Consider the following 112176-nt stretch of genomic DNA (forward strand, 5'->3'; position numbering starts at 1 on the left):
GCATTGCCCTGAGGGTCGAGGTCGACCACGAGAACGCGGCCGCCGTGCAGAGCCAGGGACGCGGCAAGGTTGACGGTCGTCGTCGTCTTGCCCACGCCGCCCTTCTGGTTGGCGACCACGATGATCCGGGTCTGCTCGGGCCGCGGCAGACCCTCGCCGGCGCGCCCCAGAGCCTCCACTGCCAGTTGGGCAGCTCGACCGATGGGAGTGTCGTCCATCGGAGGCGGTGTTTCACGTGAAACATCCGCCCCCATCGACTCGGTACGGGGACCGGGGACCGGATCGGTCATCGGTCCCGCGATGTTGGCGTCGGACCGCAAGGATTCACTCTCCTCGACTTCAGGCTCGCAATGAACAGAGCCTCCCATGTCTTCGGGGTCATGAACCAGTGAGGCCTGGCGTTCTGTGGAGAAATCCACCTCTGTGGACATCTCAGGTCCCTCATCGAGTGAACCGAGAGGCTTGCGGTCGCGAGGTTCGGCCGCAGCGCGGCCACGACTGATGATGCCGTGCAGCAGTGAGCGACGTTTCACGTGAAACACGATGCACAGCAGCCGAGGCCGTTCTGTCGCGACACTCCGGCATGCGTAGGTTTGGCAGCTTGTGTGGAGTACGTCTCGCTCGCAAAAGTCCCCCACCCTTGCCGGTGACCGACATCACCACGGTCGCTCACCGGAGCGAGCACTCGATGCCGGCTCAGCGCCTGCGACGCGTCCGTCCTGTGCGAGCCGCCTTGGCCCTCTTGGCGGCGAACCGGACACCGCCGGGGCTCTCCCCGACCTCGACCCGCACGACCGTGGACAGGGGATCGACCACACCCTCACCCACGTGCAGGATGGACGTCCCCACCGCGCCCAGCTTGCTGAGAGCCGTCGACGCGCTCTTCAGCTCCCCCTCGGCCGTGTCGCCCTTCAGGGCCAGCATCTCCCCGTAGGGGCGCAGGAGCGGGATCCCCCACGTGGCGAGACGGTCGAGCGGAGCGACAGCGCGGGCCGTGACCACGTGGACGGGCTGGATCTTGCCCATGACCTCCTCGGCCCGCCCACGCATGACGGTCACGTGGTCGAGGCCGAGCAGCTCCACCACCTCGGTGAGGAAGTTGGTCCGCCGCAGCAGAGGCTCCAGCAGCGTGATCTTCAGGTCCTCCCTCACCAGGGCCAGCGGAATGCCCGGCAGGCCGGCACCCGAGCCCACGTCGCACACCGTCACGCCCTCCGGCACGACCTCCGAGAGCACCGCGCAGTTCAGCAGGTGCCGCTCCCACAAGCGAGGGACCTCGCGCGGGCCGATCAGGCCGCGCTGCACGCCCGCCTCGGCGAGCAGCTCGGCATAGCGCACCGCATCCGCGAAGCGATCGCCGAACACCTCACGCGCCTGCTCGGGCGCGGGGGGAAGCTCCGCTGCCTCCGTCACGGGGACCGTCCTTCCGTACCGCGTCAGCGCACCCGGCGCCGACACCGAAACCAACCAGAACTATCAGGCTGACAAAGTTCGGCCCCGTCTGCGCAACAGACGGGGCCGGTGACCAGGAGAGGCCGATCAGGCGGGCAGCACGACGACGAACCGCTGCGGCTCCTCGCCCTCGGACTCGCTGCGCAGCCCGGCGGCCTTGACCGCGTCGTGGACGACCTTGCGCTCGAACGGCGTCATCGGCTTGAGCTTCACGGCCTCACCGCTGCTCTTCGCCTCGGCAGCCGCCTTGGCACCGAGCTCGGACAGCTCGGAACGCTTCTGGGCCCGGTATCCCGCGATGTCGAGCATCAGCCGGCTGCGGTCACCGGTCTCCCGGTGCACGGCCAGACGGGTGAGCTCCTGGAGAGCCTCCAGCACCTCGCCGTCACGGCCGACCAGCTTCTGCAGGTCGCGGCTGCCCGTGTCGCTGATGATCGACACGGAGGCGCGGTCGGCCTCGACGTCCATGTCGATGTCGCCGTCGAGGTCGGCGATGTCGAGCAGACCCTCCAGGTAGTCCGCAGCGATGTCGCCCTCCTGCTCCAGGCGCGTCACGGTGTCTGCGCCCTCGGCAGCGGCGGAGGTGGTGCCTTCCGTCACGGGATGGACTCCTTCTTACTTCTTGGACGGGGACTTGGGCCGCTGCGGACCCTTGCGCTGACCGGACTGGGCCTTGCTCCGGGCACCGCCGGCCGGCTTGGCGCCGCCCTTCTTGGCAGCGCCGGCGGGCTTGGCGTCCTCCGGGTCCTCGGACTTGGTCAGCGATGTCTTCGGCTCCTGCTCACCGGCCGCCTTTGCACCGGTGACCGTGCCGGACTGGCGCTGGGCCTTGCTCTGGCGCTTGGGCTGCTGGCGCTTCGGCGTACCGGTGGCCATGGGCGTGCCGTCCTCGGCCACGGTGACGGCGGCGGTGTCGCCCTTGATCACGGTGCCGTCGGGCTGGGCGGCGAGTCCGGCCTTGCTCAGGCCGTTGATGAACTTGCGCTCGAACTCGTTGCGGTCCCGGCCCTTCGCGACGATCGCCTTCACGATGGCGCGGTCGCGGCGGCGGGTCACCTTGTCGCGCTGCGTGACGTGCTTGTGCAGGCGCTCCAGGTAGGCGGCCTGGGCCTTGGAACCCGGAGTCGGGTTGTTGTGGATCACGTACATCTGCTGGCCCATGGTCCACACGTTGGTGGTCAGCCAGTAGACGAGGACACCGACGGGGAAGTTGATGCCGAAGACGGCGAACATGATGGGGAAGACGTACATCAGCATCTTCTGCTGCTGCATGAACGGCGTCTTCACCGTGGTGTCGACGTTCTTCGTCATCAGCTGGCGCTGGGTGAAGAACTGCGAGGCCGACATCAGGACGATCATGATCGCGGTGACGACCCGGACGTCCGTGATGGTCGAGCCGAGGGCCTCGACCTTGGAGGAGCTGTCGGTGAACTTCGCCGCGAGCGGCGCACCGAAGATGTGGGCCTTCTGGGCGCTCTCCAGCAGGCGGTCGTTGATCACGCCGATGGTGTCGTTCGACGCGATGCTGTTGAGCACGTGGTAGAGGGCGAAGAAGAACGGGGACTGCGCCAGGATGGGAAGGCACGAGGAGAGCGGGTTGGTGCCCGTCTCCTTGTACAGCTTCATCATCTCTTCGGACTGACGCTGCTTGTCGTTCTTGTAGCGCTCCTGGATCTTCTTCATCTCGGGCTGGAGCGTCTGCATCGCCCGGGTCGCCTTGATCTGCTTCACGAAGAGCGGGATCAGGCAGATACGGATCAGGATCACCAGGGACACGATCGACAGGCCCCAGGCCCACCCGGTGTCGGGCCCGAAGAGGGCGCCGTACACCGAGTGGAACTGGACGATGACCCAGGAGACGGGTGTGGTGATGAAGCTAAAGAGGCTGGCAATCGTGTCCACTAATCATGCTCCTTGGGCATGGGACGGTGTCTCTGCGGCCGGGCTCGAGGGACTCGACGGACTTGTGGGTGACGTCTGTCCCTCGGTGGCCGGGTCGGCGGCGGAGGGCCCGCCCTTGCGTGCGCGCCACGCGTTACGCAGCATTTCGTGCCACCGCGGACGCTTGCGCGGGGGAACATGGTCCACACCGCCCAGCGACCACGGATTGCACCGCAGGATGCGCCAGGCCGTGAGCGCCGTGCCCTTGACGGCACCATGCCGGTCGATGGCCGTGTAGCCGTAGTGGGAGCACGACGGGTAGTACTTGCAGACCGGCCCCAGCAGCGGACTGATCGTCCACTGGTACAGCTTGATCAGAGCCAGCAGCGGGTACTTCATCGCGCGCCCCCTCCCAGCAGCCGTTGAAGAGCGGCGTCCAGGTCTCGGGCCAGCTGTGCATGGTCGGCGTCGCCCGATCCGGGCAGCGCTCGTACGACTACCAGGCTACCGGGGGGCAGCAGGGCGACTCGCTCGCGCATCAGGTGGCGAAGCCTGCGCTTCACTTTGTTGCGGACGACCGCGCCGCCCACTGCCTTGCTCACGACGAAACCCGCACGCGTCGGGGGAGCGCTCTCCCCAGGCGCATGCGGGTCCGTGGCACCGCTTCGTAGGTGGACGACGAGGTGCGGGCGTCCTGCCCGACGGCCTCGTCGTACCGCGGTCGCGAAGTCCTCGCGCCGCCTCAGCCGGTTCTCGGTGGGCAGCACGACGTCATGACCTGATCGGGATCAGGCGGACAGGCGGGCGCGACCCTTGCCACGGCGGGACGCGAGAATCGCGCGGCCGGCACGGGTGCGCATACGCAGCCGGAAGCCGTGGGTCTTCGCGCGACGACGGTTGTTCGGCTGGAAGGTGCGCTTACTCACTCGGGGGCTCCAGAAAGATTCGGTAGTTGCGGGGTGCCGTCCTGGCTGTCACCGTGCGCCCACGAGTAGCTCGCAGTTACGCCCGATTGCACCGCTGACCGATCACCCAAGTGACCTGTGCCCATCGGAGGCAGGCGGCAGCAGCCATCGACAACTCGACCTGGTTACGGTACGCGCGGCTACGCCATCCGGTCAAACCGGGAGCCGCCGGGAGACACTTGTCCACAGCCTGGGGACAACAACTTGAACCGTACCGGTCGCCCTGACTACCGTGGCGGACTCCGATTCGTTCCCTTGTCCCTGCCCCGGTGGGTTTGCCCCCGTGGCACCCACCCGGATGACAATCCCGACCCGTCCCAGAACCACACGTTCGTGGGACCTGCGAGAGAGCGTGCCCTGTGGCTGACGTACCTGCCGATCTTGCCGCAGTGTGGCCACGCGTATTGGAGCAGCTCCTCGGGGAGGGCCGGGGCCAGGGCGTCGAGACCAAGGACGAGCACTGGATCCGCCGTTGCCAGCCGCTCGCGCTGGTCGCGGACACGGCCCTGCTCGCCGTACCGAACGAGTTCGCGAAGGGCGTGCTGGAGGGCCGGCTGGCGCCCGTCGTCAGCGAGACGCTGAGCCGCGAGTGCGGCCGGCCGATCCGCATCGCGATCACCGTGGACGACTCCGCGGGCGAGCCCTCCGCCCCGGCGGCACCCCCGTCGCGCCCCCAGCCGCGCTACGAGGAGCCCGAGCTCCCGGCCGCGCGCCAGGACAGCGACCGCTACGACCGCCAGGACGCCGAGCGGTACGACCGCCAGGACCGGGACGGATACGACCGCCAGGATCGGGACCGGGACCGGGAGGGATACGACCCCCGGCCGGACGGCGACCGGTACGACCCCCGTCACGACCGCCAGGACCGGCAGGACCGGCAGGACCGGCAGGAGCGAGACGGTTACGAGGGTTACGGCCGCCACCGGGCCGAGCCGCTGCCCGGAACGGCCGCCGACCAGCTCCCGCCTACGCGCGGAGATCAGATCCCCAAGGCCCGCCCCGCGTACCCCTCCGAGTACCAGCGCCCGGAGCCGGGCGCCTGGCCGCGGCCGACGCAGGACGACTACGGCTGGCAGCAGCAGCGCCTCGGCTTCCCCGAGCGTGACCCGTACGCGTCACCGAGCCAGGACGGCTACGGCTCGCAGGACCCCTACGGTTCGGGGGCCGGCGCCCAGGACACCTACGGGACGCAGGACTCGTACGGCCCGAAGGGTTCCTACGGCTCCCCCTCGCAGGACTACCGGCCGCAGCCGGTGAACCGTCCGCCCTACGAGCCGCCGCGCTCCGACTACGACGAGCCGCACACCGCGCACGCCCCGCGCCCCGAGTACGACCAGCGCGACGCGGTCCGCCGGGAGCTGCCCGAGCCGCCGGCCGGCTCCGGGCACGTGCACCGGGGCGGCCCCGTCGGCCCGAACCTGCCCACGACCGGGGCGCCCGGCCCGCTGGCCGCGCAGCCCGCGCCGGCGACCGGTCCGGGCGAGCCCACCGCGCGCCTGAACCCGAAGTACCTCTTCGACACGTTCGTCATCGGCGCCTCCAACCGCTTCGCGCACGCGGCCGCGGTGGCCGTCGCCGAGGCGCCGGCGAAGGCGTACAACCCGCTGTTCATCTACGGCGAGTCCGGGCTCGGCAAGACCCACCTGCTGCACGCGATCGGGCACTACGCCCGCAGCCTCTACCCGGGCACGCGCGTGCGGTACGTGAGCTCCGAGGAGTTCACCAACGAGTTCATCAACTCCATCCGCGACGGCAAGGGCGACAGCTTCCGCAAGCGGTACCGGGAGATGGACATCCTGCTCGTCGACGACATTCAGTTCCTCGCGGACAAGGAGTCGACGCAGGAGGAGTTCTTCCACACCTTCAACACGCTGCACAACGCGAACAAGCAGATCGTGCTGTCCTCCGACCGGCCGCCGAAGCAGCTGGTCACGCTGGAGGACCGGCTGCGGAACCGCTTCGAGTGGGGACTGATCACCGACGTCCAGCCGCCCGAGCTGGAGACGCGGATCGCGATCCTGCGCAAGAAGGCGGTGCAGGAGCAGCTGAACGCGCCGCCCGAGGTGCTGGAGTTCATCGCGTCCCGGATCTCCCGGAACATCCGCGAGCTGGAGGGCGCGCTGATCCGCGTCACGGCGTTCGCCTCGCTGAACCGGCAGCCGGTGGACCTGGGGCTGACGGAGATCGTCCTCAAGGACCTGATCCCCGGCGGTGAGGACTCCGCCCCCGAGATCACCTCGACCGCCATCATGGGCGCGACCGCGGACTACTTCGGGCTGACCGTCGAGGATCTCTGCGGCACCTCCCGCGGGCGGGCGCTCGTCACGGCCCGGCAGATCGCCATGTACCTGTGCCGTGAGCTGACAGACCTGTCCCTGCCGAAGATCGGCGCGCTGTTCGGCGGCCGCGACCACACGACGGTCATGCACGCCGATCGCAAGATCCGCAATCTGATGGCCGAGCGCCGCTCCATCTACAACCAGGTCACCGAGCTGACCAACCGCATCAAGAACGGCTGAGGACGGCGGCAGGAGCCGCTGAGGGCGTCTTCGGGGCTTTCCCCGGGGACGCCCTTCTGCATGCGGCAGGGCGACAGGTGCTCTCTGTGGGGTGTGCGCGGCGGAGCGCCCCGGCACCGGCCCGACCACCGACCCGGCCCCTAGCAACCCGGCCCTCGGCGCCCCGCCCTCGGCGACCCGATCGCAACCCTCTGTTCGAATAGCTGCCGGGTTACGGCTTCCCTCCACAGATTCGGTGACTTTCTGCCGTCCACATCCTGGGGACCGGCAAGTTGTCCAGACCGTGTCCACAGCACGCCCTGCGGACGGACCATCAGACCAGCTCAGCGGGCTGTGGATTCGTGGACGAAGGATCTCCACAGACTGTGGACGAAGGATTGATCCACAGGCTGTGCATCGAGTTGTCCACCGCCCGCCCACAGGCTGGGGGCGGTTGTCCCCAGTGTGGGGCCGCTTCTCCACACGGCTGTCCACTGTTCGGCAACGCGGCGCGCCTCCTCACCGGGTCGAGTGAAAGGCGTCACACGAAGGTGCCGGGTTGGGCTGTGGGAAAGACGGGTAAACCTGGGGACGGCACTGGGGAGAACTCGCCCTTCCCTGTGCACGGGGTGTGCAGAACTTTCCGTTCTCCACAGAAACCCCGGGTTGTCCACCGCCGTCACCCACAGGCCCCGTGGACAAAATTCCGGCTCTGAGCAGGGCAAACGCGGTTATCCACGGTATCCACAGGCCCTACTACTACTCCCAACTAGAGAGAGCTGGGAATTCGTTTCGAAGCGGGTCCTGTGCACAACTCGCTCTCCGGTGCCCGGCTGCCCCTCGTCACGACTTGACCCCGAGAGGCACCTACTGTCAGTGGGGTGCGTCAGACTGGTCCCCGGTGTCCTCCCCCTCACCGGGACCGTCGACACCGAGACAGACGACGAGGGCCAGGCAGAGCGAGAAGCGCCGGCAACAGCAGGAGGCGGCAACAGTGAAGATCCGGGTGGAACGCGACGTACTCGCGGAGGCAGTTGCCTGGGCGGCGCGCAGCCTCCCGGCCCGTCCGCCGGCGCCTGTCCTCGCCGGCCTGCTGCTGAAGGCCGAGGAGGGCCAGCTGAGCCTGTCCGGCTTCGACTACGAGGTCTCCGCCCGGGTGGGCGTCGAGGCCGAGGTCGAGGAGGAGGGCACGGTCCTGGTCTCCGGCCGCCTGCTCGCGGACATCTGCCGTGCGCTGCCCAACCGTCCGGTGGAGATCTCCACAGACGGTGTACGGGCGACGGTGGTCTGCGGCTCCTCGCGGTTCACCCTCCACACCCTGCCTGTGGAGGAGTACCCGGCCCTGCCCCAGATGCCGAACGCCACGGGCACCGTCCCCGGCGAGGTCTTCGCCTCCGCGGCCGCCCAGGTCGCCATCGCGGCCGGCCGTGACGACACGCTGCCCGTCCTCACCGGCGTCCGCATCGAGATCGAGGGCGACACGGTCACGCTGGCGTCCACCGACCGCTACCGCTTCGCGGTCCGCGAGTTCCTGTGGAAGCCGGAGAACCCGGACGCCTCCGCGGTCGCCCTGGTGCCCGCCAAAACGCTCCTGGACACCGCCAAGGCCCTCACCAGCGGTGACCAGGTGACCCTGGCGCTGTCCGGCTCGGGCTCCGGCGAGGGCCTGATCGGCTTCGAGGGCGCCGGCCGCCGCACGACGACCCGCCTGCTGGAGGGCGACCTCCCGAAGTACCGCACGCTGTTCCCGACGGAGTTCAACAGCGTCGCCGTGATCGAGACCGCCCCCTTCGTGGAGGCCGTCAAGCGCGTCGCCCTGGTCGCCGAGCGGAACACCCCGGTGCGGCTGAGCTTCGAGCAGGGCGTGCTCATCCTGGAGGCCGGCTCCAGCGACGACGCACAGGCTGTGGAAAGGGTCGACGCCCAGCTGGAGGGCGACGACATCTCGATCGCCTTCAACCCGACGTTCCTGCTGGACGGCCTGAGCGCGATCGACTCCCCGGTGGCCCAGCTGTCGTTCACGACGTCCACCAAGCCCGCCCTGCTGAGCGGCCGGCCCGCGCTGGACGCCGAGGCGGACGAGGCCTACAAGTACCTGATCATGCCGGTGCGCCTCAGCGGCTGAGACGGCCGGATCCGGCGGTCACTGTCCACAGGCTGAGGACAAACCCGCAGGTGAGGACGTACGACTGAGCGCGTATGCCCACAGATGTGCATGAGCGTCCGGGTCTAGGCTCGGACGCGGGTACATACGTGCCGCAACGCCAGTCGGACACCTGCGAACCAAAGGAAAACAACTGATGGAGCTCGGTCTCGTCGGCCTCGGCAAGATGGGCGGCAACATGCGCGAGCGGATCCGCCGCGCCGGCCACACCGTCTACGGATACGACCGCAATGCGGACCTTGCCGATGTCCACAGCCTGCGTGAGCTTGTGGGCAAGCTCAGCGGCCCGCGCGTGGTCTGGGTGATGGTCCCGGCCGGCGAGGCCACGCAGTCGACCATTGACGAGCTCGGCGAGCTGCTGGAGCCCGGCGACATCGTCGTGGACGGCGGCAACTCCCGCTGGACGGACGACGAGAAGCACGCCGAGCAGCTGGCGGCCAAGGGCATAGGCTTCGTCGACTGCGGCGTCTCCGGCGGCGTCTGGGGCCTGGAGAACGGCTACGCGCTGATGTACGGCGGCGACGCCGAGCACGTCGCCAAGGTGCAGCCCGTCTTCGACGCCCTCAAGCCGGAGGGCGACTTCGGCTCCGTGCACGCCGGCAAGGTCGGCGCGGGCCACTTCGCGAAGATGGTCCACAACGGCATCGAGTACGCGATGATGCAGGCCTACGCCGAGGGCTGGGAGCTGCTGGAGAAGGTCGAGTCCGTCACCGACGTCCGGGAGGTGTTCCGCTCCTGGCAGGAGGGCACGGTCATCCGCTCCTGGCTGCTCGACCTCGCGGTGAACGCGCTCGACGAGGACGAGCACCTGGACGGGCTCCGGGGTTATGCACAGGACTCCGGAGAGGGACGCTGGACTGTGGAGGCCGCGATCGACAACGCGGTCCCGCTGCCGGCGATCACCGCGTCGCTGTTCGCCCGGTTCGCCTCGCGCCAGGAGGACTCGCCCCAGATGAAGATGATCGCGGCGCTGCGCAACCAGTTCGGCGGCCACGCGGTCGAGAAGAAGTAACCGAGCACCGAGGGAGGTCGGCGGTACGACCATGCACGTCACGCATCTGTCGCTGGCCGACTTCCGCTCCTATCCCCGGGTCGAGGTCCCGCTCGACCCGGGGGTGACGGCCTTCGTCGGGCCGAACGGGCAGGGCAAGACCAACCTCGTCGAGGCCGTCGGCTATCTCGCCACCCTCGGCAGCCACCGGGTCTCCTCCGACGCCCCCCTGGTCCGCATGGGCGCCGAGCGGGCGATCGTCCGGGCCCAGGTCCGGCAGGGCGAGCGGCAGCAGCTCGTCGAGCTCGAGCTCAACCCCGGGCGCGCCAACCGCGCCCGCATCAACAGGTCCTCGCAGGTCAGGCCGCGTGACGTGCTGGGGATCGTACGGACCGTGCTGTTCGCGCCCGAGGATCTAGCGCTGGTCAAGGGCGACCCGGGTGAGCGGCGGCGCTTCCTCGACGAGCTGATCACCGCGCGCTCCCCGCGCATGGCCGGGGTCCGCTCCGACTACGACCGGGTGCTGAAGCAGCGCAACACCCTGCTGAAGTCGGCCGCCCTGGCCCGCCGGCACGGTGGCCGCACCATGGACATGTCCACCCTGGACGTGTGGGACCAGCACCTCGCGCGGGCCGGCGCCGAGCTGCTCGCGCAGCGCCTGGACCTGATCGCCACGCTCCAGCCGCTGGCCGACAAGGCGTACGAGCAGCTAGCCCCCGGCGGCGGGCCGATCGCGCTGGAGTACAAGCCGTCGGCCCCAGGCGAGGCGCACACGCGGGAGGATCTGTTCGAGCAGCTGATCGCCGCGCTCGGGGAGGCCCGCAAGCAGGAGATCGAACGGGGCGTCACCCTGGTCGGCCCGCACCGCGACGACCTCCAGCTCAAGCTGGGCCAGCTGCCCGCCAAGGGCTACGCGTCCCACGGCGAGTCCTGGTCCTACGCGCTCGCACTGCGTCTGGCCTCCTACGACCTGCTGCGGGCCGAGGGCAACGAACCGGTGCTGGTGCTGGACGACGTCTTCGCCGAGCTCGACACCCGCCGGCGCGAGCGCCTCGCCGAACTGGTCGCGCCCGGTGAGCAGGTCCTGGTGACCGCCGCGGTCGACGACGACGTGCCCCACGTGCTGTCCGGGACCCGGTTCGCCGTGTCCGAGGGAACGGTGGAGCGCGTATGACGGAGAACACACCGCAGCCTCCGAAGCCGTCCGGGCAGCCCGAACCCTCCGGCGTCGACCTCGCGCGCGTGGCGCTGCGCGCGGCCAAGGACGCCGCCCGTGCGCGCGGGGACGCGGCGCAGCAGAAGAAGCAGGCGCGGCGGGGCGGCGGGCTGCGCTCCGGCGCGCACGCCGACGGCCGCGACCCCCTGGCGCTCGGCGCCGCGATCAACCGTCTGATCACCGAGCGGGGCTGGGAGGCCCCGGCCGCGGTGGGCGGCGTGATGGGCCGCTGGCCGCAGATCGTCGGCGAGGACGTCGCCAAGCACTGCGTGCCCGAGAGGTACGACGAGGACGAGCGCGTCCTGGTCGTGCGCTGCGATTCCACGGCCTGGGCGACGAACCTCAGGCTGCTCGCCCCGACCCTGGTCGCCCGTCTCAACGAGGACCTGGGCCACGGCCGGGTGCGGCACATCAAGGTGCTCGCGCCCAGCGCCCCCGCACGCCGTTACGGCCCTCTCCGCGCCCCCGGCAGCAGCGGTCCCGGCGATACCTACAGGTGACTTACGTCACGCCTCACCGGCCCGGAACGACGGGTCCGGTCCCCTCGGCATGGGGCCGCACAACGTGGCGAATCGGGAGCTGACTCCTAAGTAGCAACGGGTTGACGGCCGAAAGCGCTGAGTGCCGCTGTGAGCCTCTTGGAGCCCCCATCCGTATATCGGGAGTCGGACGAGACCCGTCGAGGGCGGCACATGCGGACTCAGGTACCCGCAAACCCCCATCAGTGTCAGTGCTACCGGTAGAATGGAGAGCAATCCCGCCCCCAGCGTGGGGACCGTCCGGGAAAAGCTGAGCAACGCTGATCTCAAGGCTTACCAACGCAACATGCCGCAGCCGCTCCGGCATCCCTCCCCGCGGAGGGGGCACCCCCAGGAGCCCGGCTCGTGCTGTGCCAGAAAGGGCGCTTCGTGGCCGATTCCGGCAACCCCAACGAGAACAACCCGTCCACCGACGCAGGCGTGACCGGCGAGGCGATCACCTCCAACGGCGAGGTCACCGCCTCGTACGACGCCAGCGCCATCACCGTCCTCGAGGGTCTGGACGCGGTCCGCAAGCGACCCGGCATGTACATCGGCTCGACCGGTGAGCGCGGCCTGCACCACCTGGTGCAGGAGGTCGTCGACAACTCCGTCGACGAGGCCCTGGCCGGCTACGCGGACACGATCGACGTGACGATCCTCGCCGACGGCGGCGTCCGGGTCGTCGACAACGGCCGAGGCATCCCGGTGGGCATCGTCCCGTCCGAGGGCAAGCCCGCCGTCGAGGTCGTGCTGACGGTGCTGCACGCGGGCGGCAAGTTCGGCGGCGGCGGTTACGCGGTCTCCGGTGGTCTGCACGGCGTGGGCGTCTCCGTCGTCAACGCCCTCTCCACGAAGGTCGCCGTCGAGGTCAAGACGGACGGTCACCGCTGGACGCAGGACTACAAGCTGGGTGTCCCGACGGCACCGCTCGCGCGGCACGAGGCCACCGAGGAGACCGGCACCTCGGTCACCTTCTGGGCCGACGGCGACATCTTCGAGACCACGGACTACTCGTTCGAGACGCTCTCCCGGCGCTTCCAGGAGATGGCCTTCCTCAACAAGGGCCTGCGGATCAACCTCACCGACGAGCGCGAGTCGGCGAAGGCCACCGCCGGCGCGGACGAGGCGGGCGAGGACGAGAAGCACGAGGTCAAGAGCGTCTCGTACCACTACGAGGGCGGCATCGTCGACTTCGTGACGTACCTGAACTCCCGCAAGGGAGACCTGGTGCACCCCACGGTGATCGACCTGGAGGCCGAGGACAAGGACAAGAACCTGTCCCTCGAGGTCGCGATGCAGTGGAACGGCGGCTACACCGAGGGCGTGTACTCGTTCGCCAACATCATCCACACGCACGAGGGCGGCACGCACGAGGAGGGCTTCCGCGCGGCGCTGACCTCGCTGATCAACAAGTACGCGCGTGACAAGCGGCTGCTGCGGGAGAAGGACGACAACCTCACGGGTGACGACATCCGCGAGGGCCTGACGGCGATCATCTCGGTCAAGCTGAGCGAGCCCCAGTTCGAGGGCCAGACGAAGACCAAGCTGGGCAACACCGAGGTCAAGACCTTCGTGCAGAAGGTCGTCTACGAGCACCTCACCGACTGGCTGGACCGGAACCCGAACGAGGCCGCGGACATCATCCGCAAGGGCATCCAGGCGGCCACCGCGCGCGTGGCGGCCCGCAAGGCCCGTGACCTCACCCGCCGCAAGGGCCTGCTGGAGACCGCGTCCCTGCCCGGCAAGCTCTCCGACTGCCAGTCGAACGATCCCACCAAGTGCGAGATCTTCATCGTCGAGGGCGACTCCGCCGGCGGCTCGGCCAAGTCCGGCCGCAACCCGGAGTACCAGGCGATCCTGCCGATCCGCGGCAAGATCCTGAACGTCGAGAAGGCGCGGATCGACAAGATCCTGCAGAACCAGGAGATCCAGGCGCTGATCTCCGCCTTCGGCACCGGAGTCCACGAGGACTTCGACATCGAGAAGCTCCGCTATCACAAGATCATCCTGATGGCGGACGCCGACGTCGACGGCCAGCACATCAACACCCTGCTGCTGACCTTCCTGTTCCGCTTCATGCGGCCCCTGGTCGAGGCCGGGCACGTGTACCTCTCCCGTCCCCCGCTCTACAAGATCAAGTGGGGCAAGGACGACTTCGAGTACGCGTACTCCGACCGCGAGCGCGACGCCCTCATCGAGATGGGCCGCAACGCGGGCAAGCGCATCAAGGACGACTCCGTCCAGCGCTTCAAGGGTCTCGGTGAGATGAACGCCGAGGAGCTGCGCATCACGACCATGGACCAGGAGCACCGCGTCCTCGGCCAGGTCACCCTCGACGACGCCGCCCAGGCCGACGACCTCTTCTCGGTCCTCATGGGCGAGGACGTCGAGGCCCGCCGCGCGTTCATCCAGCGCAACGCCAAGGACGTCCGCTTCCTCGACATCTGAGTCGGTCTCAGCTGACCGCACCAGGAAGGACCTTCACCAGCAATGACCGACGAGAACACTCCCGTGACGACGCCCGAGGGTGACGCCCTGGCCATGCGCGTCGAGCCCGTCGGGCTCGAGACGGAGATGCAGCGCTCGTACCTCGACTACGCGATGTCCGTCATCGTCTCGCGTGCGCTGCCCGACGTCCGCGACGGCCTCAAGCCCGTCCACCGCCGCGTCCTGTACGCCATGTACGACGGCGGCTACCGCCCCGAGCGCGGCTTCTACAAGTGCGCCCGCGTCGTCGGCGACGTCATGGGCAACTACCACCCGCACGGCGACTCCTCCATCTACGACGCGCTGGTGCGCCTGGCCCAGCCCTGGTCGATGCGCATGCCGCTCGTCGACTCCAACGGCAACTTCGGCTCCCCGGGCAACGACCCGGCCGCGGCCATGCGGTACACCGAGTGCAAGATGGCGCCGCTGTCGATGGAGATGGTCCGCGACATCGACGAGGAGACCGTCGACTTCACGGACAACTACGACGGCCGCTCCCAGGAGCCGACCGTCCTGCCGGCCCGCTTCCCGAACCTGCTGATCAACGGCTCGGCCGGTATCGCGGTCGGCATGGCGACCAACATCCCGCCGCACAACCTGCGCGAGGTCGCCGCCGGCGCCCAGTGGTACCTGGACAACCCCGAGGCCTCCCACGAGGAGCTGCTGGACGCGCTGATCGAGCGCATCAAGGGCCCGGACTTCCCGACCGGCGCGCTCGTCGTCGGCCGCCGGGGCATCGAGGAGGCGTACCGCACCGGCCGCGGCTCCATCACCATGCGCGCGGTCGTCGAGGTCGAGGAGATCCAGAACCGCCAGTGCCTGGTGGTCACCGAGCTGCCCTACCAGGTCAACCCGGACAACCTCGCGCAGAAGATCGCCGATCTGGTGAAGGACGGCAAGATCGGCGGCATCGCGGACGTCCGCGACGAGACCTCCTCGCGCACGGGCCAGCGCCTGGTCATCGTGCTGAAGCGGGACGCGGTCGCCAAGGTCGTGCTGAACAACCTGTACAAGCACACCGACCTGCAGACCAACTTCGGCGCCAACATGCTGGCGCTGGTCGACGGCGTGCCGCGCACGCTGTCCCTCGACGCGTTCATCCGCCACTGGGTGACGCACCAGATCGAGGTCATCGTCCGCCGTACGCGCTTCCGGCTGCGCAAGGCCGAGGAGCGGGCGCACATCCTGCGCGGCCTGCTGAAGGCCCTGGACGCCATCGACGAGGTCATCGCGCTGATCCGGCGCAGCGACACCGTCGAGATCGCCCGCGGCGGCCTGATGAGCCTGCTGGAGATCGACGAGATCCAGGCCAACGCCATCCTCGAGATGCAGCTGCGCCGGCTGGCCGCCCTGGAGCGCCAGAAGATCGTCCAGGAGCACGACGAGCTCCAGGCGAAGATCAACGAGTACAACGAGATCCTGGCCTCCCCGGTCCGCCAGCGCGGCATCGTCAGCGCCGAGCTGGCCGCGATCGTCGAGAAGTACGGCGACGACCGCAAGACGAAGCTGATCCCCTACGAGGGCGACATGTCCATCGAGGACCTGATCGCCGAGGAGGACATCGTCGTCACGGTCACCCGGGGCGGCTACATCAAGCGCACCAAGACCGACGACTACCGCGCCCAGAAGCGCGGCGGCAAGGGTGTGCGGGGCACGAAGCTCAAGGAAGACGACATCGTCGACCACTTCTTCGTGTCCACCACGCACCACTGGCTGCTGTTCTTCACGAACAAGGGCCGGGTCTACCGCGTCAAGGGCTACGAGCTGCCCGACGCGGGCCGGGACGCGCGCGGTCAGCACGTGGCGAACCTGCTCGCCTTCCAGCCGGACGAGGCGATCGCCGAGATCCTCGCGATCCGCGACTACGAGGCGGTCCCCTACCTCGTCCTCGCCACCAAGGCCGGCCTGGTGAAGAAGACGCCGCTGAAGGATTACGATTCGCCGCGTTCCGGCGGTGTCATCGCGATCAACCTCCGCTCGATGGCGGACGGTTCCGACGACGAACTGATCGGTGCCGAGCTGGTCTCGTCCGATGACGATCTGCTCCTGATCAGCAAGAAGGCGCAGTCGATCAGGTTCACCGCGTCGGACGAAACCCTGCGTCCGATGGGCCGTGCCACCTCGGGTGTCAAGGGCATGAGCTTCCGCGAAGGGGACGAGCTCCTCTCGATGAATGTTGTTCGACCCGGTACGTTCGTGTTCACTGCCACAGACGGCGGGTACGCGAAGCGGACCGCCGTCGACGAGTACCGCGTCCAGGGTCGCGGCGGCCTCGGCATCAAGGCTGCCAAGATCGTGGAGGACCGCGGCTCCCTCGTCGGCGCGCTGGTGGTCGAGGAGACCGACGAGATCCTCGCCATCACGCTGTCGGGCGGTGTGATTCGTACGCGAGTCAACGAGATCAGGGAAACCGGCCGTGACACCATGGGCGTCCAACTGATCAATCTGGGCAAGCGCGATGCCGTCGTGGGCATCGCTCGCAACGCCGAGGCGGGGCGCGAGGCGGAAGAGGTCGACGGCGACGTGGTCGTCGACGAAACCGCCGAGGGCGCCGCTGTCACCGGCACGGACGAGGGTGAGGCGCCCTCGGCCGAGTAGGCACGAGGAGTGAGTCAGCGTGAGCGGAGCCACGGGCGCCGGACCGAGCGGTACCTCGACGGGTACGGACACGGGCGACGGCGGCCGTGGCTCCGCCGCGCGTGCGGCGGACCCGCAGACGACCAATCTCAAGCCGGTCAAGTCCGCGGACGCGGAGACGCCCGCGCGCGGCGCGCGGGACGCCAAGGGGGCGGCGGGGACGGACGCCCGGGGCAAGCAGGCCCGGGGCAAGGGCGGCGCGGGCACGGCCGCCCCGGAGCAGGACACCGCCTCCCCGCTGCCGGGCGAACGCCAGCCGCAGCAGCAGGCCGGGCCGTACCACCCGCCGCAGGCCTACCCGGCGCAGCAGGGCGCCGCGGCCGGGGCGGCCGTACGGCGGCCCCGCACGGGGGCGCGGACCGTGCCGCGGGTGCGCAAGGCGCGGCTGCGGGTGGCGAAGGCCGACCCGTGGTCGGTGATGAAGGTGAGCTTCCTGCTCTCCATCGCCCTGGGCATCTGCACGATCGTCGCGGCCGCCGTGCTGTGGATGGTCATGGACGCGATGGGCGTCTTCTCGACGGTCGGCGGCACGATCTCCGAGGCCACCGGCTCGAACGAGTCCAACGGCTTCGACCTGCAGGCCTTCCTGTCGCTGCCCAACGTCCTGATGTTCACCTCGATCATCGCGGTCATCGACGTCGTCCTGGCGACGGCCCTCGCGACGCTCGGCGCGTTCATCTACAACCTCTCCGCCGGCTTCGTCGGTGGTGTGGAGCTGACCCTCGCCGAGGACGAGTGAGGGACGCTCCACAACCGATTTTGGGACTGCCCATGTCGTGCGCTAATCTTCAGGAGTCAGCGCGCGGGACACACACCGCAAAGCGCGGCGGGGCTATAGCTCAGTTGGTTAGAGCGCATCCCTGATAAGGATGAGGCCACAGGTTCAAATCCTGTTAGCCCCACCAGCACGAAGACCCCCAGTCGATACCGGCTGGGGGTTTTTGCCATCCATGGCTGACATCAGCCGATGAGGGAATCCGCCGGCACGTGTGGCGAGGCGGCCGAAGGTGCGCGAGGAGTGCCGCGTACCTGGTGGTCCTCGAGGTGGTGCGGGTGTCGGAGGCCTGTGAGGTTGCGTCGCCGGAGTGACGGGCGGCGCAGTGACCCCGACCGGTTGAGGTCGGGGGGCGTGGTGTCCGGTGCATGCCGTCCGCGCCCGGCCGGCGCGGGACATGCGTGAGCCCGGCGGCTCTGTCGAGCTGCCGGGCTCTGTACGCAGGATCGCCGGGGTGGAGTCAGGGAGTCAGCGCTGGAGCGGGGTGAGGTGCTCGCCCTCGGAGTCGCTGTCCTCGTCGGCGCAGTCGGTGGTGGGCGGGGCCGCCGTGTCCGCGACCGCGCGGTGGCGGCAGCGGGGCGACTTCCCGTGGGCCTCGGCGCGGATGCGCTGCTTCATCGTGGGGGGCAGGGCCCTGGCCTGGGTCCAGGGGGGCGGGACCGATGCCGTCCGCTGCTGCGGGATGCCGCCGCCGGTGCTCGTGCTGTTGCGCTCCTGCTCGGCCTGCGGTACCGCCGCGGCGGCGGTGGTGGTGACGAGTCCGAGCGCCGTGCACAGCGCGAGGAAGGCGGTGACGATGGTGGTCCACAGCTTCATGACCTTGTTCCGGGCCATGGCCCCTCACTTTCGGGTCGGGCGATTTGCGTACTTTCCTCATGATGTGTATGTGGGCCGGGAAGTGGTGGATCTCCGACCGTGGCGCCGCGATGTTCAGATGAACACCACCCGGATGGCCGCAGGAGGGGCGAAAAGGTGCGCAGAGCAGTGAAGAGGGGACAGAAGTAACCGTCCGTCGGGGTGTGATCACCCTCCGATCGGATCGGCCGCCGTCGCTCCTATCCCGCTGTGAGGGCGGCGAGTTGAGGGCCGACGCAGGTCACCGATCGGTATCGGTCGGTGTGTATAGTCGGGCGCCAGAGGTCCCCTACGTCAAGGAAAGACGAGGTCGCGCGGTGAAGAAGCTTCTCCTGGTCGCACTGGCCGCCATCGGCGGGCTCCTCGTGTACCGCCAGATCCAGGCGGATCGCGCCGAGCAGGATCTGTGGACGGAGGCGACCGACTCCGTGCCCACGGGTTCGTGAGCCACGAGCACCCCTAACGAGCACACCCCGGCCGCGTCGCGGTCGGGGTTTTGTGTGTCGAGGGCCCGCCGCGGAGCCCGGGGGCGGGGCAGGATGGGCCACGGTTTCACGGTTCGTGGTCCGGCGACGGTGAGGGGTGGCGCGTGAGGGGACGGTGTCGTACGGCCGGGGGACGGCGTACGAAGGCGTGGCGCGGCCGTCCCGCGCGGGCGGTGCGCCGGGGGGCCGCGACACTGGCGCTCGGCCTGTCGATCGCCGGCGTGCCCGGGCAGGCGATGGCCCTGCCGGCGCTGCCCGGAGCGGCCGCGGCGCCCGGCTCCTACGGTTTCGCCGAGGACGCGACCGGCATCGAGGGCGCCCGCAGCACCGCTGACGCGGAACCGCTGGCGCCCGGCCGGTCCTACCGGAGCTCGCTCCCGAGCAGCGCCCAGGTCAGCTACCGTCTCGACCTCGACGCCACCACCAACGCCTACGTCTCGGTCACCGCCGTCCCGCCCCCGGGCAGTTCCGTCTCCGTCGTCGACGGCCTCAAGGTGTCCGTGCAGGACGCCGAGGGCAACTCCTGCTCCGTCGACACCACGACATTCGGCGCCGCCCGCAGCCCGCACCCGCTCGCGGCCTGGGGCATGCGCGAGATCTCACCCGGCAAGTCCCTGTGCCGCGAGGCCGGCGCGTACTACCTGTCCGTCGAGCGGGCCGACCCAAAGGGCGAGGGCTCCTCGCCGGACACCTGGCAGCTGGAACTGCTGGCCGTGACGGAGCCGCGGACGGCGAAGGCCGGTGCCACCGGGGCTCCCCAGGCGTGGGACTCGGCCACGCCGGAGCCGCTGCGCGGGGACGCCGAGCAGCGCGACGGCGGTGCCGGGTTCGCCGGGGCGACTCCCCTGGACCAAGGGGTCTGGCGGGAGGAACTGCGTCCCGGGCAGACGGTCTTCTACGCGGTGCCGGTCGACTGGGGACAGCAGCTCTCCGTCACCGCCGACCTCGGCGGTTCGGGCTCCGGCGGCACGGGATACGCCTCGGACGCCCTGGAGGTGACCCTCTACAACCCCGCGCGCGGCCATGTCGCCCGCCTCGGCGTCGGTTACGACGGCGACCGGAAGTCCGGCAGCCTGCCGCCCCTGCCGCCCGTCGACCACGCCAACCGCAACTCCCCGCTGGCCCAGACCGGCGCGCTGCGCTTCGCGGGCTCCTACTACCTGGTCGCCCACCTGTCGGAGAGCGTCGCCGACAGCTTCGGGGACGGGCCCTTCCCGATGATCTTGCGGGTCAAGGTGAGCGGAACGGCACAGGCCGGACCCGACTACGCGGGGACATCCGATCCCGCAGGTCTCTTCGACGTCTCCGAGGAGGACCAGGAGGCGGCGGCGGACGGGGTCCCGGGGGGTGACGACACCGCCCTGCGCCTGCTCGCCGTGAGCGGCATCGGCACCGGGAGCGCGCTGCTGGTGGGGCTCGGGGTGTGGACCCTGCTGGCTCGCCGGCGGAGCGCCGCGCCCCGTTGACGCCTGGGAGGCCGGGCCGCGTCAGGCCTATCGCGTCAGATCTTGGCGAGGGCCCAGAAGCCCACGACGTAGCAGGCGAGTGCCAGGACCAGGAGCGGGACGACCGCCTTGGCCGGGGGACCGGGGCGGGCCGGGCGCCGGGCGCGATGCCGTGCGGGCTGCTGACCGGAGGGTGCGCTCTGCGGACTGTGGGCCGTGTACGAGGCCGTGACGGTGTCGACGCGGTAGTGCTGCGCGGGCGGCAACGGCTGGGCCGTGTACGTCGACGGGGCCGGCTGCGCGGGGGGCAGCGGATGCGTGGGGTCGTGGGGGGAGACGGGGTGCTGCGGGGGGAGTGCCTCGGCGGGTGGCAGGGGGGTGGGGGAGGAGGTGCCGGTGGCCTGCGGGGGCGGCAGGGGGAAGCTGCCGGTGTCCGACATGGACGGTGGCCGGGGAGGGAGGGCCGCCGCACCCCGGGGGCCCGCACCCCGGGGGCCCGCATCCCGGGGGTCGGAGGTCGAGGGCTCCTGCGCGGCGGCCGGTGCGGGCCAGGAGGTGCTTGAGGAGTTGGTCGGGGCGGCAGTGGGGCGGGCCGAGGGGTGCGCGGGCTCGTTCGCCCGGGGTGGTTCGTCGGTCGTAGCCGGGACGGGCGGCAGGTGGGAGGGGTGGCCGGTTGCGAGGTCGTCCTGTGACCGGGGATTCTCCTGTGCCGCCGACCAGTCGGTCGCCGGGCCCGCACGCTCACTGTCCGTCATGCCCGAGCCGGTCAGGGAACGCGGCGCCCCGCCGCCCGGCCCGGTCCCGCCGCCCGGCCCGGTCCCGCCGCCCGTACCGTTCCCGTCGCCCGGCCCGGTCCCGCCGCCCGTACCGTTCCCGTCGCCCGGCCCGGTCCCGCCGCCCGTACCGTTCCCGTCGCCCGTACCGGTGCCCGGGCCCTGTTCGGGGCCACGTTCCGGGCCGCGTCCCGGGCCGTCGCCGGTCTGCGGCCGTCCGGGCGGGTCCTGGGCGGGCCCCAGCCCCTTCGCCCGCCGCAGTGGGCCCTCGGGGGCGAACCCCCGGGGCAGTGGCCCGAGTTGGTCGAAGATCTCGATCAGTTCGTCGTCCGGGCCCGGCGCGGGGAGCAGCTCCGCCGCGGCCGCGAGGGCCTTGCGCGCACCCGTGGCCGTCCGGAACCGGGCCTCGGGGTCCGGCTGGAGCAGGGTGGCCACCACCTGCCAGAGCGGTTCGGGCATGCCCTTGGGCGCGCCGGGCGTCCCGTGCTCGGTGAAGTACTGGACGAGTGCCTTGCTGTCCGGCTTGGCGCCCTCCAGCAGGTACAGGGCGACCAGTCCCACGGCGAACAGGTCGGCCGGGAAGTCCGGCTCGGATCCCATCAACTGCTCCGGCGCCAGGTAACCCGGCGTGCCCACCACGAGGTTGGTCTCGGTCAGACGGGGCTCGCCCAGCCGCATCGCGATCCCGAAGTCGGACAGGCGCAGGCGCGGCCGGGCCGTTCCGGTGGCTTCCAGCAGTACGTTGGCGGGTTTGACGTCGCGGTGCACCACGCCCTCCGCGTGTACGGCGGCCAGTCCGGCCAGCAGCTGGTCGAGCAGGGTGCAGACGAACGCCGGCGGAAGCGGGCCGTAGTCGCCGACCAGGTGCACCAGCGAGCCGCCCGCCACCAGGTCCATGGTGAACAGGACCTTGTCGTCGTCGGCCGCCCAGCTGGTGGGGGCGAGTACATGGGGGTGGTCGATCCGCAGGGCCTGTTCGCGGACGAACCGGAGGAGCGAGTGCGCGTCGCTCTGCAGCAGGACCTTGGCGGCCACGTAGCGGCGACGGCGGTGGTCCCAGGCGCGCCAGACGGCGCCGACTCCTCCGCGTCCGATCGGGTCGACCAGTTCGTACCGGCCGGCGAAGACCTCACCCATGGATGTACGTCGCTCCTCCCCCAGTGGCTACCCCCGTTGCCTCCCCCGTGGCGGGCCGTGCGACTCCCCCCGGGCCCTCTCAAGCGATCCCGATGACGTGAGCATCCCCCGTGCTGTGGCGCATCCCCCGTACCGCGACCGTCCCCCGTACCGCGCCCATCCCCCGTCACTTCGCTCACTGCCTGCTGCCGAACCCCCTTCGGCAGCGGGGCGAGGTCAGTTCTGGTGGGACTGGTAGTGCGCGACGGCGTCCGAGGTGCGGCCGGCGCCGTAGACCCGGAGGAACTCTGCCAGCTCCGGATGGGTGGGGGCGAGAGTCTCGGCGGCGTCGATGATGTCGCCGGCGGCCGCGACGGAGCGGAGCAGGGACTGGATCTCACGGACGACGCGCTTGACCGTGGGCGCTCCCGAACTGCTCGTCGTCTGCGTGGTGTTGCTGAGCACCGAGCCTCCCTGCGACTTCTTGATCTCCTCCATGCGCTCGGTGGCCTCGGCGGCGCTGACGCTGCCGTCGGCGACCTGCCCCGCCAGGTCCTGCAACAGCTGCACCCGCTGCACCACGGCGGGATTGCCGATCTTCGCCCGCTGACCGCTCATCAGCTGGGACAGCATCGGCGCGGACAGTCCCAGCACCCCCGCGAGACGAGCCTGGTTGAGCCCAAGATCGTCGATGAGCCTGCGGAAGAGCGCCCCCAGTGGCTCCCCATACCAGTTCCGCTGCAGTTCCCGCGCTCTTGCGGTGGCTTCCTGCTGTGCGGCGTCCATTGCGTCTCCCCATCGCTTCCCCAAGTACGGCGGTTCGCGGTAGCGAACCACGCCGTGCATCTTACGGAGAGTGGTCGTCGACGGGGACCCCCCATCTTTTTGCGGAATCCCGGGGGTGACCCGGTACTCTGGTCTCCGACGCCCGCCGGGACGCGGTTCCCGGGTCGGACGTCTCCTTCCGGGGCCTTAGCTCAGTTGGTAGAGCGCTGTCTTTGCATGGCAGATGTCAGGGGTTCGACTCCCCTAGGCTCCACTACGGAAAGACCCTCCGAGCTGCGGAAACGCAGATGCGGAGGGTCTTTTTCGTGCGTGCTGCGGTCTTCCGCGGTCTTCCCCGCGTGGGTGTTTCACGTGAAACAGCTCGGCGGGGCAGGAGACTTCAAGTCTCCTGCCCCGCCGAGCTGTTGGAACCGGCCGTCAGGAACGGTCGTCGCGCTGAGCGGCCTCGTCCTCGGCCTGCTTGGCCTCGACCTCCGGGTCCAGAACCGACTCGCCCGTGCCGTCCACGGAGGACAGACGCCCCGACTCGGGGACCTCCGTCGCCGCGGGCGGCTCGACCAGCCAGTCCGGGTTGGCCTGCTTGTCCCACCACTTCCAGGCGGCGAAGGCACCGCCCGCGACGGCACTCAGGATCACCAGCGTCTTCAGGGCCTTGCCGGCCTTGGCCCGCCGCTGCTGCTTGCGGACGAGCTTCTGGATCTCCTTCGACGAGACCTGTCCACGCAGCGCGGCCATGACAGCCGCACTCCGTGCCGCGGCCTCGGTGGTGACGGGTCCGGCCGCCGCCACGGCCTGCTCGATCTTCGGGCGGGAGTACTCCGCCGCCTGACGGGCGGCCTTGCGGGTGCGGACGGCAGCCTCATGGGCGGCCTGGTCGACCTTCGGCGGTACGTGCGTCCGGGCCTGCTCCAGATACGGCTGTACGTGCGTGCCGTACTGAACGCGAGCCTGCCCGGCGGCCTGCGTCACCTTGGGCGCCAGCCGTACGCGTGCCTCGTGTGCGTAGTGCGCGGCCCTGTCCTTGGCCGTGTCGGCGTAGGGCGCCACCACTTCCGCGGCGTGCAGCACGCTCTCCTTCGCCGAACCGGTCGCGGCGCGCACGCTGTCGATGCGGGTCACGGGTTCCTCCTCCTCGGTGGCGTACGGTAATTCGACTTTCCACCCTTTTACGGATCATGCCTCTCGGTGCACGACCGGGCATGCGCGGACGGGCATCCGGGTCACGCGAACGGGCGCCCGAGCGCCGATCACGTGCGATAGCGGATGAATAAGGGGCAATAGGAGCTTGTCGTCGACAATGCCACGGATCGTCGCCGTCCGCCCCCGACCCGGAGCGACTCGGCCGGATTTCCGTGACCGCCCGCCGAGGGTTTCCCCCCGCTGCACCGAGGCCGGGCGACGCGGAGGCCCGTCCATGCGAGGATCAGGGAGTCACAGAAAGACAACGGAAGGCAGATCGTGGCTGAGCAGCTCTACGCCACCCTGAAGACCAACCACGGCGACATCGAGGTCCGGCTGCTGCCGAACCACGCCCCCAAGACGGTCAAGAACTTCGTCGAGCTCGCCCAGGGCGAGCGGGAGTGGACGAACCCGGAGACGGGGCAGAAGACCACGGACAAGCTCTACGACGGCACGGTCTTCCACCGGGTGATCAGCGGCTTCATGATCCAGGGCGGTGACCCGCTGGGCAACGGCACCGGCGGTCCCGGCTACCAGTTCGAGGACGAGTTCCACCCGGACCTGCGCTTCGACAAGCCCTACCTGCTGGCGATGGCCAACGCCGGCCCGGGCACCAACGGCTCGCAGTTCTTCATCACCGTCTCCCCGACGGCGTGGCTGAACCGCAAGCACACCATCTTCGGTGAGGTCACGGACGCGGCCAGCCAGAAGGTCGTGGACACCATCGCCACGACCCAGACGAACCCGCGCACCGACCGCCCGCTGAACGACGTGATCATCGAGTCGGTCGTCATCGAGACCCGCTGAGCCGGGTACCGAGGTCGCCCCGGGGAACCAATCGCCCTGCTCGTCCGTAAGGATGGGCAGGGCGGGCCTTTTCACCACGACCGAGGGGATCCCATGGACGACCAGGCTGCGGGCAGCCCGCAGGACGCCCACAGCGTCCCCCTGTGCTACCGCCACCCGGACCGCGAGACCGGCATCCGCTGCACTCGCTGCGAGCGTCCGATCTGCCCCGAGTGCATGGTCGACGCCTCGGTCGGTTTCCAGTGCCCCGAGTGCGTCCGGACGGGCTCCGGCACCGGACACCCGCCCTCGGCCGCCCGGCCCCGGACCATCGCCGGCGGTGCCGTCACGTCTGACCCCCGGCTGATCACCAAGATCCTCATCGGGATCAACCTGGCCGTCTTCATCGCCGTCTCGGTGCACGAGTCGCTGCTGAACGACCTCGTCCTGCTCGGCGCCTGGCCCCCGGCTCCCTTCACGCCCACGCAGGGCGTCGCGGGAGGCGAGTGGTACCGCATGGTGACCTCGATGTTCACCCACCAGGAGATCTGGCACATCGCGTTCAACATGCTCAGCCTGTGGTGGCTCGGCGGTCCGCTGGAAGCGGCCCTCGGGCGGGTGCGCTACCTCGCCCTGTACGTCGTCTCGGGACTCGCGGGTAGCGCCTTGGCCTACCTGCTGGCCTCGCCCAACACGGCGACGCTCGGCGCTTCCGGGGCGATCTTCGGGCTGTTCGGTGCCACGGCCGTGCTGATGCGCCGGCTGAACTACGACATGCGGCCCATCATCGCGCTGCTGGCGATCAACCTGATCTTCACCTTCAGCCCGGGCTTCAACATCTCCTGGCAGGCCCACATCGGAGGCCTCGTCGCCGGCGTGATCGTCGGCTACGGCATGGTCCACGCCCCGCGTGAGCACCGCGCCCTGGTGCAGTACGGCACCTGCGCCGTCGTGCTGGGCGTGGTCGTCCTGCTGACCGTGCTGAGGACCGTGCAGCTCACCTGAGCAGGCGTTGTCCACAGCGGGTGGCGGATCCTGTGCACACGGTGCGGGAACATACGTGCCCCCTGTCACCTACCTGCGTCACCGCAGGTCAGACAGGGGGCGAACGTATTTTCGACTCGTGGTACTTCCGTCATACCGGCGTCAACACGCAACTAGTTATCCACAGATCGTCGTTTCTTTTCCACCTGTGGAAAACCGCTGTGGATAACTCAGTGAACAACCCTGGGCAGAGCTGCGTTCACCGGCTGGTGACCGCTACTTCCACTGCGTGGAGACGCCGAATCCGGCGGCGATGAAACCGAAGCCCACCACGATGTTCCAGTTGCCCAGGGAGTCGATGGGCAGCGAGCCGTCGGTGACGTAGAAGATGACGATCCAGGCCAGACCGATGAGGAACATGGCCAGCATGACGGGCGCGACCCAGGCACGGTTGGTCAGCTTGATCGCGGTCGTCTGCTTCGCAGGCGGCGGCGTGTAGTCGGCCTTCTTGCGGATACGTGACTTCGGCACGAGGGTCTCTCCTGTCGATGCGCTGCGTGGCCGCGCAGGTAACTGGGTCGGTCTCGGGGCAGCGGGAGGGGACTCCGATGGCTCCCCCGGGGCGTCCGTTAGCGTAGTGCTTCCGCCGCGCCGAAGGAGATAAGGGTACGTTGAGCAATTCTGCCGACTCCCCCGGGACGGGATCCACCCCCGCGCGCGCACGTCGTCTCCGGCCGGTGCGGATCCTCACGGCGGCCGTGTTCGCTCTCGCCGGACTCATCTTCTTCACCAGCTTCAACACCGCCAAGGGCACCAACATCCGCACGGACACCTCACTGCTGAAGCTGTCCGACCTCATCCACGAGCGCAGCCGGGAGAACGGCGAGCTGGACGAGAGCAACGGAGCCCTGCGCCAGGACATAGAGGCCCTGGCCGAGCGGGACGACGGCAGCACACGCGCGGAGGACGCCAAGCTGGCGGCCCTGGAGAAGCGGGCGGGGACGCAGAAGCTCAAGGGCGAAGGGCTCACCGTCACCCTCGACGACGCCCCGCCGGACGCCACCGCCAAGCTCCCCGGCTACCCCGAGCCGCAGCCCGACTACCTGGTCATCCACCAGCAGGACCTCCAGGCCGTGGTGAACGCGCTGTGGCAGGGCGGCGCCAAGGGCATCAAGGTCATGGACCAGCGGCTGATCTCCACCAGCGCCGTGCGCTGCGTCGGCAACACCCTGATCCTCCAGGGCCGGGTCTACTCACCCCCGTACCGGATCACGGCGGTCGGGGACCCCGGGCGGCTGAAGAAGGCGCTGGCCGAGGCGCCAGCCATTCAGAACTACATGGTCTACGTCAACGTCTACGGGCTCGGCTGGAAGGTCGAGGAGAACGGCCCGGTGACGCTGCCCGGCTACTCGGGCACCGTGGACCTGCACCACGCGAAGCCCGTGGAGCAGTAGGCCTGTCGCGATCAGGTACATCCACCGACCCCCTACAGAACAGTGCCCTCCGCCATCGAGGTGTTCGACGCTGTCCCACGTACTTCCGGGTGGACGGGTCCGGGGGCCGGTACCCGTGGAGGCCGGGAAACCGGAGGCGCTGCGCCGTTAGTCTGGTGGCGGTACGGCGTGGGTCTGGTGCCGTGGTACGACGGAAGGGACGGCATGTACGGCTGGATCTGGCGGCATCTGCCGGGAAACGCGTGGGTGAAGGCGTTGTTCTCACTCGTCCTGGTCGTGGCCGTGGTCTACGTCCTCTTCCAGTACGTCTTCCCGTGGGCGGAGCCGCTGCTTCCCTTCAACGATGTGACGGTGGACAACCAGTGAGCGCGCGCATTCTGGTCGTGGACAACTACGACAGCTTCGTCTTCAACCTGGTCCAGTACCTGTACCAGCTGGGCGCCGAGTGCGAGGTCCTGCGCAACGACGAGGTCTCCACGGCACACGCCCAGGACGGCTTCGACGGTGTGCTGCTCTCCCCCGGGCCCGGCACCCCCGAGCAGGCCGGTGTCTGCGTGGAGATGGTCCGCCACTGCGCCGCGACGGGCGTGCCGGTCTTCGGCGTCTGCCTCGGCATGCAGTCGATGCAGGTGGCGTACGGGGGTGTGGTGGACCGGGCGCCGGAGCTGCTGCACGGCAAGACGTCCCTGGTCGAGCACGCGGGCGGCGGCGTCTTCGCGGGTCTGCCCTCGCCCTTCACGGCGACGCGCTACCACTCGCTGGCCGCCGAGCCGGCCACGGTGCCGGCCGAGCTGGAGGTCACCGCCCGGACGGAGGACGGCATCGTCATGGGCCTGAGGCACCGTGAACTGCCGGTCGAGGGCGTGCAGTTCCATCCCGAGTCGGTGCTGACCGAGCACGGGCACCGGATGCTGGCCAACTGGCTGGCGGAGTGCGGCGACGAGGGCGCGGTGGCGAGGTCGGCCGGGCTCGCCCCGGTGGTGGGCAGGGCCACGGCGTGACCGCGCTGCGCCCCGAGCGCGAGTCCGACACCTCGTACGGGCAGCAGTCGTACGGGGCGCCGGGCGCGTTCGAGGGGTGGTCGGGGCCGGCGGCCCACGGGGGCGGTCCGCAGGCGGGGCCGCAGCCGTACCCGCAGGAGCCCGGCCCGGGGCGCGGGCCGTTCCCGCCCGGGGCGCGGCAGCCGTATCCGGCGTCGTACGAACCGGTGCCGCAGGAGTACCAGCCGCCGCCGGTGATCGACGAGGAGACCGTCGCGCTGCGGGTGCCGGATCCGCCGCCCAGCGAGGACTTCACAGCGGGCTCTGCGGGCGCCGGTGGGTCACGAGGGCCCGGATCCGCCTCCGGCGGCCGTGCGGCCCGCAGAAAGGCCGCCAAGGGCCGCCGCGCGCGCCATGGAGACGCCGCCGAGGCCCCGCCGTCGGGCCGGAGGGCTGCCCGCGGGGCCGGACAGCCGGCCCGGGAGGACGCGCGGGCGCCGCTGTCCCGCGTCGAGGCGCGGCGGCGGGCCCGGGCGCGCAAGCCCGGCGCCGCGGTCGTGGCCAGCCGGGCGATCGGCGAGGTGTTCATCACCACCGGTGTGCTGATGCTGCTGTTCGTCACCTACCAGCTGTGGTGGACCAACGTCCGGGCCCACGCCCAGGCCGGCAAGGAGGCCAGCAGCCTCCAGAACGACTGGGCGAGCGGCAAGCGCAACCCGGGCACCTTCGAGCCGGGGCAGGGATTCGCCCTGCTGCACATCCCGAAGCTGGACGTGGTCGTACCGATCGCCGAGGGCACCAGCAGCAAGGGCGTCCTGGACCGGGGCATGGTGGGCCACTACGCGGAGGGCGCGCTCAAGACCGCGATGCCGGGCGACAAGGCCGGGAACTTCGGGCTCGCGGGCCACCGCAACACGCACGGCGAGCCGTTCCGCTACATCAACAAGCTCTCCCCGGGCGATCCGATCGTCGTGGAGACGCAGGACGACTACTACGTCTACAAGATGGCCTCGATCCTGCCGGTGACCTCGCCCAGCAACACGAGCGTCCTCAACCCGATCCCCAAGGGGTCGGGGTTCACCGAACCGGGCCGCTACATCACGCTGACCACGTGCACCCCGGAGTTCACCAGCAAGTACCGGATGATCGTCTGGGGCAAGATGGTCGAGGAACGGCCGCGCAGCAAGGGCAAGCCGGATGCGCTCGTCAGTTAAGGGCAGATGACCAGTGGCAGCGACCACCGACACGAGTTCAGAAGAGCACACCGGCAGGGGGTCCCGGCCGCCCGCGGCACGGCGCCGTCCCGGTCCGATGGGGATGGCGGTCAGCTTCTTCGGCGAACTCCTCATCACCGCGGGCCTGGTCCTCGGCCTGTTCGTCGTCTACTCGCTGTGGTGGACCAACGTGGTCGCCGACCGCGCGGCCGGCAAGCAGGCCGACAAGGTCCGTGACGACTGGGCCCACGGCAGGGGCGGCCCGGGTGCGCTCGACACGAAGAACGGCATCGGCTTCCTGCACGTGCCCACGATGAGCAAGGGCGAGGTGCTGGTCGAGAAGGGCACCTCGAACAAGATCCTCAACGACGGTGTGGCCGGCTACTACACGGACCCCGTCAAGGCGGCCCTGCCGATGTCCGGCAAGAAGGGCAACTTCTCCCTCGCCGCCCACCGGGACGGCCACGGCGCGAAGTTCCACAACATCGACAAGATCGCCAAGGGCGACCCGATCGTCTTCGAGACGAAGGACAAGTGGTACGTGTACAAGGTCTACGGCATCCTGCCCGAGACCTCGAAGTACAACGTCCAGGTCCTGTCGCCCGTCCCCAAGGAGTCCGGCCGGAAGAAGCCGGGCCACTACATCACGCTGACGACCTGCACCCCGGTGTACACCAGCACCTACCGGTACGTGGTGTGGGGCGAGCTGGAGCGGGTCGAGAAGGTCGACGAGCAGCGGACATGGCCGAAGGAACTGCGGTGAGGTGACGGCGGGCCCCGACAGCCAAGCGCCCCGGCACTCGTCGAGTGCCGGGGCGCTTGCCGTATGTCCGCGTGCCGTACGTCCTGCGTGAGGCGGTCAGTCGTCCTCGCTGCGGCCGGTGATGCCGCCGAAGATGCCGCCTCCGCCGTTGTCACCGCCGCCGTTGTTGTTGCCTCCGCCGCCGGCCGTCGTCAGCGTGATCGTCTGGCCGCCCGGGTTGTCGGTCTCGGTGCCGGGCTGCGGGTCCTGCTGGGTGACGATGGCGTTGTCGTCCTGCGGGCCGGACACCTGGATGTTGGTGAAGCCCTGCTGCTGGAGGATCTGCTTGGCCTGGCCCAGCGGCCGCAGCCGCACCTCGGGCACCTTCACCTTCTTCTGCTGCTTGGCCTTGCCCACCACCATCTGCACGGACGAGTTCTTGTCGACCTGCTGGTTGGCCTGCGGGGTGGTGGAGACGACCTTGCCAACCTGGTTGGGGTCGTCGGTCTCCTGCTCGGTGCAGTTGCCGACCAGGTCGTTGGCCTGCATCTGGGCCTTCGCCGCGTCGCAGCTCTGGCCGACCACGTCCGGGACGGTGGACTTCTTCTCCGCCTTGGCGATGGTGAGGGTGATGGTCGAGCCCTTCTCCACCTCTTCGCCCGTGGTCGGGTTCTGCTCCAGCACCTTGCCCGGGTCCTCGGGGGACGTCCGGGTCTCCGTCTTGACCTCGAAGGCGTACTTGTCGTCCTCCAGCTTGTCCTTGGCCTCGTCGATGCTCAGGCCGGTGACGCTGGGGACGGTCACCTTCGGGGCGCCGGTGGAGACGACGACCTCGATGGTGGAGTTCTTCTTGACCTCGGCCGGCGGCTTCGGGTCCTGGTCGCAGATCTTGCCCTTGCTCTGGTTCTCGCAGGGCTTGTTGGTCGTGGTCAGTTCCAGCTCGCTGTTGGACGCGAGTCTCCTGGCGTCCTCGAGCTTCTCCCCGACCAGGTTGGGGACGGAGACCTTGTCGTTGGCCACGCCGTCGCCGCTGAACGCCCAGCGGCCGATGAGGATCGCGCCGACCAGGACGAGGATGCCGGCCACGACCAGCAGGATCGTCGAGGTGTTGGACTTGCGCTGCTGGCCGCGGCGCCGGTCGGGGCGGTCGTCGTAGCCGTAGCCGCCGTCGTCCGGGTTCATCGGGGGCAGCATCGAGGTGGCTCCCGCGCCGGAGTCCGCGCGCAGGGCCGTCGTCGCCTGGTCGTCCGGGTAGCCGCCGTAGCCGACCCCGCCCATGGCCGCGGCGGCGGCGACGGGCTGGCCGTCCAGGCAGGCCTCGATGTCGGCGCGCATCTCGTCGGCCGACTGGTAGCGGTAGTCGGGGTCCTTGACGAGCGCCTTGAGGACGATCGCGTCCATCTCGGGCGTGATCTCGGGGTCGAAGACCGAGGGGGCCTGGGCCTCCTCCCGCACGTGCTGGTAGGCGACGGCCACCGGGGAGTCGCCCACGAACGGCGGGCGGACGGTGAGCAGCTCGTACAGCAGGCAGCCCGTGGAGTACAGGTCCGAGCGGGCGTCCACCTGCTCACCCTTGGCCTGCTCCGGGGAGAGGTACTGGGCGGTGCCGATGACGGCGGCGGTCTGCGTCATGGTCATGCCGGAGTCGCCCATGGCCCGGGCGATGCCGAAGTCCATCACCTTGACCTGGCCGTTGCGCGTCAGCATGACGTTCGCGGGCTTGATGTCGCGGTGCACGATGCCGCTGCGGTGGGCGTACTCCAGGCCCTGGAGGATGCCGATCGTCATCTCCATGGCGCGCTCCGGCAGCAGCTTGCGGCCGGAGTGCAGCAGCTCACGGAGGGTCGAGCCGTCCACGTACTCCATGACGATGTACGGGATCGACACGTTGTCGATGTAGTCCTCGCCCGTGTCGTAGACCGCGACGATCGCGGGATGGTTGAGCGAGGCGGCCGACTGGGCCTCCCGGCGGAACCGGGCCTGGAAGGAAGGGTCACGCGCGAGGTCCGCGCGCAGCGTCTTCACCGCCACGGTGCGGCCGAGACGGGTGTCATGCGCGAGGTAGACCTCCGCCATGCCACCACGCCCGAGCACCTGGCCCAGTTCGTACCGGCCGCCGAGGCGACGCGGCTCTTCCATGGTTACCTACCAGCCCTCTCCGTCGGTCCCGACCGGAAGCGTGTGCGGTCGGAGGCTGCCGTCCGGGCCTACCGTACCCGGCTCGTTTTGTGTGACCTGGCCAAGCCCGTCAGCCGATACCGGACCGGTACCGCAACGTGCACCGATGTGAAGCAGACGTGAGCGGGGTCACTTCTTGTCGTTGATGACCGCCTCCATCACGCCCCGCGCGATCGGTGCCGCGAGGCCGCCGCCGGAGATGTCGTCGCGCACCGCGTTGTCGTCCTCGACGACGACCGCCACGGCGACCGGCGCGTTGCCGTCGGAGTTCTTGGCGTAGGAGATGAACCACGCGTAGGGGTTCTCGCTGTTGTCCACACCGTGCTGGGCGGTACCGGTCTTGCCGCCCACCTTGACGCCGGGGATCTTGGCGTTGGAGCCGGTGCCCTTCTCGACGACCGTCTCCATCATCGACTGCAGGATCTGGGCGTTCTCCGGCGACAGCGGCTGGCTCATCTCCTCCGGGTCGGTCTTCGTGATCGGGTCGACGCCGGACGACTGGAGCTCGTCGACCATGTACGGCTTCATCAGCTTGCCGTCGTTGGCGACGGCCGAGGCCACCATGGCCATCTGCAGCGGGGTCGCGGCGGTGTTGAACTGGCCGATGGAGGACAGCGCCGTCTGCGAGGGGTTCATGTCGTCGGAGAACACCGAGGCGTTGGCCCGGACCGGCGTGAAGTGCTCCTCGCCGAAGCCGAACTCCTTGGCCTCCTTCAGCATCTTCTCGTTGCCGAGGTCGGCGCCGATCTTGCCGAAGACCGTGTTGCAGGAGTACTGGAGCGCGACGCGCAGGGAGGCGTTCTTGCAGGGGATGTTGCCCTCGTTGGGCAGCTTGGTGGTGGTGCCCGTCATGACCCAGGGGTCCGGGGAGTCCGTCTTCTCGTCGGCGCTCTTGTAGATGCCGTCCTCCAGGGCCGCGGCCGCGGTGACCACCTTGAAGGTGGAACCGGGCGGGTAGGTCTCGCGCAGCGCCCGGTTGAGCATCGGGTCGTTCGGGTTGTTCTTCTTCTGCAGCTTCTGCCAGGCCTCGGTGTCCGTCGTCGTGGAGTTGCCGGCGAAGGACGACGGGTCGTACGACGGGTAGGACGCCAGGGCCAGGATCTTGCCCGTCGACGGCTCCAGGGCGACGACGGCGCCCTTGCCGCCCTGCCTCTTCAGCCCGTTGTAGGCGGCCTTCTGCGCGGCGGCGTTCAGCGTCGTGACGACGTTGCCGCCCTGCTGCTTCTCACCGGTGAGCATGTCCAGGGTGTTGCGGAAGAACAGCCGGTCGTCGTTGCCGGTGAGGATGCCGTCCTCGAGGGACTCCAGCTGGGTCGCGCCGAAGGCCTGGGAGGCGTAGCCGGTGACCGGCGCCCACATCGGGCCGTTCTTGTACGTCCGCTTGTACTTGAAGTCGCTGCCCGACGTCTCGGCGGAGCCGGTGACCGGCTTGCCGTCGACGATGATGTCGCCGCGCGGCGAGGCGTAGCGCTCGATGGTGACGCGGCGGTTGTTCTTGTCGGACCTGAGCTCGTCGGCCTGGACGTACTGGATCCAGTTGTCGCGGATCAGCAGGGCCAGGACCAGCAGGCCGCAGAAGATCGCGATCCGGCGCAGGGGCTTGTTCATGACGGGCGGACCACCTGGGTCATCTCGACGTCGGGGTTGGCGGCGGGGGCGGGGGCCGGGCGGCGGGCCGTATCGCTGATGCGCAGCAGGATGCCGATCAGGGCCCAGTTGGCGATCACGGAGGAACCGCCGTACGCCACGAAGGGCAGCGTCATACCGGTCAGCGGGATGAGGCCCATGACACCGCCGGCCACGACGAAGACCTGGAGGGCGAAGGCGCCGGACAGGCCGATCGCGAGCAGCTTGCCGAACGGGTCGCGGGCGGCGAGCGCGGTGCGCACGCCCCGCTCCACGATCAGGCCGTACAGCAGCAGGATCGCCATGACGCCGGCCAGGCCCAGCTCCTCGCCGAAGGTGGCGAGGATGAAGTCGGAGTTGGCGGCGAAGCCGATGAGGTCCGAGTTGCCCTGACCGAGGCCGGTGCCCAGGGTGCCGCCGGAGCCGAAGGCCCACAGGGCCTGCATGGCCTGCTCGGAGTGGATGATCCCGTCCTGCACGCCGGCCCGGGACAGCTCGAACTCGCGCATCGGGTCGAGCCAGGCCTGCACACGCGTCTGGATGTGCGGCTCGAAGCTCGCGACGCCGACGGCACCGACCGCGGACATCAGCAGACCGAAGACGATCCAGCTGGTCCGCTCGGTGGCGACGTACAGCATGATCACGAACATGCCGAAGAACAGCAGCGAGGTGCCGAGGTCGGTCTCGAAGACCAGGATGAGGATCGACAGCACCCAGACCACGAGGATCGGGCCGAGGTCGCGGCCGCGCGGCAGGTACAGCCCCATGAAGCGGCGGCTGGCCAGCGCCAGGGCGTCTCTCTTGACCATGAGGTAGCCGGCGAAGAAGACGGCGAGGACGATCTTCGCGAACTCACCGGGCTGGAGCGTGCCGAGGCCGGGGATCTTGATCCAGATCTTGGCGCCGTAGATGTCGGCGCCGAGACCCGGCACCAGCGGCAGGATCAGCAGGAACAGCGCACCGGCCATGGAGATGTACGTGTAGCGCTGCAGGACGCGGTGGTCCTTGAGGAAGATCAGCACCGCCACCAGCAGGGCCACGCCCATCGCGGAGTACAGCAGCTGCCGGGGCGCCGCCTCGACGAACTGCTTGCTCGCCTGGAGCTTCTTGGACTGGTCCAGCCGCCAGATGACGACGAGCCCGATGCCGTTGAGCAGGGTCGCCAGCGGCAGCATCAGCGGGTCCGCGTACGGGGCGAACTTCCGGACGACCAGGTGGCCGACGCCCGCGAGCAGGCCGAGCCCGAGACCGTAGCTCAGCAGGCCGGGCGGCACCGAGCCGTTGATGGCCAGGCCGACGTTGGCGTAGGCGAACACCGGGATGACGACGGCGAACGCCAGCAGGGCCAGCTCGGTGTTGCGGCGGCTCGGGGCGCCGATCGCGCCGATCGTGGACGTGTGGTGCGTCGCCGAGTGCGATGCATTCGTACTGCTCATCGTGTGACGGGGCCTCTCACCGCTTGCCTACTGCTTACCGCACAGCGAGACGACCTTCTGCTCTTCCTCCGAGAGGCTGGGGCCGGGGCTGGGAGTGGGTGCGGTCGTGGTCGGGGGCGTGGACTTAGAGGGCGCCGACGGCGAGCCCGACGGGTTCGACGGGTTCGGTGTCGGAGTGGCTGTGGCCTTGGACGTGAAGGAGGCGGGAGTGGTTCCCGTGGTGCCCCCGGCCTCGCCCTCACCGGTCTTGGCGTTCTTCTGGCTCTCGGCTTCGCGCCGCTGTGCCTGCTTCTTGCACGCGGAGGCCTGCACCGACAGTTCCTGGATCTTCGCCCGGGCGTTCTTCAGGTCGCCCTCGGCGATGGTCGCCTTGACCAGCTTCTGCTGGTAGGGCGGCAGGTACTTGAGTTCGATCTCGGGGTGGTCCTTCTCGACCTTCGACAGCGACACCCAGGCCAGGTCCTGGCTGATGCCCCGGTACAGCGCGACGTGCTCGTCCTCGGCACCGACGTAGTACTGCGTCTGCGTCCAGCGCCAGCCGCCGTACAGGCCGCCGCCGACGACGGCGAGGGCCAGGGCGATGAAGAAGGACCTCTTCAGCCAGCGGCCCTTCTTGCGCGGCTTGTCGAAGTCGCCGTCGCCGTAGTCGAAACCGGCGGGGATGTAGCCGGTGGTGTCGCCCGAGCCGGGCGGGCCGAACTCGCCGCCGCCGCCCTGCCCGCGGCCCTGGCGGCCGAGGCCGGAGGCGCGGCCGGCGGGGGTCTGCATGATGCCGTTGTCGTGCAGCTGGTGCTGGTTCTCGGCGACGGCGCCGACCACGACCGGGGTGTCGGACAGCTGCCCGGCGAGGGTGTCGCCGGTGTCCAGGTCCAGCACGTCGGCGACGATGACCGTGATGTTGTCCGGGCCGCCGCCGCGCAGCGCCAGCTCGATCAGGTTCTGCACGGTCTCCTGCGGGCCCTGGTAACTGGCGAGGGCGTCCTCCAGCGTCTGGTGGGACACCACGCCGGACAGGCCGTCGGAGCAGATCAGGTAGCGGTCGCCGGCGCGGACCTCGCGGATGGACAGATCCGGCTCCACGTGGTCGCCGGAGCCCAGCGCGCGCATCAGCAGCGAGCGCTGCGGGTGCGTGGTGGCCTCTTCCTCGGTGATGCGGCCCTCGTCGACCAGGCGCTGCACCCAGGTGTGGTCCTGGGTGATCTGCGTCAGCACCCCGTCGCGCAGCAGGTACGCGCGCGAGTCGCCGACGTGCACCAGGCCCAGGCGCTGGCCCGTCCACAGCAGGGCGGTCAGGGTGGTGCCCATGCCCTCCAGCTGCGGGTCGTCCTCGACCATCGAGCGCAGCTGGTCGTTGGCGCGCTGCACCGCCGTGCCGAGCGAGGTGAGGACGTCGGAGCCGGGGACGTCGTCGTCGAGGGCGACGATGGTGGAGATGGCCTCGGAGGAGGCGACCTCGCCGGCGGCGGCGCCGCCCATGCCGTCGGCGATGGCGAGCAGGCGCGGGCCGGCGTATCCGGAGTCCTCGTTGCCCTCGCGGATCATGCCCTTGTGCGATCCGGCGGCGAAGCGCAGTGACAGACTCATGCGCACCTCGCCCGTCGGCTCCGGGTACAGCCGGTCGTGTCGAGCCACACTGCCCACCCTCCGGTCGGGAGCGCGCCGGGGGCCGGGGTGAGGCCCGCCGCTGCGTGCTCGCTCCGCTCGCGCCTATCCATGATGTAGCACTACTTCCGCAGCTCGATGACGGTCTTGCCGATGCGGATCGGCGCGCCCGGCGCGATCGGTGTGGGAGTCGTCAGCCGCGTCCGGTCCAGGTACGTGCCGTTGGTGGAGCCGAGGTCCTCGACGATCCACTGGCCGTCGCGGTCCGGGTAGATCCTGGCATGCCGGCTGGAGGCGTAGTCGTCGTCCAGCACGATCGTCGAGTCGTGCGCCCGGCCCAGGGTGATGGTCTGCCCCTGGAGGGCGACCGTGGTGCCGGTGAGGGTGCCCTCGGTCACGACGAGCTTGGTGGGGGCGTTGCGGCCGCGCCGCCCGCCCGCGGACTGCTGGCGCTGCGGCGGCGGTGCCTGCCGGGCGGCCTGCTGCTGCCGGCCGGCCTCGCGGCGCGATCCGCGCTGCGTGACCCGCGTTCCGAACAGGTCGCTCCGGATGACCTGCACGGCCACGATCACGAACAGCCACAGAACGGCCAGGAACCCCAGCCGCATGACCGTGAGGGTCAGCTCTGACATTGCCCCCGCTTCACCCTTCGGCTTGCCTATAGATAACGGTGGTGCTGCCCACGACGATCCGCGAGCCGTCGCGGAGCGTAGCGCGGGTGGTGTGCTGCCCGTCCACCACGATGCCGTTGGTGGATCCGAGATCCTGGATCGTCGAGGGCGTTCCGGTCCGGATCTCGCAGTGCCGGCGAGAGACGCCGGGGTCGTCGATCCGCACGTCGGCGTCGGTGCTGCGGCCCAGCACGAGCGTCGGGCGGGAGATCTGATGGCGGGTGCCGTTGATCTCGATCCAGTGGCGGGTGCGTCCGCCGGCGGCCGGCGCGGCAGGGGGCCGCTGGCCGCTCGCGGGCTGGGGGTGGCCGTACCCGCCGGGGCGGCCGCCGGGAGGCGGCGCGGCCGGCATGGGCGGGGCGCCGGTGGGCGAGGCGGCCGGCGGGTAGCCGTAGCCGCCCGGGCGGGCGCCCTGCGGGGCGGCGGGGGCGCCGCCGGCTCCCGGGCCGCCACCGGCTCCCGGGCCGCCCTGCTGGCTGCTGGAGGAGGCGAGCGTACGGCTGCGCACGCGGTACAGGCCGGTGTCGAGGTCGTCCGCCTTCTCCAGGTGCACCTTGATCGGGCCCATGAAGGTGTAGCGCTGCTGCTTGGCGTAGTCGCGCACCATGCCGGCGAGCTCGTCGCCGAGCTGCCCGGAGTAGGGGCTGAGCCGCTCGAAGTCCGGGGTGCTCAGCTCCACGATGAAGTCGTTGGGGACGACCGTCCGGTCGCGGTTCCAAATGGTGGCGTTGTTGTCGCACTCGCGCTGCAGCGCGCCCGCGATCTCCACGGGCTGGACCTCGGACTTGAACACCTTGGCGAAGGTGCCGTTGACCAGACCTTCGAGACGCTGCTCGAACTTCTTCAGGACTCCCATGGGGCACCTCCTCCGTCGCTGCCGTCCTGTGTACCGCCCTGCGGGGCACTTGCCTGGTACTGCTTACTGATCGTATCCACGCGCCGGTCGATCGGCTGGTTCCCCCTGTCGGCCCCGCCGACAGGTGTCGACGCATGACGAAGTTCCCTGTGGAGCTCCTCTTCGAACTCCTGCCGGAGTACTGGTGCGCGCAACCGCCCGGCGTACTCCTGCCATGGATCGTAGAGGCGGCGGGAGACCAGTGTCCCGCACCCGGCTGTGGACTCGGGCCCCCTCCCGGGGAGACCGGGGGTACCGGTACGAGGTTGATACGTGAACAGGCACGCGCCGATACGTGGCAGGGACATCCATGACCCGGGGCGGCCCCCGCCGGGGGCGGAAAGGGATGTGAACCCACCCCGTCCAGCGTGCTAATGTTCTGGGTGTCGGAAGGCGCCGGCCCGAAAAGGACGGAGCCCAGGACACACCCAATGCGCGGGTGGCGGAATAGGCAGACGCGCTGGATTCAGGTTCCAGTGCCCGCAAGGGCGTGGGGGTTCAACTCCCCCCTCGCGCACCGTCGGAACGGGCGGCATCGATCAGGTGCCGCCCGTTCGTCGTTTCCCCGGATGTGACGGTCCTCTCGCCTGCGAGGCGGAGCTCCGGTCCTTGCCGTGTGAGGAAGCTCTCAGGTCTGCTCGGAGCCGGCCCGGCCCAGGGTGCGGCCCGGGGCGAAGCGGGCCCGGGCCGCCGGGGTGTCCCGGAGGCGGGGCGGGTAGCCCGGGCCCGTGCGGGCGGTGAGGTCCCCGGGGTCCAGCGGGTCCCCGCACGAGGAACAGACCACCCGGGCCTGCGTGTCGTGACCGCAGGTCGTGTGGTGCAGCACCACCGGCGCGCCCTCGTCGCCGGCCAGCCAGCGGTCGCCCCAGGCGTTGAGCGCGGCGAGCACCCCGAAGAAGTCCCGGCCCTTGTCGGTCAGCAGGTACGCGTGGCGGACCGGTTCGCTCTGGTAGGCCCGGCGGTGCAGCAGTCCCTCCGCCTCCAGGCGCCGCAGCCGGTCGGTGAGGGTGTTGCGGGCGATGCCCAGGGTGGCGGTGAAGCCGTCGAAGCGGGACTCGCCGTAGAAGAGCTCGCGCAGGATCAGCAGGGTCCAGGCGTCGCCCAGGAGGTCGGCGGTGCGGGCGATGGAGCAGGGCCAGCCGTCGAACGAGGTCCGTCTCATGCGCTCCACTGTAGAAGGACGCCTCCTGGTCGGTCTCATGATGAGACGAAGGCCGGCCGGGCCTCCTGGTCACTCCCGGACGCCCGCCAGGACCGCCGGGCGGCGCAGTGCGAAGGCCGTGGGGAGCAGCGCGGAGGTCACGGCCAGGGCGGCGCACGCGGCCACCGTCGCGCCCAGCGCCTGCCATGGCAGGACGACGGCCGGAGGTGCGGACAGCAGCGCGAGGGCGCCCCACAGACCGGCCAGGTTGACGGCGGTGACCGCGACGCCGAGGAGGGCGCCCGCCGCGACGACCGTGAAGGACTCGGCGCACGTCACCTTGAGCACCTGCCACCGGGTGGCGCCGGCGAGCCGCAGCACGGCCACGTCGCGGAGCCGGCCGGACGCCCCCATGGCCGTGGTGTTCGCCACGGAGATGCCCGTGTACAGCAGGGCGAGACCGAGGACCAGGAGGAGGCCGAGCCGGGTGGTGCGCCGGGTGCCGGGCCGGGTCTCCTCCAACCACGCCTCCCGGGTCAGGACCCGGCCGTCGGTGCGGGCGGCGCGGTGCAGGGCGGTGGAGACGGCCGCCGCGTCCGCGCCCCGGGCCAGGGCGACGTCGACCCGGTCGACCGGGGCCCCGGGGGCGTTGCGCGGGGTGAGGTGGACGCCGTTGCCGCCGGTTCCGGTGGGCATGACCGCGGCGATGCGCAGGGTCCGGCGGGTGCCGTCACCGAGCCAGACCCGGACGCGGTCGCCCACCCGGTGCCGCTGCCACTCCTCGTTGACGACGATCGAGTCGTCGTCGAGGGCGCTCACCGTGCCGGCCGTCAGCGGCACGTGCGAGGTCGCGGCCAGGGCGCGCGGATCCGTGGCGCGGGCCTCGGAGCGGATCAGGGCCACGCCGTCCTCCAGCACGTGCACGGCCGTCGCGGCCGAGGGCGCGACCACGGCCCCCGGCACCTGCCGCAGTCTGCGCAGGGTCGCCCCGTCGAAGCCCGCCCGGTCCTTCGGCAGCAGGACGAACGCGGCGGTGGTCCGTTCCCGTGCCTCCTGGGCCTTGGCCCGGTCCAGGGTCGCGGTGGTACCGAGCAGGGAGCCGGCTAGGGCCACCGTGATCAGCACCGGGGCCGCGAGTGCGGCGCACCGGCTCGGACCGGTGGCGGTGTTCTCGCGGACGAGCAGGGCGCTGACCCCCGGCAGGGTGGTGAGCAGCCGGGTCAGGGGCCGCAGGAGGAGCGGGGAGAGCAGGGCGGCCGCGCTGATCAGCAGCATCGGGCGGCTGATGTAGGTCTTGCGGTGGAGCAGGTCGCCCGGGTCGGTGCCCAGCGCGAGAACCAGGGTCGCCGCGGCGGTGAGGAGCAGGGCCGTGCCGCACAGCAGGCGGCCGCGTGTGATGCCGCCGCTGTCGGCCGACGCCTCGCGCAGGGCCTCGGCCGGCGCGATGCGCCCGGCCCGCCAGGAGGCCGCGCCCGCCCCGGCCAGGGCGACGAGCAGCCCGGTCCAGAAGGCCGCGTGGTAAGGCCAGGTGGGGTCGCCCAGGGTGAACCAGGAGGGAGCGAGGTCCTCGGCCACGGCCCAGGCGACGAGGTGCGGTGCCGCGAGGGCGCCCAGGGCGCAGCCGGTGGCCGAGGCGAGGACGCCGACGGCCAGGGCCTCGGCGAGGACGCCGCGGCGGATCTGGCCCGGGGTCGCCCCGGCCGTGCGCAGCAGGGCGAACTCGCGGCGCCGCTGGGCGACCGCGAAGGCGAACGTGGACGCCACGACGAAGACCGACACGAACGCGGTCACGCCTCCGGCGGTGCCGAACAGGGCGTTCAGCGCGGTGAGCGCCTCCCGGTCCCGGTCGTGGGCGGGGTCCCCGGTCCGGCGTGCGTCGCCGGTGAGGACCAGGGCCGTGCCGCGCACGGCCTTCCGCACAGCCGCCGGGTCGGCGTCGGTCTCCAGCCGGAGGACGCGGGAGGGGCCGGACCGCCCGTCCACCCGCACCGGGCCCAGCTTCCGCAGCTCGGCGACGGTCGCGGGCGGGATCGGCCGGGGGTGGGCGAGCCGGGCCGTGCGCTCGCCGGCCGGGGTCGGTACGCGCAGGGTGTCCCGGGCCTGCACGACGACGGACGCGGCCGGCGCCCGGCCGGGACAGGCGGAGAGGGAGGAGGCCAGGGCCAGGCCCGTCACGGTGAGCAGGGCCACGCCCAGCGCGAGCGCGACGAAACCGCCCGCGAAGGCGGACCAGTGGGCGCGCAGGGTGCGCAGGACGACGTTCAGCACGGGCGGACCTCCGGGTCGGTGCTCAGCACGGCGGGTTCTGCGGGTGGGTGGTGAGGGTGGGGGTCGGGTTGGTGCTCGGCACGGCGGGGGGTGCGGGTGAGGGGTGGTGGGTGGTCGGTGCGCCGGGGTGTGCGGGCCGGTTGCGCGGGCTGTGTCGGGGGAGGCCACGCCCAGGCGGTGCTCAGCACGGCGGGGCCTGAGGGCGGGTCGTGTGGGTGGTGAGGGGTAGGGAGTGTTCGGTGCGCCGGGGTGTGCGGGCCGGTTGCGCGGGCTGTGTCGGGGGAGGCCACGCCCAGGCGGTGCTCAGCACGGCAGGGTCTGGGGGCGGGTCGTGCGGGCGGCGATGGTGACGGCGTCGGCGCCGGTCAGCTCCTCGCCCACCCGGCCGTCGACAAGCACCACGACGCGGTCGGCGTACGCGGCGGCGACCGGGTCGTGGGTGACCATCACGACCGTCGTGCCGTCGCGGTCGGCCAGCGCGCGCAGCAGCCCGAGGACCTCGTGGCCGGTGCGCGTGTCCAGGGCGCCGGTGGGCTCGTCGGCGAACAGCACATCGGGCCGGGTCGTCAACGCCCGGGCGAGGGCGACGCGTTGCTGCTGGCCTCCGGACAGCTGGGCCGGCCGGTGCCGGGCCCGGTCGGCGAGGCCGACCTGCCGCAGGGCCGCGCGCACCCGGTCCTTCGGGACGCGGCGGCCGGCCAGGCGCAGCGGCAGGGCCACGTTCTGCTCGGCGGTGAGGGAGGGCAGCAGGTTGAACGCCTGGAAGACGAACCCGACGCGTTCACGGCGCAGCAGTGTCAGCCGGCGTTCGCTCAGGCCGGTCAGCTCGGTCCCGCCGACGGTGACCGAGCCGGACGTGGGCCGGTCCAGCCCGGCCGCGCACTGCAGCAGCGTGGACTTGCCGGAGCCCGAGGGACCCATGACGGCGGTGAAGGACCCGGCCGGGAACGCGAGCGAGACCCCGTCGAGTGCGGTGACCCGCCCGTACGTCCTGGTGACCGAGTCGAGCCGGACGGCGTCGTGCGTCATGGGAACCCCCTGGTGTCGGTGTGGGTCCCACGAAACCGGGCCGGGGGCCCGCGGCGCAGTGCGGCGGGGCCTAGACCCGGGGTAGGGCCAGACCTACCCCGGTGCTCCGCCCAGGCCCATGGCCGCGCCCCCGACCTGCTCCTACGGTGATCCCCATGCACCCTCGCAACGTGTGGCAGGCCATGTCCCGCCCCGGCTACCTGCTCTCGGCGTGGCCGTGGCGGTCGGCCGGGTACCTGCTGTCGGGCGCGGTCCTCGGCGCGGTGGTGCTCGTGGCCCTGGTGACGTCGCTGGTGGCCGGCGGGGTGCTCGCGGTGGTGCTGGCCGGGCTGCCGCTGCTGCTCGGCGCGGCCCTGGCCGGCGTCCCGGTGGCGGCCGTGGAGCGGTACCGGCTGCGGCTGGCCGACGCGGAGACCGCACGCGACCCGCACGAACCGCCCGGCGGGCCCGGGCTGCGCAGCTGGCTTTCATGCCGGCTGCGGGAGCGCGCCACCTGGCGCGAGCTGGGCCACGCCCTGCTGCTCGCGGGGGTGTTGTGGCCGGTCGACGCGCTCGCCCTCGCCGTCCTCCTGCTGCTCCCGCTCTCCGTGGCCGCGACCCCGCTGGTCCTGGCCGTGGCGGGCGAGGCGAAGGTGCTGAAGGTGTGGCTCGTGACGGACTGGACGGCCGCTGCCGGCTGGGCCGTCGCGGGCCTGGTCCTCCTCGCGGTGGGCGCCTATCCGCTGGGGTGCCTGGCCGGGGCGCGGGCCGGGCTGACGCGGTTGCTGGTCGCCCCGCGGGAGGCCGGGCTGGGGGCCAGGGTCGTCGAACTGACCCGGTCCCGGGTGCGGTTGGTGGACGCCTTCGAGGCGGAGCGGCGGCGCATCGAACGCGATCTGCACGACGGGGCGCAGCAGCGGCTGGTCGCCCTGACGATGACGCTCGGCCTGGCCCGGCTCGACGCCCCGCCGGGCCCGCTCGCCGACCAGCTCGCCCGGGCGCACCAGGAGGCCGGTGCGGTCCTGGCCGAACTGCGCGAGCTGATCCGGGGCGTCCACCCCAAGGTCCTCGCCGACTTCGGCCTGGAGGCGGCCGTCGCGGACGCGGCCGACCGCTCCGCCGTGCCGGTGGACGTGGACCTGGAGCTGCCGGGGCGGTTCTCCCAGGCCGTGGAGGCCGCCGCGTACTTCGTGGTGTGCGAGGCGCTCGCCAACGTCGGCCGGCACAGCGGGGCGCAGCGGGCCGAGGTCAGCGGCGGGTACCGCGACGGACGGCTGACCCTGCGGATACGCGACGACGGGTGCGGCGGGGCGCGGGTCCGGGACGGCGGCGGGCTGACCGGGCTCGCCGACCGGGTGTCGGTGCTCGATGGCACACTCTCCCTGTCCAGCCCGCCCGGCGGGCCGACCCTGCTGCATGTGGAGATCCCTGGTGAGCCTGCGAGGTGAGCGGCCCCTGCGGGTCGTCCTGGCCGAGGACAGCGTGCTGCTGCGCGACGGCCTGGTCGGGCTGCTCGAACGCTGCGGGCACCGCGTCGTCGCGGCCGTCGGGGACGCCGAGGCGCTCGTCGCCGCCGTCGCGGAGCACGACCCGGACGTGGTCGTCACGGACGTGCGCATGCCGCCCGGCTTCCAGGACGAGGGCCTGCGCGCGGCCGTGCGGCTGCGCCGGGAGCGGCCCAGGCTGCCGCTGCTGGTGCTCAGCCAGTACGTCCAGCGCCGCTACGCCGCCGAGTTGCTGGACACCGGCGACGGCACGGGCGTCGGCTACCTGCTCAAGGACCGCGTCGGCCAGGTCGAGGAGTTCGTCGAGGCGCTGGGCAAGGTGGCCGACGGCGGCACGGTCGTCGACCCGGAGGTCGTACGCCAGTTGCTGCGGCGCCGCCGCGACCCGCTGGAGCGGCTCACGCCGCGCGAGCGGGAGGTGCTGGCGCTGATCGCGGAGGGCCACTCCAACAGCGCCGTCGCGCGCCGGCTGGTCGTCTCCGAGGCGGCCGTGGGCAAGCACATCTCCGGCATCCTCACCAAGCTGGACCTGCCCCCGGCGGACGACACCCACCGGCGGGTGCGGGCCGTGCTGGCGTATCTGCGGGCGTAGGACGCCCCGGAACGGAACGCGCCCGCGGGCGGCCCCTGGCCGACGACGAGTGCGGCCATGGCCGAAACCTGTCGGACGCGGCGTGCTCCCGTCGTCCGGGTCGCACCATGGTGGCCCAGCCTCCGGACCGAGGAGCCACGTCATGGCACAGCAGGGCTGCCCCTTCCTGAAGATCGACCCGTCCGGCCAGGACCTCTACGGCGAGATCGCCCGGATCCGCGCCCGCGGCCCGGCCGTCGAGGTCGAACTCCCGGGCGGGGTACGGGCCTGGTGGATCAACGGGCTGGAGCTGAACAAGCGGCTGCTGGCCGGGCCCGAGACCAGCAAGGACGCCTACCGGCACTGGCCGGCCTGGATCAACGGGGACGTCTCCCGCACCTGGCCGCTGGCCATCTGGGTCTCGGTGCGCAACATGGTCACCGCCTACGGGGAGGACCACGGCCGGCTGCGCAGGCCGATGGCGGCCGCCTTCACACGGCGCCGCGTCGACGCACTCCTGCCCCGCGTGCGGGAGATCGTCGGCCGGGCGCTGGACCGCCTGGCGGACCACCCGCCCGGCCGGGTCGTCGACCTGCGGGCGGAGTTCGCCGCTCCGGTGCCGCACGAGGTGGTGTGCGAACTGTTCGGCGTACCGCGCGGCGAGGACGGCCCGCGGGCGGCGCTGTACCGCATCATCGACCGCTTCTTCGACACCGCGATCTCCCTGGAGGACGCCCGGGCGAACGCCGTGGACCTCTACGACACGCTGAGCGCGTTCCTGCGGCACAAGCGCGAGCACCCCGCCGACGACCTGACCACGGCGCTCCTCGCCGCCCACGACGCGGGCGAGATGAGCGAGCAGGAGGTGAGGGACAACCTGATCCTGCTGCTCACCGCCGGTTTCGAGACGACCGTCAACCTCATCGACAACACCGTGCACAGCCTGCTCGCCCACCCCGGTCAGCTCGCCCTGGTCCGCTCCGGGCGTGCGAGCTGGGAGGACGCCCTGGAGGAGTCGCTGCGCCTGGAGGCCCCGGGCGCGATGTCGGGCCTGCGCTACGCCGTGGAGGACATCGAGATCGAGCCGGGGCTGACCATCCCCCGGGGCGATGCCCTCGTGGTCTCCTTCGCCGGCGCCGGGCGCGACCCCGAGCGGCACGGGCCCGACGCCGACCGCTACGACCTCACCCGCCCGACCAGCCGCGACCACGTGTCCTTCGGCCACGGCGTGCACCACTGCCTGGGCCGGCCCCTGGCCATGGCCGAGGCGACGGTGGCGCTGTCCGCCCTGTTCGAGCGTTTCCCCCGGCTGGCCCTGGCCGATCCCTCGCGTCCGCCCCGGCGGCTGCGGTCGATCATCTCCACGGGCCACGAGAGCCTGCCGGTGCTGCTGCACGGGGCGGCACCGGACGCCCTGCCGGGTCCCCGGGAGCCGGGGCGGGCGGAGCCGGTCGGGGAGCCGTCCGGTCCGTAGGGAACCGTCCGGTCCCCAGGGAGTCCTCGCCGTCCGGTCCCTAGAGGGTCCTCGCCGTCCGGTTCCCGAGGTAGGAGCGGTACCAGGGCGCCGCCCGGGCGAACCCGGCCGCAAAGCCCTCGCCGGGCGGGCAGTCCACGCCCGTCCAGAAGGCGTCGTCGGCGAACCAGTGGTCGACGGTGAGCATGCCCAGGTGGTGCAGGGCCCGGGGCGAGCCCGCGGCCCGCTCCAGGGCGGTGGGCACGTCCACCCGGGCGCCCGGGCAGGGCGCGGCGACCTCGGCGCACACCCTGCCGAGCAGATCCGTGACGGGCACCGGCTCGGGGTGGTTCACATGGCGCACGCCACCGGCGTACCGGGGGGACAGGGCCGCGGCCACCACCGCGCGGGCAAGTGCGGTGACATCGATCATCGACTGGAGCGCGTCGCAGCCGGTGAGGGTGGCCGACAGCTCCTCCATCAGCCACACGAGCCCGGGGATCACCCAGCGGTCGCCCTCGCCGTACACCAGGTGCGGGCGCAGGACCAGGCCACCGGCGTCCAGGACGTGCCGCTCGGCGGCCGCCCGGGTGCGGCTGGTGGCCGAGACGGGGGCGACCGGTGCCTCACCGGGGCGCACACCCCGGAACGGGCCGCGGCCGTGGACGGCGGCCGTACTCACGTACACGATCCGGCGCACACCGGCGCGCACGGCCTCCTCGACCAGGGCGCGGGTGCCGCGGTCGTTGACGGCCTCGGCGGCGGACACGTCGCCGCCGATCCTGGAGGCGCAGTGGACCAGGACGTCGATGCCGGCGCAGGCACCGCGCAGGGAGAGCGGGACGGCCAGATCGCCGCGGACGTACTCGGGGCCGGGCGGGGCCTGCCGGGACAGCAGCCGGACGCGCACGTCCGGTCGGCGGCGTGCCTCGGCGGCCACCCGGCTGCCGACGAATCCGCTCGCCCCGGCGATCAGAAGGTGGGTCGTCACCCCACGGACCGTACCGGCGCCGTTCGAGCGGAGGTCAGAACGGCCGTGAACACCGTCTCGCCGCCCTGGCGTCCGGTGACCCGCACCGTCACCTGCTGCGGGTCCGCGCCGGGCGGCTCCGTCACAAGCGGCTCCGTCGCGAGCGGCTCCGTCGCGAGCGGCTCCGTCACGAGCGGCTCCGTCACGAGCAGGCAGGGGTCGTGCAGTTCGGCGTAGCGGGCGAAGACGACCGACATCGACGAGGGCAGGAAGGGGCGCACGCCGGACGCGGCGGCGGCCGCCTGGCGGGCCGCCTCGAGCAGGGCCATGCCGGGCACGTGGTCGTTGGGCCGCGGGAAGAGGTGCGGGTGGCCGGTGTCGACCCGCAGCCGCCAGACGCCGGGCCGGCCGGTGGGGGCCAGCAGGACGTCCTCGGCGCGTGCCCGGCCCACGGCCCCGGGCGGCAGGCCCGGCAGCGGTGGCACCGGGGTGTCCCAGGCGTCGAGCCGTCCGGCGCGCAGCCGGCGGTAGGCGGCCGGCGAGACGCAGCCGGTGCTGCCGGTGCCCCGGGCCACGAGGCGGCCGGCGCGGCGGAACTCCATCGTGGTGCGCATGCCCGCCAGGCGGCGGCCCCGGCGGCGCACCTCCGAGCACTCCACGTCGATCTCCACCGGTTCGCCGGCCTCCGACAGCAGCAGTGCATCGGGGTCCGTGCCGACCGCCAGGTCCGCCATGACGAAGCGGGTGTCCGGCGGGGCGCCGAACTCGGCGTGCGCCAGCACCATCGATGCCTGGCGCAACGTTTCTCCCACGATCATCGAGTCCTGGTGCCGCTCGTCGACGGGCCCGAGGAAGGGGTGGTCGGCGGGCCAGTGCGCGGTGAAGCGGAACCGGGTGTCCGAGATTCGGTGCCAGCGGGTGGGGAAGACGTCCGTGTCGGCGGTGCGGTGGGCGAGTTCGCGGGTGACGGCGGTCTGCGGAGGGCGGTGGTCGGGGTGCGGCGCGGTCCCGACGGCCGCGAGGGTCCTGTCCGCGGGGTGGTGCCCGGGGCCCCTCAGGCCTTCCGCGAGCGCGCCCGAAGGGGCTGTCTCCGGCATGGGAACCCCCCGGGGATCGGCTGACTGGCTGCGGTCGGCGTCCGACTAAGGTACGGACGCGCCGGTCGTTTTCAAAGGCGCGCCGGTCTTCCCCAAGGGCGCGGCCCGCCGCCCGGGCAGGCTCTCCCGCCGCCGACGCAGTGCGACGTCATGCGATGTCACAGGGACAGACGGAGATCAGGAGGCACCCGATGACGCGTCAGGAGCGCGCGATCCGCACGCGGCGGACCATCCTAGAGGCGGCCGCGGCCGTCTTCGACGAACGCGGCTACACCTCGGCGACCATCGGGGAGATCCTGGACCGGGCGGGTGTCACCAAGGGCGCGCTGTACTTCCATTTCGGCTCCAAGGAGGAGCTGGCGGCAGGGGTGTTCGGGGAGCAGCTCGCGCCGACGCTTCCGCCGCAGGCCAGCAAGCTCCAGGAACTCGTCGACTCCGGGCTGGTGCTGGCCCGCCGGCTGAAGTCCGAGCCGCTGGTGCGGGCCAGCGTGGGGCTCGCCCTCGACCAGGGGGCCGTGGACCTGGACCGGTCGCCGGCCTTCCAGATGTGGATCGACCAGAACGCGCAGACGCTGGGTGAGGCCAAGGAGCGGGGCGAGTTGCTGCCGCACGTCGACGTGGCGGCCACGGCGGAGCTGCTGGTCGGCAGCTTCTCGGGGGTGCAGCTGCTGTCCCAGCTGCGCTGCCAGCGGCAGGACCTGGAGCAGCGGGTCGTCGTGCTCTTCGAGCACTTCCTGCCGAGCATCGCGGTTCCGGCGGTGCTCGCCCGGCTCGAGGTGTCGGCGGACCGGGGCGAGCGGCTGCTGGCGGAGGGCGGCGACCAGGAGCCGGCCGAGGCACGGGCCGTCTCCGGCGGCTGACGGCGCGGAAATCCACAGCCGGGAAGTTGTCCACAGGGTCTGACGCGTTCCGGGCGCCGGTTGTACGGTCGGCACGAGTTGATGTTCGTGCGGGTACGGGGGAGGCGGCCGGGATGACCGGGACGGAGAGTGGATCGAAGGCCGGGAGCGGGCCCGGGCCGGGGCCGGGGCGCCGGTTGCCGCGGGTGCGCGGATTCGCCGAGTGGCCGGCCGAGGGGTCGCCGAAGCGTGAGGGCAAGGCCCTGCGCGGGCGCACTCCGCGCCGGGCGCACGCCGAGCTGGAGCTGCACGCCTCCCGTCCCGATGCCCTGGGCGCGGTCGAGGAGTCGGGCCGCGGCCGGCTGCCCGCACTCGCCCCGATCCGGGTCGGCCGCATGGCCGCCTCGCCCTTTTCGTTCCTGCGCGGCTCGGCCGGCCTCATGGCCCACGACCTGGCGCGCACACCGATGACCGGCATCCGGGCGCAGATCTGCGGGGACGCCCACGTGGCCAACTTCGGCCTGTACGGCGACGCCCGCGGCGGCCTCGTCATCGACCTGAACGACTTCGACGAGACGGTGCACGGCCCCTGGGAGTGGGACCTCAAGCGGCTGGCGACCTCGCTGGTGCTGGCGGGCCGCGAGGCGGGGGCGGACGAGGACCAGTGCCGCAAGGCGGCGCACGACGCGGCGGGCGCCTACCGCCGGACCATGCGGCTGCTGGCCCGGCTGCCCGTGCTGGACGCCTGGAACGCCATCGCGGACGAGCAGCTCGTGTCCCACGCCGACGCCCACGACCTGCTCGGCACGCTGGAGCGCATCTCGGACAAGGCCCGGCACAACACGAGCGGGCGTTTCGCGGCCAAGTCGACCGAGGCCACCGACGGCGGCGGCCGCCGCTTCGTCGACGCTCCCCCGGTGCTGCGGCGCGTGCCGGACGAGGAGGCCGCCGCGGTGGCGCTCTCCCTGGAGGAGTACGTCGGGACCCTGCCCGAGGACCGTCTGCCGCTGCTCGCCCGGTACGCCGTGCAGGACGTGGCGTTCCGGGTCGTCGGCACCGGCAGCGTCGGCACCCGGTCCTACGTCGTGCTGCTCCTGGACCACCGCGGTGAGCCGCTGGTGCTGCAGGTCAAGGAGGCGCGGGCGTCGGCCCTGGTGCCGCATCTGGTGACCGCCGGCATCGAGGTGCCCGAGGCCGGGCACGAGGGCCGCCGGGTGGTGCTGGGGCAGAAGCGGATGCAGGTGGTGAGCGACAACCTGCTGGGCTGGACGACGGTCGACGGCCGGGCCTTCCAGGTCCGCCAGTTCCGCAACCGCAAGGGCAGCGTCGACCCGGCCGCCCTGGCCCCCGACCAGCTGGACGACTACGGCCGCATGACCGGCGCCCTCCTGGCCCGGGCGCACGCCCACAGTGCCGATCCGCGACTGGTCGCCGGCTACTGCGGGAAGAACGAGGAGCTGGACGAGGCGATGAGGGACTTCGCCGTCGCCTACGCCGACCGCACGGAGGCGGACCACGCGGATCTGCTGGCGGGCATCAAGGCGGGCAGGATCGCGGCGGAGACGGGGGTGTAGGGCGCCGGGGGCCAAGGCGAGGAGCGGAGGAGCGGCGCCCGTCGGCGGAGGCCTAGGTCCCGGACTCGGGCCGTGCGCGGGGGTCGGGCTCGGGCGGTGCGCGGGGGCCGGCGGCCCGGGCAAGAGGGCCGGCGGGAGGATGCCAGGTCCCGGCGCCGGGGCCGGTCGGCGGCAATCGCTGTCCGGGGCACGGACGGGGGCGGGCCGTGGCCTACGCTGGTCGGGTGACGACCCCGGAAGCTGAGCACGAGGGCGGCGACGCCGCCCGGCCCGAGGCGCGGCTGGAGCGGGCCGTACGGGCCGCCGAGCAGGCGCTGATCGAGTACGAGATCGCCGTCGAGACCTTCCGTGTCGAGGTCGAGAACTTCTCCCGGCTGCACGAGCAGAAGCTCGGGCCGCTCTACGCCCGCCTGGAGGAGCTGGACGCCCGCATCCTGGAGGCCAGGGCCGCCCGCACCGGCGACGCGGAGGACCGGCGCCGCGCGGAGGAGGCCCGGGCCCAGCTCGCCCCGATCCCCGGGGTGGAGGAACTGCTCAACGGCTGGATGGACGACAGCGGTCTGTTCCCCGAGGCCGCGGCGATGCTCACGGACCGGCCGGTCCGGCCCCCGCAGCGGGTCCGCCCCAGCGAGGAGGCGCGCAAGCTCTACCGCGACCTCGCCCGCAAGGCCCACCCCGACCTCGCGCAGGAGGAGCAGGAGCGCGTGCGGCGGGAGGAGTTCATCACGCGGGTGAACGCCGCCTACGCCCGCGGTGACGAGACCGAGCTGCGGGAGCTCGCCGAGGAATGGGCGAAGGGACCCGAGCTGAAGCGCCTGCCGAGCCGGGCCGAGGAGCTGTACGCGCGCCTCGAATGGCTCTCCCAGCGCAAGGAGCTGCTGGCCCTGCTCGCCAAGGAGCTGGAGGACAGCGCCATCGGGCACATGCTCCAGCTGGCCCCGGAGGACCCGGACCGGCTGCTGGACGAGATCGGGCAGCAGTTGCTCACCCAGGTCGGCGAGCGGGAGACCGAGCTGGCCGCGCTGCTCGGCGAGGGCTCGGACTGAGTCCTGGCGCGGGTCGCCGCGGCGGGCCGTTCCGGTAGCGTCGGGCGCATGAATTTCGGAGCTGGTGTGCCCACGGTCGCGGTCGCGGATCTCAAGGACGGCGACTTCCTGCTGGACGTCCGGGAGGACGACGAGTGGAAGGCCGGTCACGCCGAAGGCGCGCTGCACATCCCCATCAGTGACTTCGTCGCCCGCTACGGGGAGCTGACCGAGGCGGCCCCGCAGGACGGCCGGGTCCACGTGATCTGCCGGTCCGGGGGGCGTTCCGCCCAGGTCACGATGTACCTGGCCCAGCAGGGCATCGACGCCGTGAACGTCGAGGGCGGCATGCAGGTGTGGGAGGCGGCGGGCCGTCCCGTGGTCACGGACGAGGGACAGCCGGGGTTCGTCCTCTAGCGTCCCCCGCGGTGGACGGGCGGCGCGGTGGTGCGGCCCGGGCCGGTGGTGCCGCCCGGGCGTCCCGGGCGTCCCGTGCGTCCCGTGCGACGGCTGCCGGGACGCCCCTCCCCGCGCCACCGCACTGGATGCCCCGTTCCCGCCCCAGGGCGGCCGCGACCACCGTACGGTCGGAGCCCCCGGGCGGTGTGGTGACGGCCACGGCCGCGAACCCGTGACGGGGGATGTGCCCGGACGGTCCGCCTGAGTACCGTGCCGTGCCGGGGTCGCGCGGCGCTGCGCGGCGGGACGACGCCCTCGCGACCGGGCGGGCGGAACGACGGACCGGGATCGGGAACGGGGCGGAATGGACGCGTACGACGAGGGCTCGGTGACCCGGCGTGCGCCGGGCGGGCCCGGAGACACGGGCGACGGTCCGCCGCCCGGTGCCCGGCCCGTGCACGACCTCCCGGCCGGACCCGGCGACGCCGCAGACCCCGGCTATGCCGCAGGCCCCGGCGACGCCACAGACCCCGGCGATCCCCCTGGCGGGATCGCCGGTCTCCCCCTCGGCTACCGGATCGCCGTCGCGGTGGCGCTGGCGATCGTGGCGGCCGGGGTCTGCGCGCACCTCGGGATGACCTTCCTGCACGTCGCCCCGGCCAACACGCTCACCCGGCAGCACGGCAGTGCCGTGGACGACTGGATCTACCCGGAGTTCGAGCAGAACTGGAAACTGTTCGCGCCGAACCCGCTGCAGCAGAACGTCTCGGTGCAGGTCCGTGCCCAGGTACGGGGGCGGGACGGCGCGGCACCGACCACCGGCTGGTACGACCTGTCCGCCGAGGACGGCCGGGCCATCGACGGCAATCCGCTGCCGAGCCACACCCAGCAGAACGAACTGCGCCGCGCCTGGGACTTCTACGTGGCCACGCACGACAGCCGGAACCGGCCCGTGGGACTGCGCGGCGCGCTCTCGGAGTCGTACCTGCGGCGGATCGGGGTGCTGCGCCTGGACCGGGCCGACGCGGTGCGCGCCGTGACCGGAGGCGGGGGCGTCGTCGAACGGCTCCAGTTCCGCTCGCGCACCAGCAACGTGCCCCCGCCGGAGTGGAGCCGGGAGAAGGTCGCCACGACGCCGTCCTACCGTGAGCTGCCCTGGTGGAAGGTGCCGCGGGACGAGGCCGTGGGAGGCGTGGGATGAACCGCTGGTCCCTGGCCGTCTCGCGTGCCGTCGCCCGGGTCACGGAGACCGCCCTCGGCCCGTACCAGACCGCGATCGTGCGCATCGGCACCGGCGTCACCTGGCTGCTGTTCCTGCTGCGCGAGATTCCCCACCGCGGGGAGCTGTACGGCCCCGACGGCCCCTGGAGCCGGGACCTCGCCGAGCAGCTGATCGGCTCCAACGGGTCCTTCACCGCCCTCATGTGGTTCGACGGCCGGACCTGGTTCGAGGCCGTCTACGCGCTGGCGCTCCTGGCCGCGGCCCTGCTGGTGCTGGGCTGGCGCACGCGCACGACGTCGGTGCTGTTCATGGCGGGTGTGCTGTCGCTGCAGAACCGCAGCGTCTTCATGGGCGACGGCGGCGACAACGTGCTGCACCTGATGTCGATCTACCTGGTGTTCACGCGCTGCGGCCGGGTGTGGTCGCTGGACGCCCGGCGCGCCGCACGGGACGCCGCGGCCCGGGCCCGGGGCGAGCGGGTCACCGACCGGACGGGTCCGGCCCTGTGGGCGGTGCTCGGGGCCGTGCTGGTCGCGGTGACCCTGTCCGGGCGGCTGGAGGGCGACTGGCTGATCCCGGCGCTGCTGTGGACGGTGTGGCTGGGGCAGGCCCTGTGGTGGCTGGTGGGACGGTCCGCCCGGACCGCTTCGCCGCGGATGCTGCTGGACGTCGTGGCCGACATCGTGCACAACGGCGCGCTGCTCGTGATCATGGCGGAGACGTGCCTGATCTACGCGACGGCCGGCTGGTACAAGATCCAGGGCTCGCGCTGGCAGGACGGCACCGCCGTCCACTACCCGCTCCACCTGGAGTACTTCTCGCCCTGGCCCGCGCTCGCGGACGTGCTGTCGGCCAGCGGCACGATGGTCCTGCTGGTGACGTACGGGACGGTCCTGGTGCAGGTCGCCTTCCCGTTCACCCTGCTGAACCGGCGGGTGAAGAACGTCCTGCTCGCCGTCATGATCACCGAGCACGCGGCGATCGCCGTGGTCCTGGGGCTGCCGTTCTTCTCGCTGGCGATGATCGCGGCGGACGCGGTGTTCCTGCCGACGGGCTTCCTGCGGCGCCTGGGCGGTGTGGCGGCCCGGACCCGCGACCGGCTGCTGCGGCGGCGCGGCGGGCGGGCACAGGTGCCGGGGCAGCGTGCCCCGGAGGGCGCCGACGCCGCGCACGTAGGCTTCCGGCCATGACCGACCCCGTCACCCTCTGGCACCGGATCGCCGGTGAGACCGTCCTGCTCGACGGCTTCCACGCCCTCAAGCACGCGCTGCGGTTCGGCGCCGAGGTGCCGGTGGCGGTCGCCGCCGACCGGGCGGCCACGCTCGCCCTGGCCGCCGAACTGGCGCCGGACGTGCGGCCGGCGTTGGACGCTCTGCTGACCGAGGTGCCGCAGGGGACGTACGCCTCGCTCGTGCCCCGTCCGCACCCGACGGCGGTGGCCGCCCTGGCGGTCCGCCCGTCGCGCGCCTCCCACCTGGAGAAGCTGGCGCACCGGCCGCGCACGGCCCCGGTGGTCGTCCTGGACAACCCGCGCAACCTCGGCAACGCGGGGGCGGTGATCCGCCTGGCGGCGGGCTTCGGGGCGACCGGTGTGGTGACGACCGGGACCGTCGACCCCTGGCACCCGACCGTCGTGCGCGGCGGCGCGGGCCTGCACTTCGCGACCGCGGTGGAACGCCTGACCGTCGGCGAACTGCCGCACGGCCCGCTCTTCGCCCTGGACCCGGAGGGCGACGACCTCCGGGGCGTGAGGCTCCCGGACGACGCCGTCCTCGCGTTCGGTTCGGAACGCACGGGCCTGTCACCCGAACTGCGCGCCCGGGCCGACCACTTGCTGTCCCTGCCCATGCGCCCCCAGGTCAGCAGCTACAACCTGGCGACGAGCGTGGCGATGACGCTGTATCACTGGAGCCTGGCGGCGCCCCGTTAGGGGCGCGGGGAACTGCGCGGAGAACCACGGACGGCCCGCGGCCGCACAGCGACCCGCACCCCCGGGTCCCTACGCCTCCCGGCGCACCTCGACCACCCGGAAGCGGTTGGCCACGAACGCGCCGTCGCACAGGGCCGCGCTGGCCGCCGGGTTGCCGCCCGAGCCGTGGAAGTCGGAGAAGGCGGCCGTCTGGTTCACGTACACCCCGCCCGTGAGGTTGAGCGACAGCTGGGCCGCCTCCTCCAGGCACACCTCCTGCACGGCCTGCTCCACCTCGGGGTCGGAGGTGTACGCGCCGACCGTCATCGCGCCCTTCTCCCGGATGGTGCGGCCCAGCAGCTCCACCGCGTCCGTGACCGAGTCGACCGCGACGGCGAAGGACACCGGCCCGAAGCACTCGCTCATGTACGCGGCCTCCGCGTCCGGCTTGGCCCCGTCCAGCTTCACGATCACGGGTGAGCGCACGACCGCCCCCGGGAAGTCCGGGTTGGTGATCTCGCGGGACGCCAGGGCGACCTCGCCCAGGCCGGCGGCGGCCTCCAGCCGGGCCTTCACGTCCGGGTTGACGATGGCGCCGAGCAGGGCGTTGGCCCGGGCGTCGTCGCCGAGCAGTCCGTCCACCGCCCGGGCCAGGTCCGCGACGACCTCGTCGTAGGACTTGGGGCCCTGGTCGGTGGCGATGCCCTCGCGCGGGATCAGCAGGTTCTGCGGGGTCGTGCACATCTGGCCGCTGTACAGGGACAGCGAGAAGGCCAGGTTGGAGAGCATGCCTTTGTAGTCCGACGTGGAGTGGACGACGACCGTGTTGACGCCGGCCTTCTCCGTGTAGACCTGCGCCTGGCGGGCGTTGGCCTCCAGCCAGTCGCCGAACTCGGTCGAGCCCGTGTAGTCGATGATCCGGATCTCGGGGCGCAGGGCGAGCGTCTTGGCGATGCCCTCGCCGGGGCGCTCGGCGGCCAGCGCCACCAGGTTCGGGTCGAAGCCGGCCTCGGCGAGCACCTCGCGGGCGACCTGGACGGTGAGGGCGAGCGGCAGCACCGCGCGCGGGTGCGGCTTGACCAGCACCGCGTTGCCGGTGGCGAGGGAGGCGAACAGGCCCGGGTAGCCGTTCCACGTCGGGAACGTGTTGCAGCCGATCATCAGGGCGATGCCGCGGGGGACCGGCGTGAACTGCTTGGTGAGGGCCAGCGGGTCGCGCTTGCCCTGCGGCTTGGTCCACTCGGCGTCGTCCGGCGTGCGGACCTGCTCCACGTACGCGTAGGCCACCGCCTCCAGGCCGCGGTCCTGGGCGTGCGGGCCGCCCGCCTGGAACGCCATCATGAACGCCTGGCCGGACGTGTGCATGACTGCGTGCGCGAACTCGTGCGTGCGGTCGCTGATGCGCTTGAGGATCTCCAGGCAGACCACCGCGCGCTGCTCGGCGCCCGCGTCCCGCCAGGCACGCTGCCCGGCCTTCATGGCGGGCAGCAGCACGTCGAGGTCCGCGTGCGGGTAGGTGACGCCCAGGTCGATGCCGTACGGGGACGTCTCGCCGCCCACCCAGTCGTCCGTCCCGGGCTGGCCGAGGTCGAGGCGGCCGCCGAGCAGGGCGTCGAAGGCGGCCTTGCCCGCGGCCGCGTCCAGGCTGCCGTTCTCCCCGTAGGCCTTGGGGTGCTCGGGGTGGGGGGACCAGTAGGCGCGCGTGCGGATCGCTTCCAGCGCCTGGTCGAGGGTGGACCGGTGCCGGGCGATCAGCTCGTGCGCCGAGAGTGCGGCGGTCATGGGTGACCAACTCCTCGTCTCAAGAACTCCTCGTCGAGTTCATGACCTGGGCAGAAACCTGGGCAGGAACACTCGGACAGAGCTAGAGTAACCGAACGATCGGTCGGTTCAAGGGGGTCCGCCGCATCTGTGGAAAACCCCGTGCGGGAGGATCGCGCACATGACAGCACTCGACCTCAGCAGCCCCGTGGCGGTCGTCGGCACCGGCACCATGGGCCAGGGGATCGCCCAGGTCGCGCTGATGGCAGGCCATCCGGTGCGGCTGTACGACGCCCTGCCGGGGCGGGCGCGGCAGGCGGCCGACGCCATCGGCGCCCGGCTGGACCGCCTCGTCGAGAAGGAACGCCTGCCGGCCGGCGACCGGGACGCCGCCCGGGCGCGGCTCCGGCCCGCCGAGACACTCGCCGAGCTGGCCGGCTGCGCCCTGGTCGTCGAGGCGGTCGTGGAGCGGCTGGACGTCAAGCAGGCGCTGTTCCGCGAGCTGGAGGACGTCGTCGGCGACGACTGCCTGCTCGCCACCAACACCTCGTCCCTGTCCGTCACCGCCATCGGCGGCGCCCTGCGCGTCCCGGGCCGGTTCGTGGGACTGCACTTCTTCAACCCCGCGCCCCTGCTGCCGCTGGTCGAGGTCGTCTCCGGCTTCGCCACCGACGTCACCTCGGCCACGCGCGCGTACGAGACCGCACGCGCCTGGGGCAAGACGCCGGTCGCCTGCGCGGACACCCCGGGATTCATCGTCAACCGCATCGCCCGGCCGTTCTACGCCGAGGCCTTCGCGGTGTACGAGGCGCAGGGCGCCGACCCGGCCACCATCGACGCGGTGCTGCGCGAGTCCGGCGGATTCCGCATGGGCGCCTTCGAGCTGACGGACCTGATCGGCCAGGACGTCAACGAGTCGGTCACGTGCTCGGTGTGGGAGTCCTTCTTCCAGGACGTGCGCTTCACCCCGTCCCTGGCCCAGCGGCGGCTGGTCGAGTCCGGCCGGCTGGGACGCAAGAGCGGTCACGGCTGGTACGACCACGGGGACGGCGCCGAGCGTCCCGAGCCGGACACGGCGGACCACCGGCAGCCGCCGGCGTACGTCGTCGCCGAGGGCGACCTGGGGCCGGCCGCCGAGCTGCTCGCGATGATCCGCGAGGCGGGCGTCGAGGTGCGCGAGGAGGACGAGGACAACGGCTCCCGGCTGGTGCTGCCGAGCGGGGGCCAGCTGGTCCTCGCCGACGGGCAGACCTCGGTGGAGTTCCGCGACGTCGTCTACTTCGACCTCGCCCTGGACTACCGCAAGGCGACCCGCATCGCCCTGTCCGCCTCCCAGGACACCTCGCCGCGCACCCTCGCGGAGGCCGTCGGGCTGTTCCAGGCGCTCGGCAAGAAGGTCAGCGTCATCGGGGACGTGCCCGGCATGATCGTCGCCCGCACGGTCGCGCGGATCATCGACCTCGCCCACGACGCCGTGGCCAAGGGCGTCGCCACCGAGGAGGACGTCGACACCGCGATGCGTCTCGGTGTGAACTACCCCCTGGGCCCCTTCGAGTGGAGCCGCCGGCTCGGCCGCTTCTGGGCCTACGCACTCCTGGACGACCTGCACCTGCGCGACCCCTCGGGGCGGTACGCGCCGTCCCTCGCGCTGTACCGCCACGCCCACGCCTCCGACAAGCGGGAGGGCCCTGCCTCATGACCACGGCCAGGCGCGACACGTACACGCCGGACACCCTGCTGTCCGTCGCCGTCCAGGTGTTCAACGAGCGCGGCTACGACGGCACCTCCATGGAGCACCTGTCCAAGGCGGCCGGCATCTCCAAGTCGTCGATCTATCACCACGTCACCGGCAAGGAGGAGCTGCTGCGCCGGGCCGTCAGCCGCGCCCTCGACGGCCTGTTCGGCATCCTCGACGAGGAGCACGCGCGCGTGGGCAGGGCCGTCGAGCGGCTGGAGCACGTCGTGCGGCGCATGGTCGAGGTGCTCATGGCCGAACTGCCGTACGTGACGCTGCTGCTGCGCGTGCGCGGCAACACCGACACCGAGCGGTGGGCCCTGGAGCGGCGCCGGGACTTCGACCACCGGGTCGCCGACCTGCTCAAGGCCGCCGCGGCGGACGGGGACGTGCGCGAGGACGTGGAGGTCCGGCTGGTGACCCGGCTGGTCTTCGGGATGATCAACTCCATAGTGGAGTGGTACCGGCCGGACGGCCGCGGCATGGGCGAGCGCGAGGTGGCCGACGCGGTGGTGCAGCTGGCGTTCGGCGGGCTCCGCAGGAGCGGCTGAACCGCGCCGGAGCCCTCCCACGGCGCAGTGCTGATCAGCGGGCCACCACACGGACCGGGTCAGCCCTGCGGCTCCAGGTCCTCCTCCTCGAAGACCAGCAGCGTGCGCGAGCTCAGCACCTCAGGGATCGCCTGGAGGCGGGTCAGCACCAGCTCGCGCAGCGCGCGGTTGTCCGACACGTGCACCAGCAGCAGCACGTCGAAGTCCCCGCCCACCAGGGCGATGTGGGAGGCGCCGGGCAGTTGCCGGAGCTGCTCGCGGACCGTGCGCCAGGAGTTCTGCACGATCTTCAAGGTGACGTACGCGGACGTCCCCTGACCTGCCCGTTCGTGGTGGACGCGGGCGCCGAAACCGCGGATCACGCCGTCCTCGACGAGCCGGTTGATCCGGGCGTAGGCGTTGGCCCGCGAGACGTGGACGCGCTCGGCGACCGACCGTATCGAGGCGCGGCCGTCCGCCTGGAGCATGCGCAGGATGTCCTGGTCTATGGCGTCCAGCGGCCGGGGCGCAGGAGCCTGGCCGTCGTCCCGGCCGTCGGCCATTTGTTCAGGTGCCACCTGCGCCCGCCTCCCGGTGATGGACGTACTGCGTCCATCTCAGGTTGTGGAGAACCGTTTGTCCACAGCCTGAGGCCACCCGTAGCCAAAATGTGCCGGCGACCGAACAATCGGTAGGTGAGGCGCGTCACAGGCGACGTGCCTCCTAGCCGCTCCCACGAGGAGGTGCCGTCATGACGGTCATGGAGCAGCGGGGCGCGTACCGGCCGACCCCGCCGCCCGCCTGGCAGCCCCGCACGGATCCCGCGCCGCTGCTGCCGGACGCGGAGCCCTACCGCGTCCTCGGCACCGAGGCGGCCGCGAAGGCCGACCCGGAGCTGCTGCGCAGGCTCTACGCGGAGCTGGTGAAGGGCCGCCGCTACAACGCGCAGGCCACCGCTCTCACCAAGCAGGGCCGTCTCGCGGTCTACCCCTCCACCACCGGCCAGGAGGCCTGCGAGATCGCCGCCGCGCTGGTTTTGCAGGAGCAGGACTGGCTCTTCCCCAGCTACCGCGACACGCTCGCCGTGGTCGCCCGGGGCGTGGCACCGGCCGAGGCGCTCACGCTGCTGCGCGGCGACTGGCACACCGGCTACGACCCGCACGAGCACCGGGTCGCCCCCCTGTCCACCCCGCTGGCCACCCAGCTGCCGCACGCCGTCGGCCTCGCGCACGCCGCCCGCCTCAAGGGCGACGACGTGGTCGCGCTGGCCATGGTCGGCGACGGCGGCACCAGCGAGGGCGACTTCCACGAGGCGCTGAACTTCGCCGCCGTCTGGCAGGCCCCGGTGGTCTTCCTCGTGCAGAACAACGGCTTCGCGATCTCCGTCCCGCTCGCCAAGCAGACCGCGGCCCCCTCGCTGGCCCACAAGGCCGTGGGCTACGGCATGCCCGGCCGCCTGGTCGACGGCAACGACGCCGCCGCCGTGCACGAGGTGCTCGCCGACGCGGTGCGCCACGCCCGCGCGGGCGGCGGTCCGGTCCTGGTGGAGGCGATCACCTACCGCATGGACGCGCACACCAACGCCGACGACGCGACCCGCTACCGCGGCGACGCCGAGGTCGAGGCATGGCGCGAGCACGACCCGATCCGGCTGCTGGAGCGCGAGCTGACCGGGCGCGGCCTGCTCGACGAGGCCGGCATCGAGGCCGCCCGCCAGGACGCCGAGACCATGGCCGCCGCCCTGCGCGAGCAGATGAACCAGGACCCGGTCCTCGACCCGATGGACCTGTTCGACCACGTCTACGCCGAGCCCACGCCGCAGCTGCTGGAGCAGCGCGAGCAGCTGCGGGCCGAGCTGGAGGCCGAGGCCGAGCCGGAGGAGGGCACGCACCGATGACCACCGTCGCCGTCAAGCCGGCCACCATGGCGCAGGCGCTCACCCGCGCGCTGCGCGACGCCATGGCCGCCGACCCCGCCGTGCACGTCATGGGCGAGGACGTCGGCACCCTGGGCGGTGTCTTCCGGGTCACCGACGGACTCGCCAAGGAGTTCGGCGAGGACCGCTGCACCGACACCCCGCTCGCCGAGGCGGGCATCCTCGGCACGGCCGTCGGCATGGCCATGTACGGCCTCCGGCCGGTCGTGGAGATGCAGTTCGACGCGTTCGCCTACCCGGCGTTCGAGCAGCTCGTCTCGCACGTGGCGAAGATGCGCAACCGCACCCGCGGCAAGATGCCCCTGCCGATCACCATCCGCGTCCCCTACGGCGGCGGCATCGGCGGCGTCGAGCACCACAGCGACTCCTCCGAGGCGTACTACATGGCGACCCCGGGGCTCCACGTCGTCACGCCCGCGACCGTCGCCGACGCCTACGGGCTGCTGCGCGCGTCCATCGCCTCCGACGACCCGGTCGTCTTCATGGAGCCCAAGCGGCTCTACTGGTCGAAGGACTCCTGGAACCCCGAGGAGCCCGCCCCGGTCGAGCCCATCGGCCGCGCCGTGGTCCGGCGCCCCGGCCGCAGCGCCACGCTCGTCACCTACGGCCCGTCCGTGCCCGTGTGCCTGGAGGCCGCCGAGGCGGCCCGCGCCGAGGGCTGGGACCTGGAGGTCGTCGACCTGCGCTCCCTGGTGCCCTTCGACGACGAGACGGTGTGCGCCTCGGTGCGTCGCACGGGCCGCGCGGTCGTCGTCCACGAGGCGGGTTCCTACGGCGGCCCGGGCGGCGAGATCGCGTCCCGGATCGGCGAGCGCTGCTTCCACCACCTGGAGGCGCCGGTGCTGCGCGTGGCCGGGTTCGACCTGCCGTACCCGCCGCCCATGCTGGAGCGTCACCACCTGCCCGGCGTGGACCGGATCCTGGACGCCGTGGCGCGTCTGCAGTGGGAGGCCGAGAGCTGATGGCACAGGTGCTGGAGTTCAAGCTGCCCGACCTCGGTGAGGGACTGACCGAGGCGGAGATCGTGCGCTGGCTGGTCGAGGTCGGCGACGTGGTCGCGATCGACCAGCCCGTCGTGGAGGTCGAGACGGCCAAGGCGATGGTCGAGGTCCCCTGCCCCTACGGCGGTGTGGTCACGGCCCGCTTCGGCGAGGAGGGCACGGAACTGCCCGTCGGGGCGCCCCTGATCACGGTGGCGGTGGGGGAGCGCCCGGCCTCCGGCGACGGCGGGACCCCGGCCGGGACCGCCGAGGCCCCCGCGGCCGCCGGCGCCGAGGGCTCCGGGAACGTCCTGGTCGGGTACGGCACCTCCGAGGCACCGGCGCGGCGGCGCCGGGTGCGCCGGACCCACCCGGCGCACGGCACGCCCTCCGGACCCGCCGGGCCCGCCGGTGCCGCCGGTGGCGCCGTGGACGGCGTGAGCGCCGGGCCCGCCATGACCGGCCAGGGCGCGGCCCTCGCGGTGAACGGTCACGGCTCGGCCCCCGCGGCCGCCCGGGTCGAGGACGGGCCCGTCCCGGTGATCTCGCCCCTGGTGCGCCGCCTGGCCCGGCAGAACGGCCTGGACCTGCGGGAGCTGACCGGCTCCGGGCCCGACGGGCTGATCCTGCGGGCGGACGTCGAGTACGCCCTGCGCGCGGCCGGGCAGACCACCGCGCCGGCGCAGGCGCGGCCGGCACCGGCCGACACCGCCGCACCGCGCGGCGCGGCCCCGGCCGTCTCCGCGCCCCGGTCCTCCGCGACCGCGGCACCCGGCGAGATCCGCACGCCCCTCAAGGGCGTCCGCGGCGCCGTCGCCGACAAGCTCGCCCGCAGCCGCCGCGAGATCCCGGACGCGACCTGCTGGGTGGACGCCGACGCCACGGAGCTCATGCGGGCCCGGGCGGCCATGAACGCGGCCGGCGGACCGAAGGTCTCCCTCCTGGCCCTGCTGGCCCGGATCTGCACGGCGGCGCTCGCGCGCTTCCCCGAGCTGAACTCCACGGTCGACACGGAGGCCAGGGAGATCGTCCGGTTCGACCACGTGCACCTGGGCTTCGCGGCCCAGACCGACCGGGGGCTGGTCGTCCCGGTCGTCCGGGACGCGCACGCGCGGGACGCCGAGTCGCTGACGGCGGAGTTCGCCCGGCTGACCGAGGCGGGCCGGGCGGGGACCCTGACGCCCGCCGACCTCACGGGCGGCACCTTCACGCTGAACAACTACGGCGTCTTCGGTGTCGACGGCTCCACCCCGATCGTCAATCACCCCGAGGCCGCCATGCTCGGCGTCGGCCGCATCGTCCCCAAGCCGTGGGTGCACGACGGCGAGCTGGCGGTACGTCAGGTCGTGCAGCTCTCCCTCACCTTCGACCACCGGGTGTGCGACGGCGGCGTGGCGGGCGGCTTCCTGCGGTACGTGGCGGACTGCGTGGAACAGCCGGCGGTGCTGCTGCGGACGCTCTGATTCCGTCCGGCCCGTGAGCCGGTGTCCGTGACCGTGTCGATTCCCCCGCGTTCCGTGTGATCGCGGGGGCACGCATACTCGGTGCGTGACCGCCAACGAGCCCACCCGCGCGCCCCGTGCCGGCACCGGTCCGGCGCCCCGCGCCGGCCACGGCCACGAGCAGGGGCCGGACCCCGCCCCGCACGACGCCGTCGTGCTCGCGGGCGGCGGCGCCCGGCGCCTGGGCGGAGCGGACAAGCCCGGGGTGCGGGTGGGTGGCCGGGCGCTGCTCGACCGCGTCCTCGCCGCGTGCCGGGACGCCCGCACGACCGTCGTCGTCGCCACGCCGAGACCCACCGAACGGCCCGTCACCTGGGCTCTGGAGGACCCGCCCGGCGGCGGCCCGGTCGCCGCCCTCGACGCCGGGCTGCGCCACACCGCCGCCGAGGACGTCGTGGTGCTCTCCGCCGATCTGCCGTTCCTCGGTGCGCAGACCGTCGCCGGGCTGCTCGGCACGCTGCGCACGAGCGGCGCCGACGGCGTGCTGCTCACCGACCCCGACGGCCGCGACCAGCCGCTCGTGGCCGCCTACCGCGCGCCGCGGCTGCGCGAGACCCTCGCCGTGCTGCGGGAACGGCACGGCACGCTCGCCGGTCTCCCCCTGCGGCGCCTCGTCGCAGAGCTGAATCTCACCCGGGTCCCGGACCCCGTCGCGTCCTTCGACTGCGACACCTGGGACGACATCGCCACCGCCAGGGCACGCATCAGGGAGCATGGGCACGTGTTGGATGACTGGATCTCCGCCGTCAAGGACGAACTCGGGCTCGACCTCGACGTCGACACCCGCGGACTGCTCGACCTCGCCCGCGACGCCGCCCACGGGGTGGCGCGGCCGGCGGCGCCGCTGACCACCTTCCTGGTCGGCTACGCCGCCGCACAGGCAGGGGGCGGCCCCGAGGCGGTCGCCGAGGCCTCCCGCAAGGCCGCAGCCCTCGCCGAGCGCTGGGCACGGGAGAGCACCGCCGCCCCCGGAACCCCCCAGGACGGCTCCGCCGGGCGGCCCGGCGGCGACGTCGCCCCGGACGCCACCCCGGACACCCGCCCGGACGCCGGATGACCCCGCCGGGCACCCGCGCCGGCGAGGACGCCGAGGATCTCGACGTCGAGGAGGTGCTCGCACTCGTGCGCAACAGCAACGACAGCACCCTCGGCGGCCGGGGGCACGGCTCGGGCGCGCACCACCCCGCCCCGGACCACGGACCCGGCGGCCCCACCGCGGGGGGCGACGCCCGTACGCCCGCGGCCGGGTCCGGGCGCGGCCACCGCGCCACGCCCTGGTCCGAGGCCCGGTCCCGCGCCGAACGCACCGCACGAGCCACCGTCCGGGCCGCCCGGCGCGCGCCTGTCTCCGTGCCCCTGGACGGTGCCCTGGGCCTCACCCTGGCCGCCCCGCTCGACGCCCTCACCGACCTGCCCTCCTTCGACACCTCGGCAATGGACGGCTGGGCGGTGGCCGGTCCCGCCCCGTGGGCCGTCCGGGACGAGGGCGTCCTCGCCGGGCACGCCGCGCCCGCCCGGCTCACCGACGGCGAGGCGGTCCGGATCGCCACCGGCGCCCGCATCCCGGCGGACACCACGGCCGTCCTGCGCAGCGAGCACGGCCGGACCGACGACAAGGGCCGGCTGCACGCCACCCGCGAGGTCGTCACCGGCCAGGACATCCGCCCGCGCGGCCAGGAGTGCCGCGCCGGCGACCAGTTGCTGCCCGTCGGGACCCTCGTCACCCCGGCGGTCCTCGGACTGGCCGCGGCGGCCGGGTACGACAGCGTCACCGCCGTGCCCCGCCCCCGCGTGGACGTCCTCGTCCTCGGCGACGAACTGCTCACCGAAGGGCTGCCCCACGACGGCCTCATCCGGGACGCCCTCGGCCCCCTGCTGCCGCCGTGGCTGCGGGCGCTCGGGGCCGAGGTCACCGCCGTCCGGCGCGTGCGCGACGACATCGACGCGCTGCACGAGGCGATCACCGCCTCGGGCGCCGACGTCGTCGTGACCACCGGCGGCACGGCCGCGGGCCCGGTCGACCACGTCCACCCGGTCCTGGAGCGCATCGGTGCCGACCTCCTGGTGGACGGCGTCCAGGTCCGGCCCGGGCACCCCATGCTCCTGGCCCGCATCGGCGAGACACGGCACCTGGTCGGCCTGCCGGGCAACCCGCTCGCCGCCGTCTCGGGGCTGCTGACGCTCGCGGAGCCGCTGCTGCGGATCCTCTCCGCCCGACCCGCCCCCGAGCCGTACACGCTGCCGCTGGGGGACGCCGTGCAGGGGCACCCCCACGACACCCGGCTCGTGCCCGTGGTCCTGCGCGGCGACCGGGCGATGCCGCTGCACTACAACGGGCCCGCCATGCTGCGCGGCATCGCCGCGGCCGACGCACTGGCCGTTGTGCCGCCGGGTGGCGCCGGCCCGGGACAGGAGGCGGAACTGCTCGACATGCCCTGGGCGTCCGCCGGGATCGGGGTGTGTTTCACGTGAAACTTCCGGGCCAGGACGCCATCGCCCGCCAGGCCGACGAGCACCTGGTGACCCACCGGGTGAAACTCCCGCGGCAGGTCGTGGAGCACCCGATCCGCCAGGTCGCCAAGCGGCTCTCGATGGCCCTGGTGGTCCTCGTCCTGACCGCGCTGATCGTCTACGCCGACCGGGACGGCTACAACGACAACGCGGGCGGCGGCCTCACCCTCCTCGACGCCTTCTACTACGCGACCGTCACCCTCTCCACCACCGGGTACGGTGACATCACCCCGGCCAGCGAGAGCGCCCGGCTGACGAACATCCTCGTCATCACGCCGCTGCGCGTGCTGTTCCTGATCATCCTGGTCGGTACGACCCTGGAAGCCCTCACCGAACGCACCCGGGAGGAGTGGCGACTGACCCGCTGGAGGTCCACCTTGCGCGATCACACCGTCGTCGTCGGCTTCGGCACCAAGGGCCGCTCGGCGATCCGGACCGTCTGCGCGACGGGGCTGAAGAAGGAGCAGGTGGTCGTCGTCGACCCCAGCTCCAAGGTGATCGACGCCGCGACCGCCGAGGGATACGCCGGCATCGTCGGTGACGCCACCCGCAGCGAGGTCCTCAAGCGGGCCGAGGTCCACAAGGCGCGCCAGATCATCATCGCCACCCAGCGCGACGACACCGCGGTCCTGGTGACGCTCACCGCGCGGCAGCTCAACCGCGGGGCGAACATCGTCGCCGCGGTCCGCGAGGAGGAGAACGCCCCGCTGCTCAAGCAGTCCGGCGCCGACGCCGTCATCACCAGTGCCAGCGCCGCGGGCCGGCTGCTCGGCCTGTCCGTGCTCAGCCCGTCGGCCGGCATGGTGATGGAGGACCTCATCCAGCAGGGCAGCGGCCTGGACATCGTGGAGCGGCCGGTCGTGAAGGCCGAGGTGGGCAGGACACCCCGGGAGATCGACGACCTGGTGGTCAGCGTCATACGCGGTCACCGGGTGCTCGGCTACGACGACCCGGCCGTCGGCCGGCTGGAGCTGACCGACCGGCTCATCACCATCGTGCGCAAGACCCCCGGCACGCAGGTCGCGCCGGACGTCCGCCCGATGCCGCCCCTGCCCCCGATGCCCCGCAACAAGTAGCCGCGGGCAGAGGCGCCCAGGGCCGGGACACGAAAGGGCCGGCCGTCCCGCACCGGGTGTGCGTGACGGCCGGCCGAGGCCCGCGGGGCTACTTGCGGTTGTACAGCCGCATCGTGACCGGCCCGAAGACCAGGACGAACAGCCCGGCCCAGCCCAGCGACCAGGCCACCTCGTCGGCCGGCCAGTCGCCGCCCATCAGACCGCGCACCGCCGACGCCAGATGCGTGATGGGGCTGTTGTTCACGAAGGCCTGCAGCCAGCCCGGCATGGTCTTCGGGTCGACGAACACGTTGGACAGGAACGTCAGCGGGAAGATCACCATCATGCTGACGCCCATCACCGACTTCTCGGTGCGCAGCATCAGCCCGAACATCGTCCAGATCCACGAGAACGCGAACGAGAACAGCACCAGCAGGGCGATCCCCGCGAGCACGCCCGCCGGACCGCCCTCCGGCCGGTAGCCGAGGATCATGCCCACGGTGAGCATCACGACCGAGGCGATCGTGTACCGCAGGGCGTCACCGAGCAGATAGCCGACCATGGTCGAGGGCCGCCAGATCGGCAGGCTGCGGAACCGGTCGAAGACGCCCTTCTCGATGTCGGTGTTGACCGAGACGCCCGTGTACATCGTGATCATCACGACCGACATCACGAGGATGCCCGGCAGCAGGAACTGGATGTACTCCTTCGGCGAGCCGGCCAGCGCCCCGCCGAACAGGTACGTGTACATCAGCACCATCATGATCGGGAACGCCGTGACGTCGAAGAGCTGCTCCGGCACGTGCTTGATCTTGAGGATGGCCCGCCAGCCGAAGGTCATCGAGGCCGACCACGCGCTGGGGCGCGGCGGCCGCTCCTTGGAGATGAGCAGCGCGGCGAGCGACTCGGCGCTGACCGGGGCGAGTTTTTCGCTGTCGGTGGTCGTCGCGGTGCTCATGCCGCCACCTCGTCCTTCGGGTCGTCGGAGTGGTCGGCGGAGTCGTGCGTGTCGTGCCCGGTCAGGGCGAGGAACACCTCGTCCAGGCTGGGCTGGCCCAGGGAGAAGTTGTCGACGGTGACCCCGGCGCGGGCCAGTTCGCCCAGCGCGCGCGAGGCGTGCTCGGCCGCCGAGTCGTCGCTCGCCGCGGCGAGCCGGGCGGTCAGGGCCACCGGGTCGGGCTCCGGCTGGACCTGGGCGCCGAGGGTACGGCGCAGCAGCTCGGCCGCGAGCTCCCGCTGGTCCGGATCCCGTAGCCGCAGATGGACCGACCCGGCGCCGACGGACGACTTCAGCTCGCCCTTGGTGCCCTCGGCGATCACCCGCCCGCGGTCGATGACGGCGATCCGGGACGCCAGCTGGTCCGCCTCGTCCAGGTACTGCGTGGTCAGCAGCACGGTGGTGCCCTGGGCGACCACCGCCCGCACGATGTCCCACACCTGGTTGCGGCTGCGCGGGTCCAGGCCGGTCGTCGGCTCGTCCAGGAAGAGCAGGTCGGGGGTGTTGAGGATGGACGCGGCGATGTCGATGCGCCGCCGCATGCCGCCCGAGTAGTGCTTGACCTGCTTGGCGGCGGCGTCCGTCAGCCCGAAGGCCTCCAGGAGCTGCGCCGCGCGGTCCCGGGCGGCCCGCTTGTGGTGACCGAGGAGCCGGCCCAGCAGGACCAGGTTCTCCGTGCCGGTGAGGTCCTCGTCGACGGAGGCGTACTGGCCGGTGAGACTGACCCGGCCGCGCACCTCGTCCGCCTCGCGGACGATGTCGTGACCGAAGACATGGGCCTGACCGCCGTCCGGACGCAGCAGGGTGGCGAGCATCTTCACGGTGGTGGTCTTGCCGGCGCCGTTCGGGCCGAGGACGCCGTAGACCGTGCCCGCCGGCACGGACAGGTCCACCCCGTCGACGGCCCGGGTCTCGCCGAACGTCTTCACCAGGCCCGCGGTCTCGATCGCCAGGCCGGACGTCTGCGTGCTCATGCTTCGGGTCCTTCCGAGTACGTGGGCTACGCATGGGGAGACCTTTACCGTCGCTCAAACTCATCGGTCGCGCACATGGATTTCCGCCGCGGCCCGCCCGGGGAGCGAACCGGCCTCTTCCCGGGGGCGAGCCGGGCCGTCCGCGAAGGGATCGGACTCGGTCCCGGGGCCGGGGGGTACGGTCCCCTTCATGCATGCGATCACGATTCCCGAACCTGGTGGGCCCGAGGCGCTGGTCTGGGACGAGGTCCCCGACCCCGTGCCCGGCGAGGGCGAGGTCCTGGTCGAGGTGGCGGCCGGGGCCGTCAACCGGGCCGACATCCTGCAGCGGCAGGGCTTCTACGACCCGCCGCCCGGCGCGGTCCCCTACCCGGGCCTGGAGTGCTCCGGCCGGATCGCCGCGATCGGCCCGGGCGTCTCGGGCTGGAACGTCGGTGACGAGGTGTGCGCGCTGCTCTCCGGCGGTGGTTACGCCGAGAAGGTGGCCGTCCCGGCCGGGCAGCTGCTGCCGGTGCCCGGGTCGATGGACCTGAAGCAGGCCGCGGCGCTGCCCGAGGTGGTCTGCACCGTCTGGTCGAACGTCTTCATGGTCGCCCACCTGCGCCCCGGCGAGACGCTGCTCGTCCACGGCGGCTCCAGCGGCATCGGCACCATGGCCATCCAGCTGGGCAAGGCCGTCGGCGCGCGCGTGGCGGTCACGGCCGGGACGAAGGAGAAGCTGGAGCGGTGCGCCGAGCTGGGCGCCGACATCCTGGTCAACTACCGCGAGCAGGACTTCGTCGAGGAGGTCAGGAAGGCCACCGACGGGGCCGGGGCCGACGTCATCCTGGACAACATGGGCGCGAAGTACCTGGACCGCAACATCCGGGCCCTGGCGGTCAACGGCCGGCTCGCGATCATCGGCATGCAGGGCGGGGCGAAGGGCGAGCTGAACATCGGCGCGCTGCTCGCCAAGCGCGCCGCCGTCAGCGCGACGTCCCTGCGCGCCAGGCCGCGGGAGGAGAAGGCGGCCATCGTCGCGGCCGTGCGCGAGCACGTCTGGCCCCTGCTCGCGGAGGGCCGGGTACGCCCGGTCGTCGACCGCGAGATCCCGATGCCGGACGCGGCGACGGCCCACCGGGTGGTCGAGGAGAGCGGCCACATCGGCAAGGTGCTGCTGATCGCGCCGTAGGGCGGACCGCCGGGCCGGTCCGGGATGCCCCGGGCCGAGCTGGGCGCCGCTCATCGCGGCCGCTACCCCCGTCGCAGCCTCAGCCCGAGGAACGCCAGGCCCAGGCCCAGTCCGATCAGCACCAGGCCGCTGCCCAGCGGCAGGATGCGCAGGACCGGTGCGGTGGGGCTCTCTGCGGTGGCGGCCCGGCGCACGGGCTCGTCCTCGACCGTCGGCTCGGGCGGCTCGGGGACGGGTTCCGGGGGCGTCGCGGGCAGGGCGGTGGCGTCGGTGACGCCCGGCTCCTCCGAGGCGGCCGCGGGGCGTCCCGGGCGCTCCCGTCCCTGGCCGGCCCGGCTGCCCGCCCGCGAGGGCTCACCCGGGCCGGAGGGGACCGGCGAGAGACCGGGGGCGGCCGCCACGGGGTCCTCGTCGTCGGTGGGGAAGCCGGGGGAGAGGACGCCGGGGGCGAGGACGGCGGCGTGGGACGGGGCGGCCCCGTACGGTGCGACGGCCGCGCCCGTTCCCAGGGCCAGTGCCAGTGCCGCCGCCCGCAGGGCGTGTAGCCATGGAGCCACGGGGGTGACTCCCTCCCGCCGTGCCCCGGTGGGGCAGAACGGCATGTCGGGTCGTGTCCGGGCACTCAGCCTCACACCGCACGCGGCGCCGGGCACTCCGGGTTCGGCCGACGGGCGGAACCGGCGCCCGGCCCGGGTGTCCCGACCCGTCACGACGACGGCGGGGAGACCCGCGGGGGCACCCCGAGGGCGGGGCGCAGGCGTACGAGACAATGGCGGCATGGAGATGCCGAGGAACGAAAGGTCGCCGGAGAACCCGCAGATCCTGGTCGTGGGCCAGGACGGCATGGCGCTCAGCGGCGGCGGCGGAGACGAGGACTCCCGCGAGACCCCGGTCACGGAGCAGGTCGAGCAGCCGGCGAAGGTCATGCGCATCGGCAGCATGATCAAGCAGCTGCTCGAGGAAGTGCGCGTGGCTCCCCTGGACGAGGCCAGCCGGGTCCGGCTCAAGGAGATCCACGCCAGCTCGGTCAAGGAGCTGGAGGACGGCCTGGCGCCCGAACTGGTGGAGGAGCTCGAGCGGCTCTCCCTGCCGTTCACGGACGAGGCCACGCCCAGCGACGCGGAACTGCGCATCGCGCAGGCCCAGCTGGTGGGCTGGCTGGAGGGGCTGTTCCACGGGATCCAGACGACGCTGTTCGCCCAGCAGATGGCGGCCCGTGCCCAGTTGGAGCAGATGCGCCGCGCCCTCCCGCCGGGCGTCGGTCACGAAGGGCTCGACGAGCAGCACCCGGGAGGCCGTTCCGGCGGCCCGTACCTGTAGACGGCGGCACAGCCCGTACCCGACACGGGCCCGGCGGCCGCGGCCGCCGGGCCCTTCCTCATGTCCGGGGCGCCAGGGTCCCGGGCGTCCGGGCCCGGGCCGTCAGGACGGCGGGTTGCCCGTCGAGACGTTGAGCACGATCGTCGGCATGTCCTTGGGGTCGACGTCGGTGCCCTTGGACGGGAACTGGTTCATGACCGTGCCCTCGCCGTAGGTGTTCTCGTCGACCTTCTCGGTCTTGACCTGCCAGCCGGCGGCCTGGGCGCAGGCCTTCACGGACTGGATGTCCTTGAACTTGAAGCTCGGGATCTCGATCTTCTCGGGGTCGTTGTACGACTCCTGCGGCTCCGTGCACTCCTCGGTGTCGACCGTCCTCGACCGGTCCGGGCCGCGGTAGCCGGGCTTCTTCTCCGCGGAGGCCGACGTGCTCGGGTCGCTGCCGCCGCCCTTGTCGTCCTCGCCGCCGCCCATCATCAGCAGGGCCGTGACGAGTCCGCCGACGGCGAGCAGGGCCACGACGACCGAGCCGACGATCACCGGCTTGTTGCTCCTGCCGCCGCCCTGCCCGACGGACGTCGTCTGCGGGGTGAGGTTGTAGGGCGGCGGGGTGGACGGGCCGTGCTGCGGGGAGTAGCCGGCCGGGGTGGGCGCCTGGTAGCCGCCCTGCTGCGGGTAGCCGTACGCCGGGGCCGGGGTGCCGTACGGGTTCGGCGGCGGAGTCGGCTGGTACGGCGTCTGCACCTGGCCGGAGGGTGCCGGGCCGGTCTGGTCGACCGGCGGGAACACCGCCGAGCCGACACCCGAGCCGCTGGGCGCCTGGGTGCCCGGCACGATGCTCGGCGGCGCCGCCTGGAAGGAGGCAGCCACGCGCAGGCACTCGTCGCGCATGGCCTCGGCGCTGGGGAAGCGCTCGTTCGGGTTCTTCTTCAGCGCCCGGGTGATCAGCGCGTCCACCGCCGGGGGCAGCGAGCGGTTGATCGAGGACGCGACCGGCGGCTCCTCCTGCACGTGCGCGTAGGCGATGGCCAGCGGCGAGTCCGCCTCGAACGGCAGCCGCCCGGTGACGAGCTGGAACAGCATGATGCCGACTGAGTACAGGTCGGAGCGGGCGTCCACGCCGCGGCCCAGGGCCTGCTCGGGCGAGAGGTACTGCGGGGTGCCGACGACCATGCCGGTCTGCGTCATCGACGTCACACCGGACTGCATGGCGCGGGCGATGCCGAAGTCCATCACCTTGACCACGCCGCGCTTGGTCATCATCACGTTGCCCGGCTTGATGTCCCGGTGGACCAGGCCCATCTCGTGGCTGATCTCCAGCGCGGCCAGCACGTCCCCGGTGATCTTCAGCGCCTTGTCGGCGGGCATCGCGCCCAGTTGCCGGACGTCCTCGTCGAGCACGGAGCCGAGCGGGCGGCCCTCGACGTACTCCATGACGATGTACGGCGTCGTCATGCCGTCGACGGTGTCCTCGCCGGTGTCGAAGACCGAGACGATGTTGGTGTGCGTGAGCTTGGCCACGGACTGCGCCTCGCGGCGGAACCGCTCGCGGAACGCCTGCTCCCGGCCGAGGTCGGTGTGCAGCGTCTTGATGGCGACCTGCCGGTCGAGCACGCTGTCGTACGCGAGGTGCACCGAGGCCATGCCGCCCTGGCCGAGCAGGTCGCGCAGCTGATAGCGGCCACCGGCGAGCGCCCGCCCCGTGTAATGGCCCTGTGCGCCGTCCTGGCTCATGTTCCCTGTCCCCCGTAGCCCCCGCGGGCGCCGCCGACCTGTCGCTGATCCGTCGTGATCCACACCGTGATTCCCGGCCAAGTCTGCCCCAGGGCAGTGACACGTCAAGCTCGGTGCCCGTTCCGTGACCGTACGCGAAAGAAGCGTCGCGGAAGCGTTACAGGGGGCGTACGGCCGGTACACGGAATTTGCACGACAGTACGGAGTGACGGTTTCATGGCCGGTCCGTCTCGTGCCGGTCCCAGGCACCCGTCTCGCACCTCAGGCTTGCGCGGAGGCTGTAGCGTGGCCGACGGAGACCGTAACAACACCGCGCGCACCGCGGGCAGAAACGACGGCGAGGACTGATGGCACAGCAGCAGCGCGCTCAGGGCCCGTCCGACCCCGAGGCGACTGGCGGCGGCATGTCGGACGCGCCGGACAACTGGGGCAACGGCGGGCTCGTCGGGGACGGCCGGTACCGGCTGACCCACAGGCTCGGCCGGGGCGGCATGGCCGAGGTGTTCGCTGCCGAGGACGTCCGGCTCGGGCGCACCGTCGCCGTCAAGCTGCTCCGCGCCGACCTCGCCGAGGACCCGGTGTCCAAGGCCCGCTTCACGCGCGAGGCGCAGTCGGTCGCCGGCCTCAACCACCACGCCATCGTCGCCGTGTACGACTCCGGCGAGGACGTCGTCGGCGGCCAGTCCGTGCCCTACATCGTGATGGAGCTGGTCGAGGGCCGCACCATCCGCGACCTGCTGCTCAACGCCGAGGCGCCCGGGCCCGAGCAGGCCCTGATCATCGTCTCCGGGGTGCTGGAGGCGCTCGCCTACTCGCACCAGCATGGCATCGTGCACCGCGACATCAAGCCGGCCAACGTCATCATCACGCACAACGGCGCGGTGAAGGTGATGGACTTCGGCATCGCCCGCGCCCTGCACGGCGCGTCGACGACGATGACGCAGACCGGCATGGTCATGGGCACCCCGCAGTACCTCTCCCCGGAGCAGGCGCTCGGCAAGGCCGTCGACCACCGCTCCGACCTGTACGCGACCGGCTGCCTGCTGTACGAACTCCTGTCGCTGCGCCCGCCGTTCACCGGGGAGACCCCGCTGTCGGTGGTCTACCAGCACGTCCAGGACATCCCGACCCCGCCCTCCGAGGCCTCCGACGCCTGCCCGCCGGAGCTGGACGGCCTGGTCATGCGCTCCCTGGCCAAGGAGCCCGACGACCGCTTCCAGACGGCCGAGGAGATGCGCGGCCTGGTCCAGTACGCGTTGCAGATGCTGTACGACCAGGGCGGCCACACCGGCACCTGGAACACCGGCCCCGTCGTTGCGCACGAGGGCCGCAACACCCCGTCGGGCGGCTTCGCGCAGACGGCCGTGATGGGCCACCCGGGGGACGCCTCCGGCACCACCCAGATCCCCTCGCCGATCCTGCCCGCCGGCTACGGCGGCGGGGACGACGGCGGTTTCGAGGGCCACGGCAACAAGGGCAGTGGCCGGGGCAAGCTGTGGATCCTCGCCGTGCTCGCGGTCATCGCCGTGGTCGCGGGCGTCGCCCTGGCGCTGCAGAACACCGGCGGCGGCAAGGAGGAGCCGGGCAAGAAGCAGTCGCCGAGCTCCTCGCGCAGCAGCGAGGACAAGGAGCCCAGCAAGAAGCCGAGCGACGAGCCGACGGACGAGCCGACCGGCAGCACCACGGACGGCGGTACCGGCACGGGCAACGGCAACGGCGACTGGACGCCGTCGTACACGCCCTCCTACACGCCGTCCCAGAGCGCGCCGCAGTCGCCCACGGGCCGGCCGTCGAACCCGCCGACCTCCGCGGAGCCCACCGGCGAGCCCACGGGCGGCGAGGAGCCCACCGACCCGGAGACCCCGCCGGACGACACCGGTGGCACCGACGCGGGCGGCACCACCGCCGGTGACGCGGGCGGCGCCGGCGGCGGGGGCGACGGCTGATCCGTCCGGCGGAAGACGGCTGACGGCCTGGCGAGAAGGCACGATCCACGCGCGCGTGGGACCCGGGAACGGGCCCCACGCGCGCGTGCCGTTTCACCGCGCCCGGAAGTTGGCTCTTCCCGTGACCTGGGTCACCGGGTTAACGTGCGGTAGCTCCGGCCTCCTGCAAGGCTGTGACCAGGGCCCCTTCGCAGCCTTCCCGATTTACTTGGAAATCCAAGCAAAATCGCAGGTCAGATGGGGTTTCACAGAAATGTGGCGCACTGGGTAACGTGCTTTCTGCAGGGCGCTCGCCGGGGCACCTGTCACGCCTGTCTCCCGGCTGAGCGGCACCCACCCCGTGCCCGTGGTCGAGAACAGGTGAGCCGCTCCCCCAGGCTCTGAACGAGCAGGGGGAACCCCAGGCCCACCGGCAACCCCGGGAGCCGGACCGACGGAGGAGCACACGTGACCGTGGAGAGCACTGCCGCGCGCACACCGCGACGCAGCGCCGGAAGCAAGGCCGGCGCCACCGGCACCAAGCGCACCACCCGCACCACCGCCAAGAAGGACGCGGGCGCCACGGGCGGCGAGCCGCAGCTCGTGCAGCTGCTGACGCCCGAGGGCAAGCGGGTCAAGAACGCGGAGTTCGACAAGTACGTCGCCGGGGTCACCGCCGAGGAGCTGCGCGGCCTGTACCGCGACATGGTGCTCACCCGCCGCTTCGACGCCGAGGCCACCGCCCTTCAGCGCCAGGGCGAGCTGGGCCTGTGGGCGTCGCTGCTCGGCCAGGAGGCCGCCCAGATCGGCTCCGGCCGGGCCCTGCGCGACGACGACTACGTCTTCCCGACCTACCGCGAGCACGGCGTCGCCTGGTGCCGCGGGGTGGACCCGACCAACCTGCTCGGCATGTTCCGCGGGGTGAACAACGGCGGCTGGGACCCCAACGGCAACAACTTCCACCTCTACACGATCGTCATCGGCTCCCAGACGCTGCACGCCACCGGCTACGCGATGGGGGTCGCCAAGGACGGCGCGGACAGCGCGGTGATCGCCTACTTCGGCGACGGCGCCTCCAGCCAGGGCGACGTGGCCGAGTCGTTCACCTTCTCCGCGGTCTACAACGCCCCGGTCGTGTTCTTCTGCCAGAACAACCAGTGGGCCATCTCCGAGCCGACCGAGAAGCAGTCCCGCGTGCCGATCTACCAGCGCGCCCAGGGCTTCGGCTTCCCCGGTGTCCGGGTCGACGGCAACGACGTGCTCGGCTGCCTCGCGGTCACCCGCTGGGCGCTGGAGCGGGCCCGCAACGGCGAGGGGCCGACCCTCGTGGAGGCGTTCACCTACCGCATGGGCGCCCACACCACCTCCGACGACCCGACCCGCTACCGGGGCGACGAGGAGCGCCAGGCTTGGGAGGCCAAGGACCCCATCCTGCGCCTGCGCAGCTACCTGGAGGCCTCGAACCACGCGGACGAGGCGTTCTTCGCGGAACTGGAGACCGAGTCCGAGGCGTTGGGCAGGCGAGTGCGCGAGGCGGTCCGTGCCATGCCGGACCCGGACCACTTCGCGATCTTCGAGAACGCCTACGCGGACGGACACGCGCTGGTCGACGAGGAGCGCGCCCAGTTCGCCGCATACCAGGCGTCCTTCGCCGACGAGGGGGGTAACTGAGATGGCCGAGAAGATGGCACTGGCCAAGGCGATCAACGAGTCGCTGCGCCGCGCCCTGGATTCCGACCCCAAGGTCCTGATCATGGGTGAGGACGTCGGCAAGCTGGGCGGCGTGTTCCGGGTGACGGACGGCCTGCAGAAGGACTTCGGCGAGAGCCGCGTCATCGACACCCCGCTCGCCGAGTCGGGCATCGTCGGCACCGCGGTCGGCTTGGCCCTGCGCGGCTACCGCCCGGTGGTGGAGATCCAGTTCGACGGCTTCGTCTTCCCGGCGTACGACCAGATCGTCACGCAGCTCGCGAAGATGCACGCCCGCTCGCTGGGCAAGGTCAAGATGCCCGTCGTGGTGCGCATCCCCTACGGCGGCGGCATCGGCGCGGTCGAGCACCACTCGGAGTCCCCCGAGTCGCTGTTCGCGCACGTGGCGGGCCTGAAGGTGGTCAGCCCGTCGAACGCCTCGGACGCGTACTGGATGATGCAGCAGGCCATCCAGAGCGACGACCCGGTGATCTTCTTCGAGCCCAAGCGCCGCTACTGGGACAAGGGCGAGGTCAACACGGAGGCCATCCCGGGCCCCCTGCACAAGGCCCAGGTGGTCCGCGAGGGCACCGACCTGACCCTGGCCGCCTACGGCCCGATGGTGAAGCTGTGCCAGGAGGCCGCCGACGCGGCCGCCGAGGAGGGCCGGAACCTGGAGGTCCTCGACCTGCGCTCGATCTCCCCGGTCGACTTCGACTCGATCCAGGCGTCGGTGGAGAAGACCCGCCGCCTGGTCGTGGTCCACGAGGCACCGGTGTTCTTCGGCTCGGGCGCGGAGATCGCCGCCCGGATCACGGAGCGCTGCTTCTACCACCTGGAGGCCCCGGTGCTCCGGGTCGGCGGCTACCACGCCCCGTACCCGCCGGCCCGCCTGGAGGAGGAGTACCTGCCGAACCTGGACCGGGTGCTGGACGCCGTCGACCGCGCCCTGGCGTACTGAGGAGAGGGTCGTGACGACGATGACGGAAGCGTCCGTGCGCGAGTTCAAGATGCCCGACGTGGGCGAGGGACTCACGGAGGCGGAGATCCTCAAGTGGTACGTCCAGCCCGGTGACACGGTCACCGACGGGCAGGTCGTGTGCGAGGTCGAGACGGCGAAGGCGGCCGTGGAGCTGCCCATCCCCTACGACGGAGTGGTCCGGGAGCTGCACTTCCCGGAGGGCACCACGGTCGACGTGGGCACGTCGATCATCGCCGTGGACGTGAGCGGCGGTGCCGCGTCCGCGCCCGCCGCCGAACAGCCCACGGCCCAGGAGCCCGCCGCCCCGGCCCCGGCCGCCCCGCCGGCCGAGGAGCCGAAGGCCGAGGGCTCGGGCCGCCAGCCGGTCCTGGTCGGCTACGGGGTGGCGACCTCCTCCACCCGCCGCCGCCCCCGCAAGACCCAGGAGACCCCGGCCCGGCCGGCCTCCCCGGCGATCCAGTCCGAGCTGAACGGCCACGCCCCGGCGCCCGTCCCGGCTCCGGCCCCGGCGGCCCCTGCGGTGGGCGGCGACCGGCCGCTGGCCAAGCCCCCGGTGCGCAAGCTCGCCAAGGACCTGGGCATCGACCTGACGACGGTCACGCCGACGGGCCCGGACGGCATCATCACGCGTGAGGACGTGCACGCGGCGGTCGCCGCCGCCACGGCCGCGGCTCCCGCGCCGGCCGCCCCGGCCCCGGCCTCGACGGCCCCGGCCGCCGCCGCGACCGCCCCGGCCTCGTACGACACCGCGCGCGAGACCCGCGTGCCGGTCAAGGGCGTGCGCAAGGCCACGGCGGCCGCGATGGTCGGCTCGGCGTTCACCGCGCCGCATGTCACGGAGTTCGTCACGGTCGACGTGACGCGCACGATGAAGCTGGTCGAGGAGCTGAAGCAGGACAAGGAGTTCGCGGGCCTGCGCGTGAACCCGCTCCTGCTGATCGCCAAGGCCCTGCTGGTCGCGATCAAGCGCAACCCGGAGATCAACGCCTCCTGGGACGAGGCCGCCCAGGAGATCGTGGTCAAGCACTACGTGAACCTGGGCATCGCGGCCGCGACCCCGCGCGGCCTGATCGTGCCGAACATCAAGGACGCGCACGCCCAGACCCTGCCGCAGCTGGCCGGGTCGCTGGGCGAGCTGGTCGCGACGGCGCGCGAGGGCAAGACGTCCCCGTCGGCCATGCAGGGCGGCACGGTGACGATCACCAACGTCGGCGTCTTCGGCGTCGACACGGGCACGCCGATCCTGAACCCGGGCGAGTCCGCGATCCTCGCGGTCGGGGCGATCAAGCCGCAGCCCTGGGTCCACAAGGGCAAGGTGAAGCCCCGTCAGGTGACCACCCTGGCGCTGTCGTTCGACCACCGCCTGGTCGACGGCGAGCTGGGCTCGAAGGTCCTGGCCGACGTGGCCGCGGTGCTGGAGCAGCCCAAGCGCCTGATCACCTGGGCCTGACACACGGGAAGGGGGCTCGCCACCGGCTGTGGCGGGCCCCCTTCGCGTTGCGCGTCCGCGGCTCCTTGGTGGAGCCCGCGGCTACTTGGTGAAGCCGTAGTTCAGCAGCTTCGTCGCGTCCGACTGGCGCGTGGTCGCGTTGGTCGAGGCGAGGACCGTGCCGATGACGGTCTTGCCACTGCGCGTCGCCGCGAAGACCAGGCAGTACTTCGCCTCCGGGCCCGAGCCCGTCTTCACACCGATCGCGCCGCTGTAGCTGCCGAGCAGCGGGTTGGTGTTCGTCCACGGCGCCATCGTTCGCGTGCCGCCGGACTTGGTGGTCGTCTTCGCCGTGTACTTCTTCGTCTTGACGACCGTGCGGAACGTGGAGTTCTTCATCGCGGCGCTGGCGAGCTTCGTCAGGTCGCGCGGCGTGGAGTAGTTGCTGCCCTTGCCGATGCCGTCGAACGAGTCGAAGTGGGTGTTCGTCAGACCCAGGCTCTTGGCGGTGGTGTTCATCTTGCCGATGAAGGACTTCACCCGCGCCGACCGCGTCGAGCCGGAGCCGTACTTGTCGGCCAGCGCGTACGCGGCGTCGCAGCCGGACGGCAGCATCAGCCCGTACAGCAGCTGGCGGACGGTGACCTTGTCGCCGACGATCAGCTTGGCGTTGGACGCCCAGTTGTTCGCGACGATGTAGTCGCTGTACGCCTTCTGGACGGTGACCTTGCTGTCCAGGTTGAGGTTCGACTGCTTCAGCACCACCAGGGCCGTCATGATCTTGGTGGTCGAGCCGGTCGAGCGACGGGTGTCGGCCGCCTTGGTGTAGAGCGACTTGCCGGTCGCGTTGTTCATCACGTAGCCGCCCTTGGCGGCGATGGAGGGCGCCGAGCCCGCGGCCTGCGCCGGCGCGACGGTGAGGGCACCGGTCGCGAGCATGGCGCCGGTGGTCACGGTGACGGCCGCGGCTCTGCGCAGACGAGTGCCCTTAATGCCGGTTATCAAGTCAAGTACCCCGATTACGTCGAATGCCCCATCGGTGCGGCCGAGTTGAGGACGAGGGGAAAGGGGCCGCACGTGTCTGACTTGTAACTAGCACAGTTGGTTGTGCTGTTGCCGGGAGGGGTCCCTGCTTTGCCACGGATGTGTGACATCCGGGTCCGCATACTGGACGGATGCATCCATGCACACCTGATGTATCTATCCTGTTCGTATGACTGTGGCCGTGAAGCAACCCCCCGCCGCCGACCGGGTCTACACCCACGTCAAACAGGGCGTCCTCGAGCGCCGCTACGAAGGCGGGACCCTGCTCACGGAGGGCGAGCTCGCCGAGGCCGTCGGGGTCTCGCGCACGCCGGTGCGCGAGGCGCTGCTCCGGCTGGAGGCCGAGGGGCTGATCCGGCTCTACCCCAAGAAGGGCGCCCTTGTCCTGCCCGTCTCCGCGCAGGAGATCGCGGACGTGGTGGAGACCCGCCTGCTCGTCGAGGAACACGCGGCGCGCAAGGCCGTCCCCGCGCCCCACGGGCTCATCGAGCGCCTAGAGGAGCTGCTGGCCCGGCAGAAGAAGCAGGCCGCCGCCGGTGACCTCGCGGGCGCCGCCGTCACCGACCGCTGCTTCCACGCCGAGATCGTCCGCAGCGGCGGCAACGAGATCCTCTCCCGCCTCTACGACCAGCTGCGCGACCGCCAGCTGCGGATGGGCGTCGCCGTCATGCACTCCCACCCCGACCGCATCGCCAAGACCCTCGCCGAGCACGAGGAGATCCTGGACGCGCTGCGCGCCGGGGACGCCGAGGCCGCCGTCGGCATCGTCCACCGGCACGTCGGCTGGTTCTCCCACCTGGCCCGCGGGGAGGTCCGATGAGCTCGGCCGCGCTGCCGGAGGACCCCCCGGGCGGCCGCCGCGCCCTGGCCGTCTGGGGCATCGGCGTCTCGGTCTACTTCGTCGCGGTCATCTTCCGCACGTCCCTGGGCGTCGCCGGCCTCGACGCCGCCGACCGCTTCCATGTCAACGCCTCCGCGCTGTCCACCTTCTCCATCCTGCAACTGCTGGTCTACGCGGGCATGCAGATACCCGTGGGCCTGCTCGTGGACCGGCTCGGCACCAAGAAGGTGCTGACGCTGGGCGCGGTGCTGTTCACGGCCGGGCAGCTCGGCTTCGCGTTCTCCCCCTCCTACGGCACGGCCCTGGCCTCCCGGGCGCTGCTCGGCTGCGGTGACGCGCTGACGTTCATCAGCGTGCTGCGGCTGGGCAGCCGCTGGTTCCCCGCCCGGCGCGGGCCCCTCGTCGCCCAGTTCGCGGGGCTGATCGGCATGGCCGGCAACCTCGTCTCGACGCTCGTGCTGGCCCGGCTGCTGCACGGCGTCGGCTGGACGGCCGCCTTCGCGGGCAGCGCCGCGGCCGGGGCCGTGGTGTTCGTCCTGGTGGTGCTGTTCCTCAAGGACCACCCCGAAGGCCACGCGACCGCACCCGTCCCGCACCAGGGGACGGCCTGCGTGCGCCGGCAGATCGCCGCGGCCTGGCGGGAGCCGGGGACCCGGCTGGGCCTGTGGGTGCACTTCACCACCCAGTTCCCGGCGATGGTGTTCCTGCTGCTGTGGGGCCTGCCGTTCCTGGTCGAGGCGCAGGGCCTCACCCGGGCCACCGCCGGCGAGCTGCTGACCCTGGTCGTGCTGTCCAACATGGTCGTCGGCCTGGTCTACGGCCAGATCGTCGCCCGGCACCACGGGGCGCGGCTGCCGCTCGCGCTCGGCACGGTCGGGGCCACGGCCCTGCTGTGGGCGGCGACCCTTGCCCACCCGGGCACGCACGCCCCGATGTGGCTGCTGATCGTGCTGTGCACGGTCCTCGGCGCCTGCGGTCCGGCCTCCATGATCGGCTTCGACTTCGCCCGCCCGGCCAATCCGCCCGAGCGGCAGGGCACCGCCTCCGGCATCACCAACATGGGCGGCTTCGTGGCCTCGATGACCACGCTGTTCGCGATCGGTGTCCTGCTGGACGCCACCGGTGACGACTACCGCGTCGCCTTCTCCGTGGTCTTCGTGCTCCAGGCGGCCGGCGTCACGCAGATCCTGCGGCTGCGCCGGCAGGCGGCCCGCCGGGAGCGGGAGCGGCTGGTGGCCAGCCGGGTGGAGACCGTGCACGTCCCGGCGTAGGCCGGACCGTACCGTGCGTGGGCCGACGCGGCCCGGACGGGCGGGTGCCGGTCCCGGACCGGCCCCCGCCCGCGTCAGGTCGCGGTCCGCACCGGCACGAGCGTGAGGTACGCCAGGCCCAGGACGCCGCGGTAGGCCAGCCAGGCCGCCCGGTGCCGGTCCGCCCGCTGCCGGACCTCCCCCGCCTCCGGGTGGCCGGGGTTCCCGGCGAGCCACACCTCCGTGTCCGCCAGGTACGCCGCCTCGAACTGCTCCCACTCGTCCGGGCTCGCCGTCTCGGTCCACTCGGGCCGGAAGCCCGCGCCGATCGCCGTGTCGACCAGACCCGCCAGATCGGGATGGTCGCCGGCGGTGGCACCCGGCCACATGCGCGACAACTCGCCCGGCTCCGGGGTGCGCTGCCAGAACCCCTCCCCGAGCAGCACCCGGCCGCCGTCGGTGACGAGGCGGCGCAGCTCGGCCAGGGCCTTCGGCAGCCCGCTGCCGAGCGCCTGGCTCGCGCCGACGCACAGCACGAGGTCGGCGGGGCCACGGGTGGTGCCGGTGGCGGACTCCTGGAGGAAGCGGACCCGGGACGCCAGGCCGCGCTCCTCGGCGGCCCGCCGCCCCCGCTCCAGGTCGCCGCCGTCCAGGTCGATCCCGGTGCCGGTCGCCTCCGGCGCGGCGGCCAGCACGCGCAGCATCAACTCGCCCCAGCCGCAGCCGATGTCCAGGACCGTCGCGGGGCCGTGGCGGGTGAGGCGCCGCGCGAGGGCGTCGGCCCGCTGCTCGGACAGCGGGCCGTGGAAGGTGAGGCGGGCGTGGCGGGAAGGCGTCATGTCCGGGACGCTACGGCGCGAGGCGGGGGAGCGGCACGCGGATTTCCGCCCGCGGCGCCGCCCGGGGGCTACTGCGTCACCGCGAAGTGCCGCAGGATCGCCGCCGTCAGGTCCGGGTCGCCCTCCGTCTTGACCCGGTCGGTCACCGCCTCCGGCGACACCCGGCCGCAGGCCAGGCGGACGTAGGTCTCCCAGTCCAGGGTGAGGGTCGCCGCCGGGCCGAGCGCCGGGGCCGTCTCCAGGGTGCCGCGGCCCTGGATGTCGACCCGGATCGTGCGCAGGAACTCCACGGGCCCGTGGACGTCGATGACGACCGCGGAGCTGCGCGGCGCCTGTGCGTCCTCGGCGACGACACGCGGGAGTTCACCGAGCAGCACGTCACGGGTGACGTGCGCGCCGGGGGAGTCCAGGTTGCCCGGGCGGCCCAGGGCCGTGCGCAGGTCCTGCTCGTGCACCCACACGGCGAACGCGTGCCGCCGCATCGACTCCTCCAGCGTCAGCTCGCTGCCCAGCGGGCCCCGCACCTTGGCGCCCGGGTCGCGCGACTCGTTGCGCAGTTGCCGGTTGCGGCGGATGATCACGTACTCCAGCTCGGAGGTCATCTCCGGCGCCGTGTGGTGGCGGCGGACGTCGACCTGCATCTCCATGTAGCGCTGGTGGTCGTTGGTGACGTGGAAGAGGTCGCGCGGCAGCGTGTGGATGGGGCGCGGGTCGCCGAGCATCTCGCAGTCCAGGCCGATGACATGGGAGACCACGTCCCGCACCGACCACCCCGGGCACGGCGTCCGCCGGTTCCATTCGGCCTCCGCGAGCGGCTGGACCAGCTCGGATATCGCTTCGACGGAGTGGGTCCAGGCGTCGGCGTAGGGCTGGAGGGTGGGATGCAGACTCACGGAACGGGACCCCTCGGCGGTCGGTGCACGGGCAGGTGGTGGCGGCGTTGCCAGTGGGAGGTTGCGGCTGTCGGCGGGTGTCTTGCGAGCTAAGTTACGCTGCTGTGGGGCACCCCGGCAGTGCTTTCGTGTGACGATCGTAGGCCCGTGTGGACGGCTCGAATGCCAGGACGGTGGTAGTGTGCGCGCCTCTGTGATCCAGATCGCCGTGGATGAGGGCGAATCGGTCGAATCGCGCCGCCGGCGGGCCGCCGCGATGGTGCGCGAGCAGGCCGGGAGCGACCTCGTCGTCCTCCCCGAGCTGTGGACCACCGGCGCCTTCGCCTACGACGCGTTCACGACCGAGGCCGAACCGCTCGAGGGCCCGACCCACGAGGCCATGGCCAAGGCGGCGAGCGACGCGGGCGTCTGGCTGCACGCCGGCTCCATCCCCGAGCGGGACCCCGAGGGCCCCCTCTACAACACCTCCCTCGTCTTCTCGCCCTCCGGCGAGCTGGCCGCCGCCTATCGCAAGATCCACCGCTTCGGCTTCGACAAGGGCGAGGCCGTCCTGATGGGCGCCGGGTCGGAGCTGGTGACGGTCCGTCTGCCCGCCACCACCCTGGGCCTGTCGACCTGTTACGACCTCCGCTTCCCCGAACTCTTCCGCGGTCTCGTCGACGCCGGCGCCGAGACGCTCGTGGTGGCGGCGGGCTGGCCGGAGCGCCGCCGGTCCCACTGGACGCTGCTCGCGCAGGCACGGGCGGTGGAGAACCAGGCGTTCGTCGTCGCGTGCGCAACGGCCGGGACCCACGCCGGAGTTCCCCAGGCCGGTCACTCGATCGTGGTGGACCCGTGGGGCGAGGTCCTGGCCGAGGCCGGGGCCGGCGAGGAGGTCCTGACGGTGGAGTTCGACCCGGGCAAGGTCGCCGCCACCCGGGAGCAGTTCCCCGCGCTGAAGGACCGGCTGCTCGGCCTGGAGCCCCCGCGCCGGCGGCCGTGACGGCCCCGGCCGGCAGCGGGCTCAGTCCTCGCGCTCCTTCTCCGCCAGGTGGATCACGCACACCGCCACCGCGATGAGCAGGGCGGGATCCGCGTCCTCCCTGATGACGTCCACCCCGTAGGTGTCCCGCAGGGTCAGCCACCGGCGGGAGACCACCGCCAGCAGCTCCCCGTCGTACTCGACGGCGAACTCCCGGTCGAGGATCTTGCCGCTGACGTCCAGCTCGTTGCCGTCGGCCAGGGACACGCGGTAGTGGTTGCGCAGCAGGGACAGGCGCTTGCGGCGGATCGTCGCCAGCGGCTCCCCGGCCCGCTGGAGCACCATCGTGTCGCGCAGGGCGAGCATCTTCTGGTGGATGTCGACCAGGACGGTGCCCTGGGCGTCCTTCAGCTCCCAGGTGTCCCGCAGCCGCAGGGCCTTGCCGTCGACGAGGAACACCTTGGAGCCGTGCTCGTCCTCGATCCAGTAGTCGTCGCCGAAGCCGAGGAGCCGGTCGTACACGAGGAATCTCATGACACGAGGGCTTCCCCGTCGCCGCCCGGGCGACGCGGCCGCTAGGCCGACGGGCTGAGCCGGGCGGGCCGCGCCGGCCGGAGTGGCAAGCTGGACACATGGCCGATCCCGCACCCGCGCCCGTCCGCCGCCGGGCCCGCGTCCGTGCCCCCGAGCTCACCGGTGAGGGCGGCTGGATCAACACGGGCGGGCGGCGGTACAGCCTCGCCGAACTGCGCGGACGCATCGTCCTGCTCGACTTCTGGACCTCCTGCTGCATCAACTGCCTGCACGTCGTCGACGAGCTGCGGGAGCTGGAGGACCGGCACCGGGACACCGTCGTCGTCATCGGGGTGCACTCGCCGAAGTTCCCGCACGAGGCCGAGCACCGCACGGTCGTGGACGCGGTGGAGCGCTACGGGGTGAGGCACCCGGTGCTCGACGACCCGGAGCTGGCCACCTGGACGCAGTACGCCGTGCGTGCCTGGCCGACGCTGGTGGTGGTCGACCCCGAGGGGTACGTGGTCGCCCAGCACGCCGGGGAAGGGCACGTGCGCGCCATCGAGCGGCTGGTGGGGGAGCTGGAGGCCGAGCACGCGGCGAAGGGCACGCTCCGGCGCGGCGGCGTCCCGTACGTGGCACCGCCGCAGCGGCCCACGGCGCTGCGCTTCCCCGGCAAGGCACTCCTGCTGCCGGGCGGGAACCTCCTGGTGAGCGACACCGCCCGGCACCGGCTGGTGGAGCTGGCCGGGGACGGCGAGAGCGTGGTGCGCCGGTTCGGGACCGGTGCGCGGGGGTTCCGGGACGGCGGGGCGCGGGAGGCCGCGTTCGACGAGCCGCAGGGGCTCGCCCTGCTCGGCGACGGATCCGTGGCGGTCGCCGACACCGTCAACCACGCCCTGCGGCGGCTGGACCTCGCCAGCGGTGAGGTCACCACCCTCGCGGGCACCGGCCGGCAGTGGTGGCGGGGGGCACCGGTCTCCGGTCCGGCCCGGGAGGTGGACCTGTCCTCGCCCTGGGACGTCGCCCTGTGGCGGGGCCGGCTGTGGATCGCCATGGCCGGGGTGCACCAGCTGTGGGTGTACGACCCGGAGGACGGCACGGTCGCCGTCGCGGCCGGGACGAGGGAGGAGGGGCTGGTCGACGGGCCGGGCAGGCGGGCCCTGTTCGCGCAGCCGTCGGGACTGGCCGCCACACCCGGGCGGCTGTGGGTGGCGGACGCCGAGACGTCGGCCCTGCGGTGGGTGGACCCGGACGGCTCCGTGCACACCGCCGTCGGCGCCGGCCTGTTCGCCTTCGGGCACCGCGACGGCCCCGCCGGACAGGCCCTGCTCCAGCACCCGCTGGGCGTCACCGCCCTGCCGGACGGCTCGGTGGCGATCGCCGACACCTACAACCACGCCCTGCGGCGCTACGACCCGGTGACGGACGAGGTGACGACCCTCGCCACGGACCTGCGCGAGGCCGGCGCCGCGGTGGTCGTGGGCGACGAGATCGTGGTCGTCGAGTCGGCCCGGCACCGGCTGACCCGGCTGCGGCTGCCCCGGGAGGTGGCCGAGGCACCTGGCGCGGCCCGTCCTGGACGGCGGGAGGTGACCGAAGTGGCCGCCGGGCGGCTCCGGTTGGACGTCGTGTTCGAGGTGCCGCCGGGGCAGAGGCCGGACACCGGGAACGGCCCGGCGACCCGGCTGGCCGTCTCGGCGACCCCGCCGGAGCTGCTGCGCGACGGGCAGGGCGCGGGGACGGATCTGTCCCGCACCCTCGCGCTCGACCCCGCCGTGCGGCAGGGCGTGCTGCATGTCTCCGCCCGGGCCGTCTCCTGCGACGACGACCCGGGCACCGCGCACCCCGCCTGCCATGTGCACCGGCGGGACTGGGACGTGCCCGTGCGCCTCGACGGCTCGGGAACGGACCGGTTGTCGCTGGTGCTGACCGGGACGGACACCGCCTGAGCGGGTCCGACACCGCCTGAGCGGTTGTGTCAGACGCCGTATCCGCCGTGGTAGCCGTCGCGGCGGGCCGCCGGGTCGTCCACGACCTGAGCCGTGGGGGGCGGCACGACCACGCGCCTGCGCCGGTAAATGCTGCTGAACACCGTGACGCCAATCAGTCCGACGATCATGAAGATGATGCCGACCAGGTCGAGGTTGACCCCCTGCATGTCCCAGTCGGTCGCGAACGTGAGGATGGCTCCCACGGCGATGAGGATGATGCATCCGCCGAGGCCCATGAGTGTCGCCTCCCTGTACGGTCCGGACGTTCCGGTCCCGGAACACCGGGTACCCCGGAGGCGAACACCCATGCGGTGAGGGGCCGTTCTACCTCTCCAGGAACGCCGTCAGGGCGTTGGCCAGCAGGAACGGGTCGTCGGCGCCGCAGAGTTCGCGGGCGCTGTGCATCGACAGGATGGCCACGCCGATGTCGACGGTGCGGATGCCGTGCCGGGCGGCGGTGATCGGGCCGATCGTGGTGCCGCAGGGCATGGAGTTGTTGGAGACGAACGACTGGAACGGCACGTCGGCCGCCTCGCAGGCCGCCGTGAACTCGGCGCGGCCCGAACCGTCGGTGGCGTAGCGGTTGTTGACGTTGACCTTGAGGATGGGCCCGCCGTTGACCCGCGGGTGGTGCGTCGGGTCGTGCCGCTCGGCGTAGTTGGGGTGGACGGCGTGGCCGGTGTCGGAGGACAGGCAGACGGTGCCGGCGAACGCGCGGGCCCGGTCCTCGTAGGTGCCGCCGCGGGCGAAGACCGACCGCTCCAGCACGTTGCCGAGGAGGGGCCCGTCGGCGCCGGTGTCGGACTGGGAGCCGTTCTCCTCGTGGTCGAAGGCGGCCAGGACGGGGATGGAGGCGGGCGCGGTCGCGGCCGTGGCCACGGCGGCGAGGGCGGCGGTCCCGGCGTGCACGGACAGCAGGTTGTCCATGCGGGGCCCGGCGACGAGTTCGCGGTCGCGGCCGAGATAAGCGGGCGGCTCGACGGAGTGGGTCATGAGGTCCCAGCCGGTGACCTCGCCCGCCGGGATGCCGGCGCTCTCCTCCAGGAAGGCGATGAGGTCGCCGTCGCGCACGTCGTGGCCGAGGCCCCAGACGGGCTGGAGGTGCCGCTGCTTGTCGAGCTTGAGGCCGTCGGCGGTGACCGTGCGGTCCAGGTGGATGGCGAGCTGCGGGACGCGCAGCAGGGGCCGGTCGACGTTCACCAGGCGGGTGGAGCCGTCGCGCAGGGTCAGCCGGCCGGCGAGGCCGAGGTCGCGGTCCAGCCAGGAGTTGAGCAGCGGCCCGCCGTAGATCTCCACGGCGACCTGGCGCCAGCCGTGCGCCCCGCTGTCGGGCCGGGGCTTGACGCGCAGGTTGGGGGAGTCGGTGTGGGCGCCGACGATCCGGAACGGCGTGTGCGGTGCGGCGCCCTCCGGCACGAACCAGGCGACGATCGCGCCGCCGCGCAGCACGTACTTGCCGCCGCTCGTCCCGTCCCAGGCGTCCGTCTCGGCGACCTGCCGGAACCCGGCCTTCTCCAGCCGCTCGGCGGCGTTGGCCACGGCGTGGTACGGCGAGGGGCTCGCCGCGAGGAAGGCCATGAGGTCGTCGGTGTGGCCGCGGTCGAAGGGGCGGGTCGCGCGCGGGGCGCTCGCGGGGGAGGACGGGCGGGCAGGTTGGGTCATGGCTTCACCTTAACGACGGACGAGGGCCTGTTCCCCACGGTGGGGAACAGGCCCTCGTACACGGGACGGGAGCGAGGTCTAGAACGCGGCCTCGTCCAGCTCCATCAGGTCCAGCTCGACGCCCTCGGCGACCTTGCGGGCCAGGGTGACGCCCGGCAGGACGTTGGCGGCGAAGAACTTCGCGGCGGCGATCTTGCCGGTGTAGAAGGCCTTGTCCTTGGCGGTCGCGGTCTCCAGCTTCTCGGCGGCGATCGCGGCGCCCTTGAGCAGCAGGTACCCGACGACGACGTCACCGGAGGCCATCAGCAGGCGGGTGGTGTTGAGCCCGACCTTGTAGATGTTCTTGACGTCCTGCTCGGTGGCGGCGAGGTCGGTGAGCATGAGGCCGACGATGGCCTCCAGCTCGACGGCGGCCTTGGCGAGGTGCTCGCGGGCACCGGCCAGCTCCTCGCCGCCCGTGCCGAGGGCGAGGAACTTCTTGATGTCCTCGGCCAGGCCGTTCAGCGCGGTGCCCTGGTTGCGGACGATCTTCCGGAAGAAGAAGTCCTGGCCCTGGATCGCCGTGGTGCCCTCGTAGAGGGTGTCGATCTTGGAGTCCCGGATGTACTGCTCGATCGGGTACTCCTGGAGGAAGCCGGAGCCGCCGAAGGTCTGCAGCGACTGGGCGAGCTGCTCGTAGCCCTTCTCGGAGCCGTAGCCCTTGACGATGGGCAGGAGCAGGTCGTTCAGCGCGTGCTCGGCGGTGGCGTCCTCGCCGGTGGCCTCCTTGATCTGGATGGCGTCCTGGATCGAGGCGGTGTACATCACCAGCGCGCGCATGCCCTCGGCGTACGCCTTCTGCGTCATGAGCGAGCGGCGGACGTCCGGGTGGTGGGTGACGGTGACCTTGGGCGCGGTCTTGTCCATGAAGTTCGCGAGGTCGGGGCCCTGGACGCGCTCCTTGGCGTACTCCAGCGCGTTCAGGTAGCCGGTCGACAGCGTGGAGATCGCCTTCGTGCCGACCATCATGCGGGCGAACTCGATGATGCGGAACATCTGGCGGATGCCGTCGTGCTTGTCGCCGATCAGCCAGCCCTTGGCGGGGTGCTTGTCGCCGAAGGTCATCTCGCACGTGTTGGAGGCCTTCAGGCCCATCTTGTGCTCGACGTTGGTGGCGTAGACGCCGTTGCGCTCGCCGAGCTCGCCGGTCTCGAAGTCGAAGAGGTACTTCGGGACGAGGAAGAGGGACAGGCCCTTGGTGCCGGGTCCGGCGCCCTCGGGGCGGGCCAGCACGTAGTGGAGGATGTTCTCCGACATGTCGTGCTCACCGGAGGTGATGAAGCGCTTCACGCCCTCGATGTGCCAGGAGCCGTCCTCCTGCTGCACGGCCTTGGTGCGGCCGGCGCCCACGTCGGAGCCCGCGTCGGGCTCGGTGAGCACCATCGTGGAGCCCCACTGCTTCTCCGTGGCGACCTTGGCTATGTGCTTCTGGACCTCGTTGCCCTCCTCGAAGAGGATGCCGGCGAAGGCGGGGCCCGAGGAGTACATCCACACGGCCGGGTTGGCGCCCAGGATCAGCTCGGCGTAGGCCCAGATCAGGGAGCGGGGCGCGGTGGTGCCGCCGATCTCCTCGGGCAGCCCGAGGCGCCAGTACTCGGAGTCCATGAAGGCCTGGTAGCTCTTCTTGAAGGAGGCCGGGACCGGCGCGGTGTTGGTCTCCGGGTCGAAGACCGGCGGGTTGCGGTCGGCGTCGGCGAAGGACTCGGCCAGCTCGTTCTCGGAGAGGCGGGTCAGCTCCTCCAGGATGCTCTTGGCGGTCTCGACGTCCATCTCCTCGAACGGGCCGGTGCCGTACACCTTGTCGCGCCCGAGTACTTCGAAGAGGTTGAACTCGATGTCGCGGAGATTCGACTTGTAGTGCCCCATGGCGACGGCTCCCGGCTCCGTAGAGAGATCGGCGAGGCACTGGATCCTCGCGCTAGTTCACGTACCAACAAGTAGCTACGATGATGCTACCCGTCAGTAATAAGACGCAACCCCACCCGGTCATCTGTGACAGGTCCCACCGGGACGGTCAAGGGCCCGGCGTACCGGCACCCCCGCGACGCCGCGCTCGGTACGCTTGCGCCCATGTACGGCTACGACCAGACAGCGGGCCCGCAAGCGCAGTACGCCCCTCCGCAGCAGCCGATGTCCGGCGGATACGGGCAGCAGCCGCCGTTGTACCCCGAGCCGTCCCCGCCCTCGCTCACGGACGCGGTGCGCGCCTTCACCACCGGGCAGATGGCCGCCGAGGACTTCCAGCAGGTCTTCGCCACCTCGAAGGTGTACTGCCCGCGCGGTGACAACCCCGGCTTCCTCGCGCTGCACAACACCCAGCAGCCGGTGATCCCCATGTTCAGCACCCTCAAGGAGCTGCGCCGGTACGCGGGCAAGGAGTCCAAGTACTTCGTGATCACCGGTGCCGAGGTGCTGGACCTGCTGCCGACCGGCTACGGGTTCGTCCTCGACATGGAGGGCGAGCACCGCATGGTGTTCGACGCGAAGGCCGTGGAGCAGATGGTGGAGTTCGCGATGCGGCGGATGTACGGCTAGAGGCCGCCTGCCGTGCGCAGGCCCGGCCGCCGCGCCGGGCGGCCGGGTGTCCGGAGGCCGTCGTCCCGTTCAGGGGCGGCGGCCTTTCGTCGTGCAGGTCCCCCGTGGTTCGCTGCGCCGTCCCCCGGCCGGGAATGCGATCCCGGGTTCCGTGGTTGGGGGTGGCAGAAAGTTTAACGCTCAACTAAACTGGGCGTACCCGAGGAGGAACCGACATGCCTGCTGTGACCGTCGAGAACCCGCTGACCCTGCCCCGCGTGACCGCGCCCGCCGACGCCGTGGCACGTCCCGTGCTCGCCGTCACGACCGCTCCGAGCGGTTTCGAGGGCGAGGGGTTCCCGGTGCGCCGGGCGTTCGCGGGCATCAACTACCGCTACCTGGACCCGTTCATCATGATGGACCAGATGGGCGAGGTGGAGTACGCGCCGGGCGAGCCCAAGGGCACCCCCTGGCACCCGCACCGCGGCTTCGAGACCGTCACCTACATCATCGACGGGATCTTCGACCACCAGGACTCCAACGGAGGCGGCGGCACGATCACCAACGGGGACACCCAGTGGATGACGGCCGGCTCGGGCCTGCTGCACATCGAGGCCCCTCCGGAGCACCTGGTGATGTCCGGCGGGCTCTTCCACGGCCTGCAGCTGTGGGTGAACCTCCCGGCCAAGGACAAGATGATGGCCCCGCGCTACCAGGACATCCGCGGCGGCTCGGTCCAGCTGCTCACCACCCCCGACGGCGGCGCGCTGCTGCGGGTCATCGCCGGTGAGCTGGACGGCCACCAGGGCCCCGGCATCACCCACACGCCGATCACGATGATCCACGCGACGGTGGCGGCGGGCGCGGAGCTGACCCTGCCGTGGCGCGAGGACTTCAACGGCCTGGCGTACGTCCTGGCCGGGCGCGGCAGCGTCGGCGCGGACCGCCGTCCGGTCCACTCCGGGCAGACCGCCGTCTTCGGCGCGGGCTCCTCGCTGACCGTCCGCGCGGACGCCACGCAGGACTCCCACACCCCGGACCTCGAGGTCGTCCTGCTCGGCGGGCAGCCCATCCGGGAGCCGATGGCCCACTACGGCCCGTTCGTGATGAACACCAAGGACGAGCTCATGCAGGCCTTCGAGGACTTCCAGAAGGGCCGGCTGGGCACGGTCCCCGCGGTGCACGGCATGACCGAGAGCGGCCCCCAGGGCTGACGGGCGTCACGGCGCCTCGGGCTTCTCCCACAGGGTGACGTCCATGGTGACCGACGACAGGCCGTTGTCGTCCTTCTGCCAGCCCAGGACGGTGATCGCCGCCACCCGGTTCTCGTCCGTGAGCACGCAGGCGGTGAGGCCCTTGGCGATGTTCTTCCGGTCGATGGTGAAGCCGAAGTCGGTGGCCGCCGCGCAGCTCTCGGCGGTCGCCGGGCCGTCGACGGTGGCGAGGTCGCCGCTGTCGCCGACCAGGGACCAGCCGTTGCCGCCGGACGGCATCGTGAAGGTGATGTCGGAGACCGCGTCGGTAAAGTCCAGGTCCATGTTCGACGCGGACCGCAGCACCACCTTGCGGTGCTCCCGGACGGCTCCCGCCGCCGGCCCGCCGTCGGCGGTGGGAGTGGCGCGGCCGGACCCGCCGGTGGCGGACGAGCCGGACGCGGGCGGTGCCGAGGTGGCGCCCGCGTCCGCGGCCTGCGGGCCCGGGCCCGCTCCGCCCGCGTCCGGCCCGCCGGTGTCCTTCGCCGCCTGGGGGCCCGAGGAGACGCTCGTCCCCGGCCCGGACCCCGTGCCGCCGGAGCCGTCCTGACCGGCGAGCAGCTGGTACCCGACCACGCCACCGGCCGCCACCACGGCCAGGGCCACCACGGCGGTGGCGGGGCCCTTGTAGGAGAGACGTCCGAGCTTGACGTGCGTGGAGGGGTCGCGCCGCCCGCCCTCGTACGACATCGAGAAGGAGGAACTCCTGCCCCGTTCCTCACGGGATGCGGACTTGCCCATGCGATTTCCTTGCCTGCGGTCGGAAGCGGCCAGGGCACACATCGTGCAGGTGGTGTGAAGGGCGTCGTCGTCACTCACCCGGTGGTCACACGAAAGGGTGTATCGGCGTCATTGGGTTGACGCCGGGGGGATCGTCACGGCGTCCACGCGCCCTCGCCCGAGCCGTTCACCGACTCGTAGAGCTCGAACCAGATGCTCTTGCCCTCGCCCCGCGGCTCCACCCCCCAGGCGTGCGCGAGCAGTTCGATCAGGACCAGGCCGCGGCCGGAGGACGCCAGCTCGCCCGGCCTGCGCTTGTGCGGCAGGTCGTCGCCGGCGTCCGTCACCTCGACGCGCAGCCGCCGCTCCCCCACGGCGCCGGTCAACTCCACGACCAGCAGCGCGTCGGAGTCCGTGTGCACCAGGACGTTCGTCAGCAGCTCCGACAGCAGCAGCACCGCCGAGTCCATCTGGTCCGGCGAGGACCAGTCGTGCAGCAGCTCCCGGAGCTGCTGCCGGGCGACCGCGACCCGCTCCGGTTCCGCCTGCGCCACCGTCAGCACCGAGCGCCGCACCGGCGGCGTCGCCGCCCGGGTGTCCCCGCAGCCGCAGCCCCCGCCCTCCCGGCTCAGCAGCAGCATGGCGATGTCGTCCTCGCGGCGGTCGGCCAGCGGGCCGATGGTGTGGTGCGACGACGGCCCGTGCACGGCCTGCACCAGGGTGTCGGCCAGCTCCTCCAGGTCCCCCGTGTGCTCCTCCAGGATCGCCCGCAGCCGCCGCCAGCCGGTGTCCAGGTCGTGGCCGCCGGTCTCGATCAGGCCGTCCGTGCAGATCAGCATGGTCTCGCCGGGCTCCAGCACCAGCCGGGTCGTCGGGTAGTCGGCGTCCGGGTCGATGCCCAGCGGCAGCCCGCCCGAGGTCGGCCGGGTCAGCACCGTGCCGTCGGCCATCCGGATCGCCGGGTCCGGATGGCCCGCCCGGGCGATGTCCAGCACCCCCGACGACGGATCGACCTCGACGTAGACACAGGTCGCGAAGCGCGGGTCGTACGGGTCCTCGTCGCTGATGCCGTGCAGGAAGCGGGAGGCCCGGGACAGCACGGCGTCGGGGCGGTGCCCCTCGGAGGCGTAGGCGCGCAGGGCGATGCGCAGCTGCCCCATCAGGCCCGCCGCCCGGACGTCATGGCCCTGGACGTCCCCGATGACCAGCGCGAAGCGTCCGCTGGGCAGCGGGATCACGTCGTACCAGTCACCGCCCACCTGGAGGCCGCCGCCGGTGGGCACGTAACGGGCGGCGACGCTCATGCCCGGGATGCGCTGGGGTCCCAGCCTCGGCAGCATCGTGCGCTGGAGCCCGTCGGTCAGCGCCCGCTCGCTCTCCGCCAGCCCGGCCCGGGTCAGCGCCTGCGCCAGCATCCGCGCCACGGTCGCCAGCACGGACCGCTCGTCCGGGGTGAAGGCGACCGGATAGGCGAAGGCCGCCATCCACGCGCCCATCGTGCGGCCGGCCACGGTCAGCGGCAGGAACGCCCAGGAGCGGCGCCCGAACCGCTCGGCGAGCGGCCACGTCAGCGGGTAGCGGGCCTTGTACTCCTGGGCCGACGACAGGTACACCGCCCGGCCCGTGCGCACCACCTCCGCGGCCGGGTAGTCCGTGTCCAGCGGCATGTCCGAGAACGGGTTCTCGGTGCCCCGCTGCTGGCCGTGGTGGCCGATGACCGTCAGCCGGTCGCCCTCCATCCCGAACACCGCCAGCCCGTCCGGTGAGAAGCCCGGCATCGACAGATTGGCCGTGACCCGCAGGACCTCCTGGGTGGAGCGCGCCTCCGCCAGCGCCCGGCCCGCGTCCAGCAGGAAGGCCTCCCGCGAGCGCCGCCAGTCGCCGGTGACCGCGCTGCGCCCCGCCGGGGTGCCCGGCGTCGGCTCGGTGACCTCCTGGAGGGTGCCGATCAGCAGGTACGCCTTGCGGGCGCGGTCGAAGGTCGGCTTGGAGCGGCTGCGCACGACCCGGATCACGTGCCCCTGCTCGTCCATGATCCGGATGCGGACCTCGGCGAGGGTGGCCTCGGCGACGGCCAGCTGGACCACGCCGGTGATCTCGTTCCAGTCCACCGGGTGCAGCCGGGCCCGGGCCTGGGCCTCGGTGAGCGTGACCTGCTCGGCGGGCAGCCCGAGCAGCCGTGCCGCCTCGGCGTCGACCGTGACCAGCCCGGTGGCGGTGTCCCATTGCCACAGACCGGTCGCGAGGGCGGCCAGTGCCTCCCCCACGGCGGGCAGGGGCTCGCCAGTGCGCATTGCCCCACTTTAAGAAGAGGCGCTCGAAGACTGCCACCGAAGGCGGAGCCGTGCGCGATGCACAACGGGGGAGAGCCGATCTTCACCTGCCCGGTACGCTGGGGACCAGTTTCACGTGAAACACAGACCCCGATCAGCGAAGACTGGATGAACGACGATGCATCGGTACAGGTCCCACACCTGCGGCGAGCTCCGCGCCTCTGACGTCGGCACCGACGTCCGGCTGAGTGGCTGGCTGCACAATCGGCGCGACCTGGGCGGCATCCTCTTCATCGATCTGCGCGATCACTACGGCATCACGCAGCTCGTGGCCCGTCCCGGCACCCCCGCCTACGAGGCCCTCGACAAGCTCTCCAAGGAGTCGACCGTCCGTGTGGACGGCAAGGTCGTCTCCCGCGGTGCCGAGAACATCAACCCCGAGCTGCCGACCGGTGAGGTCGAGGTCGAGGTCGGCGAGGTCGAGCTGCTCGGCGCGGCGGCCCCGCTGCCGTTCACGATCAACACCGAGGACGGCGTCAACGAGGAGCGGCGCCTGGAGTACCGCTTCCTCGACCTGCGGCGCGAGCGCATGCACAAGAACATCATGCTGCGGTCGTCGGTGATCGCCTCGATCCGCTCGAAGATGGTCGCCCTCGGGTTCAACGAGATGGCGACGCCGATCCTGTCCGCGACCTCACCCGAGGGCGCCCGCGACTTCGTCGTCCCCTCCCGGCTGAACCCGGGCAAGTTCTACGCCCTGCCCCAGGCTCCGCAGCAGTTCAAGCAGCTGCTGATGATCTCCGGCTTCGACCGGTACTTCCAGATCGCGCCCTGCTTCCGCGACGAGGACGCCCGCGCCGACCGTTCGCCGGGCGAGTTCTACCAGCTCGACATCGAGATGAGCTTCGTCGAGCAGGAGGACGTCTTCCAGCCCGTCGAGAAGCTGATGACCGAGCTCTTCGAGGAGTTCGGCGGCGGCCGTCACGTCACCTCGCCGTTCCCGCGGATCCCGTTCCGCGAGGCGATGCTGAAGTACGGCTCCGACAAGCCCGACCTGCGCGCCCAGCTCGAACTCGTCGACATCACCGACATCTTCGAGGGCTCGGAGTTCAAGGCGTTCGCCGGCAAGCACGTCCGCGCCTTGCCCGTGCCGGACGTCTCCGGCCAGCCGCGCAAGTTCTTCGACCAGCTCGGCGACTACGCCGTCGCGCAGGGCGCCAAGGGCCTGGCCTGGGTCCGTGTCGCCGAGGACGGCTCGCTGACCGGTCCGATCGCGAAGTTCCTCACCGAGGACAACGTCGCGGAGCTCACCAAGCGGCTCTCGCTGGCCGCCGGTCACGCGGTGTTCTTCGGCGCGGGCGAGTTCGACGAGGTCTCCAAGATCATGGGCGCGGTCCGGGTCGAGGCCGCCAAGCGCGCCGGGCAGTTCGAGGACGGCGTCTTCCGGTTCTGCTGGATCGTCGACTTCCCGATGTACGAGAAGGACGAGGAGACCGGCGCGATCGACTTCTCGCACAACCCCTTCTCGATGCCGCAGGGTGGTCTGGAAGCCCTCCGGACCCAGGACCCGCTGGACATCCTGGGCTGGCAGTACGACATCGTCTGCAACGGCGTCGAGCTGTCCTCCGGCGCGATCCGGAACCACGAGCCGGAGATCATGCTGAAGGCGTTCGAGATCGCCGGCTACGACCGGGAGACCGTCGAGGAGAAGTTCGCCGGCATGCTGCGCGCCTTCCGCTTCGGCGCCCCGCCGCACGGCGGCATCGCGCCGGGCGTCGACCGCATCGTCATGCTCCTCGCGGACGAGCCCAACATCCGCGAGACGATCGCCTTCCCGCTCAACGGCAACGCCCAGGACCTGATGATGGGCGCGCCGACGGAGCTGGAGGAGGCCCGGCTGAAGGAACTGCACCTGTCGGTGCGGAAGCCGCAGCCGAAGTAGCCCGCGGAGCACCAGCACGCCGAGCAGCGCAGCGGCCCGGAACCGGAAACGGTCCCGGGCCGCTGCGCTGTCCACGCCCCGCGCTCACTCCGCGGAGAAGACCTCGTGCGCACCGACGGCGGTCAGCGACCGGTCGAACCATCGGGTGAGGGTGTCGAGGTCGGTGCAGGTGGTGATGCGTGCGCGGTCGTGGGGGGTGAGGGGGATTCCTCGCTTTTGGAGCACGCGGAGGATCGACTGGACGGTTCCCTCGGCTTTGCCTTCGAGGTAGGCCTGCTCGAAGAGGGTTCCCCTGCCCGGGAAGTAGGTGGCGACCATGCTCGGCTCAGTCTTCGGCGTCGGCGAAGAGGTCGGCCGCCGAGGCGGCTGTGAGGGACCGGTCGAACCATCGGGTGAGGGTGTCGAGGTCGGTGCAGGTGGTGATGCGTGCGCGGTCGTCGGGGGTGAGGGGGATTCCTCGCTTTTGGAGCACGCGGAGGATCGACTGGACGGTTCCCTCGGCTTTGCCTTCCGCTTTGCCTTCGAGGTAGGTCTGCTCGAAGAGGGTTCCCCTGCCCGGGAAGTAAGTGGCGACCATCTTTTCCAGCTCTCTCCAGGTCTCCTGGACCGGAGTGTTCTCCAGTCCTACTTCAAGCCATTCGCACCAGTACTTCGCTGTGGCCTTGTCGAACGACCGCATTCCGCGGGCCAGCATGTCCAGTATGGCGGGGGCGTTTTCGCTTTCGCTATGCACGATGGCCGAGAAGGTGGCCATCGCCGGCGCCCGGGCGACGAGGGACTCGTCGGTGATCTCCGGAACGTTGTCCGGGCCCAGGACGAACGGCCGTGTGGCCTGGGACGTCCACGTACCGACACGGCACTCGAAGGGCCCGGCCGCCCAGGCCGCGGTGGGCCGGTTCCGGCACACCGCGACGAGCAGCACCGGCAGGCCGAACTTCGCATGCAGGTACGCCACGTAGTACGCCCAGCTGAGCCCCTTGCCCCGGACCTTGCCGGTCTGGGCCTCGATGGCGATGAGGAAGCCGTCGCCCTCCGACGGCTCGACTCTCAGTACGGTGTCCACCCGGCGTTCCAGGGGCTTGATCTCCGTGGTGTCGGGCGTCAGCGCCTCGATGGTCGCCTTCGCGGGCGGCGGGAGTCCCAGCGCCTCGAAGACGGGGAAGAGAACCTCCGGATGATCCTGGAAGATCCGGTGCGAGGTCTCATGGGTTGAGGTGACCATATGGGCAAGGTTGGTCCGTCGATTGCGGTGTCGCGGGCCGGTCGGGGTGCGTTCACCCTTTCGAGGACGGCAAAAACGTTCCCTGTGTGCGGAGGGCTACCTTGCGACGAACTGGGTGAGGATCGCCTGGACTTCGTAGATGTCGACGCCCTTGGTGAAGGTCTTCTCGATCGGGGTCGGAGTGCCGGAGATCCAGATCTTCAGTTCCGCGTCGAGGTCGAACGTCCCTGCCGTTTCCACCGAGAAGTGGGTGATGCTGCGGTACGGGACCGAGTGGTACTCCACCTTCTTGCCGGTGATGCCCTGCTTGTCGACCAGGATCAGGCGGCGGTCGGTGAACAGGATCGTGTCGCGGATCAGCAGGAAAGCGGCGTGCACCTGCTCGCCGTGCCCGAGGAGACGGGCGTAGTCCTGCTGGGCCGAGGCCGGGTTCACGGTGTGCGCGTTGCCGAACAGTGCCATCGGTGGTTCCCCCCACTGAGTTGACCGGTTTCTCCCGATCATCTCAGTGCCGGAGGGAAAACGGCACCGCCCCCGGAGGGCGATTCCCTCCGGGGGCGGTTGCGGGGCGCCGGTCAGGCCGGCTCGCCGCCGAAGCGCTCCTTGTAGGACTCCAGGTCGTCGTCCGTGAGCTTGGCGAACAGGACGGGCGGAATGGTGAACGGGGTGCCCGCGGGCACGGAGTCCAGCGACTTCGCCTCGTCGGCCGTCACCCAGCGCGCCGTGTCGTTCTCCAGGGAGAACGCCTCACGCATCCGCTGCGCCGACGTCGGGATGAAGGGCTCGGAGACCACCGCGTAGAGGTGGATGAGGTTCATCGCCGTGCGCAGGGTGAGGGCCGCGCCCTCCGGGTTGGTCTTGATCTCCAGCCAGGGGGCCTTCTCCTCCAGGTAGGAGTTGCCCGCGGACCACAGGGCGCGCAGCGCCGCCGCCGCCTTGCGGAACTGGATGGCCTCCATCTGGGACTCGTACTCCGCGAGCAGGCGGGCGATCTCCTCACCCAGCCGGGCCTCCGCCTCACCGGGCTCGGCGCCCGCCGGAACCTCTTCACCGAAGCGCTTCCTGGAGAACGACAGGACGCGGTTGACGAAGTTGCCGAGCGTGTCGGCCAGGTCCTTGTTGACCGTGGCGGTGAAGTGCTCCCAGGTGAAGGACGAGTCGTCCGACTCCGGGGCGTTCGCCATCATGAAGTAGCGCCAGTAGTCGGCCGGCAGGATGTCGAGGGCGTCGTGCGTGAACACGCCCCGGCGCTGGGACGTGGAGAACTTGCCGCCGTAGTAGTTCAGCCAGTTGAAGGCCTTGATGACGTCGACCTTCTTCCACGGGGCGCGGGTGCCCAGCAGGGTCGCCGGGAACATCACGCTGTGGAAGGGGACGTTGTCCTTGCCCATGAACTGCGTGTAGCGGACGTCCGCGTCGGACTCCCACCACCAGGAGCGCCAGTCGCGGTTCTCCGGGTCCTGGTCCGCCCACTCCTTCGTCGCGCCGATGTACTCGATCGGGGCGTCGAACCAGACGTAGAACACCTTGCCCTCGGCGGCGAGGTCGGGCCAGGTGTCGGCGGGGACCGGGACACCCCAGTCCAGATCACGGGTGATCGCCCGGTCGTGCAGGCCCTCGGTCAGCCACTTGCGGGCGATGGAGGAGGCCAGAACCGGCCACTCGTCGGCGCGCTCGTCGACCCACGCCTCGACCTCGCCGGCCAGCACCGACTGGAGCAGGAACAGGTGCTTGGTCTCGCGGACCTCGAGGTCACTGCTGCCGCTGATCGCCGAGCGGGCGTCGATCAGGTCGGTCGGGTCCAGGACGCGGGTGCAGTTCTCGCACTGGTCGCCGCGGGCCTTGTCGTAGCCGCAGTGCGGGCAGGTGCCGATGATGTACCGGTCGGGCAGGAAGCGGCTGTCGGCGTTCGAGTAGACCTGGCGGATCGAGCGCTCCTCGATGAAGCCGTTGGCCTTGAGCTCGCGCGCGATCTCCTGGGTGATCTCGTGGTTCTGCGGGGAGGAACTGCGGCCGAAGTAGTCGAAGGCCAGGCTGAAGCCGTCGTAGATCGCCTTCTGCTGGTCGTGGGCCTGGGCGCAGAACTCGTCCACGGGGACGCCCTGCTCCTTGGCGGCCAGCTCCGCCGGGGTGCCGTGCTCGTCGGTCGCGCAGATGTAGAGGACCTCGTGGCCCCGCTGGCGCAGATAGCGGGAGTACACGTCCGCCGGGAGCATGGACCCCACCATGTTGCCCAGGTGCTTGATCCCGTTGATGTACGGAAGGGCGCTGGTGATGAGGTGTCGAGCCATCGCGGGCTGCTCCCAAGTCGCTACGTGGGGTGACGATCTCGTGGTCTCGGTCGTCTACGGAACCTTGAAATCGTAGCCGACAGGGATACGCCGCCCGCCTCCCCTTTTGCGGGGTGGGAAGCGGGCGGCGTCGTACGGCCGGGTGGAGCCGGTGGGCGTTACGGGCGCCAGTTCGCCAGTACGCCCTCGTAGAGCTCCTTGTCCGTGAGCTCGCGGGGGGTCTCGCCGGCGAGGAAGTGGGACGCGTTGGGGGTCTTCAGCTTGCGGAGGTAGTCGAAGGCCTTGTTCTCGGGGTCGCCGAAGGCGACGAACGAGAAGTGGACGGCGGGGTGGGTCTTCGCGGCGTCCGTGAGGGCCTGGGTGGCCGGGGTCTTGGCGTCGGGGGCGCCGTCCGTCTGGAAGACCACCAGGGCGGGGCCCTCCGTGGTGCCGGACGCCGTGGCCTTGTCGTGGTGGGCGAGGACGGCCTCCACGGCGGCGTGGTAGCTGGTGCGGCCCATGCGGCCGAGGTCCGCGTGCAGGGTGTCGATCTTGTTCTCGTGGTTGTCGAGGGTGATCTCGCCGGTGCCGTCGAGTTCGGTGGAGAAGAAGACGACGGGGACGGTGGCCTCGGGGTCGAGGTGCGCCGCGAGGGCGAGGGTCTGCTCGGCGAGGGCCTGGGCGGAGCCGTCCTTGTAGTACGGGCGCATGGACGCGGAGCGGTCGAGGACGAGGTAGACCTTGGCGCGGGTGCCGGTGAGGTCGTTCTTGTCCAGGGCGGTTGCTGCGGCCTTGTACGCGGTGGTGAGGCCGGGGGCGTGGGACTTGACGCGGGTGAGGGGGAGGGCGGGGCCGGTGGGGGTGGTCCTGGCCTTGGCCTTGGCCTCGGCTCCGCCTTCGGCCGTGTCGTTCCCACCCGCACCACCCGTGCGGCTTTCGTCGGCGGGTGCGGGTGGCCCCTGTGGGGCCTTCTCGCCGTCGGCGGCCGCGGGCTCGGGCGTCGCGTCCGGCTTGGTCTTGGGCGCGGTCTTGGACGCCGGCTTCGAGGCCGACTTGGTCGCGGTCTTGGACTTCGCCGTGGCCGTGGCCTTCGTCTGCGTGGTCTTCTTCGCCGTCGCCTTGGCCGCGGGCTTCGCCTCCGCCTCTGCCTCCGCCTCTGCCTTGGCGGCAGGCTTCGGTTCGGCTTCTGCGGCGGGGGCCTCGGCCTTGGACTCCGCCTTCGGCGTCTCGGACGCGGCGTCGGCCTTGTCTTCGGCCTTCGCGTCCGCCGTGGCCGCGGGCTTCGCCTCCGCCTCTGCCTTGGCGGCAGGCTTCGGTTCGGTCTCGGGCTCCGGGGCTGCTTCCGGCTCGGTTTCCGGCTTCGGCGTCTCGGTCGCGGCGTCGGCCTTGTCTTCGGCCTTCGCGTCCGCCTTGGTCGCGGGCTTCGCCTTCGCCTCCGCCTTGGCGGCAGGCTTCGGTTCGGCTTCCGCGGCGGGCGCGGCGGCCTCGGCCTCAGGCTCCGGGGCTGCTTCCGGCTCCGGCTCCGGCTTCGGTTCCGGCTTCACCGTCTCGGCCGCGGCGTCGGGCTTGTCCTCGGCCTCGGTCTTGCCCTCAGCCTTCGCCTTCGCCTTCGCCTTCGTCTTCGGCTCAGCCTCAGCCTTCGGCTCTGCCGCCACCGGCGTCTCTGCCGCCGGGTCGCTGGCCTCCCGCTGCTCCGGCTTCCCGTCCGACTCCGTCGACCGCGTGGGGCGGGGGACCGTCACGTTGTCGAAGGCCGCGGACACGAGGTCGTGTTCGTCGTCCGTCGTGGGGGACGGCGAGCCCGGGGCGACGCGGGGTTCCGGGACGCTCGCCGTCGGCTCGGGGGCCGGTTCCGGGGAGGGGGACGGGAGCTTGGGGTCCGTCGTGGGGGCCGGGGAGGCGCCGGTCGTGGCCTCCGGCTCGACCGTCGTGGTCCGCGCCGCACCCTCCGCCTCGGCGGTCCGCGACTTGCGGGACCGTCCGAACGCGTTCCGCAACCGAGTGAGAATGCCCATGTGCGCGCAACCCTTCGCGTGAGTTGAAGCCCGTCAATCCCTGGCCAGGACGGACACGTAAGGTTAGCGGCCCTCCTGGGTGATCTTGGGCAGGGTCGGGTGTGGGCGGCCCGGTCTGTCAAGGGCGCATCCGGTCCCGGTGGGTGTCGGCGGCTTGAACAGGTGCAACCCCCGTACAGCTGCCGCGGGTTCACTCGTTGTTCATCGGGGCGCCCGGCTACCGCACATACGTGCCCCTACGGTCACGCTGACACCAAGGGCATCCAAGGAGAGCAAAGTGCGCAAGCTGCTGCCGTTGATCGGAACGCCGTCCGGTTCGCACCCTGGTGGCCGGTCCGCCATGACCTGCCGATTCCGGTGTGGTGACGCCTGTTTCCACGAGGTGCCCAACACCAGTGCCAACGCCTACGTCGGTGATGTGATCGCCGGGGCGCTCAGCCGGCGTGCGATGGTGCGGGCCGCGGCGGTCGTCACCGTGGCCGCCGCGGGCGCGGGCGCCGTGGGGGTCGCGCAGGCGCCCGCGGCGAGCGCCGCACCGGCCGCCTCCGAAGGCGCCCCGGCCGCCCGGCGCACGCACAAGGGCGCCCGCGGGCTGCGGTTCTCCCCCGTCGCGCCCAACACCGCCGACGCCGTGACCGTGCCGGAGGGCTACCGGCAGAACGTCGTCATCCGGTGGGGCGAGCCGATCCTGCGCGGTGCCCCGGCCTTCGACCCGGAGCGGCAGAGCGCCAAGGCCCAGGCCGGGCAGTTCGGGTACAACTGCGACTTCCTCGCCCTGCTCCCGCTGCCCGGGGAGCACGGCCGGCAGGTGCTCGTGGCCAACCACGAGTACACCGACGAGATCCTGATGTTCCGCGGCTACGACGCCGCGAACCCCACCCGTGAGCAGGCCGAGATCGCCTGGGCCGCGCACGGCCTGTCGGCCGTCGTGGTGGAGGAGGACCGCAGGAGCGGCCGGCTCACCGCCGTGTCCCGGCACCACCTCAACCGCCGGGTCACCGCCACCACCGCGTTCCGGCTCACCGGCCCCGCCGCCGGATCCGACCTGCTCAAGACCTCCGCCGACCCGACCGGCACCAAGGTGCTCGGCACCCTCAACAACTGCTCCGGCGGCGTCACCCCGTGGGGCACGACCCTGCACGGCGAGGAGAACTTCAACCAGTACTTCGCCAACGCCTCGCGTGCCACCGACAAGCGCTACGGGATCGGGTCCGGGGCGACCGAGCGCAAGTGGGAGCGGTTCGACGAGCGGTTCGACGTCGCCCGGGAGCCGAACGAGGTCCACCGGTTCGGGTACGTCGTCGAGTTCGACCCGTACGACCCCCACTCCACGCCCCGCAAGCACACCGCGCTCGGGCGGTTCAAGCACGAGGCCGCGACCGTGCGGCTGACGCACGACGGGCGGCCGGTCGTGTACTCCGGTGACGACGAGCGGTTCGACTACTTCTACAAGTTCGTCGGCAGCAAGCGGATGAAGCACGGCCACAGCCGCGCCGTGCGGGAGCACAACCTGTCCCTCCTCGACGAGGGGACGCTGTACGTCGCCAGGCTGACCGGCGACTCGCCGGCCCTGGAGATCGACGGCACGGGCAAGCTGCCCGGCGACGGGGAGTTCGACGGCGGCGGCGAGTGGATCCCGCTGGCCACCGCCACCGCGAAGGGCGCCGTCTCGCACGTGGAGGGCATGAGCGCCGAGGAGGTGTTCGTCTTCACGCGGCTGGCCGGTGACAAGGTCGGCGCCACCAAGATGGACCGGCCCGAGGACATCGAGCCCAACCCGGTCACCGGCAAGGTGTACGTCGCCCTCACGAACAACTCCAACCGCGGCGTCAGCTCCAACCCGAAGGCGGACGAGGCCAATCCGCGGCACGCCAACAAGCACGGGCACGTGCTGGAGCTGACCGAGCACTGGAACCGGCCGGAGAGCACGCGGTTCGCCTGGTCGCTGTTCCTCGTCGCCGGTGACCCGGAGGACCCGGCGACGTACTTCGCGGGCTTCCCGAAGGAGGGCGTGAGCCCGATCTCCTGCCCGGACAACGTGGCCTTCGACCCGCACGGCAACCTGTGGATCTCCACCGACGGCGCCCAGCTCGGCTCGCACGACGGCCTGTTCGGCGTGGCGACCCGGGGGGAGCGGCGCGGTGAGCTGAAGCAGTTCCTGACCGTGCCGAAGGGGGCGGAGACCTGCGGGCCGATCATCCAGGACCGGCGCGTGCTGGTCGCCGTGCAGCACCCGGGCGAGATCGACGGGGCGACCGTGGAGAAGCCCGCCAGCAGCTGGCCCGACGGACCCGGCAGGTACGTCCGCCCGGCCGTCGTGGCCGTGTGGCGCGCCGACGGACGCGACATCGGCGTCTGACGGCCGCGCCACGGGCAGGGCGTCACGGGAGGGCCGGACTCGGGGGTCTGCGGGGGCCGTCGGGCGCCGGCCGGTCCGGGCGGCGCCACTCCCGGTAGGCCGGGGCCTGCCGGGCCACCTCCCCGTACGCCTCCTTCAGGGCGGGGTAGACGCCGTCCAGGTCCGTCTCGGTACGGGCCGCGGCGATCAGCCGCACGCCGAGCGGGTCGCCCCTCAGCCGGCGGACCGCCATGTCGGGGCGGGGGGTGCGGGTCGGCTGGCAGACGGTGACGACCTCGCCGGTCGCGACCAGGACGTCGGCCGTGTGGTAGTCGCCGTGCAGGAGATGGGGGCTGACACCGGCGTCGCGGAACATCCGCAGGACGGCGTCCCACTCGCCGTCGACCGTGGGGTCGATCATCCAGCGGTCGCCGGCCAGGTCGGCCACGTCGACCTCCTGCTTGACGGCCGCCGGGTGGTCCGCGGGCAGCGAGACGCACTGCGGTTCGCGCTCGACCAGGACGCGCAGCCGCAGTTCCGCCGGGACGCGCAGGGGACAGCCCTCCACCTCGTGCACGAAGGCGACGTCGAGCCGGCCCGCGGCGACCATGTGCAGCAGGGCGTTCGGGGAGACGTTCATGTGCAGACTGGGGTTGTGGCCGCGGGCGCGCAGCCGGCGCAGCCAGCCCGCCAGGGCCTTGCTGGCGGTGGCGCCGATGCGCAGTTCGGTGCCGCCGGTGGCCGCGGCCCTCGCCTCGGTGACCAGCAGGTGCAGGTCGCTCATCAGCGGACGGGCCCGGCTCAGGACCAGGCGCCCCAGCGGGGTGGGGCGGCAGCCGGTGTGCGAGCGCAGGAACAGCGGGCCGCCCAGCTCCTGCTCGATCCGGCGCAGTTGTGTGCTCAGCGACGGCTGGGAAACGCCCAGCTGCCGGGCGGCGCTGTGCAGACTGCCGGTGTCGGCTATGGCGCACAGCGCGCGGAGGTGCCTCACCTCGAGCTCCATGCTCTGTGAGGCTAAAGCGGAATCGCAGCGTTAACCAGCCACATAATTCACCGCTAAATCAGGTGAACTGGGCAGCCGATAGCTCCGGCCTATCCCCGGTTGCCATCATCACAGGCGGCGCACAGCCATCGAGACTCACCGGTGAGACTCAACCCCCACCCAAGGAGTCATCGATGCGTAAGTACACGTCCGCCCTGGCGGTCCTCGGTCTCGGCCTCGCCACGGCCGGTCTCGGTACGGCCCTCCCCGCCGCGGCCGCCCCGGTCGCGGAGCCGCACGCCGGGTTCGTCGCCAAGTCGTCCGCGCCGTCCGCCGGTTCGGACGCGAGCAGAGCGTTCTTCCAGGCGGTCCTGAAGTCCGTCGCGGAGAAGCGCGCCGAGAACCCGAGCGCCGCCGCGGCGGTCACCGTCGTCTACGACGCCTCCCGGGCGCCGTCGTTCAGCACCCAGATAGCGCGCAGCACCCAGATCTGGAACAGCTCGGTGACGAACGTGCGCCTCCAGGCGGGCTCCGCGTCGACGGCCGACTTCAGCTACCGGGAGGGCAACGACTCCCGCGGCTCGTACGCCTCCACCGACGGCCACGGCCGGGGCTACATCTTCCTGGACTACCGGCAGAACCAGCAGTACAACTCCACCCGGGTCACCGCCCACGAGACCGGTCACGTCCTCGGTCTGCCCGACCACTACACCGGCCCGTGCAGCGAGCTGATGTCGGGCGGCGGTCCCGGCACGTCCTGCACCAACGCCTACCCCAACTCCGCCGAGCGGTCGCGGGTGAACCAGCTGTGGGCCAACGGCCTGGCGGCTGCCATGGACAAGGCGCTGGAGAAGTCGGCGCGCTGAGACCCCCACGCGGATACGGCCGTCCCACCGGTGGGTGGGGCGGCCGTATCCGTGTCCGCGTCTTTATCCGTGTCCGTGTCCCTATCCGTGTCCGTGTCCGTGTCCGTGTTCGGCGTGTGTCAGGGGCCCTCGTGCAGGGTGAGGTCGGTGACCACGGCCCGGTGGTCGGTGCCGGACAGGTCCAGGATGCGGGTGCGGTCCGCGGCGAACTCCCCGGACACCAGGACGTGGTCGATCTGCGCGCCGAACGTCGGGGCGGTGCGCGCCGGCCAGGTGGCCGTGCGGTCGGCGCCGTCCAGGCGGGACGCGTCGCGCAGCCCGGTGTCGAGGATGCGGCGGAAGGCGGCGTGGTCCTGCGAGGCGTTGAAGTCCCCGGCCAGGACCAGGGGGGTGCCGGGGTCGGCGCGGGCCGCGTCGCGCAGGTCGCCCAGCTCCTTCTTCCACAGGTCCACCTGCCCGGGCAGCGGAGGCATCGGATGGGCGAGCTGGAGCCGTACGGCGTGGCCGTCCACGTCGGCGACCGCCCCGGGCATGCCCATGGTGGCGCGGACACCCGGGGCGGGCCGCAGCGGGAAGCGGCTGAGGATCACGGACCCCTCGGAGCCGCCGCCCTCGACGGCCCGGCGGTGCGGGTAGTCCCGGGCGAGGTCCTGCTTCAGCCGGGTGTCGCAGGCGTGGTCGCACTCCTCGACGAACACGAGGTCCGGCTGCTCGCGGCGGACCGCGGCGACGAGGGAGGGCGTGCCCTGCCCGAACTCGACGTTGGAGGTGAGCACCCGGAACGCGGCGACCGGTCGGCCCGCGGGCTCGTCGGAGGTGCCGTACGGCTCGATGTACCAGGCCAGCACGCCGAGCAGGGCGACGCCCCAGAGCGTGCCGGGCCACCAGCGGGCCAGCAGCGTGAGCAGCAGCGCGACGGCGGTGGGGGCGAGCAGCCAGGGCAGGAAGGCCAGGAGCTGCGGGACGGGGGTGATGCCGTCGGTGTCGGCGGCCCGGCAGCCGGCGACCACGCTCACCCCGGCGAGCAGCAGGGCGGCGCACCAGGCGCCGAACCGCCGTCCGGCGGGGCGGCGCTCCGGTCCCTCGTCGGTGGCGGTCCACTCGGCGGCGGCGGTGTCCAAGGCCCGGCCCTTCCGTTCGTGCGGGTGGGATGCCCGAATCCTCCCTCAAGGACGAGCCGGGGCGGAGGAAGGTTGCCGCCGCGCATCGACGTGGGCGAGGAAGGCGGCCAGGGCGCGGTCGAACTCCTCGGGGCGTTCCAGGTTCGGCAGGTGGGCCGCGCCCTCGATGACGTGGAGCGTGGCGTCGGGCAGAGCCGCGTGCAGGGCGCGGGCGTCGGAGACGGGCGTGTAGGTGTCGTCGGCGCCCACCACGACCAGGGCGGGGACGTGCACGCGCGCCAGCAGGGCGGTGTAGTCGGGGCGGCGGGCGCGGGCGCGCAGGGCCGCTGCGGCGCCCTGCGGCGAGGTGCCCGTCATCATGGCGTGGACGTGCGCCTTGACCTGGGGGGACGCGTACGGCGCGACCATGCGCTCCAGGACCTCGTCGGCGTATCCGCCGAGACCCTCGGCGAGGAGGCGGTCGGCCATGGCGTCGCGGGTGCGCACGCCCTCCGGCGTCTCCGCGGCGGGGAAGGTGTCCGCGAGGACCAGGCCCCGCAGGCGCTCGGGGAACAGGCGGTAGCAGTCCATGACGATCTGGCCGCCCATCGACAGGCCCGCCAGGACGCAGGTGTCCACTTCCAGCTCGTCCAGCAGGGCCTCGACGTCCCGGGCGAACCCGGAGAAGTCCATGACGGCCGGGGCGGCCGGGGAGGCGCCGTAGCCCCGCAGGTCGGGGGCGACGACCCGGCGGTCCCGGGAGAAGGTCCGGATCTGCGGGGACCACATCGAGCGGTCGAAGGGGTGGCCGTGGACGAGGACCAGGGGGACCGGAGGGGTGTGCGGCTGCCGGGAGGAAGCGGGGCCCTGTGTGGGGCCTTTGTCCTCGTACGCGAGGAAGGGTGCCATGTGGACGACCCTAGGCGGCCCAACTGGTCGGTGCAATAAGATCTTTGCTCTCGGTGCAATCCTCAGGGGGACGGACGATGGGTGACTACCGGCGGATCGCCGACCGGATCGCCGACGACATCGCCGCAGGGCGGCTCACGCCGGGCCAACGGCTGCCGCCGCAACGGGTGTTCGCCCGGCGCAGGGGCATCGCCCCGTCGACCGCGGGCCGCGTCTACGGTGAACTGGTGCGGCGCGGGCTGGTCGTCGGCGAGGTCGGGCGCGGCACGTTCGTCCGGGCCACGCCGGTGCGCGCGGGCGGGCAGGCGCTCGTCGAGGCCGGGGAGGCCGTCGTGGGGGCCGGGGAGGCCGCCGCACCCGTCAACCTGGAGCTCAACTACCCGTCCGTGCCCGGGCAGCCGGAGCTGCTCGCCCCTGTTCTCGCGCCGCTGCTGCGGCCCGACGTGCTGGCCGAGGCGCTGGCGCCGGCGCCCGCCACCGGCACCCCGCAGGCCCGCGCGGCCGCGGCCGCCCTGCTCGCCACCCCGGACTGGCGGCCGGGCCCGGAGCGGCTGGTGTTCACCGGCAACGCCCGGCAGGCCATCGCCGCCGCCCTGGCCTCCCTGGTCCGGCCCGGCGGCCGGGTCGGCGTGGAGCAGCTGACGTACCCGCTGGTCAAGGAGATCGCGGGGCGGCTGGGCCTCACGCTGGTGCCGCTCGCCGGGGACGCGGCGGGGCTGCTTCCGGAGGCCGTCGCCGCCGCGCACCGCTCGGCGCCGCTGTCCGCCCTCTACGTGCAGCCGACCCTGCACAACCCGACGTCCCACACCACGCCCCGGCCCCGGCTGCTGCAACTCGCGCAGGTGGTGAGGGACTTGGAACTGCCGGTGGTGGAGGACCGCATCTGGTCCTTCCTCCAGGAGCCGGGCGACGCGCTCGCCGTGCACGCCCCGGCCCTCACCCATGTCGTGGACGGCCTGTCCAAGCGGGTCGCCCCGGGGCTGACGGCCGGTTTCCTCGTGGTGCCGCCGCACCGGGTGCCCGCCGTGGCCGACGCCGTGCGGTCGGGCGGCTGGAGCGCGGGCCGGTTCGCGCTGGAGGCGGCCGTGCGCTGGGCCCAGGAGGGCACCGTGGCGCGGCTGGTGGCGGACAAGCGGGCCCAGGCGGCCCGGCGGCAGCGGATCCTCGCCGAGGAGCTCGCGGGGTTCGCCGTACGGTCCGCCCCGGCGTCCTGCTTCGCCTGGTGGGAGCTGCCCGCGCCCTGGCGCGCCGACACCTTCACGGCTGCCGCCGCGGCCCACGGCATCGCCGTCACGCCTGGGCCGGCCTTCGCCGTGTCCCCCGGGCACACGCCCGACGCCGTCAGACTCGGCCTCGCATCGGCCGCGGAGCCGGATCTGCGGCGGGCGCTGCGGACCCTCGCGCGGCTCGCCGCGCAGCGCGGCGGGCACCGTACCGGCCCGTGAGCCAGGCGCCGAGCGCGACCGCCAGGCCGAGGGCGCACAGCAGCCAGGACACCGTGCGCAGCGTGGCCGTCAGGGCGTCGTAGACGGCGCCCGCCGCCGGGCGGTGCAGCGGGTCGGGCAGGTCGGCGAGGGTCAGGCGGCGGCCGGCCGCGACGGCGAGCACCAGCAGCGCGCCGCCCAGGGCCGTGCCGAGGCCGAGGGCGGTCACCGCGCGGCGGCGGCAGGCGGCCAGGGCGATCCCGGCGGCGGCCAGGACGGCGGCGGCGAGCGGCAGCCAGAGGGCGGCGG

98 protein-coding genes and 3 tRNA genes (2 of these 101 running past the window's edge) are annotated in these 112176 nt (G+C 72.0%); 54 read left to right on the forward strand and 47 right to left on the reverse strand.

The window, feature by feature from the left end; translation table 11 throughout:
• The 7 genes from ACZ6ZN_RS21105 to rpmH form a co-directional block, all read right to left on the reverse strand.
• Positions 1-368 carry the 5' end (the start) of a ParA family protein gene (locus ACZ6ZN_RS21105; protein ID WP_469648927.1) on the reverse strand. 709 nt of this gene lie to the left of the window's left edge, so only the first 368 of its 1077 coding nucleotides appear in the window; its start codon is at positions 366-368; its stop codon lies off the left edge, out of view.
• 328 nt (positions 369-696) lie between these two features.
• Positions 697-1413 (reverse strand): 16S rRNA (guanine(527)-N(7))-methyltransferase RsmG, encoded by a 717-nt coding sequence (rsmG, locus tag ACZ6ZN_RS21110; protein ID WP_469648367.1) that lies wholly within the window; start codon positions 1411-1413, stop codon positions 697-699.
• Positions 1414-1539: 126 nt separating this feature from the next.
• Entirely contained in the window at positions 1540-2052 is a 513-nt protein-coding gene (locus ACZ6ZN_RS21115) for a Jag family protein (RefSeq protein ID WP_398109170.1), read from the reverse strand.
• A gap of 15 nt (positions 2053-2067) precedes the next feature.
• Complete coding sequence (gene yidC, locus ACZ6ZN_RS21120; protein ID WP_469648371.1) at positions 2068-3354, reverse strand: membrane protein insertase YidC; 1287 nt, start codon at positions 3352-3354, stop codon at positions 2068-2070.
• A 3-nt stretch (positions 3355-3357) separates the two neighbouring features.
• Positions 3358-3732, reverse strand: a complete 375-nt coding sequence (gene yidD, locus ACZ6ZN_RS21125; RefSeq protein ID WP_398109168.1) for a membrane protein insertion efficiency factor YidD — start codon at positions 3730-3732, stop codon at positions 3358-3360.
• Positions 3729-4100: a ribonuclease P protein component gene (rnpA, locus tag ACZ6ZN_RS21130; RefSeq protein ID WP_388166508.1), complete on the reverse strand. Its 372-nt coding sequence runs from the start codon at positions 4098-4100 to the stop codon at positions 3729-3731. Before rnpA ends, yidD begins: the two co-directional genes overlap by 4 nt.
• A gap of 21 nt (positions 4101-4121) precedes the next feature.
• Complete coding sequence (rpmH, locus tag ACZ6ZN_RS21135; protein ID WP_003949374.1) at positions 4122-4259, reverse strand: 50S ribosomal protein L34; 138 nt, start codon at positions 4257-4259, stop codon at positions 4122-4124.
• Positions 4260-4657: 398 nt separating this feature from the next.
• On the opposite strand from rpmH, the gene dnaA reads away from it, so the two are divergent.
• From dnaA to ACZ6ZN_RS21180, 9 genes are all read left to right on the forward strand, one after another.
• The gene (gene dnaA, locus ACZ6ZN_RS21140; RefSeq protein ID WP_469648376.1) at positions 4658-6817 is read left to right on the forward strand and encodes a chromosomal replication initiator protein DnaA; all 2160 of its coding nucleotides are present in this window, start codon (positions 4658-4660) and stop codon (positions 6815-6817) included.
• Between the two features lie 973 nt (positions 6818-7790).
• Positions 7791-8921, forward strand: a complete 1131-nt coding sequence (dnaN, locus tag ACZ6ZN_RS21145; protein WP_398109166.1) for a DNA polymerase III subunit beta — start codon at positions 7791-7793, stop codon at positions 8919-8921.
• 175 nt (positions 8922-9096) lie between these two features.
• On the forward strand, positions 9097-9972 hold the full coding sequence (gene gnd / locus ACZ6ZN_RS21150) for a phosphogluconate dehydrogenase (NAD(+)-dependent, decarboxylating) (RefSeq protein WP_469648380.1): 876 nt from the start codon (positions 9097-9099) through the stop codon (positions 9970-9972).
• Between the two features lie 31 nt (positions 9973-10003).
• Positions 10004-11125, forward strand: a complete 1122-nt coding sequence (gene recF, locus ACZ6ZN_RS21155; protein ID WP_451875952.1) for a DNA replication/repair protein RecF — start codon at positions 10004-10006, stop codon at positions 11123-11125.
• The gene (locus tag ACZ6ZN_RS21160; protein WP_451875951.1) at positions 11122-11667 is read left to right on the forward strand and encodes a DciA family protein; all 546 of its coding nucleotides are present in this window, start codon (positions 11122-11124) and stop codon (positions 11665-11667) included. Before recF ends, ACZ6ZN_RS21160 begins: the two co-directional genes overlap by 4 nt.
• 408 nt (positions 11668-12075) lie before the next feature.
• Entirely contained in the window at positions 12076-14136 is a 2061-nt protein-coding gene (gyrB, locus tag ACZ6ZN_RS21165; protein ID WP_398109356.1) for a DNA topoisomerase (ATP-hydrolyzing) subunit B, read from the forward strand.
• A gap of 42 nt (positions 14137-14178) precedes the next feature.
• Positions 14179-16773: a DNA gyrase subunit A gene (gyrA, locus tag ACZ6ZN_RS21170; protein WP_451875950.1), complete on the forward strand. Its 2595-nt coding sequence runs from the start codon at positions 14179-14181 to the stop codon at positions 16771-16773.
• A 19-nt stretch (positions 16774-16792) separates the two neighbouring features.
• Entirely contained in the window at positions 16793-17551 is a 759-nt protein-coding gene (locus ACZ6ZN_RS21175; protein WP_451875949.1) for a DUF3566 domain-containing protein, read from the forward strand.
• 89 nt (positions 17552-17640) lie between these two features.
• Positions 17641-17717 (forward strand) — tRNA-Ile (locus tag ACZ6ZN_RS21180).
• A 338-nt stretch (positions 17718-18055) separates the two neighbouring features.
• Here ACZ6ZN_RS21180 and ACZ6ZN_RS21185 read toward each other — a convergent pair.
• A complete protein-coding gene (locus ACZ6ZN_RS21185) occupies positions 18056-18421 on the reverse strand; it encodes a DUF6344 domain-containing protein (RefSeq protein ID WP_469648386.1) in 366 nt (121 codons plus the stop codon).
• A 338-nt stretch (positions 18422-18759) separates the two neighbouring features.
• On the opposite strand from ACZ6ZN_RS21185, the gene ACZ6ZN_RS21190 reads away from it, so the two are divergent.
• On the forward strand, positions 18760-18888 hold the full coding sequence (locus ACZ6ZN_RS21190; protein ID WP_003999697.1) for a DLW-39 family protein: 129 nt from the start codon (positions 18760-18762) through the stop codon (positions 18886-18888).
• A gap of 143 nt (positions 18889-19031) precedes the next feature.
• On the forward strand, positions 19032-20393 hold the full coding sequence (locus ACZ6ZN_RS21195; protein ID WP_469648388.1) for a hypothetical protein: 1362 nt from the start codon (positions 19032-19034) through the stop codon (positions 20391-20393).
• Between the two features lie 35 nt (positions 20394-20428).
• Here the strand turns inward: ACZ6ZN_RS21195 and ACZ6ZN_RS21200 are convergent, their stop codons facing one another.
• Positions 20429-22282: a protein kinase domain-containing protein gene (locus tag ACZ6ZN_RS21200; RefSeq protein ID WP_469648389.1), complete on the reverse strand. Its 1854-nt coding sequence runs from the start codon at positions 22280-22282 to the stop codon at positions 20429-20431.
• A 216-nt stretch (positions 22283-22498) separates the two neighbouring features.
• A complete protein-coding gene (locus tag ACZ6ZN_RS21205) occupies positions 22499-23047 on the reverse strand; it encodes a helix-turn-helix domain-containing protein (RefSeq protein WP_243380052.1) in 549 nt (182 codons plus the stop codon).
• A gap of 180 nt (positions 23048-23227) precedes the next feature.
• Between ACZ6ZN_RS21205 and ACZ6ZN_RS21210 the strand changes: the two genes are divergently transcribed.
• Positions 23228-23300 (forward strand) — tRNA-Ala (locus tag ACZ6ZN_RS21210).
• Between the two features lie 164 nt (positions 23301-23464).
• On the opposite strand, the gene ACZ6ZN_RS21215 is transcribed toward ACZ6ZN_RS21210, so the two are convergent.
• On the reverse strand, positions 23465-24166 hold the full coding sequence (locus ACZ6ZN_RS21215; protein ID WP_398109157.1) for a DUF5324 family protein: 702 nt from the start codon (positions 24164-24166) through the stop codon (positions 23465-23467).
• A 339-nt stretch (positions 24167-24505) separates the two neighbouring features.
• Between ACZ6ZN_RS21215 and ACZ6ZN_RS21220 the strand changes: the two genes are divergently transcribed.
• Complete coding sequence (locus tag ACZ6ZN_RS21220) at positions 24506-25033, forward strand: peptidylprolyl isomerase (RefSeq protein ID WP_369196912.1); 528 nt, start codon at positions 24506-24508, stop codon at positions 25031-25033.
• A gap of 93 nt (positions 25034-25126) precedes the next feature.
• Positions 25127-26017: a rhomboid family intramembrane serine protease gene (locus ACZ6ZN_RS21225; protein ID WP_451875945.1), complete on the forward strand. Its 891-nt coding sequence runs from the start codon at positions 25127-25129 to the stop codon at positions 26015-26017.
• A 255-nt stretch (positions 26018-26272) separates the two neighbouring features.
• Here the strand turns inward: ACZ6ZN_RS21225 and crgA are convergent, their stop codons facing one another.
• Positions 26273-26527: a cell division protein CrgA gene (gene crgA / locus ACZ6ZN_RS21230; protein WP_369196914.1), complete on the reverse strand. Its 255-nt coding sequence runs from the start codon at positions 26525-26527 to the stop codon at positions 26273-26275.
• A gap of 140 nt (positions 26528-26667) precedes the next feature.
• Here crgA and ACZ6ZN_RS21235 point away from each other — a divergent pair, with 140 nt between their 5' ends.
• From ACZ6ZN_RS21235 to ACZ6ZN_RS21255, 5 genes are all read left to right on the forward strand, one after another.
• Positions 26668-27450: a DUF881 domain-containing protein gene (locus ACZ6ZN_RS21235; RefSeq protein WP_398109155.1), complete on the forward strand. Its 783-nt coding sequence runs from the start codon at positions 26668-26670 to the stop codon at positions 27448-27450.
• Positions 27451-27618: 168 nt separating this feature from the next.
• Positions 27619-27816 carry a hypothetical protein gene (locus ACZ6ZN_RS21240; RefSeq protein ID WP_469648975.1) on the forward strand — a complete coding sequence of 66 codons (198 nt, stop codon included), beginning with the start codon at positions 27619-27621 and terminating at the stop codon, positions 27814-27816.
• Positions 27813-28451, forward strand: a complete 639-nt coding sequence (locus ACZ6ZN_RS21245; protein WP_469648394.1) for an aminodeoxychorismate/anthranilate synthase component II — start codon at positions 27813-27815, stop codon at positions 28449-28451. The genes ACZ6ZN_RS21240 and ACZ6ZN_RS21245 overlap by 4 nt, the downstream gene beginning before the upstream one ends.
• Entirely contained in the window at positions 28448-29644 is a 1197-nt protein-coding gene (locus ACZ6ZN_RS21250; protein WP_469648396.1) for a class E sortase, read from the forward strand. The genes ACZ6ZN_RS21245 and ACZ6ZN_RS21250 overlap by 4 nt, the downstream gene beginning before the upstream one ends.
• 13 nt (positions 29645-29657) lie before the next feature.
• On the forward strand, positions 29658-30407 hold the full coding sequence (locus ACZ6ZN_RS21255; RefSeq protein WP_451875941.1) for a class E sortase: 750 nt from the start codon (positions 29658-29660) through the stop codon (positions 30405-30407).
• 96 nt (positions 30408-30503) lie between these two features.
• On the opposite strand, the gene pknB is transcribed toward ACZ6ZN_RS21255, so the two are convergent.
• The 6 genes from pknB to ACZ6ZN_RS21285 form a co-directional block, all read right to left on the reverse strand.
• Positions 30504-32525, reverse strand: coding sequence for a Stk1 family PASTA domain-containing Ser/Thr kinase (pknB, locus tag ACZ6ZN_RS21260; protein WP_469648398.1), 2022 nt, complete (start codon positions 32523-32525; stop codon positions 30504-30506).
• Positions 32526-32693: 168 nt separating this feature from the next.
• The gene (locus tag ACZ6ZN_RS21265; protein WP_451875939.1) at positions 32694-34172 is read right to left on the reverse strand and encodes a peptidoglycan D,D-transpeptidase FtsI family protein; all 1479 of its coding nucleotides are present in this window, start codon (positions 34170-34172) and stop codon (positions 32694-32696) included.
• On the reverse strand, positions 34169-35626 hold the full coding sequence (locus tag ACZ6ZN_RS21270; protein WP_398109149.1) for an FtsW/RodA/SpoVE family cell cycle protein: 1458 nt from the start codon (positions 35624-35626) through the stop codon (positions 34169-34171). Before ACZ6ZN_RS21270 ends, ACZ6ZN_RS21265 begins: the two co-directional genes overlap by 4 nt.
• 27 nt (positions 35627-35653) lie before the next feature.
• On the reverse strand, positions 35654-37210 hold the full coding sequence (locus tag ACZ6ZN_RS21275) for a Stp1/IreP family PP2C-type Ser/Thr phosphatase (RefSeq protein ID WP_398109355.1): 1557 nt from the start codon (positions 37208-37210) through the stop codon (positions 35654-35656).
• A 140-nt stretch (positions 37211-37350) separates the two neighbouring features.
• Positions 37351-37860, reverse strand: a complete 510-nt coding sequence (locus ACZ6ZN_RS21280) for an FHA domain-containing protein FhaB/FipA (protein ID WP_333931879.1) — start codon at positions 37858-37860, stop codon at positions 37351-37353.
• Positions 37861-37870: 10 nt separating this feature from the next.
• Entirely contained in the window at positions 37871-38755 is an 885-nt protein-coding gene (locus tag ACZ6ZN_RS21285; RefSeq protein ID WP_451875937.1) for an FhaA domain-containing protein, read from the reverse strand.
• A 472-nt stretch (positions 38756-39227) separates the two neighbouring features.
• Here ACZ6ZN_RS21285 and ACZ6ZN_RS21290 point away from each other — a divergent pair.
• Positions 39228-39311, forward strand: a tRNA-Leu gene (locus tag ACZ6ZN_RS21290).
• Between the two features lie 111 nt (positions 39312-39422).
• On the opposite strand, the gene ACZ6ZN_RS21295 is transcribed toward ACZ6ZN_RS21290, so the two are convergent.
• The 3 genes from ACZ6ZN_RS21295 to ACZ6ZN_RS21305 all read right to left on the reverse strand — a co-directional run bounded on the left by ACZ6ZN_RS21295 (position 39423) and on the right by ACZ6ZN_RS21305 (position 43232).
• Positions 39423-39956: a winged helix-turn-helix transcriptional regulator gene (locus ACZ6ZN_RS21295; RefSeq protein ID WP_469648402.1), complete on the reverse strand. Its 534-nt coding sequence runs from the start codon at positions 39954-39956 to the stop codon at positions 39423-39425.
• 69 nt (positions 39957-40025) lie between these two features.
• Positions 40026-42203 (reverse strand): FtsX-like permease family protein, encoded by a 2178-nt coding sequence (locus ACZ6ZN_RS21300; protein ID WP_469648404.1) that lies wholly within the window; start codon positions 42201-42203, stop codon positions 40026-40028.
• 303 nt (positions 42204-42506) lie between these two features.
• Positions 42507-43232 (reverse strand): ABC transporter ATP-binding protein, encoded by a 726-nt coding sequence (locus ACZ6ZN_RS21305; protein WP_469648407.1) that lies wholly within the window; start codon positions 43230-43232, stop codon positions 42507-42509.
• Between the two features lie 182 nt (positions 43233-43414).
• On the opposite strand from ACZ6ZN_RS21305, the gene ACZ6ZN_RS21310 reads away from it, so the two are divergent.
• From ACZ6ZN_RS21310 to ACZ6ZN_RS21320, 3 genes are all read left to right on the forward strand, one after another.
• Positions 43415-44659 carry a sensor histidine kinase gene (locus tag ACZ6ZN_RS21310; RefSeq protein WP_469648930.1) on the forward strand — a complete coding sequence of 415 codons (1245 nt, stop codon included), beginning with the start codon at positions 43415-43417 and terminating at the stop codon, positions 44657-44659.
• Positions 44628-45308 (forward strand): response regulator transcription factor, encoded by a 681-nt coding sequence (locus tag ACZ6ZN_RS21315; protein ID WP_469648408.1) that lies wholly within the window; start codon positions 44628-44630, stop codon positions 45306-45308. Before ACZ6ZN_RS21310 ends, ACZ6ZN_RS21315 begins: the two co-directional genes overlap by 32 nt.
• A gap of 142 nt (positions 45309-45450) precedes the next feature.
• Positions 45451-46761, forward strand: coding sequence for a cytochrome P450 family protein (locus ACZ6ZN_RS21320; RefSeq protein WP_469648411.1), 1311 nt, complete (start codon positions 45451-45453; stop codon positions 46759-46761).
• Positions 46762-46801: 40 nt separating this feature from the next.
• Here ACZ6ZN_RS21320 and ACZ6ZN_RS21325 read toward each other — a convergent pair whose 3' ends face one another.
• On the reverse strand, positions 46802-47731 hold the full coding sequence (locus ACZ6ZN_RS21325) for an NAD-dependent epimerase/dehydratase family protein (RefSeq protein ID WP_469648412.1): 930 nt from the start codon (positions 47729-47731) through the stop codon (positions 46802-46804).
• Complete coding sequence (locus ACZ6ZN_RS21330; protein ID WP_469648416.1) at positions 47728-48807, reverse strand: ScbA/BarX family gamma-butyrolactone biosynthesis protein; 1080 nt, start codon at positions 48805-48807, stop codon at positions 47728-47730. Before ACZ6ZN_RS21330 ends, ACZ6ZN_RS21325 begins: the two co-directional genes overlap by 4 nt.
• A 191-nt stretch (positions 48808-48998) precedes the next feature.
• Between ACZ6ZN_RS21330 and ACZ6ZN_RS21335 the strand changes: the two genes are divergently transcribed.
• From ACZ6ZN_RS21335 to ACZ6ZN_RS21365, 7 genes are all read left to right on the forward strand, one after another.
• On the forward strand, positions 48999-49667 hold the full coding sequence (locus ACZ6ZN_RS21335; protein ID WP_398109140.1) for a ScbR family autoregulator-binding transcription factor: 669 nt from the start codon (positions 48999-49001) through the stop codon (positions 49665-49667).
• A gap of 113 nt (positions 49668-49780) precedes the next feature.
• Positions 49781-51220, forward strand: a complete 1440-nt coding sequence (locus tag ACZ6ZN_RS21340; protein ID WP_469648418.1) for a DUF2252 domain-containing protein — start codon at positions 49781-49783, stop codon at positions 51218-51220.
• Positions 51221-51444: 224 nt separating this feature from the next.
• A complete protein-coding gene (locus ACZ6ZN_RS21345; protein ID WP_398109138.1) occupies positions 51445-52266 on the forward strand; it encodes a hypothetical protein in 822 nt (273 codons plus the stop codon).
• Positions 52267-52332: 66 nt separating this feature from the next.
• Positions 52333-52662, forward strand: coding sequence for a rhodanese-like domain-containing protein (locus ACZ6ZN_RS21350; protein WP_398109352.1), 330 nt, complete (start codon positions 52333-52335; stop codon positions 52660-52662).
• 346 nt (positions 52663-53008) lie between these two features.
• Complete coding sequence (locus tag ACZ6ZN_RS21355) at positions 53009-53845, forward strand: DUF5819 family protein (protein ID WP_469648421.1); 837 nt, start codon at positions 53009-53011, stop codon at positions 53843-53845.
• Positions 53842-55056 (forward strand): HTTM domain-containing protein, encoded by a 1215-nt coding sequence (locus tag ACZ6ZN_RS21360; RefSeq protein WP_469648425.1) that lies wholly within the window; start codon positions 53842-53844, stop codon positions 55054-55056. The genes ACZ6ZN_RS21355 and ACZ6ZN_RS21360 overlap by 4 nt, the downstream gene beginning before the upstream one ends.
• Positions 55053-55796 carry a TrmH family RNA methyltransferase gene (locus ACZ6ZN_RS21365; RefSeq protein ID WP_451875927.1) on the forward strand — a complete coding sequence of 248 codons (744 nt, stop codon included), beginning with the start codon at positions 55053-55055 and terminating at the stop codon, positions 55794-55796. The genes ACZ6ZN_RS21360 and ACZ6ZN_RS21365 overlap by 4 nt, the downstream gene beginning before the upstream one ends.
• 69 nt (positions 55797-55865) lie before the next feature.
• Here ACZ6ZN_RS21365 and paaN read toward each other — a convergent pair whose 3' ends face one another.
• Positions 55866-57557: a phenylacetic acid degradation protein PaaN gene (paaN, locus tag ACZ6ZN_RS21370; protein WP_451875926.1), complete on the reverse strand. Its 1692-nt coding sequence runs from the start codon at positions 57555-57557 to the stop codon at positions 55866-55868.
• 160 nt (positions 57558-57717) lie between these two features.
• On the opposite strand from paaN, the gene ACZ6ZN_RS21375 reads away from it, so the two are divergent.
• Positions 57718-59235: a 3-hydroxyacyl-CoA dehydrogenase gene (locus tag ACZ6ZN_RS21375; protein WP_469648429.1), complete on the forward strand. Its 1518-nt coding sequence runs from the start codon at positions 57718-57720 to the stop codon at positions 59233-59235.
• Complete coding sequence (locus ACZ6ZN_RS21380; protein ID WP_398109131.1) at positions 59232-59822, forward strand: TetR/AcrR family transcriptional regulator; 591 nt, start codon at positions 59232-59234, stop codon at positions 59820-59822. Before ACZ6ZN_RS21375 ends, ACZ6ZN_RS21380 begins: the two co-directional genes overlap by 4 nt.
• A gap of 59 nt (positions 59823-59881) precedes the next feature.
• Here the strand turns inward: ACZ6ZN_RS21380 and ACZ6ZN_RS21385 are convergent, their stop codons facing one another.
• Entirely contained in the window at positions 59882-60364 is a 483-nt protein-coding gene (locus ACZ6ZN_RS21385) for an Lrp/AsnC family transcriptional regulator (RefSeq protein ID WP_398109351.1), read from the reverse strand.
• 188 nt (positions 60365-60552) lie between these two features.
• Here ACZ6ZN_RS21385 and pdhA (ACZ6ZN_RS21390) point away from each other — a divergent pair, with 188 nt between their 5' ends.
• The 6 genes from pdhA (ACZ6ZN_RS21390) to ACZ6ZN_RS21415 all read left to right on the forward strand — a co-directional run bounded on the left by pdhA (ACZ6ZN_RS21390) (position 60553) and on the right by ACZ6ZN_RS21415 (position 67806).
• Positions 60553-61698: a pyruvate dehydrogenase (acetyl-transferring) E1 component subunit alpha gene (pdhA, locus tag ACZ6ZN_RS21390; protein ID WP_451875925.1), complete on the forward strand. Its 1146-nt coding sequence runs from the start codon at positions 60553-60555 to the stop codon at positions 61696-61698.
• Positions 61695-62699 (forward strand): alpha-ketoacid dehydrogenase subunit beta, encoded by a 1005-nt coding sequence (locus tag ACZ6ZN_RS21395; RefSeq protein ID WP_469648434.1) that lies wholly within the window; start codon positions 61695-61697, stop codon positions 62697-62699. Before pdhA (ACZ6ZN_RS21390) ends, ACZ6ZN_RS21395 begins: the two co-directional genes overlap by 4 nt.
• Positions 62699-64180 (forward strand): dihydrolipoamide acetyltransferase family protein, encoded by a 1482-nt coding sequence (locus tag ACZ6ZN_RS21400; RefSeq protein ID WP_469648437.1) that lies wholly within the window; start codon positions 62699-62701, stop codon positions 64178-64180. The genes ACZ6ZN_RS21395 and ACZ6ZN_RS21400 overlap by 1 nt, the downstream gene beginning before the upstream one ends.
• Positions 64181-64265: 85 nt before the next feature.
• Positions 64266-65276 carry an NTP transferase domain-containing protein gene (locus ACZ6ZN_RS21405; protein WP_469648439.1) on the forward strand — a complete coding sequence of 337 codons (1011 nt, stop codon included), beginning with the start codon at positions 64266-64268 and terminating at the stop codon, positions 65274-65276.
• Positions 65273-66691: a molybdopterin molybdotransferase MoeA gene (locus ACZ6ZN_RS21410; protein ID WP_469648442.1), complete on the forward strand. Its 1419-nt coding sequence runs from the start codon at positions 65273-65275 to the stop codon at positions 66689-66691. The genes ACZ6ZN_RS21405 and ACZ6ZN_RS21410 overlap by 4 nt, the downstream gene beginning before the upstream one ends.
• Positions 66688-67806, forward strand: coding sequence for a potassium channel family protein (locus ACZ6ZN_RS21415; protein ID WP_398109125.1), 1119 nt, complete (start codon positions 66688-66690; stop codon positions 67804-67806). The genes ACZ6ZN_RS21410 and ACZ6ZN_RS21415 overlap by 4 nt, the downstream gene beginning before the upstream one ends.
• 88 nt (positions 67807-67894) lie before the next feature.
• Here the strand turns inward: ACZ6ZN_RS21415 and ACZ6ZN_RS21420 are convergent, their stop codons facing one another.
• Complete coding sequence (locus ACZ6ZN_RS21420) at positions 67895-68743, reverse strand: ABC transporter permease (protein ID WP_469648445.1); 849 nt, start codon at positions 68741-68743, stop codon at positions 67895-67897.
• Entirely contained in the window at positions 68740-69756 is a 1017-nt protein-coding gene (locus ACZ6ZN_RS21425; protein WP_469648448.1) for an ATP-binding cassette domain-containing protein, read from the reverse strand. The genes ACZ6ZN_RS21420 and ACZ6ZN_RS21425 overlap by 4 nt, the downstream gene beginning before the upstream one ends.
• A 190-nt stretch (positions 69757-69946) precedes the next feature.
• Between ACZ6ZN_RS21425 and ACZ6ZN_RS21430 the strand changes: the two genes are divergently transcribed.
• Complete coding sequence (locus tag ACZ6ZN_RS21430) at positions 69947-70927, forward strand: NAD(P)H-quinone oxidoreductase (RefSeq protein WP_469648451.1); 981 nt, start codon at positions 69947-69949, stop codon at positions 70925-70927.
• A gap of 62 nt (positions 70928-70989) precedes the next feature.
• On the opposite strand, the gene ACZ6ZN_RS21435 is transcribed toward ACZ6ZN_RS21430, so the two are convergent.
• A complete protein-coding gene (locus ACZ6ZN_RS21435) occupies positions 70990-71484 on the reverse strand; it encodes a hypothetical protein (protein WP_469648455.1) in 495 nt (164 codons plus the stop codon).
• Between the two features lie 220 nt (positions 71485-71704).
• Here ACZ6ZN_RS21435 and ACZ6ZN_RS21440 point away from each other — a divergent pair, with 220 nt between their 5' ends.
• A complete protein-coding gene (locus tag ACZ6ZN_RS21440; RefSeq protein ID WP_398109120.1) occupies positions 71705-72247 on the forward strand; it encodes a bacterial proteasome activator family protein in 543 nt (180 codons plus the stop codon).
• 102 nt (positions 72248-72349) lie between these two features.
• Here the strand turns inward: ACZ6ZN_RS21440 and ACZ6ZN_RS21445 are convergent, their stop codons facing one another.
• Positions 72350-73978: a protein kinase domain-containing protein gene (locus ACZ6ZN_RS21445; RefSeq protein WP_398109119.1), complete on the reverse strand. Its 1629-nt coding sequence runs from the start codon at positions 73976-73978 to the stop codon at positions 72350-72352.
• A 347-nt stretch (positions 73979-74325) separates the two neighbouring features.
• Here ACZ6ZN_RS21445 and ACZ6ZN_RS21450 point away from each other — a divergent pair, with 347 nt between their 5' ends.
• The 4 genes from ACZ6ZN_RS21450 to ACZ6ZN_RS21465 all read left to right on the forward strand — a co-directional run bounded on the left by ACZ6ZN_RS21450 (position 74326) and on the right by ACZ6ZN_RS21465 (position 80024).
• Positions 74326-75924 carry a protein kinase domain-containing protein gene (locus ACZ6ZN_RS21450; RefSeq protein WP_451875917.1) on the forward strand — a complete coding sequence of 533 codons (1599 nt, stop codon included), beginning with the start codon at positions 74326-74328 and terminating at the stop codon, positions 75922-75924.
• Positions 75925-76371: 447 nt separating this feature from the next.
• Positions 76372-77574: a pyruvate dehydrogenase (acetyl-transferring) E1 component subunit alpha gene (gene pdhA, locus ACZ6ZN_RS21455; protein ID WP_398109117.1), complete on the forward strand. Its 1203-nt coding sequence runs from the start codon at positions 76372-76374 to the stop codon at positions 77572-77574.
• 1 nt (position 77575) lies between these two features.
• Positions 77576-78553: an alpha-ketoacid dehydrogenase subunit beta gene (locus tag ACZ6ZN_RS21460; RefSeq protein WP_398109116.1), complete on the forward strand. Its 978-nt coding sequence runs from the start codon at positions 77576-77578 to the stop codon at positions 78551-78553.
• A 10-nt stretch (positions 78554-78563) separates the two neighbouring features.
• On the forward strand, positions 78564-80024 hold the full coding sequence (locus ACZ6ZN_RS21465; RefSeq protein WP_469648459.1) for a dihydrolipoamide acetyltransferase family protein: 1461 nt from the start codon (positions 78564-78566) through the stop codon (positions 80022-80024).
• A gap of 81 nt (positions 80025-80105) precedes the next feature.
• Here the strand turns inward: ACZ6ZN_RS21465 and ACZ6ZN_RS21470 are convergent, their stop codons facing one another.
• Positions 80106-81008 carry a D-alanyl-D-alanine carboxypeptidase family protein gene (locus ACZ6ZN_RS21470; protein WP_451875915.1) on the reverse strand — a complete coding sequence of 301 codons (903 nt, stop codon included), beginning with the start codon at positions 81006-81008 and terminating at the stop codon, positions 80106-80108.
• 208 nt (positions 81009-81216) lie between these two features.
• Between ACZ6ZN_RS21470 and ACZ6ZN_RS21475 the strand changes: the two genes are divergently transcribed.
• A complete protein-coding gene (locus ACZ6ZN_RS21475; protein ID WP_398109113.1) occupies positions 81217-81867 on the forward strand; it encodes a GntR family transcriptional regulator in 651 nt (216 codons plus the stop codon).
• Positions 81864-83159 carry an MFS transporter gene (locus tag ACZ6ZN_RS21480; RefSeq protein WP_469648463.1) on the forward strand — a complete coding sequence of 432 codons (1296 nt, stop codon included), beginning with the start codon at positions 81864-81866 and terminating at the stop codon, positions 83157-83159. Before ACZ6ZN_RS21475 ends, ACZ6ZN_RS21480 begins: the two co-directional genes overlap by 4 nt.
• A gap of 74 nt (positions 83160-83233) precedes the next feature.
• Here ACZ6ZN_RS21480 and ACZ6ZN_RS21485 read toward each other — a convergent pair whose 3' ends face one another.
• Both ACZ6ZN_RS21485 and ACZ6ZN_RS21490 read right to left on the reverse strand, forming a co-directional pair.
• Positions 83234-83977, reverse strand: coding sequence for an SAM-dependent methyltransferase (locus ACZ6ZN_RS21485; protein WP_398109111.1), 744 nt, complete (start codon positions 83975-83977; stop codon positions 83234-83236).
• Between the two features lie 68 nt (positions 83978-84045).
• Positions 84046-84870 carry a maleylpyruvate isomerase family mycothiol-dependent enzyme gene (locus tag ACZ6ZN_RS21490; RefSeq protein ID WP_469648466.1) on the reverse strand — a complete coding sequence of 275 codons (825 nt, stop codon included), beginning with the start codon at positions 84868-84870 and terminating at the stop codon, positions 84046-84048.
• Between the two features lie 181 nt (positions 84871-85051).
• On the opposite strand from ACZ6ZN_RS21490, the gene ACZ6ZN_RS21495 reads away from it, so the two are divergent.
• A complete protein-coding gene (locus ACZ6ZN_RS21495) occupies positions 85052-85852 on the forward strand; it encodes a carbon-nitrogen family hydrolase (RefSeq protein WP_469648468.1) in 801 nt (266 codons plus the stop codon).
• Between the two features lie 21 nt (positions 85853-85873).
• Here the strand turns inward: ACZ6ZN_RS21495 and ACZ6ZN_RS21500 are convergent, their stop codons facing one another.
• The gene (locus tag ACZ6ZN_RS21500; RefSeq protein ID WP_398109108.1) at positions 85874-86365 is read right to left on the reverse strand and encodes an LURP-one-related/scramblase family protein; all 492 of its coding nucleotides are present in this window, start codon (positions 86363-86365) and stop codon (positions 85874-85876) included.
• Positions 86366-86463: 98 nt separating this feature from the next.
• Here ACZ6ZN_RS21500 and ACZ6ZN_RS21505 point away from each other — a divergent pair, with 98 nt between their 5' ends.
• On the forward strand, positions 86464-88296 hold the full coding sequence (locus ACZ6ZN_RS21505) for an NHL domain-containing thioredoxin family protein (protein ID WP_469648471.1): 1833 nt from the start codon (positions 86464-86466) through the stop codon (positions 88294-88296).
• Positions 88297-88325: 29 nt separating this feature from the next.
• Here the strand turns inward: ACZ6ZN_RS21505 and ACZ6ZN_RS21510 are convergent, their stop codons facing one another.
• The 3 genes from ACZ6ZN_RS21510 to ACZ6ZN_RS21520 all read right to left on the reverse strand — a co-directional run bounded on the left by ACZ6ZN_RS21510 (position 88326) and on the right by ACZ6ZN_RS21520 (position 91905).
• Positions 88326-88574 carry a DUF6458 family protein gene (locus ACZ6ZN_RS21510; RefSeq protein ID WP_451875908.1) on the reverse strand — a complete coding sequence of 83 codons (249 nt, stop codon included), beginning with the start codon at positions 88572-88574 and terminating at the stop codon, positions 88326-88328.
• Positions 88575-88662: 88 nt separating this feature from the next.
• The gene (locus ACZ6ZN_RS21515; protein ID WP_451875907.1) at positions 88663-90000 is read right to left on the reverse strand and encodes a M18 family aminopeptidase; all 1338 of its coding nucleotides are present in this window, start codon (positions 89998-90000) and stop codon (positions 88663-88665) included.
• A gap of 78 nt (positions 90001-90078) precedes the next feature.
• Complete coding sequence (locus ACZ6ZN_RS21520) at positions 90079-91905, reverse strand: acyl-CoA dehydrogenase (protein ID WP_451875906.1); 1827 nt, start codon at positions 91903-91905, stop codon at positions 90079-90081.
• 204 nt (positions 91906-92109) lie between these two features.
• Between ACZ6ZN_RS21520 and ACZ6ZN_RS21525 the strand changes: the two genes are divergently transcribed.
• Positions 92110-92574: an SseB family protein gene (locus tag ACZ6ZN_RS21525; RefSeq protein ID WP_030245078.1), complete on the forward strand. Its 465-nt coding sequence runs from the start codon at positions 92110-92112 to the stop codon at positions 92572-92574.
• A gap of 215 nt (positions 92575-92789) precedes the next feature.
• Positions 92790-93767 (forward strand): pirin family protein, encoded by a 978-nt coding sequence (locus ACZ6ZN_RS21530; RefSeq protein WP_469648475.1) that lies wholly within the window; start codon positions 92790-92792, stop codon positions 93765-93767.
• Positions 93768-93773: 6 nt separating this feature from the next.
• On the opposite strand, the gene ACZ6ZN_RS21535 is transcribed toward ACZ6ZN_RS21530, so the two are convergent.
• Both ACZ6ZN_RS21535 and ACZ6ZN_RS21540 read right to left on the reverse strand, forming a co-directional pair.
• Entirely contained in the window at positions 93774-94547 is a 774-nt protein-coding gene (locus tag ACZ6ZN_RS21535; RefSeq protein WP_469648477.1) for a hypothetical protein, read from the reverse strand.
• Positions 94548-94681: 134 nt separating this feature from the next.
• Positions 94682-96820 carry a SpoIIE family protein phosphatase gene (locus tag ACZ6ZN_RS21540; protein WP_469648479.1) on the reverse strand — a complete coding sequence of 713 codons (2139 nt, stop codon included), beginning with the start codon at positions 96818-96820 and terminating at the stop codon, positions 94682-94684.
• A gap of 157 nt (positions 96821-96977) precedes the next feature.
• Here ACZ6ZN_RS21540 and aspS point away from each other — a divergent pair, with 157 nt between their 5' ends.
• Positions 96978-98741: an aspartate--tRNA ligase gene (gene aspS / locus ACZ6ZN_RS21545; protein WP_469648481.1), complete on the forward strand. Its 1764-nt coding sequence runs from the start codon at positions 96978-96980 to the stop codon at positions 98739-98741.
• 84 nt (positions 98742-98825) lie between these two features.
• On the opposite strand, the gene ACZ6ZN_RS21550 is transcribed toward aspS, so the two are convergent.
• The 5 genes from ACZ6ZN_RS21550 to ACZ6ZN_RS21570 form a co-directional block, all read right to left on the reverse strand.
• Complete coding sequence (locus ACZ6ZN_RS21550; RefSeq protein ID WP_451875902.1) at positions 98826-99059, reverse strand: hypothetical protein; 234 nt, start codon at positions 99057-99059, stop codon at positions 98826-98828.
• 7 nt (positions 99060-99066) lie between these two features.
• On the reverse strand, positions 99067-99963 hold the full coding sequence (locus tag ACZ6ZN_RS21555; protein WP_469648483.1) for an RpnC/YadD family protein: 897 nt from the start codon (positions 99961-99963) through the stop codon (positions 99067-99069).
• A gap of 96 nt (positions 99964-100059) precedes the next feature.
• The gene (locus ACZ6ZN_RS21560; protein ID WP_365736304.1) at positions 100060-100425 is read right to left on the reverse strand and encodes a PH domain-containing protein; all 366 of its coding nucleotides are present in this window, start codon (positions 100423-100425) and stop codon (positions 100060-100062) included.
• A 113-nt stretch (positions 100426-100538) separates the two neighbouring features.
• On the reverse strand, positions 100539-102254 hold the full coding sequence (gene metG / locus ACZ6ZN_RS21565; RefSeq protein ID WP_451875900.1) for a methionine--tRNA ligase: 1716 nt from the start codon (positions 102252-102254) through the stop codon (positions 100539-100541).
• A gap of 158 nt (positions 102255-102412) precedes the next feature.
• On the reverse strand, positions 102413-104248 hold the full coding sequence (locus tag ACZ6ZN_RS21570; protein WP_469648488.1) for a VWA domain-containing protein: 1836 nt from the start codon (positions 104246-104248) through the stop codon (positions 102413-102415).
• Between the two features lie 277 nt (positions 104249-104525).
• On the opposite strand from ACZ6ZN_RS21570, the gene ACZ6ZN_RS21575 reads away from it, so the two are divergent.
• Positions 104526-106607, forward strand: a complete 2082-nt coding sequence (locus tag ACZ6ZN_RS21575; protein ID WP_469648490.1) for a PhoX family protein — start codon at positions 104526-104528, stop codon at positions 106605-106607.
• A gap of 22 nt (positions 106608-106629) precedes the next feature.
• Here the strand turns inward: ACZ6ZN_RS21575 and ACZ6ZN_RS21580 are convergent, their stop codons facing one another.
• Complete coding sequence (locus ACZ6ZN_RS21580) at positions 106630-107589, reverse strand: LysR family transcriptional regulator (RefSeq protein WP_469648491.1); 960 nt, start codon at positions 107587-107589, stop codon at positions 106630-106632.
• A gap of 173 nt (positions 107590-107762) precedes the next feature.
• Between ACZ6ZN_RS21580 and snpA the strand changes: the two genes are divergently transcribed.
• A complete protein-coding gene (snpA, locus tag ACZ6ZN_RS21585) occupies positions 107763-108434 on the forward strand; it encodes a snapalysin (protein ID WP_398109093.1) in 672 nt (223 codons plus the stop codon).
• 119 nt (positions 108435-108553) lie between these two features.
• Here snpA and ACZ6ZN_RS21590 read toward each other — a convergent pair whose 3' ends face one another.
• Positions 108554-109555 (reverse strand): endonuclease/exonuclease/phosphatase family protein, encoded by a 1002-nt coding sequence (locus ACZ6ZN_RS21590; RefSeq protein WP_469648495.1) that lies wholly within the window; start codon positions 109553-109555, stop codon positions 108554-108556.
• 45 nt (positions 109556-109600) lie between these two features.
• Positions 109601-110443 (reverse strand): alpha/beta fold hydrolase, encoded by an 843-nt coding sequence (locus ACZ6ZN_RS21595; protein ID WP_469648498.1) that lies wholly within the window; start codon positions 110441-110443, stop codon positions 109601-109603.
• Positions 110444-110520: 77 nt separating this feature from the next.
• Between ACZ6ZN_RS21595 and ACZ6ZN_RS21600 the strand changes: the two genes are divergently transcribed.
• Positions 110521-111888, forward strand: coding sequence for an aminotransferase-like domain-containing protein (locus ACZ6ZN_RS21600; protein ID WP_469648503.1), 1368 nt, complete (start codon positions 110521-110523; stop codon positions 111886-111888).
• Here the strand turns inward: ACZ6ZN_RS21600 and ACZ6ZN_RS21605 are convergent.
• Positions 111785-112176: the final stretch of a hypothetical protein gene (locus ACZ6ZN_RS21605; RefSeq protein WP_469648504.1), read on the reverse strand. The gene runs 577 nt beyond the window's last position; the window shows 392 of its 969 coding nt (coding positions 578-969); the start codon falls outside the window, past its right edge — the gene reads right to left on this strand; it ends in the stop codon at positions 111785-111787. The genes ACZ6ZN_RS21600 and ACZ6ZN_RS21605 overlap by 104 nt on opposite strands.

The sequence above is a fragment of the Streptomyces sp. NPDC053665 genome, assembly GCF_055585285.1.

What these genes read in the sequence shown, in the direction of transcription:
- yidD (WP_398109168.1), bottom strand. Translation starts at nt 3,732, where the DNA reads ATGAAGTACCCGCTGCTGGCTCTGATCAAGCTGTACCAGTGGACGATC.
- gnd (WP_469648380.1), top strand. Translation starts at nt 9,097, where the DNA reads ATGGAGCTCGGTCTCGTCGGCCTCGGCAAGATGGGCGGCAACATGCGC.
- recF (WP_451875952.1), top strand. Translation starts at nt 10,004, where the DNA reads ATGCACGTCACGCATCTGTCGCTGGCCGACTTCCGCTCCTATCCCCGG.
- ACZ6ZN_RS21160 (WP_451875951.1), top strand. Translation starts at nt 11,122, where the DNA reads ATGACGGAGAACACACCGCAGCCTCCGAAGCCGTCCGGGCAGCCCGAA.
- gyrA (WP_451875950.1), top strand. Translation starts at nt 14,179, where the DNA reads ATGACCGACGAGAACACTCCCGTGACGACGCCCGAGGGTGACGCCCTG.
- ACZ6ZN_RS21185 (WP_469648386.1), bottom strand. Translation starts at nt 18,421, where the DNA reads ATGGCCCGGAACAAGGTCATGAAGCTGTGGACCACCATCGTCACCGCC.
- ACZ6ZN_RS21200 (WP_469648389.1), bottom strand. Translation starts at nt 22,282, where the DNA reads ATGGGTGAGGTCTTCGCCGGCCGGTACGAACTGGTCGACCCGATCGGA.
- ACZ6ZN_RS21205 (WP_243380052.1), bottom strand. Translation starts at nt 23,047, where the DNA reads ATGGACGCCGCACAGCAGGAAGCCACCGCAAGAGCGCGGGAACTGCAG.
- ACZ6ZN_RS21225 (WP_451875945.1), top strand. Translation starts at nt 25,127, where the DNA reads ATGGACGACCAGGCTGCGGGCAGCCCGCAGGACGCCCACAGCGTCCCC.
- pknB (WP_469648398.1), bottom strand. Translation starts at nt 32,525, where the DNA reads ATGGAAGAGCCGCGTCGCCTCGGCGGCCGGTACGAACTGGGCCAGGTG.
- ACZ6ZN_RS21265 (WP_451875939.1), bottom strand. Translation starts at nt 34,172, where the DNA reads ATGAACAAGCCCCTGCGCCGGATCGCGATCTTCTGCGGCCTGCTGGTC.
- ACZ6ZN_RS21270 (WP_398109149.1), bottom strand. Translation starts at nt 35,626, where the DNA reads ATGAGCAGTACGAATGCATCGCACTCGGCGACGCACCACACGTCCACG.
- ACZ6ZN_RS21275 (WP_398109355.1), bottom strand. Translation starts at nt 37,210, where the DNA reads ATGAGTCTGTCACTGCGCTTCGCCGCCGGATCGCACAAGGGCATGATC.
- ACZ6ZN_RS21280 (WP_333931879.1), bottom strand. Translation starts at nt 37,860, where the DNA reads ATGTCAGAGCTGACCCTCACGGTCATGCGGCTGGGGTTCCTGGCCGTT.
- ACZ6ZN_RS21285 (WP_451875937.1), bottom strand. Translation starts at nt 38,755, where the DNA reads ATGGGAGTCCTGAAGAAGTTCGAGCAGCGTCTCGAAGGTCTGGTCAAC.
- ACZ6ZN_RS21295 (WP_469648402.1), bottom strand. Translation starts at nt 39,956, where the DNA reads ATGAGACGGACCTCGTTCGACGGCTGGCCCTGCTCCATCGCCCGCACC.
- ACZ6ZN_RS21305 (WP_469648407.1), bottom strand. Translation starts at nt 43,232, where the DNA reads ATGACGCACGACGCCGTCCGGCTCGACTCGGTCACCAGGACGTACGGG.
- ACZ6ZN_RS21310 (WP_469648930.1), top strand. Translation starts at nt 43,415, where the DNA reads ATGTCCCGCCCCGGCTACCTGCTCTCGGCGTGGCCGTGGCGGTCGGCC.
- ACZ6ZN_RS21315 (WP_469648408.1), top strand. Translation starts at nt 44,628, where the DNA reads ATGTGGAGATCCCTGGTGAGCCTGCGAGGTGAGCGGCCCCTGCGGGTC.
- ACZ6ZN_RS21320 (WP_469648411.1), top strand. Translation starts at nt 45,451, where the DNA reads ATGGCACAGCAGGGCTGCCCCTTCCTGAAGATCGACCCGTCCGGCCAG.
- ACZ6ZN_RS21330 (WP_469648416.1), bottom strand. Translation starts at nt 48,807, where the DNA reads ATGCCGGAGACAGCCCCTTCGGGCGCGCTCGCGGAAGGCCTGAGGGGC.
- ACZ6ZN_RS21335 (WP_398109140.1), top strand. Translation starts at nt 48,999, where the DNA reads ATGACGCGTCAGGAGCGCGCGATCCGCACGCGGCGGACCATCCTAGAG.
- ACZ6ZN_RS21340 (WP_469648418.1), top strand. Translation starts at nt 49,781, where the DNA reads ATGACCGGGACGGAGAGTGGATCGAAGGCCGGGAGCGGGCCCGGGCCG.
- ACZ6ZN_RS21355 (WP_469648421.1), top strand. Translation starts at nt 53,009, where the DNA reads ATGGACGCGTACGACGAGGGCTCGGTGACCCGGCGTGCGCCGGGCGGG.
- ACZ6ZN_RS21360 (WP_469648425.1), top strand. Translation starts at nt 53,842, where the DNA reads ATGAACCGCTGGTCCCTGGCCGTCTCGCGTGCCGTCGCCCGGGTCACG.
- ACZ6ZN_RS21365 (WP_451875927.1), top strand. Translation starts at nt 55,053, where the DNA reads ATGACCGACCCCGTCACCCTCTGGCACCGGATCGCCGGTGAGACCGTC.
- paaN (WP_451875926.1), bottom strand. Translation starts at nt 57,557, where the DNA reads ATGACCGCCGCACTCTCGGCGCACGAGCTGATCGCCCGGCACCGGTCC.
- ACZ6ZN_RS21375 (WP_469648429.1), top strand. Translation starts at nt 57,718, where the DNA reads ATGACAGCACTCGACCTCAGCAGCCCCGTGGCGGTCGTCGGCACCGGC.
- ACZ6ZN_RS21380 (WP_398109131.1), top strand. Translation starts at nt 59,232, where the DNA reads ATGACCACGGCCAGGCGCGACACGTACACGCCGGACACCCTGCTGTCC.
- ACZ6ZN_RS21385 (WP_398109351.1), bottom strand. Translation starts at nt 60,364, where the DNA reads ATGGCCGACGGCCGGGACGACGGCCAGGCTCCTGCGCCCCGGCCGCTG.
- pdhA (WP_451875925.1), top strand. Translation starts at nt 60,553, where the DNA reads ATGACGGTCATGGAGCAGCGGGGCGCGTACCGGCCGACCCCGCCGCCC.
- ACZ6ZN_RS21395 (WP_469648434.1), top strand. Translation starts at nt 61,695, where the DNA reads ATGACCACCGTCGCCGTCAAGCCGGCCACCATGGCGCAGGCGCTCACC.
- ACZ6ZN_RS21400 (WP_469648437.1), top strand. Translation starts at nt 62,699, where the DNA reads ATGGCACAGGTGCTGGAGTTCAAGCTGCCCGACCTCGGTGAGGGACTG.
- ACZ6ZN_RS21410 (WP_469648442.1), top strand. Translation starts at nt 65,273, where the DNA reads ATGACCCCGCCGGGCACCCGCGCCGGCGAGGACGCCGAGGATCTCGAC.
- ACZ6ZN_RS21420 (WP_469648445.1), bottom strand. Translation starts at nt 68,743, where the DNA reads ATGAGCACCGCGACGACCACCGACAGCGAAAAACTCGCCCCGGTCAGC.
- ACZ6ZN_RS21425 (WP_469648448.1), bottom strand. Translation starts at nt 69,756, where the DNA reads ATGAGCACGCAGACGTCCGGCCTGGCGATCGAGACCGCGGGCCTGGTG.
- ACZ6ZN_RS21430 (WP_469648451.1), top strand. Translation starts at nt 69,947, where the DNA reads ATGCATGCGATCACGATTCCCGAACCTGGTGGGCCCGAGGCGCTGGTC.
- ACZ6ZN_RS21440 (WP_398109120.1), top strand. Translation starts at nt 71,705, where the DNA reads ATGGAGATGCCGAGGAACGAAAGGTCGCCGGAGAACCCGCAGATCCTG.
- ACZ6ZN_RS21445 (WP_398109119.1), bottom strand. Translation starts at nt 73,978, where the DNA reads ATGAGCCAGGACGGCGCACAGGGCCATTACACGGGGCGGGCGCTCGCC.
- ACZ6ZN_RS21450 (WP_451875917.1), top strand. Translation starts at nt 74,326, where the DNA reads ATGGCACAGCAGCAGCGCGCTCAGGGCCCGTCCGACCCCGAGGCGACT.
- ACZ6ZN_RS21460 (WP_398109116.1), top strand. Translation starts at nt 77,576, where the DNA reads ATGGCCGAGAAGATGGCACTGGCCAAGGCGATCAACGAGTCGCTGCGC.
- ACZ6ZN_RS21475 (WP_398109113.1), top strand. Translation starts at nt 81,217, where the DNA reads ATGACTGTGGCCGTGAAGCAACCCCCCGCCGCCGACCGGGTCTACACC.
- ACZ6ZN_RS21480 (WP_469648463.1), top strand. Translation starts at nt 81,864, where the DNA reads ATGAGCTCGGCCGCGCTGCCGGAGGACCCCCCGGGCGGCCGCCGCGCC.
- ACZ6ZN_RS21485 (WP_398109111.1), bottom strand. Translation starts at nt 83,977, where the DNA reads ATGACGCCTTCCCGCCACGCCCGCCTCACCTTCCACGGCCCGCTGTCC.
- ACZ6ZN_RS21500 (WP_398109108.1), bottom strand. Translation starts at nt 86,365, where the DNA reads ATGAGATTCCTCGTGTACGACCGGCTCCTCGGCTTCGGCGACGACTAC.
- ACZ6ZN_RS21505 (WP_469648471.1), top strand. Translation starts at nt 86,464, where the DNA reads ATGGCCGATCCCGCACCCGCGCCCGTCCGCCGCCGGGCCCGCGTCCGT.
- ACZ6ZN_RS21510 (WP_451875908.1), bottom strand. Translation starts at nt 88,574, where the DNA reads ATGGGCCTCGGCGGATGCATCATCCTCATCGCCGTGGGAGCCATCCTC.
- ACZ6ZN_RS21515 (WP_451875907.1), bottom strand. Translation starts at nt 90,000, where the DNA reads ATGACCCAACCTGCCCGCCCGTCCTCCCCCGCGAGCGCCCCGCGCGCG.
- ACZ6ZN_RS21520 (WP_451875906.1), bottom strand. Translation starts at nt 91,905, where the DNA reads ATGGGGCACTACAAGTCGAATCTCCGCGACATCGAGTTCAACCTCTTC.
- ACZ6ZN_RS21525 (WP_030245078.1), top strand. Translation starts at nt 92,110, where the DNA reads ATGTACGGCTACGACCAGACAGCGGGCCCGCAAGCGCAGTACGCCCCT.
- ACZ6ZN_RS21530 (WP_469648475.1), top strand. Translation starts at nt 92,790, where the DNA reads ATGCCTGCTGTGACCGTCGAGAACCCGCTGACCCTGCCCCGCGTGACC.
- ACZ6ZN_RS21535 (WP_469648477.1), bottom strand. Translation starts at nt 94,547, where the DNA reads ATGGGCAAGTCCGCATCCCGTGAGGAACGGGGCAGGAGTTCCTCCTTC.
- ACZ6ZN_RS21540 (WP_469648479.1), bottom strand. Translation starts at nt 96,820, where the DNA reads ATGCGCACTGGCGAGCCCCTGCCCGCCGTGGGGGAGGCACTGGCCGCC.
- aspS (WP_469648481.1), top strand. Translation starts at nt 96,978, where the DNA reads ATGCATCGGTACAGGTCCCACACCTGCGGCGAGCTCCGCGCCTCTGAC.
- ACZ6ZN_RS21550 (WP_451875902.1), bottom strand. Translation starts at nt 99,059, where the DNA reads ATGGTCGCCACCTACTTCCCGGGCAGGGGAACCCTCTTCGAGCAGGCC.
- ACZ6ZN_RS21555 (WP_469648483.1), bottom strand. Translation starts at nt 99,963, where the DNA reads ATGGTCACCTCAACCCATGAGACCTCGCACCGGATCTTCCAGGATCAT.
- ACZ6ZN_RS21560 (WP_365736304.1), bottom strand. Translation starts at nt 100,425, where the DNA reads ATGGCACTGTTCGGCAACGCGCACACCGTGAACCCGGCCTCGGCCCAG.
- metG (WP_451875900.1), bottom strand. Translation starts at nt 102,254, where the DNA reads ATGGCTCGACACCTCATCACCAGCGCCCTTCCGTACATCAACGGGATC.
- ACZ6ZN_RS21570 (WP_469648488.1), bottom strand. Translation starts at nt 104,248, where the DNA reads ATGGGCATTCTCACTCGGTTGCGGAACGCGTTCGGACGGTCCCGCAAG.
- ACZ6ZN_RS21580 (WP_469648491.1), bottom strand. Translation starts at nt 107,589, where the DNA reads ATGGAGCTCGAGGTGAGGCACCTCCGCGCGCTGTGCGCCATAGCCGAC.
- snpA (WP_398109093.1), top strand. Translation starts at nt 107,763, where the DNA reads ATGCGTAAGTACACGTCCGCCCTGGCGGTCCTCGGTCTCGGCCTCGCC.
- ACZ6ZN_RS21595 (WP_469648498.1), bottom strand. Translation starts at nt 110,443, where the DNA reads ATGGCACCCTTCCTCGCGTACGAGGACAAAGGCCCCACACAGGGCCCC.
- ACZ6ZN_RS21600 (WP_469648503.1), top strand. Translation starts at nt 110,521, where the DNA reads ATGGGTGACTACCGGCGGATCGCCGACCGGATCGCCGACGACATCGCC.